Annotated in this window: 72 protein-coding genes, 2 tRNA genes and 1 pseudogene; 29 read left to right on the top strand and 46 right to left on the bottom strand. The window is 73.2% G+C overall.

From position 1 onward, the window contains the following. Positions 1-2962: type I polyketide synthase (locus FH609_RS04780; RefSeq protein ID WP_413743240.1), on the bottom strand; the 2962-nt coding region annotated here is incomplete at its 3' end. After that, positions 2959-27327, bottom strand: a complete 24369-nt coding sequence (locus tag FH609_RS31445; RefSeq protein ID WP_152311251.1) for a type I polyketide synthase — start codon at positions 27325-27327, stop codon at positions 2959-2961. The genes FH609_RS04780 and FH609_RS31445, both read right to left, overlap by 4 nt. Positions 27328-27652: 325 nt before the next feature. Between FH609_RS31445 and FH609_RS04790 the strand changes: the two genes are divergently transcribed. Together FH609_RS04790 and FH609_RS04795 are read left to right on the top strand one after the other, a co-directional pair. Beyond that, positions 27653-28825, top strand: a complete 1173-nt coding sequence (locus FH609_RS04790) for a cytochrome P450 (RefSeq protein ID WP_193317767.1) — start codon at positions 27653-27655, stop codon at positions 28823-28825. 223 nt (positions 28826-29048) lie between these two features. Further along, positions 29049-29939 (top strand): TIGR03620 family F420-dependent LLM class oxidoreductase, encoded by an 891-nt coding sequence (locus FH609_RS04795; RefSeq protein WP_139665936.1) that lies wholly within the window; start codon positions 29049-29051, stop codon positions 29937-29939. A 91-nt stretch (positions 29940-30030) separates the two neighbouring features. On the opposite strand, the gene FH609_RS04800 is transcribed toward FH609_RS04795, so the two are convergent. The 3 genes from FH609_RS04800 to FH609_RS04810 form a co-directional block, all read right to left on the bottom strand. Further along, positions 30031-31509, bottom strand: a complete 1479-nt coding sequence (locus tag FH609_RS04800; RefSeq protein ID WP_139665937.1) for an FAD-dependent monooxygenase — start codon at positions 31507-31509, stop codon at positions 30031-30033. Further along, entirely contained in the window at positions 31506-33008 is a 1503-nt protein-coding gene (locus FH609_RS04805; protein WP_139665938.1) for an FAD-dependent monooxygenase, read from the bottom strand. Before FH609_RS04805 ends, FH609_RS04800 begins: the two co-directional genes overlap by 4 nt. Before the next feature lie 246 nt (positions 33009-33254). Then, a complete protein-coding gene (locus FH609_RS04810) occupies positions 33255-34805 on the bottom strand; it encodes an MFS transporter (protein ID WP_139665939.1) in 1551 nt (516 codons plus the stop codon). Between the two features lie 123 nt (positions 34806-34928). Here FH609_RS04810 and FH609_RS04815 point away from each other — a divergent pair, with 123 nt between their 5' ends. Next, the gene (locus FH609_RS04815) at positions 34929-35540 is read left to right on the top strand and encodes a TetR/AcrR family transcriptional regulator (protein ID WP_139665940.1); all 612 of its coding nucleotides are present in this window, start codon (positions 34929-34931) and stop codon (positions 35538-35540) included. Positions 35541-35571: 31 nt separating this feature from the next. On the opposite strand, the gene FH609_RS04820 is transcribed toward FH609_RS04815, so the two are convergent. Together FH609_RS04820 and FH609_RS04825 are read right to left on the bottom strand one after the other, a co-directional pair. Next, the gene (locus FH609_RS04820) at positions 35572-36612 is read right to left on the bottom strand and encodes an alpha/beta hydrolase (RefSeq protein ID WP_139665941.1); all 1041 of its coding nucleotides are present in this window, start codon (positions 36610-36612) and stop codon (positions 35572-35574) included. Next, positions 36609-37415, bottom strand: coding sequence for a 2-oxo acid dehydrogenase subunit E2 (locus tag FH609_RS04825; protein ID WP_226961411.1), 807 nt, complete (start codon positions 37413-37415; stop codon positions 36609-36611). Before FH609_RS04825 ends, FH609_RS04820 begins: the two co-directional genes overlap by 4 nt. 179 nt (positions 37416-37594) lie before the next feature. Between FH609_RS04825 and FH609_RS04830 the strand changes: the two genes are divergently transcribed. Continuing rightward, a complete protein-coding gene (locus tag FH609_RS04830; RefSeq protein ID WP_139665942.1) occupies positions 37595-38236 on the top strand; it encodes a TetR/AcrR family transcriptional regulator in 642 nt (213 codons plus the stop codon). Here the strand turns inward: FH609_RS04830 and FH609_RS04835 are convergent. The 12 genes from FH609_RS04835 to FH609_RS04890 form a co-directional block, all read right to left on the bottom strand. Beyond that, positions 38199-40067 (bottom strand): glycoside hydrolase family 15 protein, encoded by a 1869-nt coding sequence (locus FH609_RS04835; protein ID WP_139665943.1) that lies wholly within the window; start codon positions 40065-40067, stop codon positions 38199-38201. The genes FH609_RS04830 and FH609_RS04835 overlap by 38 nt on opposite strands. After that, positions 40064-41533 (bottom strand): glucose-6-phosphate dehydrogenase, encoded by a 1470-nt coding sequence (gene zwf / locus FH609_RS04840; RefSeq protein WP_226961412.1) that lies wholly within the window; start codon positions 41531-41533, stop codon positions 40064-40066. Before zwf ends, FH609_RS04835 begins: the two co-directional genes overlap by 4 nt. Positions 41534-41735: 202 nt before the next feature. After that, positions 41736-41948, bottom strand: a complete 213-nt coding sequence (locus tag FH609_RS04845) for a hypothetical protein (protein ID WP_139665944.1) — start codon at positions 41946-41948, stop codon at positions 41736-41738. Positions 41949-41979: 31 nt separating this feature from the next. After that, positions 41980-42660, bottom strand: a complete 681-nt coding sequence (locus tag FH609_RS04850) for a TetR family transcriptional regulator (RefSeq protein ID WP_193317768.1) — start codon at positions 42658-42660, stop codon at positions 41980-41982. A gap of 171 nt (positions 42661-42831) precedes the next feature. Further along, entirely contained in the window at positions 42832-43527 is a 696-nt protein-coding gene (locus FH609_RS04855) for an EthD family reductase (protein ID WP_139665946.1), read from the bottom strand. 78 nt (positions 43528-43605) lie between these two features. Beyond that, complete coding sequence (locus FH609_RS04860; protein WP_122185032.1) at positions 43606-43914, bottom strand: muconolactone Delta-isomerase; 309 nt, start codon at positions 43912-43914, stop codon at positions 43606-43608. An 86-nt stretch (positions 43915-44000) separates the two neighbouring features. Beyond that, complete coding sequence (locus FH609_RS04865; RefSeq protein WP_139665947.1) at positions 44001-45449, bottom strand: ankyrin repeat domain-containing protein; 1449 nt, start codon at positions 45447-45449, stop codon at positions 44001-44003. 119 nt (positions 45450-45568) lie between these two features. Then, positions 45569-46645, bottom strand: a complete 1077-nt coding sequence (locus tag FH609_RS04870) for an aldo/keto reductase (RefSeq protein WP_139665948.1) — start codon at positions 46643-46645, stop codon at positions 45569-45571. Positions 46646-46712: 67 nt separating this feature from the next. Continuing rightward, on the bottom strand, positions 46713-47192 hold the full coding sequence (locus FH609_RS04875; protein ID WP_122185035.1) for a VOC family protein: 480 nt from the start codon (positions 47190-47192) through the stop codon (positions 46713-46715). Between the two features lie 107 nt (positions 47193-47299). Further along, a complete protein-coding gene (locus FH609_RS04880) occupies positions 47300-48829 on the bottom strand; it encodes an FAD-dependent monooxygenase (RefSeq protein ID WP_193317769.1) in 1530 nt (509 codons plus the stop codon). A gap of 5 nt (positions 48830-48834) precedes the next feature. After that, on the bottom strand, positions 48835-49311 hold the full coding sequence (locus FH609_RS04885) for a nuclear transport factor 2 family protein (RefSeq protein ID WP_193317770.1): 477 nt from the start codon (positions 49309-49311) through the stop codon (positions 48835-48837). Between the two features lie 200 nt (positions 49312-49511). After that, positions 49512-51032 carry an MFS transporter gene (locus FH609_RS04890; protein ID WP_226961413.1) on the bottom strand — a complete coding sequence of 507 codons (1521 nt, stop codon included), beginning with the start codon at positions 51030-51032 and terminating at the stop codon, positions 49512-49514. A 149-nt stretch (positions 51033-51181) separates the two neighbouring features. Here FH609_RS04890 and FH609_RS04895 point away from each other — a divergent pair, with 149 nt between their 5' ends. Continuing rightward, positions 51182-52069 carry a helix-turn-helix transcriptional regulator gene (locus FH609_RS04895; protein ID WP_139665950.1) on the top strand — a complete coding sequence of 296 codons (888 nt, stop codon included), beginning with the start codon at positions 51182-51184 and terminating at the stop codon, positions 52067-52069. A gap of 442 nt (positions 52070-52511) precedes the next feature. Here FH609_RS04895 and FH609_RS04900 read toward each other — a convergent pair whose 3' ends face one another. The 9 genes from FH609_RS04900 to FH609_RS04940 all read right to left on the bottom strand — a co-directional run bounded on the left by FH609_RS04900 (position 52512) and on the right by FH609_RS04940 (position 63008). Beyond that, on the bottom strand, positions 52512-53435 hold the full coding sequence (locus tag FH609_RS04900) for an aldo/keto reductase (RefSeq protein WP_226961414.1): 924 nt from the start codon (positions 53433-53435) through the stop codon (positions 52512-52514). Positions 53436-53572: 137 nt separating this feature from the next. Continuing rightward, positions 53573-54733, bottom strand: a complete 1161-nt coding sequence (locus FH609_RS04905) for a transposase (protein WP_139665951.1) — start codon at positions 54731-54733, stop codon at positions 53573-53575. Positions 54734-54829: 96 nt separating this feature from the next. Then, the gene (locus tag FH609_RS04910) at positions 54830-55159 is read right to left on the bottom strand and encodes an STAS domain-containing protein (RefSeq protein ID WP_139665952.1); all 330 of its coding nucleotides are present in this window, start codon (positions 55157-55159) and stop codon (positions 54830-54832) included. 55 nt (positions 55160-55214) lie between these two features. After that, positions 55215-57323: a glycogen debranching protein gene (locus FH609_RS04915; RefSeq protein WP_193317771.1), complete on the bottom strand. Its 2109-nt coding sequence runs from the start codon at positions 57321-57323 to the stop codon at positions 55215-55217. Continuing rightward, entirely contained in the window at positions 57320-59176 is a 1857-nt protein-coding gene (locus FH609_RS04920; protein ID WP_139665954.1) for an AGE family epimerase/isomerase, read from the bottom strand. Before FH609_RS04920 ends, FH609_RS04915 begins: the two co-directional genes overlap by 4 nt. Then, positions 59166-59855, bottom strand: a complete 690-nt coding sequence (locus FH609_RS04925; RefSeq protein WP_139665955.1) for a DJ-1/PfpI family protein — start codon at positions 59853-59855, stop codon at positions 59166-59168. The genes FH609_RS04920 and FH609_RS04925 overlap by 11 nt, the downstream gene beginning before the upstream one ends. Before the next feature lie 20 nt (positions 59856-59875). Beyond that, positions 59876-60361, bottom strand: coding sequence for a hypothetical protein (locus FH609_RS04930; RefSeq protein ID WP_139665956.1), 486 nt, complete (start codon positions 60359-60361; stop codon positions 59876-59878). A 104-nt stretch (positions 60362-60465) separates the two neighbouring features. Further along, positions 60466-62088, bottom strand: a complete 1623-nt coding sequence (locus tag FH609_RS04935; protein WP_139665957.1) for a thiamine pyrophosphate-binding protein — start codon at positions 62086-62088, stop codon at positions 60466-60468. 92 nt (positions 62089-62180) lie between these two features. After that, the gene (locus FH609_RS04940) at positions 62181-63008 is read right to left on the bottom strand and encodes a type 1 glutamine amidotransferase domain-containing protein (RefSeq protein WP_139665958.1); all 828 of its coding nucleotides are present in this window, start codon (positions 63006-63008) and stop codon (positions 62181-62183) included. Between the two features lie 277 nt (positions 63009-63285). Here FH609_RS04940 and FH609_RS04945 point away from each other — a divergent pair, with 277 nt between their 5' ends. The 6 genes from FH609_RS04945 to FH609_RS04970 all read left to right on the top strand — a co-directional run bounded on the left by FH609_RS04945 (position 63286) and on the right by FH609_RS04970 (position 70669). Then, positions 63286-65268, top strand: a complete 1983-nt coding sequence (locus tag FH609_RS04945; RefSeq protein WP_139665959.1) for an alpha-1,4-glucan--maltose-1-phosphate maltosyltransferase — start codon at positions 63286-63288, stop codon at positions 65266-65268. Then, a complete protein-coding gene (treS, locus tag FH609_RS04950) occupies positions 65265-67061 on the top strand; it encodes a maltose alpha-D-glucosyltransferase (protein WP_139665960.1) in 1797 nt (598 codons plus the stop codon). Before FH609_RS04945 ends, treS begins: the two co-directional genes overlap by 4 nt. After that, the gene (locus FH609_RS30915) at positions 67058-68647 is read left to right on the top strand and encodes a maltokinase N-terminal cap-like domain-containing protein (protein ID WP_193317772.1); all 1590 of its coding nucleotides are present in this window, start codon (positions 67058-67060) and stop codon (positions 68645-68647) included. Before treS ends, FH609_RS30915 begins: the two co-directional genes overlap by 4 nt. Before the next feature lie 142 nt (positions 68648-68789). Then, entirely contained in the window at positions 68790-69257 is a 468-nt protein-coding gene (locus FH609_RS04960; RefSeq protein ID WP_193317773.1) for a nuclear transport factor 2 family protein, read from the top strand. A 1-nt stretch (position 69258) separates the two neighbouring features. Continuing rightward, a complete protein-coding gene (locus FH609_RS04965) occupies positions 69259-69711 on the top strand; it encodes a nuclear transport factor 2 family protein (protein WP_139665962.1) in 453 nt (150 codons plus the stop codon). Position 69712: 1 nt separating this feature from the next. Further along, on the top strand, positions 69713-70669 hold the full coding sequence (locus FH609_RS04970; protein ID WP_139665963.1) for an NADP-dependent oxidoreductase: 957 nt from the start codon (positions 69713-69715) through the stop codon (positions 70667-70669). A 383-nt stretch (positions 70670-71052) separates the two neighbouring features. Here FH609_RS04970 and FH609_RS04975 read toward each other — a convergent pair. After that, positions 71053-71125: transfer RNA gene (locus FH609_RS04975), tRNA-Arg, on the bottom strand. Positions 71126-71422: 297 nt separating this feature from the next. On the opposite strand from FH609_RS04975, the gene FH609_RS04980 reads away from it, so the two are divergent. From FH609_RS04980 to FH609_RS05010, 7 genes are all read left to right on the top strand, one after another. Beyond that, a complete protein-coding gene (locus tag FH609_RS04980; RefSeq protein ID WP_139666249.1) occupies positions 71423-73048 on the top strand; it encodes a dynamin family protein in 1626 nt (541 codons plus the stop codon). A 30-nt stretch (positions 73049-73078) separates the two neighbouring features. After that, entirely contained in the window at positions 73079-74845 is a 1767-nt protein-coding gene (locus tag FH609_RS04985; RefSeq protein WP_139665964.1) for a GTPase, read from the top strand. Positions 74846-75119: 274 nt separating this feature from the next. After that, the gene (locus FH609_RS04990; RefSeq protein WP_226961415.1) at positions 75120-76484 is read left to right on the top strand and encodes a thioester domain-containing protein; all 1365 of its coding nucleotides are present in this window, start codon (positions 75120-75122) and stop codon (positions 76482-76484) included. Between the two features lie 251 nt (positions 76485-76735). Continuing rightward, complete coding sequence (gene ettA / locus FH609_RS04995) at positions 76736-78400, top strand: energy-dependent translational throttle protein EttA (RefSeq protein ID WP_139665966.1); 1665 nt, start codon at positions 76736-76738, stop codon at positions 78398-78400. A gap of 3 nt (positions 78401-78403) precedes the next feature. Beyond that, positions 78404-78832 (top strand): acyl-CoA thioesterase, encoded by a 429-nt coding sequence (locus tag FH609_RS05000; protein ID WP_139665967.1) that lies wholly within the window; start codon positions 78404-78406, stop codon positions 78830-78832. After that, positions 78829-79485 carry a hypothetical protein gene (locus tag FH609_RS05005; protein WP_139665968.1) on the top strand — a complete coding sequence of 219 codons (657 nt, stop codon included), beginning with the start codon at positions 78829-78831 and terminating at the stop codon, positions 79483-79485. The genes FH609_RS05000 and FH609_RS05005 overlap by 4 nt, the downstream gene beginning before the upstream one ends. 83 nt (positions 79486-79568) lie before the next feature. Further along, positions 79569-79952 (top strand): globin, encoded by a 384-nt coding sequence (locus tag FH609_RS05010; RefSeq protein ID WP_193317774.1) that lies wholly within the window; start codon positions 79569-79571, stop codon positions 79950-79952. A gap of 42 nt (positions 79953-79994) precedes the next feature. On the opposite strand, the gene FH609_RS05015 is transcribed toward FH609_RS05010, so the two are convergent. The 10 genes from FH609_RS05015 to FH609_RS05060 all read right to left on the bottom strand — a co-directional run bounded on the left by FH609_RS05015 (position 79995) and on the right by FH609_RS05060 (position 93739). Beyond that, complete coding sequence (locus tag FH609_RS05015; protein ID WP_139665970.1) at positions 79995-81062, bottom strand: ABC transporter permease; 1068 nt, start codon at positions 81060-81062, stop codon at positions 79995-79997. After that, a complete protein-coding gene (locus FH609_RS05020; RefSeq protein ID WP_226961416.1) occupies positions 81059-81793 on the bottom strand; it encodes an ABC transporter ATP-binding protein in 735 nt (244 codons plus the stop codon). The genes FH609_RS05015 and FH609_RS05020 overlap by 4 nt, the downstream gene beginning before the upstream one ends. A 98-nt stretch (positions 81794-81891) precedes the next feature. Next, positions 81892-82950 (bottom strand): FHA domain-containing protein, encoded by a 1059-nt coding sequence (locus FH609_RS05025; RefSeq protein WP_139665971.1) that lies wholly within the window; start codon positions 82948-82950, stop codon positions 81892-81894. A 466-nt stretch (positions 82951-83416) separates the two neighbouring features. Further along, positions 83417-85018 (bottom strand): PP2C family serine/threonine-protein phosphatase, encoded by a 1602-nt coding sequence (locus FH609_RS05030; protein ID WP_139666251.1) that lies wholly within the window; start codon positions 85016-85018, stop codon positions 83417-83419. Between the two features lie 2 nt (positions 85019-85020). Further along, on the bottom strand, positions 85021-87576 hold the full coding sequence (locus tag FH609_RS05035; protein WP_139665972.1) for a serine/threonine-protein kinase: 2556 nt from the start codon (positions 87574-87576) through the stop codon (positions 85021-85023). Further along, positions 87573-88916 carry a hypothetical protein gene (locus tag FH609_RS05040; RefSeq protein ID WP_139665973.1) on the bottom strand — a complete coding sequence of 448 codons (1344 nt, stop codon included), beginning with the start codon at positions 88914-88916 and terminating at the stop codon, positions 87573-87575. Before FH609_RS05040 ends, FH609_RS05035 begins: the two co-directional genes overlap by 4 nt. Before the next feature lie 298 nt (positions 88917-89214). Next, the gene (locus FH609_RS05045) at positions 89215-90324 is read right to left on the bottom strand and encodes a glutamate ABC transporter substrate-binding protein (protein ID WP_139665974.1); all 1110 of its coding nucleotides are present in this window, start codon (positions 90322-90324) and stop codon (positions 89215-89217) included. 167 nt (positions 90325-90491) lie between these two features. Continuing rightward, entirely contained in the window at positions 90492-91913 is a 1422-nt protein-coding gene (locus FH609_RS05050; RefSeq protein ID WP_139665975.1) for a hypothetical protein, read from the bottom strand. A gap of 244 nt (positions 91914-92157) precedes the next feature. Then, positions 92158-92784, bottom strand: a complete 627-nt coding sequence (locus FH609_RS05055; RefSeq protein WP_139665976.1) for a GNAT family N-acetyltransferase — start codon at positions 92782-92784, stop codon at positions 92158-92160. An 85-nt stretch (positions 92785-92869) separates the two neighbouring features. Further along, positions 92870-93739 (bottom strand): mechanosensitive ion channel family protein, encoded by an 870-nt coding sequence (locus FH609_RS05060; RefSeq protein WP_139665977.1) that lies wholly within the window; start codon positions 93737-93739, stop codon positions 92870-92872. A 254-nt stretch (positions 93740-93993) separates the two neighbouring features. Here FH609_RS05060 and FH609_RS05065 point away from each other — a divergent pair. The 4 genes and pseudogenes from FH609_RS05065 to FH609_RS05075 form a co-directional block, all read left to right on the top strand. Beyond that, positions 93994-94518: pseudogene (locus FH609_RS05065) on the top strand (HNH endonuclease); the annotation flags it as partial. 642 nt (positions 94519-95160) lie between these two features. Further along, positions 95161-95325, top strand: coding sequence for a hypothetical protein (locus FH609_RS30920; protein ID WP_193317775.1), 165 nt, complete (start codon positions 95161-95163; stop codon positions 95323-95325). Beyond that, positions 95325-97415 carry a 4-alpha-glucanotransferase gene (gene malQ, locus FH609_RS05070; RefSeq protein WP_139665978.1) on the top strand — a complete coding sequence of 697 codons (2091 nt, stop codon included), beginning with the start codon at positions 95325-95327 and terminating at the stop codon, positions 97413-97415. Before FH609_RS30920 ends, malQ begins: the two co-directional genes overlap by 1 nt. 45 nt (positions 97416-97460) lie before the next feature. Beyond that, positions 97461-97670, top strand: coding sequence for a hypothetical protein (locus FH609_RS05075; protein WP_139666252.1), 210 nt, complete (start codon positions 97461-97463; stop codon positions 97668-97670). A gap of 1117 nt (positions 97671-98787) precedes the next feature. On the opposite strand, the gene pepN (FH609_RS05080) is transcribed toward FH609_RS05075, so the two are convergent. From pepN (FH609_RS05080) to pepN (FH609_RS05090), 3 genes are all read right to left on the bottom strand, one after another. Beyond that, positions 98788-101430, bottom strand: a complete 2643-nt coding sequence (gene pepN, locus FH609_RS05080; RefSeq protein WP_139665979.1) for an aminopeptidase N — start codon at positions 101428-101430, stop codon at positions 98788-98790. Between the two features lie 181 nt (positions 101431-101611). Next, positions 101612-102634, bottom strand: a complete 1023-nt coding sequence (locus FH609_RS05085; RefSeq protein WP_139665980.1) for a hypothetical protein — start codon at positions 102632-102634, stop codon at positions 101612-101614. 329 nt (positions 102635-102963) lie between these two features. Beyond that, the gene (gene pepN, locus FH609_RS05090; RefSeq protein ID WP_139665981.1) at positions 102964-105555 is read right to left on the bottom strand and encodes an aminopeptidase N; all 2592 of its coding nucleotides are present in this window, start codon (positions 105553-105555) and stop codon (positions 102964-102966) included. A gap of 187 nt (positions 105556-105742) precedes the next feature. Between pepN (FH609_RS05090) and FH609_RS05095 the strand changes: the two genes are divergently transcribed. Continuing rightward, on the top strand, positions 105743-106399 hold the full coding sequence (locus FH609_RS05095; protein ID WP_139665982.1) for a DsbA family protein: 657 nt from the start codon (positions 105743-105745) through the stop codon (positions 106397-106399). A gap of 149 nt (positions 106400-106548) precedes the next feature. On the opposite strand, the gene FH609_RS05100 is transcribed toward FH609_RS05095, so the two are convergent. Beyond that, on the bottom strand, positions 106549-107190 hold the full coding sequence (locus FH609_RS05100; RefSeq protein ID WP_139665983.1) for a superoxide dismutase: 642 nt from the start codon (positions 107188-107190) through the stop codon (positions 106549-106551). Between the two features lie 275 nt (positions 107191-107465). Here FH609_RS05100 and FH609_RS05105 point away from each other — a divergent pair, with 275 nt between their 5' ends. From FH609_RS05105 to FH609_RS05115, 3 genes are all read left to right on the top strand, one after another. Continuing rightward, entirely contained in the window at positions 107466-108077 is a 612-nt protein-coding gene (locus FH609_RS05105; RefSeq protein ID WP_139665984.1) for a biotin transporter BioY, read from the top strand. Positions 108078-108138: 61 nt separating this feature from the next. Further along, positions 108139-108624 (top strand): ribose-5-phosphate isomerase, encoded by a 486-nt coding sequence (locus FH609_RS05110; RefSeq protein ID WP_122182322.1) that lies wholly within the window; start codon positions 108139-108141, stop codon positions 108622-108624. Next, entirely contained in the window at positions 108624-109439 is an 816-nt protein-coding gene (locus tag FH609_RS05115; protein ID WP_139665985.1) for an Fpg/Nei family DNA glycosylase, read from the top strand. The genes FH609_RS05110 and FH609_RS05115 overlap by 1 nt, the downstream gene beginning before the upstream one ends. 90 nt (positions 109440-109529) lie before the next feature. Here FH609_RS05115 and FH609_RS05120 read toward each other — a convergent pair whose 3' ends face one another. After that, positions 109530-110762, bottom strand: coding sequence for a GNAT family N-acetyltransferase (locus tag FH609_RS05120; protein ID WP_139665986.1), 1233 nt, complete (start codon positions 110760-110762; stop codon positions 109530-109532). A gap of 155 nt (positions 110763-110917) precedes the next feature. On the opposite strand from FH609_RS05120, the gene FH609_RS05125 reads away from it, so the two are divergent. Both FH609_RS05125 and FH609_RS05130 read left to right on the top strand, forming a co-directional pair. Then, positions 110918-112075: a PP2C family protein-serine/threonine phosphatase gene (locus tag FH609_RS05125; RefSeq protein ID WP_122182319.1), complete on the top strand. Its 1158-nt coding sequence runs from the start codon at positions 110918-110920 to the stop codon at positions 112073-112075. A 305-nt stretch (positions 112076-112380) separates the two neighbouring features. Next, complete coding sequence (locus tag FH609_RS05130; protein ID WP_139665987.1) at positions 112381-113121, top strand: M23 family metallopeptidase; 741 nt, start codon at positions 112381-112383, stop codon at positions 113119-113121. A gap of 37 nt (positions 113122-113158) precedes the next feature. On the opposite strand, the gene FH609_RS05135 is transcribed toward FH609_RS05130, so the two are convergent. Further along, a complete protein-coding gene (locus tag FH609_RS05135; RefSeq protein ID WP_139665988.1) occupies positions 113159-114340 on the bottom strand; it encodes an acyltransferase family protein in 1182 nt (393 codons plus the stop codon). Between the two features lie 475 nt (positions 114341-114815). On the opposite strand from FH609_RS05135, the gene FH609_RS05140 reads away from it, so the two are divergent. Beyond that, positions 114816-115028: a hypothetical protein gene (locus FH609_RS05140; protein WP_122182316.1), complete on the top strand. Its 213-nt coding sequence runs from the start codon at positions 114816-114818 to the stop codon at positions 115026-115028. An 88-nt stretch (positions 115029-115116) separates the two neighbouring features. Here FH609_RS05140 and FH609_RS05145 read toward each other — a convergent pair. Continuing rightward, positions 115117-115187: transfer RNA gene (locus tag FH609_RS05145), tRNA-Gly, on the bottom strand. Positions 115188-115343: the final 156 nt, after the last annotated feature.

Raw genomic sequence — 115343 nt, forward strand, 5'->3', positions numbered from 1 at the left:
GTTCGGTGATGGTGGGGGTGTTGGTGTGGTGGGCGGCGTGGAGGGCGAGGTCGACGAAGGCTGCGCCGGGGAGGAGGGTGGTGTTGTTGATGGTGTGGTCGGCGAGCCAGGGGTGGGTGGTCAGGGACAGCTGACCGGTGAAGAGCGTGCCCTGCGAGTCGGCCAGATGAATGGCCGCGCTGAGGAGCGGGTGGGCGGCGGTGGCCAGGCCCAGGCTGGCGGGATTGGCCGTGGTGGTGGGGTGGAGCCAGTAGTGGTGGTGTTGGAAGGGGTAGGTGGGGAGGGGGGTGTGGTGGTTGTGGGGTGGTGTGGGGGTGTGGCCGGTGGTGTGGAGGGTGGCGAGGGTGTGGGTGTAGGTGGTGGTTTGGGGTTGGTTGGGTCGTTGGGTGGGTGTGGTGGTGGCGGTGGTTTGGGTGGTGGTGAGGGTGGTGAGGGTGGTGTCGGGTCCGATCTCAACGAACTGGGTGGTGTGGTGCTGGTTGAGGGTCTGGATGGTTTGGTGGTAGTGGACGGTGTTGCGGATGTGCTGGGTCCAGTAGGCGGGGTCGGTGAGTTGTTCGGTGGTGGCGATCTCGCCGGTGGTGTTCGACACCACCGGGATCGAGGGTGGCTGGTAGGTGAGCGTCGCTGCGGTTGTCTGGAAGTCGTCGAGGACCGATTCCATGTGGGGGGAGTGGAAGGCGTGGGAGACCTTCAACCGCCGGGTGCGGATGCCTTCCTCGGTCAACTGCGTGACGAGTGTTTCGCAGGCTTCGGCGTCTCCGGCAACGACCACGCTGTCGGCGGTGTTGATGGCCGCGATCGCCAACCCATCGGGCCGGTCGGTCAGGTGACGCTGAACGGTCGGGTGGTCGTGTGGTGTGTCGATGCTGATCATGTGGCCGCCGGGGGTGGCCTGTTGCATGAGGCGCGCCCGGGTGGTCACGAGAGTGGCGGCGTTTTCCAACGACAACACACCGGCGAGGTGGGCGGCGGTGATCTCGCCGAGGGAGTGGCCGGTGAGGTAGTCGGGGGTGATGCCGTGGTGGGTGATCAGTGTGTGGAGGGCGGTGTGGAAGGCGAAGAGGGCGGGTTGGGTGTACTGCGTGGTGTGCAGTAGTTCGGCTGCCGGGGTGTCGGGTTCGCTGAAGACGATCGGCTTCAACGGCTGCGGCAGGTGCGGGTCCAAGGCCGCACAGGCGGCGTCGAACGCTTCGGCGAAGACCGGATAGGAGGCATACAACTCTCGTCCCATGCCGGCGCGTTGGCTGCCCTGGCCGGAGTAGAGGAACGCGATCTTGCCGGGGCGGCGGGGTGCCTCGCCGCGCACCAGGTGCGGGGAGTCGGAGCCCTCGACCAACGCCCGCAGCCCGGCGATCAGGTCCTCTCGGGACTCCGCGACAACGCCCGCCCGGTGCTCGAAGTGGGCCCGTCCCGCGAGGGCGGCGGCGACCTCGGCCGGCTCCAGTTCGGGGTGGGTTTCCAGGTGTGAGGCAAGCTGGGCGGCCTGGTCGGCGAGCGCCTGCGGCGACTTGGCCGACAGCAGCACCGGCAGACCGGGCTCCGGCTCAGACTCGGAAACCTCCTCCGGCTCCGGCGCCTGCTCCAGGATCAGATGCGCGTTGGTGCCGCTGATGCCGAAGGAGGAGACGGCGGCACGCCGGGGCCGGTCGGCCTCCGGCCACGGCCGGGCCTCGGTCAACAGCGAGACCGCGCCGGCGTCCCAGTCGACGTGCTCCGACGGCTGGTCGACGTGCAGGGTCTTGGGCAGCACGCCGTGCCGCATCGCTTCGATCATCTTGATGACGCCGGCGATGCCGGCGGCGGCCTGGGTGTGGCCGATGTTGGACTTCACCGAACCGAGCCAGAGCGGCCGTTCGGCGTCCCGGTCCTGCCCGTAGGTCGCCAGCAGCGCCTGGGCCTCGATCGGGTCGCCCAGCGTCGTTCCCGTGCCGTGCGCCTCCACCGCGTCCACATCGCCGGGCTTCAACCGCGCGTTGGCCAATGCCTGTTGGATGACGCGTTCCTGCGACGGGCCGTTGGGCGCGGTGAGTTGGCTGCTGGCGCCGTCCTGGTTGATCGCGCTGCCCCGGATGACGGCGAGGATCGGGTGCCCGTTGGCTTCCGCGTCGGACAGCTTCTCCAACACGACGAGCCCGACGCCCTCCGCCCAGCCCACCCCGTCGGCGCCGGCCGCGAACGGCTTGCAGCGCCCGTCGGGGGCCAGGCCGCGCTGCCGGCTGAACTCCACATAGCTGTTGGGCGTCGCCATCACCGTCACGCCGCCCGCGAGGGCCAGGGTGCACTCGCCGGAGCGGAGCGCCTGCGCCGCCAGGTGCAGCGCCACCAGCGAGGAGGAGCACGCCGTGTCGACGGTGACGGCCGGGCCTTCCAGTCCGAAGGTGTAGGCGACGCGGCCGGAGGCCACGCTGCCCGCGCTGCCGCTGCCGAGGTACCCCTCGAACTCCGCCGGCATCGGCTGGAGTCGGGAGGCGTAGTCGTTGTACATGACGCCGGCGAAGACGCCGGTGCGGCTGCCGCGCAGGGACGGCGGCGCGATGCCGGCGCGTTCGATGGCCTCCCAGGCTGTTTCCAGCAGCAGGCGCTGCTGTGGGTCGGTGGCCAGCGCCTCGCGGGGGCTCATGCCGAAGAACGCGGGGTCGAACTCGCCGGCGTCGTGCAGGAATCCGCCGTGCCGGGTGTACGAGGTGCCGGGGTGGTCGGGGTCCGGGTCGTACAGGTTCTCCAGGTCCCAGCCACGGTTCTCCGGGAACTCGGTGACCGCGTCCACCTCGTCCACCACGAGGCGCCACAGGGCCTCCGGCGTGTTCACGTCGCCGGGGAAACGGCAGGCCAGCGAGACGATCGCGATCGGCTCGCGCTCTCGCGCCTCGGCGGCGCGAAGCTGCTGGCGGGTGTGCCTCAGGTCGATCGTGGCCCGCTTCAGATAGTCGCGCAGCTTGTCATCCTGTGCCGCCATCAGAGGTCACTCCCCGTGCTGTGGTCGTCGAGTTCGCTGTCAAGTACGTCGAAGAGTTCCTCGTCGGTCGCCCCGTCGAGGTCCGCGCCCAGTGGGTCGCTCGGGTCGCCGCCGGTCAGGCCCTGCCACTTCCGCAGCAGCGCCGTGACGCGTTCGGAGATCTCGGCCGGTGGCGCGGCCCCGGCCGTCGCGTCGGCGCCGGCCAGGTCGTTGATCGCGGCCTCCAGTCGGTCCAGCTCGGCCAGGATCGGCGGGGCTGCTGGCTTCCGCTGCGCCAGCAGCCGGTCCCTCACCTCCTGGGCGAGGGCCAACGCGCTCGGGTAGTCGAAGACGAGCGTCGTCGGCAGGCGCAGCCCGGTGGCCGCGTTGAGCCGGCCGCGCAGCTCGACGGCGGTGAGCGAGTCGAAGCCCATGTCCATCAAGCCGCGTTCGTCCTCCACCAGGTCCGGCGAGGCGTACCCCAGGACCGCCGCGATCTGCTCGCGCACGAACTCCAGGGTGGTCTTGCCGTAGGCCGCCTCGTCCGCGTTCTCCAGCAGGGCGAGCAGCGCGGGCGCCGAGGAGGCGCCGGTCGTCGACGCCCCCGTGGACCGGGAGCGGCGGGTCGGCAGCAGCCCGTGGAACGGACCCGGCAGGGTGCCGTCCGCCTGCTGCTTCCTGAGCGTCGGCAGGTCCAACCGCGCGGCGACCAGGGTGGGGTGGGGGGTGGTGAGTGCGGTGTCGAGGAGGGTGAGGCCGAGTTCGGGGTTGATGGGGCGGAGGCCGGTGCGTTGGATGCGGGCGCGGTCGGCGTCGGAGAGGTCGCTGGCCATGTCGCTGCCGTCGGTGTTCCACAGGCCCCAGGCGAGGGAGGTGGCGGGCAGGTTGTGGGTGTGGCGGTGGTGGGCGAGGGCGTCCAGCGAGGCGTTGGCTGCGGCGTAGTTGGCTTGTCCGGCGCTGCCGAGGGTGCCGGCGATGGAGGAGAAGAGGACGAAGGCGGTGAGGTTGAGGTCGCGGGTGAGTTCGTGGAGGTTCCAGGCGGCGTCGACCTTGGGCCGTAGGACGGTGGTGAGTCGTTCGGGGGTGAGGGAGGTGAGGATGCCGTCGTCGAGGATGCCGGCGGTGTGGATGACGGCGGTCAGCGGATGCTCGTCGGGAACGTCGGCCAGCAGTGTGGCCAGTGCATCGCGGTCGGCGGCGTCGCAGGCGGCCACGGTGACTTCGGCGCCCAACTCGGTGAGTTCGGCGACGAGTTCGGCCGCGCCGGGCGCGTCGGGTCCGCGTCGGCTGGTGAGTAGCAGGTGGCGGACGCCGTGTTCGGTGACGAGGTGGCGGGCCACCAGGGAGCCCAGGGCTCCGGTGCCGCCCGTCACCAACACCGTCCCGGCCAACACCGGCGCATCGGCGGTGCCCGTGCGGGCGCGGGTCAGGCGCGGCAGGCGCACCGTGCCCTCGCGCAGGGCGAGTTGGGGCTCGCCGGTGGCGAGTGCGGCGGGCAGCGCCTCGACCGAGGCGGGCGCGTCGTCCAGGTCCACCAGGACGAAACGCCCCGGATACTCGGACTGTGCCGACCTGACCAGACCCCAGACGCCGGCGCCGGCGGCGTCGGAGACCCGTTCCACCGCGCCGCGCGTCACCACGACGAGCCGGGCGTCCGCGAACGCCTCCTCCGCCAGCCACTCCTGAAGCTCGGCGAGTAGCCGCGCGGTGCGTTCCCGCACCTCCTCGGGGCCCTCCGCCCCGCCGTCGGTCGCCGCCCAGGTGGGCAACAGCACCACGTCGGGCGCCGGCCCGTCCGCCGGCAGCGAGGCACGCAGCGCGGCCAGGTCCTGGTGCACGGGCACGCCGTCCCACGCCAACTCCCCGGCGTGAGCGCCGACGACGGCCCAGCCGGCTTCCGGCGCGGCACCGACGGGCGCCTGACCCGGCAGCGTCTCCCACTCCAGGGTGTACAGCGGCTCGCTGCGCAACTCCGCAAGCTGCTCCGGCTGCACCGGTCGGACCGCCAGGGCGGCCACGCGTGCCAGCGGGTTGCCCGCCTCGTCGGACAGGTCCAGCCGCACCGTCGCCTCGTCCACCCGCCGCAGCCGCACGCGCGCGGTCGTCGCGCCGGTGGCGTACACCGTCACGCCGCTCCAGGAGAACGGCAGCCTGGGCTCGTCGCTCTCCTCACGCGCCAGCGGGTGCAGCGCGGCGTCCAGCAGCGCCGGATGGATCACGAACGCGTCGCCGCCGACGCCCTGTTCGGGGGCGAGGGCGACCTCGGCGTAGAGGTCGTTCCCGTCGCGCCAGGCGGCGGTCAGGCCCTGGAACGCCGGCCCGTACTCGTAACCCGCGTCGGCCAGCGCCTCGTAGGCGCCCGCCAGCTCGACGGCAGTGGCGCCCGCAGGGGGCCAGGCGGCGGAGGCAACCGACGGCTCGGTGGCCTCCGTTGGCTCCTGGTCGGTGAGCGCGCCGGTGGCGTGCCGGGTCCAGGGCGTCTCAGGCTCGGCGCTCTCGGAACGGGAGTAGACATCCACCGGGCGCCGCCCCTGCTCGTCCGAGGGGCCCACGACGACCTGGAGCGCCACGCCGTCCCTGGCGGGCAACGGCAGCGGGCTCTCGATCGTCAGGTCCTCCACATGGGGATGGCCGGTGCCGCGCCCAGCGTGCAGCGCCAGGTCGAGGAACGCCGTGCCCGGCAGGATGACCGTCCCGGCGATGGCGTGGTCCGCCAACCAGGCGGCAGAGCCCGGCGCCACCCTCCCGGTGAACACCGTCGCCCGCTCGTCGCCCACGTCCACCCTGGCCGTCAGCAGCGAGTGCGCGCTGCTCGCGAGCCCGAGACCGGCGGCGTTGGTCGGCGCGGCCTGGGTCGGGTGGAGCCAGTAGTGGTGGTGTTGGAAGGGGTAGGTGGGGAGGGGGGTGTGGTGCTTGTGGGGTGGTGTGGGGGTGTGGCCGGTGGTGTGGAGGGTGGCGAGGGTGTGGGTGTAGGTGGTGGTTTGGGGTTGGTTGGGTCGTTGGGTGGGGGTGGTGGTGGCGGTGGTTTGGGTGGTGGTGAGGGTGGTGAGGGTGGTGTCGGGTCCGATCTCGATGTACTGGGTGGTGTGGTGCTGGTTGAGGGTTTGGATGGTTTGGTGGTAGTGGACGGTGTTGCGGATGTGCTGGGTCCAGTAGGCGGGGTCGGTGAGCTGCTCGGCGGTGGCGATCTCACCGGTGGTGTTCGACACCACCGGGATCGAGGGCGGCTGGTAGGTGAGCGAGGCTGCGGTCGCCTGGAAGTCCTCCAGGACCGATTCCATGTGGGGGGAGTGGAAGGCGTGGGAGACCTTCAACCGCCGGGTGCGGATGCCTTCCTCGGTCAACTGCGTGACGAGTGTTTCGCAGGCTTCGGCGTCTCCGGCGATGACGACGCTGTCGGCGGTGTTGATGGCCGCGATCGCCAGCTTGTTGGCGTGCTCGGTCAGGTGACGCTGAACGGTCGGGTGGTCGTGTGGTGCGTTGATGCTGATCATGTGGCCGCCGGGGGTGGCCTGTTGCATGAGGCGCGCCCGGGTGGTGACCAGGATCGCGGCGTCTTCCAACGACAACACACCGGCGAGGTGGGCGGCGGTGATTTCGCCGAGGGAGTGGCCGGTGAGGTAGTCGGGGGTGATGCCGTGGTGGGTGATCAGTGTGTGGAGGGCGGTGTGGAAGGCGAAGAGGGCGGGTTGGGTGTACTGCGTGGTGTGCAGTAGTTCGGCTGCCGGGGTGTCGGGTTCGCTGAAGACGATCGGCTTCAACGGTTGCGGCAGGTGCGGGTCCAAGGCCGCACAGGCGGCGTCGAACGCTTCGGCGAAGACCGGATAGGCGGCATACAACTCTCGTCCCATGCCGGCGCGTTGGCTGCCCTGGCCGGAGTAGAGGAAGGCGATCTTGCCGGTGGGTTGTGCGGTGCCGGTGACGAGGGTCGGGTGTTCGCGGCCCTCGGCCAGGGCTGACAGCCCGGCCGTCAACTCCTCCCGGGTGCCCGCGACAACGCCCGCCCGATGCTCGAAGTGCGCTCGGTGCAGCAGGCCGGCGGCCAGGGTGGCCGGGGTCAGCTCGGAGTGAACCTCCAGATGGGTCAGCAGTCGCGCGGCCTGGTCGGCGAGCGCCTGCGGCGACTTCGCCGACAGCAGCACCGGCAGACCGGGCTCCGGCTCAGACTCGGAAACCTCCTCCGGCTCCGGCGCCTGCTCCAGGATGATGTGCGCGTTGGTGCCGCTGATGCCGAAGGAGGAGACGGCGGCGCGGCGGGGGCGTTCGGCCTCCGGCCAGGGCCGGGCCTCGGTGAGCAGCGAGACCGCGCCGGCCTCCCAGTCGACGTGCTCCGACGGCTGGTCGACATGCAGGGTCTTGGGCAGCACGCCGTGGCGCATGGCTTCGATCATCTTGATGACGCCGGCGATGCCGGCGGCGGCCTGGGTGTGGCCGATGTTGGACTTCACCGAACCCAGCCAGAGCGGCCGCTCGGCGTCGCGGTCCTGGCCGTAGGTGGCCAGCAGCGCCTGGGCCTCGATCGGGTCGCCCAGCGTCGTTCCCGTGCCGTGCGCCTCCACGGCGTCCACGTCGCCCGGTTCCAGGCGGGCGTTGGCCAATGCCTGGCGGATGACGCGCTGTTGGGAGGGGCCGTTGGGCGCGGTCAGCCCGTTGCTGGCGCCGTCCTGGTTGACGGCGCTGCCCCGGATGACGGCGAGGATCGGGTGCCCGTTGCGCTGGGCGTCCGACAGCTTCTCCAGGACGACGAGGCCGACGCCCTCGCCCCAGCCGGTGCCGTCGGCGGCGTCGGCGAACGGCTTGCAGCGGCCGTCGGCGGACAGGCCGCGCTGCCGGCTGAACTCGATGAAGACATGCGGGGTCGCCATCACGGTGACGCCGCCCGCGAGGGCCAGCGAGCACTCGCCGGAGCGCAGCGCCTGGCTGGCCAGGTGGAGCGCCACCAGCGACGAGGAGCAGGCCGTGTCCACGGTGACGGCCGGGCCTTCGAGGCCGAAGGTGTAGGCGACGCGGCCGGAGGCCACGCTGCCCGCGCTGCCGCTGCCGACGTATCCCTCGAAGCCGTCGGGCACCTGGTGCAGTCGGGAGGCGTAGTCCCCGTACATGACGCCGGCGAAGACGCCGGTGTCGCTGCCGCGCAGCGTGGTCGGGTCGATGCCGGTCCGCTCGACGGCCTCCCACGCGGTCTCCAGCAGCAGGCGCTGCTGCGGGTCGGTGGCCAGCGCCTCCCGGGGGCTCATGCCGAAGAACGCCGGGTCGAACTCGCCCGCGTCATAGAGGAACGCGCCGTGCCGGGTGTAGGCGGTGCCGGCGTGGTCGGGGTCCGGGTCGTAGAGGTTGGCCAGGTCCCAGCCACGGTCCTCGGGGAAGTCGGCGACGGTGTCGAGCCCTTCGGCCACGATCCGCCACAGCCCTTCCGGGGTGGTGGCGCCGCCAGGGAAGCGGCAGGCCATGCCGACGATGGCGATGGGTTCCTCGACGGCGGCCGTGGTCGCGGTGACGGCGGCCATCTGCTCGCTGGTGCCGAGCAGTTGGTCGCGCAGGAACGCGGCGAGCACGGTGGGCGTCGGGTAGTCGAAGACCAGCGTCGCCGGCAGGCGCAGCCCGGTGGCCGCGTTGAGCCGGTTGCGCAGCTCGACGGCGGTGAGCGAGTCGAAGCCGAGCGATCCGAACGCGCCCGACGGGTCGATGGTGCTGGTGTCGGCGTGGCCGAGCACCGTCATGACCTGGGTGCGCACGAGGTCGAGCAGCACGCTCTCCTGTTCCGCGCGGTCGCGTCCGAGCAGCTTGGCGGTCAACGAGGAACGGTCCGCTTCGGCCGCGCCCGTGGCGCGCCGCAGCGGCGCGCGGATCACGCCGCGCAGCACCGGCGGCAGCGTCCCGGCGGTCGCCTGGGCGCGCAGCGCCGCGTTGTCCAGGCGGGCGGTGATCGCCAGGGCCTCGCCCGTGGTCAGGGCCGCGTCGAACTGGGCGAGTCCGGCCTCGGTCGAGAGCGGCGCCACGCCGCCCCGGCTCATCCTCGCGAGGTCGGCCTCGGCGAGGTGGCTGGTCATCGAGCTGGCCTGCTCCCAGAACCCCCAGGCGAGGGAGGTGGCGGGCAGCTGCTGGGTGTGGCGGTGGTGGGCGAGGGCGTCCAACCAGGTGTTGGCGGCGGCGTAGTTGGCCTGTCCTGCCGTGCCGAGGGTGCCGGCGATGGAGGAGAAGAGGACGAAGGCGGTGAGGTTGAGGTCGCGGGTGAGTTCGTGGAGGTTCCAGGCGGCGTCGACCTTGGGGCGTAGGACCGCGCTGAGTCGTTCGGGGGTGAGGGAGGTGAGGATGCCGTCGTCGAGGATGCCGGCGGTGTGGATGACGGCGGTGAGCGGGTGCTCGGTGGGAACGTCGGCCAGGAGTGCGGCCAGGGCGTCGCGGTCGGCGGTGTCGCAGGCGGCCACGGTGACCTCGGCGCCCGACTCGGTGAGTTCGGCGACGAGTTCGGCCGCGCCGGGCGCCTGGGGTCCGCGTCGGCTGGTGAGCAGCAGGTGGCGGACGCCGTGTTCGGTGACGAGGTGGCGGGCGAGCAGCGCGCCCAGCGTGCCGGTGCCTCCGGTGATCAGCACCGTGCCCTCGGCGTCCCAGACCGGGCCCTCGGCGGACGCGGGGGGCTCGGCCGGGCGGGTGACGCGCGGCACGAGGATTTCCTCGCCCCGCACCGCGAGTTGCGGCTCGGTCGGCAGCAGGTCGATTGCGGCGCGCAGGGTCGCGCCGCCGTCGGTCGTCGTGTCCAGGTCGATCAGGGCGATCCGCTGCGGGTTCTCGGACTGCGCGGACCGCAGCAGGCCCCAGACGGCGGCGTCGGTCAACCCCCGCACGCCGTCGCCCTCGTGCACGGCGACGGCCTCGCGGGTGACCACGGTCAGCGGCAGTTCCGCGCTGCGGTCGTCCGTCAGCCAGCGGCTCACCTCGGCGAGTGCGCGCTGGGCCTGGGCGTGGGTGGCCGCCACCGGGTCGCCGTCGCGTTCCTCGTCGACGAGGGGCAGGAGCACGCCGGTCGGCGCCGGGCCGTCCGCCGCGACGGCGGTCAGCAGGCCGTCCAGGTCGGGGTAGCGGTCCACCGTGTCGCCCAGGGCCCGGGCCAACTCCTCGGCGGGGCCGTCGTTTCCGACCACGGCCCAGCGGGCGTCGTCGGCCGGGTGCGAGCCGTCGGGTGCGGCCGGGGCCGGCAGCCAGCGCAGCCATGCCGGCTGGGCGTCCGCCGGGCGCGCGGCGCCCGACAGCTGCTCGGGCCGCACCGGAAGCACCGTCAGCGCGTCAACGAAGGCCACCAGGCTGCCCGTCGCGTCGGCCAGGGTGATGGCCCAGCTGTCGCCGCCCTCGCGCCGCCGCAGCTGGACGCGGAGCGAGGTCGCGCCGACGGCGTGGACCTCCACGCCGGACCAGGAGAACGGCAGCCGGGTGTTCTCCGGCTCGTCCAACGCCAGGATGTGCAGCGCCGCGTCGGCGAGCGCCGGGTGGAGCACGAACCGGTCGGCCTCGTCCCGCTCCTGTTCGCCGAGCGTGACCTCGGCGTAGAGGTCGTCGCCGTCGCGCCAGGCGGCGGTCAGGCCCTGGAACGCGGGCCCGTACTCGTAGCCGGCGTCGGCCAGCCGCTCGTAGGCGTCGTCCAGGCCGATGCTCTCGGCGCCCGGCGGCGGCCAGGCGGTGAGGTCGCTCGGCTGCCCGGTCCGCGCGGGCTGGGCGAGCAGCGTGCCGGTGGCGTGCCGCGTCCAGGCCGCGCCCGCCTCGGCGTTGGTGGGCCGCGAGTAGATCTCCACCCGCCGGCGGTCCGAGTCGTCGGCCTCGCTGACCATCACCTGGACATGGGTGGGGGTGGTGAGGGTGAGGGGGGTTTGGATGGTGAGGTCGTCGATGTGGGGGTGGGTGGTGGTGTGGTGGGCGGCGTTGAGGGTGAGGTCGAGGTAGGCGGTGCCGGGGAGGAGGGGGGTGTTGTTGAGGGCGTGGTGGGTGAGCCAGGGGTGGGTGGTGGTGTTGAGGGTTCCGGTGTGGGTGGTGGTGTGGTCGTGGGGGAGTGTGGTGGTGGCGGGGGTGAGGGGGTGGTGGGTGGTGGTGCCGGTGGTGGTGTGGTGGGTGGTGGTGGGTGTCAGCCAGTAGTGCTGGTGCTGGAACGCGTAGGTGGGCAGCGCGGTCGGGGGCGCGGCGGTGTGCGTGGCCGGGGGCGTGGCCTGGTGGCGCGCCCAGCTGTTGGTGAGGGTGGTGAGGAACTGGCCGAGGGTGCCGTGGTCGCGGGTGAGGGTGCCGGTGGTGTGCGGCTGGGGAACGGCGTCGTGGTGCTGGTCGAGGGTTTCCTGGAGCGGGGTGGTGAGGATGGGGTGCGGGCTGACCTCGACGTAGTGGGTGAAGCCCTCGGCGGCGAGGGTGTGGGTCGCCTGCTCGAAGAGGACCGGCTGGCGGAGGTTGGTGTACCAGTAGCCGGTGGTCAGCTCGGTGGTGTCGGTCCACTCGCCGGTGACGGTGGAGAGGAACGGGATGCTGGCGGGCTGTGGCACGACGCCGCTCAGCAACTCGTGCAGGGTGTCGCGCAGCGGCTCGACGTGCGGGGAGTGCGAGGCGTAGTCCACGTTGATGAGCCGGGCGCGGGTGCCCTGGCTCTGGTAGGCGTGGACGAGTGGGGTGAGCGTGTCGAGCGGGCCCGCGATGACGGTGTTCCGGGGGCTGTTGTGGACGGCGACCGTGACGTCGCGGTGGTTCTGGATGTGCTGGATCACGTCCTCGGCGGGCAGCGGGATGGCCGCCATGGTGCCGTGCCCGGCGATGGTGGTGATGGCCCGCGACCTGAGGGCGACGATCCTGGCCGAGTCCTCCAGGGTGAGGGCGCCGGCGATGTGGGCTGCGGCGATCTCGCCCTGGGAGTGGCCGACGACGGCGTCGGGCTGGATGCCGTGGTGCTGCCAGAGCCGGGTGAGGGCGATCATCATGGCCCACAGCGCCGGCTGCACGACGTCGACCCGGTCCAGGCTGGCCGCGCCGGGCCGCTGGTTGAGGGTGTCGATGAGGTCCCAGTCGGTGTGGGGCGCGAGGGCGTCGGCGCAGTCGCGGAGGGCCTGGGCGAACACCGGTGAGGTCGCGAGGAGTTCCCGGGCCATCTCGGGCCACTGGGAGCCCTGCCCGGGGTAGACGAAGACGGTCCGGCCCGGGGTGGTCGGGGACCCGGTGACCAGCGCCGGGTGGCTCTGGCCCTCGGCCAACGCGCCCAGCGCGGCGACCAGTTCGTCCCGAACGTCGGTGATGACACCGGCGCGGTGGTCGAAGTGGGTGCGGTGCGCGAGGGCGGCGGCAGCCTCGGCCGGGGTCAGCTCGGGATCATGCTCCAGGTGGGTCAGCAGTCGCGCGGCCTGGTCGGCCAGCGCCTGCGGCGACTTGGCCGACAGCAGGACGGGCAGGCCGGGTTGGGCCTCGGGCGTGTGGGTCACCTCGGTTGGCGGGGCCTGCTCCAGGATGATGTGCGCGTTGGTGCCGCTGATGCCGAAGGAGGAGACGGCGGCGCGGCGGGGGCGTTCGGTCTCCGGCCACGGCTGTGGCTCGGTGAGCAGCGAGACGGCTCCCGCTTCCCAGTCGACATGGTCGGATGGCCGGTCGACGTGCAGGGTCTTGGGCAGTACGCCGTGCCGCATGGCTTCGACCATCTTGATGACGCCGGCGATGCCGGCGGCGGCCTGGGTGTGGCCGATGTTGGACTTCAACGAGCCCAGCCACAGGGGCTGTTCGGGGTCGCGGTCCCGGCCGTAGGTGGCGAGGACCGCCTGCGCCTCGATGGGGTCGCCCAGCGTGGTGCCCGTGCCGTGCGCCTCCACGATGTCCACGTCGCCCGATTCCAGGCGGGCGTTGGCCAACGCCTGTCGGATCACGCGCTGTTGGGAGGGGCCGTTGGGGGCGGTGAGGCCGTTGCTGGCGCCGTCCTGGTTGACGGCGCTGCCCCGGATGACGGCGAGGATCGGGTGCCCGTTGCGCTTGGCGTCGGACAGCTTCTCCAGCACGGCCAGGCCGACGCCCTCGCCCCAGGCGACGCCGTCGGCGCCGGCGGCGAAGGACTTGGAGCGGCCGTCGGGGGCCAGGCCCCGCTGGCGGCTGAACTCGATGAAGCTGCTCGGGGTGGCCATCACGGTCGCTCCGCCCGCGAGGGCCAGCGAGCACTCGCCGGAGCGGAGCGCCTGCGTCGCCAGGTGCAGGGCGACCAGCGAGGAGGAGCAGGCGGTGTCGACGGTGACGGAGGGGCCTTCGAGGCCGAAGGTGTAGGAGATGCGTCCCGTTGCGACGCTGCCGGTCGTCCCGGTGGAGAGGTAGCCCTCGATGTCCTCGGGGACATGGGGCTGGCGCGGGGCGTAGTCGTGGTACATCAGGCCCGCGAAGACCCCGGTGCGGCTGCCGCGCAGCGTGGTCGGGTCGATGCCGGCGTGTTCGACGGCCTCCCACGCGGTCTCCAGCAGCAGGCGCTGCTGCGGGTCCATCGCGGTGGCCTCGCGCGGGCTGATCCCGAAGAACGCCGGGTCGAACTCGCCCGCGTCGTGCAGGAATCCGCCGTGCCGGGTGTAGGACGTGCCGGCGTGGTCGGGGTCCGGGTCGTAGAGATTCTCCAGGTCCCAGCCACGGTTCTCGGGGAACTCCGAGACCACGTCCAACTCCTCGGCGACGATCCGCCACAGCTCCTCGGGCGTGGTCGCGCCGCCGGGGTAGCGGCAGGCCAGGCCGACGATCGCCACCGGCTCGTCCACCGCGCCGGGCGCGGCGACCACGGTGGCGGCCGCGTCGGCCGTGCGCTGCCCCACCAGCTCCGTGAGCAGCTGCTCCGCCAGCACGGCCGGCGTCGGATAGTCGAACACCAGGCTGGACGGCAGGCGCAGCCCGGTCGTCGCGTTGAGGCTGTTGCGCAGCTCGACGGCGCTGAGCGAGTCAAAGCCCAACTCCTCGAAGGCGCGGTCAGCGCCGATGCTCTGCGGCGAGGCGTGCCCGAGCACCGTGGCGATCGCGCCGCGCACCACGTCGAGGACGAAGGCGCGCGCCTCCTCCTCGGCGAGCCCGGCGAGCTTCCCCGCCAGGCCGCCCTGGGCGGCCCGTGCCGGCGAGGCCGATGCCGCCCGACGGACGCCGCCCGCCCGCACCAGGCCCCGGTAGATCCCGGGCAGCGTGCCCTCGCCCGCCATCGTCCGCAGGACCGACAGATCCAACCGGGCCGGGACCAGCGCGGGACGCGCGGCGGTGACGGCCGCGTCGAACAGCTCCAGCCCCAGCGCCGGGGAGAGCGGCGCCAGGCCGCTGCGCCCCAACCGGGCGCGGTCGGCGTCGGAGAGGCTGCTGGCCATGTCGCTGTCGCCGGTGTTCCACAGGCCCCAGGCGAGGGAGGTGGCGGGCAGGTTGTGGGCGTGGCGGTGGTGGGCGAGGGCGTCCAACCAGGCGTTGGCTGCCGCGTAGTTGGCCTGCCCCGCCGTGCCGAGAAGGCCGGAGATCGAGGAGAAGACGACAAACGCCGCCAGGTCCAGGTCGCGGGTGAGTTCGTGGAGGTTCCAGGCGGCGTCGACCTTGGGGCGTAGGACGGTGGTGAGTCGTTCGGGGGTGAGGGAGGTGAGGATGCCGTCGTCGAGGATGCCGGCGGTGTGGATGACGGCGGTGAGTGGCTGCTCGGTGGGAACGTCGGCCAGGAGTGCGGCCAGGGCGTCGCGGTCGGCGGTGTCGCAGGCGGCCACCGTCACCTCGGCGCCCGACTCGATGAGTTCGGCGGCGAGTTCGGCCGCGCCGGGTGCGTTGGGTCCGCGTCGGCTGGTGAGCAGCAGGTGGCGGACGCCGTGTTCGGTGACCAGGTGGCGGGCCACCAGGGAGCCCAGGGCTCCGGTGCCGCCCGTCACCAACACCGTGCCGGAGGCCAGGGAGCTCTCCCGCTCGGTGTCCGTGATGCGGGCGCGGGTCAGGCGCGGCAGGCGCACCGTGCCCTCGCGCAGGGCGAGTTGGGGCTCGCCGGTGGCGAGTGCGGCGGGCAGCGCCTCGACCGAGGCGGGCGCGTCGTCCAGGTCCACCAGGACGAAACGCCCCGGGTACTCGGTCTGCGCCGACCTGACCAGACCCCACACCGTCGCTTCGCCCAGCCCCGGCACCTCGGCGCCGACCTCGGCAGCGACCGCGCCCCGGGTGAGGAACACCAGCCGCGAGTCAGCGAACCGCTCGTCGTCCAGCCACTCCCGCACCCGAGCCAGCGCCTCGCGCGCCGCGCGATGAGCCGCCTCCGGGCCGCCGGCGACGTCCGGCGTCACCGACGACACCAACACCACCTCGGGCGGTGAGCCCGCACCGGCACCCAACTCCGCCAGGTCAGCCAGCTCAGCGTGCGCGGCGAACCGGGCCTCCCGACCCAACACCGCGCCGGCGCCCGCCGCGTCGCCCCACACCGGCCAGCCGCCGTCCGGCACGGCCGTGTCCTCGGTGGCGGCCGTCGTCCACTCGGTCGCGAACAGCGACTCGTGGCCCCGGGCCAGCGTGCTCGCCACCTGCTCGCTCGTCAGCCGGCGCAGCATCAGCGCACCCACCGTCGCCACGGGCTCGCCCGCGCCGTCGGCGAGGTGCACCTCCACGGTCTCGTCGCCCGTGGGCCGCAGCCGCACTCGGAGCGTGGAGCTGCCGGCCGCGAACAGACGCACGTCACCCCAGGAGAACGGAACCCGCGTCTCGCCCGCGACCGCATCCAGCACCAGCGGGTGCAGCGCCGCGTCCAGCAGGGCCGGGTGCACCGCGAACTGCGCGGCGGTTCCGGCCAGTTCCCCGGGAAGCACGACCTCGGCATAGAGGTCGTCCCCGTCGCGCCACGCGGCGGTCAGGCCCTGGAACGCCGGCCCGTACGCGTAGCCGGCCGCCACCAGCCGCTCGTAGGCCCCGTCCAGATCGATCGGCAGCGCGCCGCTCGGCGGCCACTGCGCGTCCCGCGCGTCAAAGACCGCCGTCGGCCGGGCCGACCCGGCCGGCGCGAGATGCCCGGTCGCATGGCGCGTCCACGAGAGCGCGTCGGCCGCGTCCTCCCCGGTCAGCGGGCGCGAGTACACGGCGACCGGACGCTGCCCGGACGCGTCGGGCGCCCCGACCACCACATGCAGCTGAAGGCTCTCCCGCTCCGGAAGCACCAGCGGCGCCTCCAACGTCAACTCGCCCAGCCGAAGGTCACCCAACGCCTGCGCCGCGTGCAGCGCGATCTCCACCTGCGCCGTGCCCGGGAGCAGCGTGGTCCCGACGATGGTGTGGTCGGCGAGCCAGGGGTGGGTGGCCAACGACAGCCGCCCGGTGAGCAGCATCCCCTGGTCGTCGGGCAGCGGCGACGCGATGGCGAGCAGGCCGTGGTCGGTCGTGTTCAGCCCGAGGCCACGAGCGTTCGCGGGCGTGCTGGGTGTGAGCCAGTAGTGGTGGTGTTGGAAGGGGTAGGTGGGGAGGGGGGTGTGGTGGTTGTGGGGTGGTGTGGGGGTGTGGCCGGTGGTGTGGAGGGTGGCGAGGGTGTGGGTGTAGGTGGTGGTTTGGGGTTGGTTGGGTCGTTGGGTGGGGGTGGTGGTGGCGGTGGTTTGGGTGGTGGTGAGGGTGGTGAGGGTGGTGTCGGGTCCGATCTCGATGTACTGGGTGGTGTGGTGCTCGTTGAGGGTCTGGATGGTTTGGTGGTAGTGGACGGTGTTGCGGATGTGCTGGGTCCAGTAGGCGGGGTTGGTGAGTTGTTCGGCGGTGGCGATCTCACCGGTGGTGTTCGACACCACGGGGATGGTTGGCGGCTGGTAGGTGAGCGTCGCTGCGGTCGCCTGGAAGTCCTCCAGGACGGGGTCCATGTGGGGGGAGTGGAAGGCGTGGGAGACCTTCAACCGCCGGGTGCGGATGCCTTCCTCGGTCAACTGCGTGACGAGTGTTTCGCAGGCTTCGGCGTCTCCGGCGATGACGACGCTGTCGGCGGTGTTGATGGCGGCGATCGCCAACTTGTCGGCGTGCTCGGTCAGGTGACGCTGAACGGTCGGGTGGTTGTGTGGTGTGTCGATGCTGATCATGTGGCCGCCGGGGGTGGCCTGTTGCATGAGGCGGGCCCGGGTGGTCACGAGAGTGGCGGCGTCTTCCAACGACAACACACCGGCGAGGTGGGCGGCGGTGATTTCGCCGAGGGAGTGGCCGGTGAGGTAGTCGGGGGTGATGCCGTGGTGGGTGATCAGTGTGTGGAGGGCGGTGTGGAAGGCGAAGAGGGCGGGTTGGGTGTACTGCGTGGTGTGCAGTAGTTCGGCTGCCGGGGTGTCGGGTTCGCTGAAGACGATGGGCTTCAACGGTTGCGGCAGGTGCGGGTCCAAGGCCGCGCAGGCGGTGTCGAACGCTTCGGCGAAGACCGGATAGGCGGCATACAACTCTCGTCCCATGCCGGCGCGTTGGCTGCCCTGACCGGAGTAGAGGAACGCGATCTTGCCGGGGCGGCGGGGTGCCTCGCCGCGCACCAGGTGTGGGGAGTCGGAGCCCTCGACCAACGCCCGCAGCCCGGCCGTCAACTCCTCCCGGGTGCCCGCGACAACGCCCGCCCGATGCTCGAAGTGAGCGCGGTGCAGCAGCGCCGGGGCAAGGGCGGCCGGGGTCAGCTCGGAATGGTTTCCCAGGTGGGAGAGAAGCCGCGCGGCCTGGTCGGCCAGCGCCTCGGGGGAGGCGGCGGACAGCAGTACGGGCAGGCCGGGCTCAAGCTCCGGCTCAGGCCCGGAAACGGGCTCCGGCTCGGGTGCCTGCTCCAGGATGATGTGCGCGTTGGTGCCGCTGATGCCGAAGGAGGAGACGGCGGCGCGGCGGGGGCGTTCGGCCTCCGGCCAGGGCTGTGCCTCGGTGAGCAACGCGACCGCGCCCGAGGACCAGTCGACATGGTCGGAGGGCCGGTCGACGTGGAGGGTCCTGGGGAGCACGCCGTGCCGCATGGCTTCGACCATCTTGATGACGCCGGCGATGCCGGCGGCGGCCTGGGTGTGGCCGATGTTGGACTTCAACGAGCCCAGCCACAGGGGCCGTTCGGCGTCGTGGTCCTGGCCGTAGGTGGCCAGCAGCGCCTGCGCCTCGATCGGGTCACCCAGCGTGGTGCCGGTGCCGTGCGCCTCCACGGCGTCCACATCGGCCGCACGGAGGCGGGCGTTGGCCAACGCCTGCCGGATGACGCGTTGTTGGGAGGGGCCGTTGGGGGCGGTCAGTCCGTTGCTGGCGCCGTCCTGGTTGACGGCGCTGCCCCGGATGACGGCGAGGATCGGGTGCCCGTTGCGCTGGGCGTCTGACAGCTTCTCCAGGACGACGAGGCCGACGCCCTCGCCCCAGCCGGTGCCGTCGGCGGCGTCGGCGAACGGCTTGCAGCGGCCGTCGGCGGACAGGCCACGCTGCCGGCTGAACTCGACGAAGACATGCGGCGTCGCCATCACGGTCACGCCACCGGCCAGGGCCAGCGAGCACTCGCCGGTGCGGAGCGCCTGGCTGGCCAGGTGCAGGGCGACCAGCGAGGACGAGCAGGCGGTGTCGACGGTGACGGCCGGGCCTTCGAGGCCGAAGGTGTAGGCGACGCGGCCGCTGATGACGCTGTTCGAGGTGCCGGTCAGCAGATAGCCGTCGTGCCCGTGGGAGTCCTCGTGGATGCGGGGGCCGTACTCGCTGTTGGAGGCGCCCGCGTACAGGCCGACGCTCCGGCCCTGGAGGCTGGTCGGGTCGATCCCGGTCCGCTCGATGGCCTCCCACGCGGTCTCCAGCAGCAGGCGCTGCTGCGGGTCCATCGCGGTGGCCTCGCGCGGGCTGATCCCGAAGAACTCCGGGTCGAACTCGCCGGCGTCGTGCAGGAATCCGCCGTAGCGGGTGTACGAGGTGCCCGGGTGGTCGGGGTCCGGGTCGTACAGGTTCTCCAGGTCCCAGCCGCGGTTCTCCGGGAAGCCGGAGATCGCGTCCAGCTCCTCGGCGACGATCCGCCACAGCTCCTCGGGGCTGGTGACGCCGCCGGGGTAGCGGCAGGCCATGCCGACGATCGCCACCGGCTCGTCCAGGGCCAACGCCACGGCCGTCGTTCGGGGCTCGGCCTCGACCTCGGCGCCCAGCAGCTCGTCCCTGAGGTAGCGGACGACCGCCAGCGGCGTCGGGTAGTCGAAGGTGAGGGTGGTCGGCAGGGTCAACTCGGTCGCCGCGTTCAGCCGGTTGCGCAGCTCGACCGCCGTCAGCGAGTCGAACCCGAGCGACTTGAACGGGCGTTCCACGTCGATGCTCTGCGAGGTGGCGTGGCCAAGGACCGTGACGACCTGGGTCTGCACCAGGTCCACCAGAGCGGCCTCCTGCTCCGCTGCGCCCAGCGTCGCCAGCCGCGCGGCCAGCGAGGAGGAGTCCACTGCCGAGGCGCCGGCCGCCCGCCGCAGCGGGGCGCGGACCAGGCCGCGCAGGATGTGCGGCACCAGGTCGGCGGACGGCTGCTCGCGCAGCACGGCGCGGTCGATCGGCACGGCCACCAGATGCGCGTCGGGCATCCCCAGCGCCCGGTCGAACAGCGCCAGTCCGACCTCGGCCGAGAGCGTGCCGATGCCGATCCGGGCGAGGCGCGCGACGTCGGCCTGCGTGAGGCTGGTCGTCATGTGGCTGGCCTGCTCCCACAGGCTCCAGGCCAGGGAGGTCGCGGGCAGGCCCTCGGCGCGCCGGTGGTGGGCCAGGGCGTCCAACCAGGCGTTGGCGGCGGCGTAGTTGGCCTGCCCCGGGCTGTCCACGGTGCCGGTCACGGAGGAGAAGAGGACGAACGCCGCGAGGTTCAGGTCGCGGGTCAGTTCGTGGAGGTTCCACGCGGCGTCCACCTTGGGGCGCAGCACGCTCGTCAGTCGCTCGGGGGTGAGGTCCCGCAGGATGCCGTTGTCCATCAGGCCCGCCGTGTGGACGACGGCGGTCAGCGGGTGTGCGTCGGGCACGACGGTGAGCAGTGCCGCGAGAGCCTCGCGGTCGGCGGCGTCGCAGGCGGCCACGGTGACCTCGGCGCCCAACTCCTCCAGCTCGGCACGGAGTTCGCTGGCGCCGGGCGCCGCCGGGCCGCGCCGGCTGGTCAACAGCAGGCGGCGGACGCCGTGTTCGGTGACCAGGTGGCGGGCGAAGAGCGCCCCGAGGGCGCCGGTGCCGCCGGTGACCAGCACCGTGCCGTCCGGGTCCAGCACGCGCGGGGGCGCCTGGTCCCGGTCGGGCGCCGGGGCGACGCGGGCCAGCCGGGGCGCCAGCAGCGCGCCCTCGCGCACCGCGAGGCCCGGCTCGTGCGCCGTGCGCGGCAGCGCGGCCGGCAGCGCGGCGGCGCTGGCCTCGCTGCTGTCCAGGTCAAGGATGGCGACGCGGCCCGGGTGTTCGGCCTGGGTGGAGCGGACCAGGCCCCACAGCGGGGCGTGCGGCAGGTCGGCGACCGAGGCGGACTCCGGGCCGGTCGCGACGGCGCCGGAGGTGGCGAACACCAGCCGGGAGGCCGCGAACGCCTCGTCCGCCAGCCACTCCTGAAGCAGCGTCAGGGCGGCCAGGGCCGCGTCGTGGGCGGCGGCCGGCTGGGCGCCGCCCACGGGCACGGGGCCGTGCGTCGCCACCGGGACGAGGACCACGGGCGGCGGGGCGGAGCCGTTCTCGGCGACCAGGGCGCGCAGCGCGGCCAGGTCGGGCAGCACGGGCACCGGCAGCGGCAGCGGGTGCGGGCTCAGCACCACCCACTCCTCGGACGCGGCCGGCGCGTTCTCCTCGCCAACGGCCGTCCACGCGACGCGGTGCAGTGCGTTCCGGTGTGGAACGGCGGCCGTCGCGGCGGGCGTTGCCGTGGCGGCGACCACCAGGCGGTCCACCTGGGCGACTGGCTCCCCGAGCGCGTCGGCCAGGGTGACGGCGAAGGCGTCCTCGCCCAGCGCGCGGAGCGACAACCGCAGCGCGGTCGCGCCGGCGGCGCGCAGCCGAACGCCGTGCCAGCCGACCGGAAGCCGCACGGCCGCCGCGTCCCGCACCGCCGCCAGCTGGCTCACGGCGGCCAGCAGCGCCGGGTGCAGGGCGAACGCGTCCGCCTCGGCGTCCTCGGCGAGGGCGACCTCGGCGTGCAGGTCGTTCCCGTCGCGCCAGGCGGCGGTCAGCGCCTGGAAGGCGGGGCCGTAACGGTAGCCGGCGTCGGCGAGTTGCTCGTACAGGTCCTCCGGGGCGACGGGCCGCGCGCCGGCCGGCGGCCAGGCCGTGAGGTCGGCCGCCTCGCCCCGCGCCGCCAGGCGGCGGGCGAGCGTGGCGGAGACATAGCGGGTCCACGGCGCGTCGTCCTCGTCCTCCCCGCTCTCGGGGCGGGCGTGCACGACGAGGGACGCCAGGTCGGGGTCGTCGGTGGCGCCGACCGCGACCTGGAGGGCGAGGCCACCCCGCGCGGGAAGCGCCAACGGCCGCTCGACGGCCAGCTCCCGGAGGTCCGGGTGGCCGGTCCGCTCACCGATGTGCAGCGCGAGATCGACGAGCGCCGCCTCCGGCAGCACGGAGGCGTCACCGACCAGCAGCGCCGTGGACCACGGCAGCCCGCTGGCGGACAACCGCCCGGTGAAGAGGGTGCCTTGTGAGTCGGCGAGGTGTACGGAGGTGGCGAGCAGCGGGTGGGAGCTGGTCGTCAGTCCGAGGCTGCGGGCGTTCGTTGTGGTGCTGGGTGTGAGCCAGTAGTGGTGGTGTTGGAAGGGGTAGGTGGGGAGGGGGGTGTGGTGGTTGTGGGGTGGTGTGGGGGTGTGGCCGGTGGTGTGGAGGGTGGCGAGGGTGTGGGTGTAGGTGGTGGTTTGGGGTTGGTTGGGTCGTTGGGTGGGGGTGGTGGTGGCGGTGGTTTGGGTGGTGGTGAGGGTGGTGAGGGTGGTGTCGGGTCCGATCTCGATGTACTGGCTGGTGTGGTGCTGGTTGAGGGTTTGGATGGTTTGGTGGTAGTGGACGGTGTTGCGGATGTGCTGGGTCCAGTAGGCGGGGTCGGTGAGTTGCTCGGTGGTGGCGATCTCGCCGGTGGTGTTCGACACCACGGGGATGGTTGGCGGCTGGTAGGTGAGTGTCGCTGCGGTTGTCTGGAAGTCGTCGAGGACCGATTCCATGTGGGGGGAGTGGAAGGCGTGGGAGACCTTCAACCGCCGGGTGCGGATGCCTTCCTCGGTCAACTGCGCGACGAGTGCTTCGCAGGCTTCGGCGTCTCCGGCGATGACGACGCTGTCAGCGGTGTTGATGGCGGCGATCGCCAGCTTGTCGGGCTGCTCGGTCAGGTGACGCTGGACGGTCGGGTGGTCGTGTGGTGCGTTGATGCTGATCATGTGGCCGCCGGGGGTGGCCTGTTGCATGAGGCGGGCCCGGGTGGTCACGAGAGTGGCGGCGTCTTCCAGGGAGAGAACGCCGGCGAGGTGGGCGGCGGTGATTTCGCCGAGGGAGTGGCCGGTGAGGTAGTCGGGGGTGATGCCGTGGTGGGTGATCAGTGCGTGCAGGGCGGTGTGGAAGGCGAAGAGGGCGGGTTGGGTGTACTGCGTGGTGTGCAGTAGTTCGGCTGCCGGGGTGTCGGGTTCGCTGAAGACGATGGGCTTCAACGGTTGCGGCAGGTGCGGGTCCAAGGCCGCGCAGGCGGCGTCGAACGCTTCGGCGAAGACCGGATAGGCGGCATACAACTCTCGTCCCATGCCGGCGCGTTGGCTGCCCTGGCCGGAGTAGAGGAAGGCGATCTTGCCGGTGGGTTGTGCGGTGCCGGTGACGAGGGTCGGGTGTTCGCGGCCCTCGGCCAGGGCTGACAGCCCGGCCGTCAACTCCTCCCGGCTGCCCGCGACAACACCCGCCCGATGCTCGAAGTGGGCCCGTCCCGCGAGGGCGGCGGCGACCTCGGCCGGCTCCAGTTCGGGGTGCGTTTCCAGGTGTGAGACGAGTCGGGCGGCCTGGTCGGCGAGCGCCTGTGGTGCTTTGGCCGACAGCAGCACCGGCAGACCGGGCTCGGGTGCGCTGACCGGCTCTGCGTCTGGTGCCTGCTCCAGGATGATGTGCGCGTTGGTGCCGCTGATGCCGAAGGAGGAGACGGCGGCGCGGCGGGGCCGGTCGGCCTCCGGCCACGGCCGGGCCTCGGTCAGCAGCGAGACCGCGCCGGCCTCCCAGTCGACGTGCTCCGACGGCTGGTCGACGTGCAGCGTCTTGGGCAGTACGCCGTGGCGCATGGCTTCGATCATCTTGATGACGCCGGCGATGCCGGCGGCGGCCTGGGTGTGGCCGATGTTGGACTTCACCGAACCCAGCCAGAGCGGCCGCTCGGCGTCCCGGTCCTGGCCGTAGGTGGCCAGCAGCGCCTGGGCCTCGATGGGGTCGCCCAGCGTCGTTCCCGTGCCATGCGCCTCCACGGCGTCCACATCCGCCGGTTCCAGGCGGGCGTTGGCCAACGCCTGGCGGATGACGCGCTGTTGGGAGGGGCCGTTGGGCGCGGTCAGCCCGTTGCTGGCGCCGTCCTGGTTGACCGCGCTGCCCCGGATCAGACCCAACACGCGGTGCCCGTTGCGCCGCGCGTCGGACAGCTTCTCCAGGACGACGAGCCCGACGCCCTCCGCCCAGCCGGTGCCGTCGGCGGCGTCGGCGAACGGCTTGCAGCGGCCGTCGGCGGACAGGCCGCGCTGCCGGCTGAACTCCAGGAACATGCCCGGCGTGGCCATCACGGTCACGCCGCCGGCGATGGCCAGCGGGGTCTCGCCGGAGCGCAGCGCCTGGCTGGCCAGATGCAGCGCCACCAGCGACGAGGAGCACGCCGTGTCCACGGTGACCGCCGGGCCCTCGAGGCCGAAGGTGTAGGCGACGCGGCCGCTGATGACGCTGTTCGAGGTGCCGGTCAGCAGATAGCCGTCGTGCCCGGGCGCGCCCTCGTGGAGGCGGGGGCCGTACTCGCTGTTGGACGCGCCGGCGTACAGGCCGACGTTCTGTCCGTGGAGCGTCGTCGGGTCGATGCCGGCGTGTTCGACGGCCTCCCACGCGGTCTCCAGCAGCAGCCGCTGCTGCGGGTCCATCGCGGTGGCCTCGCGCGGACTGATGCCGAAGAACGCCGGGTCGAACTCGCCCGCGTCGTGCAGGAATCCGCCGTGCCGGGTGTAGGTGGTGCCGGGGTGGTCCGGGTCGGGGTCGTAGAGGTTGGCCAGGTCCCAGCCACGGTTCTCCGGGAAGTCGGAGATGGCGTCGATCCCGTCGGCGACCAGCGCCCACAGCGCCTCGGGCGTGCTCGCGTCGCCGGGGTAGCGGCAGGCCATGCCGACGATCGCCACCGGCTCGTCGGAGACGGTGGAGCGGGTCAGCGGGCGCTCGACGTCCTCGCCGAGGACACCGGCGCGCAGGAACCGGGCCAGGGCACGGGGCGTCGGGTGGTCGAACGTCACCACCGAGGGCAGCGGCAGCCCGGTGGCCTTCGCCAGCTGGTCGCGGAACTCGACGGCGCTGAGCGAGTCGAAGCCCAGGTCCCTGAAGGTCAGTTCGGGGTCGATGTCGGCCGCGTCGTCGTGGCCGAGGACGGCGCCGGCGTGCGCCCTGACCAGCTCCAGCAGCTCGGACTCCTGCGCCTGGGCCTCGGAGCGGGCGAGCCGCGCGGCGAGTTCGGCGCCGGGCGCCGTCGCCTCCGGCTCCTCGCCGGCGGACGGTGCCTCCTCGCCGGCGGGCGGCGCGGCGGGGGCGGCGACGGCCCCCGGGGCAGCCTGCGCCTCGTCGTCCAGCCAGTAGCGGCGGCGCTGGAACGCGTAGGTGGGCAGGGCGACGGTGCGCGGGCGATATGGGGCGAAGAGGGCGTTCCAGTCGGTGGGCAGGCCGTGCAGGTGGGCGTCCGCCACGGCGGAGACGAAGGAGCGGTGCTCGGGCCGGTCGCGGCGCAGCAGGGGGATGAACGCGGCGTCCGTGTCGGTGTCGTCGGCGAGGCAGTCGCGGGCCAGGCCGGTCAGCACGCCGCCGGGGCCGATCTCCAGGTAGGCGCGGATGCCGAGGTCGTCGGCGAGGTGGCGGACGCCGTCGAGGAAGCGGACCTCGTGGCGGATGTGCTCGGCCCAGTAGTCGGGCGAGGCGAGCTGTTCGGGCGTGGCGGCGATGCCGGTGATGTTGGAGATCACCGGCACGTTCGGGGCGTGGTAGGTGAGTCCTGCCGCGACTTCGCGGAACCGCTCGGCGGCCTCCGCCATGTGCGCGGAGTGGAAGGCGTGGCTGACGCGCAGCCGGTTGGTCCTGCGGCCCTGCTCGGCGAACCGGGCGGCGAGCGCCTCGACGGCGTCGGCGTCGCCGGAGACGACGACGGCGCGCGGGCCGTTGACGGCCGCGACCGACACCGGGCCTGACGGGTCGAGTTGGGCGCGTACCTCGTCCTCGGTGGCCTCGACGGCGAGCATGGCGCCGTCGGAGCGGGCCTGTTGGAGGAGGCGGCCGCGCGCGGTGATCAGGGTGGCGGCGTCGGCCAGGGACAGCACGCCGGCGACATGGGCGGCCGCGATCTCGCCGACCGAGTGGCCCAGCAGGGCGTCGGGAACCAGGCCGTGGTGCTCGGCGAGCCGGTAGAGGGCCACCTCGATGGCGAAGAGCGCGGGCTGGGTGTGGTCGGTGCGGTCCAGCAGGGCGGCCTGTTCGGTGCCGTCCTCGGCGAACAGCACGGGCAGCAGGGGCTGTTCGAGGTGCCGGTCCAGTTCGGCGCAGACGGCGTCCAGGGCGGCGGCGAACACCGGGTTCTCGGCGTGGAGTTCGCGGCCCATGCCGGGGCGCTGGCTGCCCTGGCCGGGGAAGAGGAACGCGGTGCCGCCGGCCGCGCCGGCGCGCGGCGCGCGGCCCCGCAGCACGGTGGCGGCGGCGGTGCCGCGCGCGAGGGCGTCGAGCCCGCGCAGGAACTCGTCGTGGTCGGTGCCGATCACCGCGGCGCGGTGTTCCAGGGCGCTCCTGGTGGTGGCCAGGGAGAGGCCGATGTCGGCGACGTCGCCGTCCCGCTCGTCGGTCTCGCGCAGCCGGGCGGCGAGCCGCCGGGCCTGGGCGCGCAGCGCGGTCTCGGTGCGGCCGGAGAGCACCCACGGCAGCGGGCCGGCGTCGGCGGCGGGCTCGGCGGGTTCGGGGGCGGCGACCGGCGCGGGCGGGGCCTCGGTGAGCACCAGGTGGCAGTTGGTGCCGCCCATGCCGAACGAGCTGACGCCGGCGACGAGTTGGCGGTCGGCGTGCGGCCAGGCGGTGGTCTCGACGGCGACGCACAGCCGCAGCTCGTCGAGCGGGATGCGGGGGTTGGGTGTGGCGTGGTTGAGGCTGGGCGGCAGCTCCCTGTGATGGATCGACAGGGCGGCCTTCAGCAGGCCGACGATGCCGGCGGCGCCCTCCAGGTGGCCCACGTTGGTCTTGGCCGAGCCGACCAACAGCGGGTCGTCGGCCGGCCGTTCGGCGCCCAGGGTGCTGCCGAGCGCGGCGGCCTCCAGCGGGTCGCCGACGCGGGTGCCGGTGCCGTGGAGTTCGACGTACTGCACGTCGGCGGGCGCCACGCCCGCGTTGGCATAGGCCAGGCGGATCACCTCGGCCTGGGCCTCCGGGTTGGGCACGGTGAGGCCGTCGGTGCCGCCGTCGTTGTTGACGGCGCCGCCCCTGATGACGCAGTAGACCGGGTCGCCGTCGGCGAGGGCGGCCGCCAGGGGCTTGAGGAGGACGGCGCCGCCGCCCTCGCCCCGCACATAGCCGTTGGCCCGCTCGTCGAACGTGAAGCAGCGCCCGTCGGGGGAGAGCCCGCCGAAGCGGGAGGCGCCGAGCGCGCTCTCCACCGCGAGGTTGAGCTGCACGCCGCCGGCGATGGCCAGCTCCGACTCGCCCCTGACGATGCTCTCGTAGGCCAGCTGCACCGCGACCAGCGACGAGGACTGGGCGGAGTCCACGGTCAGGCTGGGCCCGTGCAGGTCGAAGGCGTAGGAGACGCGGTTGGCGATGATGCCCCGGTGTTGGCCGGTGAGGGAGTGCGGGGTGACGGCGGTGGCGCCGTGGCGCTGGAGGGTCGCGTAGTCGTCCCGGATGGCGCCGACGAAGACGCCGGTCCTGCTGCCCCGCAGCCGGTCGGGCGCGACCCTGGCGTCCTCCAGGACCTCCCAGGCCAGTTCCAGCATCAGCCGCTGCTGGGGGTCCATGGCGGCGGCCTCGCGCGGGCTGATGCCGAAGAACGCGGCGTCGAAGGTGTCCACCCGGTCGAGGAACGCGCCGTGCCGCACCCCGGGGTCGCCGTCCGTGTCCGTGCCGGCCGGCCAGCGGTCGCCCGGCACCTCCGTCACGGCGTCGCGGCCCTCCCGCAGCAGGGACCAGAAGGCGGCGGGGTGGGGCGCGGCCGGGAGCCGGCAGGACAGGCCGACGACTGCGACCGCGCCGTCGGACACCGGGGCCGTAGCGGGGGTCACGGAGGTGGGCTGGTGAGTCATGCGCGGTGCACTGCCTTTCCTTAAGGAGGGCGCGGCCCTGAGGGCGGGGGCTCCTCAACGAGGCGTGGGCGTGGGCGAACAGCCGGGTAGCGGAGCCTTCCCCAAGGTGCGTGACGGGCCTTTGTCTCTCCCTAGCCCGTCTCTAAAGCAGTCCTAAGCAGCCCTTCCGTGGCGCCGTCCGCCGGCGCGCTTAAGCAGCCGGTAAGGGGGTTTTCAGGGCCGGGGGCGAACCTGTGAACCGGTCTTCGGCCGCTCCACAGGAACAGCCATGGAAGGTGTTGTGATGGCAGACTCCGCTGACTCATTTCCGTTTTCGGACGGTCCGTTGGCCAGCCAGCCGCCCGAGTTCGTCAGGCGCAGGCAGCAGTGCCCCGTCAGCCATGTGACGTTGCCGACGGGCGACCCCGCGCTCCTGGTGCTCAAACACCAGGACATCGAGGCGATCATGGGGGACGACCGGCGCTTCACGCGTGACCTGTCCGACCCGTCGGCGCCCCGCCTGTTCCCCAACATCCTGGTCCTGGAGGACCCGGAGTTGATGATGAACATGCACGGCGACGACCATCTGCGGCTGCGCCGCATCATCGCCTCCGCGTTCACGCCGCGCCGCGCCGAGAAGTGGCGCGACGAGGTCAGGGCGATCGTCGACGAACTCCTCGACGACGTGGAGCGGATGGGCCCGCCGGTCGACCTGATGGCCAACTTCGCCTACCGGCTGCCCACCCGGATGGTGTGCCGGCTGCTGGGCATCTCCGACGACGAGGGCGACCGGACGCTCGGCTGGGTCGCGGCCTGGCTGTCCGTCGACGCCATCCCGGTGGAGGAACGCGACAAGGCCGCCGCCGAGTTCACCGCGTGGGCCGTCGCGCTCATCGAGGAGCGGCGCGCCAACCCGCAGGACGCGCTGCTGGACCACCTGATCAGCGCACGGGACGTGGACGACCGGCTCACCGAGGGCGAACTGGTCTCGATGCTCCGGGGATTGATCATCGGTGGCAACGAGACGATCGCCAACGCGATCAGCCGGTCGGTGCTGAGCCTCATGCGGTTCCCGGAGCGCTGGGAGGAGCTGCTGGCCAACCGCGACCTGATCCCGAAGGCCGTGGAGGAGCTGCTGCGCTTCAGCCCGCCCGGCGGCGGCGCCAGTGGCCTGCTGCGGCTGGCCACCGAGGACGTCGAACTGCCCTCGGGCGCGGGCACGGTGCGCAAGGGGCAGGCGGTGCTCACCCCGCTGGTCGCCGCCGGGCACGACCCGGAGGCGTTCCCCGACCCGGAGGAGCTGCGCTTCGACCGCGAGGGAAAGACCTCGACCATGCAGTTCGGCGCCGGCCGGCACTTCTGCCCCGGCGTGCACCTGGCCCGGGTGGAGTTGCAGACGGTGCTCGCCGCGTTGCTCGACCGTTTCCCCAAGCTGCACCTGCCCGTCGAGCCGGAGGAGCTGCCCTGGTCGGAGGGCAGCTACGGCACCAGCCTGCTGGGACTTCCCGTGGCCTGGTGACCTCGTTCTCATCACGACGACCGGCCGGGCGCCGAAGTCCTGTCTCGCGACGGGGAGTTCGGCGCCCGGCCGTCGCGGTCCGTCCCCTCCTGTCCACCGTGGCCAGGTCGTTCGCCCGTGGCGCGCGACCTGGCCGACATGTGCCGGCGTGGGACGGACCTGACCTAGGCTTGGGGCCGCGCCCGTTCGAGCCTGCCCGCATCCGAATTTCCCAGGGAATGCCATGACTCATGAAGGACGCCCCGACGTCGGCCGACTCGGTGTGTGGACCGACCAGTTCGACGGTCAGCCGCTGTCGGCGGTCAAGGACGCCGCCGCCGAGATCGAGGAACTCGGCTACTCGACCCTCTGGCTCTCGGAGGTCACCGGCCGGGAGGCACTGACCCAGGCCACCCTGCTGCTGGGGGCGACCAGCCGGCTGGTGGTGGCCACGGGCGTCGCGACCATCTACGGCCGGGACGCCGTGACGATGGCGCAGGCCGAGCGGACCCTCGCCGAGGCGTTCCCCGGGCGGTTCGTCCTGGGTCTCGGCAACAGCCACCCGTATCTGGTGGAGCAGATCAGGGGGCACTCCTTCGGTCCCCGGGTGGCCACCATGCGCGGCTATCTGGATGCGATGGACGCGGCGCCGTTCGGGCCCACCGTGCCGGGCGCCTCGGCCAACCGGGTCCTGGGCGTCGTCGGCCGGCAGATGCTGGGGCTGGCCGCCCAACGGGCCTGGGGCGCGCTGCCGTTCGGGATGCCCGTGGCGCACACCGCGCGGGCCCGCGAGATCCTGGGCCCCGAGCCGCTGCTGGCGGTCGGTCAGCCCGTGGTGCTGGAGTCCGACCCCGATCTGGCGCGGCAGACCGCGCACGCCCATGTCGCCGCGTCGCTGCCCAACCGGGACCGGGCGCTGGCGGAGTTGGGGTACGGGGAGGACGTCTCGGCCGGCGGGAGCGACCGGCTGGCGGACGCGATGATCGCCTCGGGCGGCCTGGAGGCCGTGACGCGGCGCGTCGCCGAGCAGTTCAAGGCGGGCGCCGACCATGTGTGTCTGTATGTGCTGGTGCCGGAGGGGCGCCCGAGGATTCCGCTGGAGGGCTGGCGGGAGTTGGCGGCGGCACTGCGCTGACCAGGAGCCCCGCCCCGACCCGACACGATGACGGTGCGGTGCCACCCGCCGGAGGCACCGCACCGTCAGCCTGCGTGGACCCCGCGTGGACTCAGCGGGGCGTCCCGAACCAGGTGGTCAACGCGGCCCGCAGCGCCTCGTCGTCGGCATCCCCGGCGAAGGCGACCTGCCCGTCGGGGCGCACCAGCACGGCGGCGGCCGGCAGGTCGTCCGTGGCGTCGGCCGTCACCCCGTCGACCCGGTCCTCCCAGCCGTCGAGCGCCGTGGCCGGCCCGGCGCCGTCGCCGAGCGACAGCAGCAGGCCCCGGCCGGTGCCCAGCAACTCCGCGGTGTTCCGCTCGCCTTCCGCGGTGCGCAGCGTGACATGCGGCAGGTGCTGCCCGGTCAGCGGGTTCTTCCCGTCGCCCGCCGGGTAGCCGGTCTGCGCCGTCATGGTGAGCAGGTGCCGGTTGACGTCCTGGAAGCGGAACAGCTCCTCGACCAGTTCCCGCAGCGGGGTGACCGTCTCCAGCGGGTGCATCAGCGCCATCTGGGCCCTGGCGTGGGCGACGGCCCGCGCGGCGGCGGACCGGCGCTCCTCCTGGTAGCTGTCGAGCAGCCCCTCGGGGGCCCAGCCCCGGATCTCGGCGGCCAGCTTCCAGCCCAGGTTGACGGCGTCCTGCACCCCGGCGTTGAGGCCCTGGGTGCCGGAGACGAAGAGGCTGTGCGCCGCGTCGCCCGCGAGCAGCACCCGGCCCTCGCGGTACCGTTCGGCCACCGTGCTGGGCCCGCCGAACCGGGCCAGGAACTGGGCCTGCTCCACGTCGGGCTCCTTGCCGACGATCCGCGCCACGCTGGCCCGCAGCTCCGCGACCGTGACCTCGGACGCGCGGTCCGCGTCCGGCGGCTCGGCGAACTCGATGGTCATCAGCCGCAGCACGTTCGGCCCGAGCGGGATCACCCCGAACACGCCGTCGGCGTGCAGGCCGGCGTCGAAGTCGACCGGCTCGCCCTCGGCGATCTCGATGTCGCCCAACACGCCGTAGTAGTGCGACGGTTGATGGTCCTCCAGGCTGATGCCCACGGCCTTTCTGACGAGGCTGTCCACCCCGTCGCAGCCGACGAGGTAGGCCGCGCGCAGCTCGTACGGCTCTCCGCCGGCGCCGTCCCGCACCCGGGCCGTGACGCCGGTCGCGTCCTGCGTCAGGCCCAGCAGCTCGTGCCCGCGCCGGATGTCGACGCCCAGCGTCTCGGCGTGCGCCTCCAGGGCCACCTCGGTGCGCCACTGGGGGAAGCCGTAGGTGAACTCCTCGGGCCCGACGGCGTCCAGGTCGAGCCAGAGGAACCCGAACGGCGTGCGCGGCCAGGGGAAGAGGCCCTGCTCCCGCAGCGTGGCCGCCAGGCCGCGCTCCTCCAACACCTGGAGGGTGCGGCCGTGCATCGCCATGCCCCGCGAGTGCTCGACGCGTTCGGTGCGGCGCTCCAGCACCACGGCGTCGATGCCGGCCCGGCGCAGCTCGGCGGCGAGCAGCAGCCCCGTGGGGCCACCGCCGGCGATCAGGACCGTGCGCGCGCTGTTGTCCTCGGTCATGCGGGAACCCCCGCGGCGTTCGGCTCGCCCAGCCACAGCCGCAGGCAGGCGTCCAGCGTCTCGCCGTCCACCCCGTCGGTGCCGACGTAGGCGGCGTAGCCGTCGGGGCGGATCAGCAGGGCGTCGGCGGCCAGCCGCTCGTTCGGCTCGGCGGTCACGACGCTGAGCCGGTCACCCCACGACTCGGTCACGCCCGCCGGGAGTCGGGTGTCACCGAAGCCGATCAGCACACCCTGGCCCTTGTGCAGGGTCGTGGCCACGTCGATGTCGCCGCCCGGGGTGCGCAGCGGCACGTTCGGCACCCGCTTGCCGAGCAGCGGGTGCGGCTTCGCGCCCTCGGCGGGCTCGGCCGGCCCGACCGGGTAGCGGATGCCGAGGCCGGTGAGCATGTCCATCAGGTAGGTGTTGACCTCGTCGATCTTGACCAGCTCGCCGAACAGCTCCCGCAGCGGCTGGACCACGTTCAACGGGTAGAGCAGCGCGTCCTGCGCCTTGGTGTTCCAGCAGACCCGCTGGCCGACCGGGCGGCGCTCCTCGTTGTAGGTGTCGAGCAGGCCGTCGGGCGCCCAGCCGTTGATGGTTGCGGCCAGCTTCCAGCCGAGGTTGAACGCGTCCTGGATACCGGTGTTCAGGCCCTGGCCGCTGACCGGCAGGTGGATGTGGCAGGCGTCGCCGGCCAGGAAGACCCGGCCGACCCGGTAGGTGTCGGCAAGCCGGGCGGCGTTGCCCACCCGGGAGAGCCACTTGAGTTCGCTGGTCCGCAGCAGCTCCAGGTCGATGCCGGAGCAGCGCTTGAACGCCGCCTGGAACTCCTCGACCGTGGGCGGGATGGAGTCGCTGGTCTTGGGCACCCCGAACTCGAAGGCCGTCACGCGGTACTGGCCCGGCTTGACCGGGATCGCCGCGTAGAAGCCCTCCTGGGTGAGGGTGGGGTGCAGGAACAGCGTCTCGTCGGGCGAGGTGTGGACGTCGGCGGTCAGCCCGTTGGCCGTGGACTCGGTGCCGGGGAACCCGATGCCGGCGGCCTTGCGGACGGTGCTGCGGCCACCGTCACAGCCCACCAGATAGCCGCCGCGCTGCTGGTACTCCGTGCCGTCGGCCTTGCGGATGGCGACGGTCACGCCGTCCTCGTCCTGCTCGAAGCCGGTGACCTCCTCGCCGCGCCTGATGTCGACCCCCAGCTCCAGACAGTGCTCCTCCAGCAGGTCCTCGACAGCCTTCTGGGGCACGAAGAGCGGCAGCAGGCTGGTGTCGACCGACTCCTGCATCTCGACCAGGCCGAAGTTGTAGGACGCCACCGGCGGGTACTCGGAGAACCGGTTCAGGCCGCGCTGCTCGAAGACCTCCTGGGACCTGGCCTGGAGGGTCAGCGAGCGCGAGTAGCCGCTCGGCTCGGGCAGGCGTTCGATGACCACGGCCTGAACGCCGGCGAGGGCCAGTTCGCTGGCGAGCATCAGACCTGAGGGCCCGCCGCCCGCGATCACCACTGTGTTCGACAAGATGCCTGCTTTCCGGCACGGCGCTGGTGCCTGAGAGGAGTGGGTGGGCTCCCTTCAGGATTGGCCGTGCGACTGAAGGGCCGACATCGCGGACCTAAAGGCGTTCTCAACCGCAAAGGCCGCGCGGCGCCTGGCGCGGGAAGGACGACGCCGGCCCGGAGGCGAATGCTCCGGGCCGGCGTCGGGGAACACGGGCGACGATGCGGGGGGCCGTCCGTGGGGGGAGTTCCCGTGGGGGAGGGTCCGTCAGGACCGGGGCGCGGCCTCGGCGGGCGGCTCGGCGCCCTCGGCGTCCTGGCCTTCGGGGTCCTGGCCCTCGGCCGTCGCCGACTCGGCGGCGGGCGGCTCCGGCTTGGCGGTCCGCAGGATGAACGCGGCGATCAGCGCGAGCACCGCGAAGATGAGGGACGCCACGAACGCGGCACTCATGCCCTCGACCATCAGGTAGTCCGCGACGCGGTCGCCCGCCAGGTCCGCCGGCAGGTCCTCGGCAGCGCTGCTGCTGCTCCGTCCGAACACGGTGATCAGGATGCCGACGCCCAGCGAGAAGCCCACCCACTGCATGACCTCCAGCACACTGGAGACGGCACCGGCGTGCTTCTCCGAGGGGCTGGACAGGATGATCGAGGTCAACGCGGTGAACGCCGTGCCGGCGCCGAAGCCGAAGAGCATGATCGGCCCGAGGACGCCGTTGGCGTAGGTGGTGTCGAGGGAGACCTGCGACATCCACAGCATTCCGCTGAAGATCAGCACGCAGCCGGCCATCACCACGTACTGGCTGCGGACCTGCTGGAGCAGCTTGCTGGCGATGCCACCCGCCGTCAGGATGCCGGCGGCCATCGGGAGGAACGCGAGGCCCGCCCTGATGGCGCTGAAGTCGAAGACGTCCTGAAGGAGTTGGGTGACGAAGAAGTTGGTGCCCGCCATGACGGCCGTCAGCGCCATCAGGTCGAAGAAGGAGGCGGACACGTTGCGGTTGGCGAAGATGCTCAGCGGCATGATCGGCTGCTCGGCCCGGAACTCCACCGCGATGAACGCGAGCAGCAGGACACCCGAGGCGACCAGCGGAATCACGGTCTCGTTGTGGCTCCAGCCCTCCTCGGCCGAGTTGATCAGGCCGTACACCAGGGCGGTCATGAAGCCGACGGAGAGGGCGGCGCCTGCGATGTCGAACTTGCCGGGAACCCGCTCGGGCTCCGTCAGGTACTTGGGCGCCAGCACGAGGACCACCAGCGCCATCGGCACGGCGATGAACATGACCCAGCGCCAGGAGCCCCACTCGGTGAGCATCCCGCCGGCGATCAGGCCGAGCGCCAGGCTCGCCGCGTAGGAGGCGGCGACGCCGGCGTACGCCTTGGGGCGGTGCTCCTCCTCGACGTTGGTGGCGATCAGGGCAAGGGAGTTGGGGGCGGCGAGCGCGGCGCCGACGCCCTGGAGCGTGCGCATGGCGAGCAGCATCTCGGCGTTGCCGGCGAGTCCGCCGACCAGCGAGGCGCCGCCGAAGAGGACCAGGCCGAGCACGAACATGCGGCGCCGGCCGAGGATGTCGCCGGCGCGGCCGCCGAGCAGCAGCAGGCCGCCGAACGCCAGGGTGTAGGCGCTGGTGACCCAGGCGAGGCTGGTGCGGCTGAACTCCAGCGCGTGGTGGATCTCCGGCAGCGCGATGTTCACCACGGTCGCGTCCAGGCCCACCATGAACTGGCAGATGACAATGATGGCGATAACGATGCCTGAGTTGCCCTGCTTGGGGGCGCCGGAGGCTGGGGGGGATGTGGTCGAGGACGACACTGTGGACACGCGCTCCTCCAAGAGCGGCCGGGGTACTCTGGTTATTTAGTAGACGTGCCTGTTCACTATATCCGTGGCTAGAGTGGCGTGCAACGAGCCCTACTGACCTGCGGCACAAGGGGAAAGCGACTGATGACTGCCTCCGCCTCCGAGTCCAACTCCCCGTCCCCCGGCGGCACTCGACGCCGGGGCGAGGTGCTGCGGAAGGCGATCCTGGACGCCGCTCTCGAAGAGCTGCGCACCGTCGGCTACGCGCGGCTGAGCATGGACAGCGTCGCGGCGGCGGCCGGCACCGGGAAGGCGGCCCTCTACCGCCGCTGGGCCAACCGCGACGAACTCGTCGCCGACGCCCTGCGCAGCGCGCTGCCCGACCCGGCGGAGATCGAGTTGACCGGCGACCCGCGCACCGACCTGCTGGCCCTGGTGACCTGCGTGCGGGACGCCATCCGGCTCAGCTACGGCGAGGTCTTCCGCGCGGTGCGGGGCGAGGCGACCGCCGCCCAGGGCATGGTGCACAGCCTGTTCGGCGACCGCGTCATGACGCCGTGTCACGAACTCACCCTCCAGGTGCTGCGGGAGGGCGTCGCCGCCGGCCAGCTGCGCGCGGAGGCCGTCAACGACCGGGTGGCCACCGTCGGCCCCGCCATGGTCATCCACGCCGTCATCACCGGCCGACCGCGCCTCAGCGACCGCTACCTCGCCGCCGTCGTGGACGACGTGATCCTGCCGCTGGTCTCCCGCTGAGCCGCGCCCGGGCGGCACGCCGCCGACCCGCTCACGAGGGCGGCGCCATCATCCCGAAGACCGTCTCCACCGTCCACGCCCTGGTCTCGTCCACATGCTCGGGAGAGCCGTGCACGTCGTCGTGCTCGTTCAGCCGCAGGTCGGGCACCAGCCGGCGCAGCGTCGCGACGTCCGACGCCGGGATGATCTCGTCCCGCAGGCTCACCGTGTAGCCCACCGGAATCCGCAGGCCGGCCAGCTCCTCGTCGCGCAGCGCGAACGCGCCGAGGCCGTCCAGGAGTTCGGCCGGGCCCAGCCCCGTCAGATGGGCCAGCGTGTCCTTGGTGACCCGGGGTACGCTGCGGTCGTACCAGTCGCGGTCCGTGAAGAAGCCGCTCACCGGCGCGCCCACCGTCACCACACCCCGGATGCGGGGCTCGTGGAGCGCGGCGCGCAGCGCGAGATGCCCGCTGAAGCTCATCGCCGCCGCGTACACCTGCCCCACCCGGCCGTGTTCGGCCAGCGCGTCCAGCAGCGCGGGCAGCATCCGCCAGCTGTCGGGCGTGTAGGTCAGGGTGTTCTCCCCGACCCCGGGCAACTCGGCGGCGACCATGGCCATCCCGGTCGCCTCCGCCTGCGCCAGCGCCGGCGCCCACTGCTCCTTGACGCTGACGATGCCGCCCATCAGCAGCAGCAGCGGCCGTTCCTCGGTCGGGGACAGCCCGCCCGCCCAGCAGAAGAAGCGGCCCTTCGGCCCCGCCGAACCGTCGTCCAACTGGACCTCGATCCGCCGGATGTTCGCCTGCTCGGCGCTCCACCGCCCGTAGGCGTCCACGCAGCGCGTCAACGCCTCGGCGCGCGCCGGACCGTTGACGAAGGGAAACCGCGCGGTGTTCCAACACTGGCAGGCCGCCAGCAGGTTGCCCTCCTCCGCCAGCCGCTCGGCGGCGGCCGACCACTCGGCGGTCCAGGACCCGGGCCCCTCGCCGTCGTGCTCGATCCGCGTCAACACCCCCTCGTACAGTTCCCCGGGCAGCCCCTGGGCGCGCGAGTGGACCACCACGAACTGCTTCAGCTCCTCGACGCTGTTCACGCCCGCACCTCCTCGGTGGCGAAGTTCTCCAGGGACTCCCGGATCTCGGCGAGGATGTCGCCGGCCTCGGCACCGTCGATCACCCGGTGGTCGAACGCCAGGTTGAGCCGCATCACGGGCGCGACCACGATCTGCCCGTCGCGGACCACCGGCCGCTCGACCACCCGGCCGAGCCCCAGCGTGACGGTCGTGCCTCCCACCGAGTGGAAGCCGTCCACCGGCAGATGTCCCAACGAGGTGACGGCCAGGGTGCCCAGCAGCCGCGCCCTCGCGGCCAGCGGCCGCACGGTGCGGCGGAACCCGGCCGCGCCCACCAGCCGGGGCAGCCGGTGCAGGGTGCGCACCCCCTCGAACTCCGGCATGGAGTCGGGGTCTCCGGCGCGGTAGTGCTCCACCTGCTTCTGGATCTCGCCCAGCGTCGCCGTCTCCACCGAGGGAAGCACCGTGGAGAGCACCACCCGCCGGCCCCCGACGCGCTTGTCCAGGGTGATCTTGACGTTCACCGCGTCGTAACGGGCCACCCGGGGCCGCAACCGGCCGCCGATGGCGGCGTTCGCCTCCGGGTGCCGGGCCAGGACCCGCGCGGCGGAGTGCAGCACGCAGGTGAACGTCGAGTAGTGCTGCCCGGAAGCCCGCTCGGCCTCCTGGTGGGCCCGCACCCGCGTCATGTCCACCTCGGTGTCCAGGAAGACCGGGGAGAACGCCCGGATCTCCCGGAGGAAGTACAGCGTGTGGCGGCGCTGCCGGGGGAACGGCTCCGTGGCCGCGGCCCCGTCGTCCCTCTCGCCTGATGAGCTGTCCACTGCCTTTCCCTTCGCGACGGAAGTGGGACCCGGCCCAGCATGGGGGAGCCGGCTTAAGCGAGCCTTGGCCAGCCCTGACCCGCGCCCGACCCCGACCCGCCCCGCCCTGCCCGGCGCCTTTGGCGGGGCTTGAGGGCGCCCGGCGAGGCTTGGCGGAAACGGCCTGAGGAAGGGGCGCGATGACCGACACCGCCGAACGGGGCACGCCGCCCGGTATCCGGCGCGACCGCGCCGATCGGCGGCGCAACCGCGAGGCGCTGTTGGCCGCGGCCCGTGACGCGTTCGTCGAACTCGGCCCCGAAGCGCCGCTGGACGACATCGCCCGCCGCGCCGGAGTCGGCAACGCGACCCTCTACCGGCACTTCGCCAACCGGGCGACGCTGGAGCGCGCCGTGCTGGTCGCCGTCTCCGAGCGCCTGGTGCGGGAGGCCGAACGGGCGGGGCGGGAGGAGCAGGACGGGCTCGCCGCGCTGCGCCGGTTCGCGCGCGCGGCGGCCAGGGAGCGCGTCGCCGTGCTCGGCGGGCTGCTGCTGTACGAGGGCGGCCGGGACCCCGAGCTGGCGGAGTGGCGGGCGCGCCTGCTGGCCGCCGTGCGCGCGCTGGTCGAACGGGCCCACCGCGCACGGCGGTTGCGGGCCGAGGTGGCGCCGGAGGACCTGCTGGTCGCGCTGGTGCAGCTCAGCCGCCCGCTGCCGGGGCCCAGGACGCCGGACCGCGACCGCCTCACCGACCGGGCGTTGGCACTGTTCGTCGACGGACTGGCCTGCCCGCCCCTCGAAAAGCTCAGCCCATCGCCCGGTCCAGGTTGGCCGCCGCGCTGATCAGCGCCAGATGCGTGAACGCCTGCGGGAAGTTGCCCAGATGCTCGCCGGTGAGGCTGATCTGCTCGGCGTACTGCCCGACGTGGTTGGCGTAGGTGAACATCTTCTCCAGCGCCAACCTGGCCTGCTCGATCCGGCCGGCCCTAGTCAGCGCCTCCACCCACCAGAACGAGCAGAGCGAGAACGTCCCCTCGGTGCCGCCCAGGCCGTCCGGCGCGAGCGCCGGGTCGTAGCGGAAGACCAGGGTGTCGGCGACCAGGCTGTCGGTGATGGCCTCCAGCGTGGAGAGGAAACGCGGGTCGGTCGGCGAGATCAGCTTCACCATCGGCATCAGCAGCAGCGAGGCGTCCAACACCGGCCGCTCGGACGGCCGTTGACGCGCCGGGTCGGTGGTGTCGCGCAGCCGCTGGACGAACGTGCCGGCCTCCGGGTCCCAGCCGCGCTCCATGATCTGCGCGTAGATCCGGTCCCGCGCCGCCATCCAGCGCGGCAGGTCCCCGGGCAGCCCGCGCTGCCGCGCCATCCGCACCATGCGTTCGACGGCGACCCAGCACATCACCCGCGAGTAGGTGTGGTTCTGCCGGCCGGCGCGGGTCTCCCAGATGCTCTCGTCGGGCTGGTCCCAGTGCTCCAGCATCCACTCCAGCTTGCCGCACAGCCGGGTCCAGCTGTCGTGCGAGATGCCGGTGCCGTACTTGTTGAACAGGTAGATGGAGTCGACGAGTTCGCCGTAGATGTCGAGCTGGAACTGGTCGGACGCGCTGTTCCCGGTGCGCACCGGGCGGGAGCCGCAGTAGCCGGCGAGATGGTCCAGCCGCTCCTCGGGCAGGCGCGGGTCCCCGTCGATGCTGTACATCACCCGCAGCGGCCCGGCCGGCCCGGGCTCGCCCTCGGTCGCGGTGTGCAGATGCCTGGTCAGCCAGTTGATGAACGCCTCCGCCTCGTTGGTGAAGCCCAGCCGCAGCAGCGCGTAGAGGGAGAACGCGGCGTCCCTGATCCACACGTGCCGGTAGTCCCAGTTCCGCTCCCCGCCCAGCCGCTCCGGCAGGCCCAGCGTGGGCGCGGCGATCAGCGCGCCGGACGGCTCGTGGGTGAGCAGCTTCAGGGTGAGCGCGGAGCGGTGCACCGCCTCGCGCCACCGCCCGGCGTAGACGGACTGGCCGACCCAGCGCCGCCAGAACGCGACCGTCGCGTCGAACAGCCGCTCCGCCTCCGCCGCGTCCAGCCCGCCGGGCGCGGTGCCGCCCGCCGTGTCCAGGACGAACAGCGCCGACTCGCCCTCCGCCAGCCGGAACCCGCCCCCGGCGTCCCGGCCCGCCACGTCCAGCGGCGTGCTGGACAGCAGCGAGAGCGTCAGCCCCTCGCCCGTGCCCTCACCGACGAACCGGACGCCGCCGGGCGTCGGTTCGGCCCGGTGGTCGCCGCGCCCGTAGTCGAATCGGGGCGCCACCTCGGTCCACATCCGCATCGCGCCCCGGACGGCCACCACCCGCCGCACCAGCCGCTGCCGGTGGTCCGGGTCGCGCTCCCGCAGCACCGGCATGAAGTCCTGGACCTCGACCATGCCGTCCTCGGTGAGCATCCTGGTGATCAGGATGTTGGTGTCGGGGAAGTAGAACTGCTGCCGCCGCGCCACCCGGCAGCCCGGCGCGATCAGCCAGTGGCCGCCCTTCTCCGGGTCGAGCAGCGCGCCGAAGACGCTCGGCGAGTCGAATCGCGGCGCGCAGAACCAGTCGATCCGGCCGTCGGTGCCGACCAGCGCCGCCGTGCGCAGGTCGCCGATCAGGCCGTGTTCGGCGATCGGCAGATAGGGCGGGTCGAGTGGCCTCATGCCTCCGGCACCGCCCAGCCGTGCGGGTCGGCCAGCCGCAGCGCCGCCTCCGGCCCCCACGAGCCCCGGGCGTAGGGCAACGGGTCCGGCGGCTCGCGCAGCACCGGCTCGCACACCTCCCACAGCCGCTCCACCTCGGCGGCGCCCGTGAACAGCGTCTGGTCGCAGCGCAGCGCGTCCAGCAGCAGCCGGGTATACGCCTCCAGCGGCTCGTCGTCGGCGAAGAACTCCGCCGGCCGGAAGGCGAAGTCCCCGCGCCCCAGGCGCGGTTGGGCCCCCGGGCGGCTGGCCGCCAGCCGCAGCCGCACCAGCGGGTGGTCGCTCAGCTCCAGCGTCAGCGCGTCGGGCGGGCGCGCCCCGTTCCCCTCGTCGAGGTCCCCCGCGCCGAAGAGGTCGAGCGGCGGCTCGCGGAAGGTCACCGTGAGCAGCCGCTGCGAGCTGCCCATCGCCTTGCCGGTGCGGAGCAGGAACGGGACGCCGCGCCAGCGCCAGTTGTCCACCCGGGCGCGCAGCGCGACGAAGGTCTCCACCGTCGAGTCCTCGGCGACGCCCTCCTCCGCCCGATAGCCGTCGAACTGGCCGAAGACCGTCTCGGCCGGGTCGAACGGGCGCAGCGCCCGGAACACCCGCAGCTTCTCGGCGCGCAGCGCGTCGGCGGTCAGCCGGGCCGGCGGTTCGAGGGCGACGACGCCGAGGATCTGGCAGAGGTGGGTGGTGACCATGTCGCGGAACGTCCCGGTGGACTCCATGAACCCGGCGCGGCCCTCAAGCCCCAGGTCCTCCGGCACGTCGATCACCACCGAGGCGATGTGCTCGCGGTTCCAGAAGGACTCGAACAGCCCGTTGCCGAAGCGGAGGGCGAGCAGCGTGCGCACGGCCTCCAGGCCCAGGAAGTGGTCGATGCGGAAGACCCGTTCCTCCGGGACGATGCCGGCGATGGTGGCGTCCAGCGCGCGGGCGCTGGCCAGGTCGGTGCCGAACGGCTTCTCCATCACCAGGGTGGCGTCGTCGGCCAGGCCGGTCGCGCCGAGCATCTCCACCATGGCGCCGGCGATGGCCGGCGGAACGGAGAGGTAGAGCAGCAGCCGGGCCCGTTGTCCTTTCCCTTCCGCGGTGGTGCGCCGCGCGCGGTCGACGGCGGCGGCCAGCTCCGCGCCGTCGTCGGCCGAGGAGGCGACGAAGCCGAGCCGGGCGGCGAACGTGTCCCAGCGCCGTTCGTCGAAGACGTCCCCGGCGAACTTCCGGACCGCCGCGCCCAGTCGGTCCCGGAACTCCTCGTCGCTGCCCGGCGCGTGCCGCCCGGAGCCGATGACGTGGAACTCCTCCGGCAGCAGCCCGGCCGCGTACAGGCGGAACAGCCCGGGGAAGAGGTTGCGCCGGGCCAGGTCGCCGGTGGCGCCGAAGACGACGATGACCTGGGGATCGGCCAGGGCCCTGGCGGGCGCGGGGTGATCGGCGGCGTTCACGTGGCGGTCGTCTCCCTGGGGCGCGCCGGACAGTTCCTCTCACTCTGCGTGCCAATGCGGTCACGGCCAACGGAACCCGCCGGGGCGCGGAGAAAAGAGAAAGGGTGCGGAGAAAACGGGCGCGGAGAAAGAGGGCTGGGAGAAAGGGGGCAAACAGAAGGGGCCCGGCGCGAGCCGGGCCCCTCGTGGTGTGTGCGGCGCCTCAGGGCACCAGGTCGATCGCCAGGCACGCGGTGTGCGTCCACTGCCACGGGGTGAAGTCGGTGCCCCGGGTGCTGCCGGAGGGCGAGCCCTCCCGCTCCTCGACCAGGTCGTCATGGGAGACGCGGTCGGGCAGCCGGCCGTACCGCGCCTGCCGGGCGGCGGTCGCGCCGTCGCCGACCGCTGTGACGATGGTCCTTGTCTCGGTGTTCACGCGGAACCTCCGATCCTCGCCGGCGGATGGTTCACCCGCCTGGTCCCCCCAGGGTGCCCCGTCCGTCGTCACCTGTCAAACAGGTGATGCCTTCGTGGCCTGGGGCGACCCCGCCGCCCAGGCCGGCGCCGACCCCGTGCAGCACCCGGCGCAGCAGGTCCGGGTAGGAACGGTCCTCGGACGCGTCCAGCCAGTGGCGCAGCGCCGCGCGGATCGCGCCGACCGCGACCGAGGCGGCCAGCCCGGGATAGAGGTCCGTGCGCGGGTCGGTGCCGGTGCGCGCGGCGATCACCCCGGCCAGCGAACTCTCGATCCCCGCATAGGCCCGGAGCTGCTCGGCCTCCAGCGCCGGGGTGTCCCTGATCAGCAGGGCGCCCTGCCGCCACTGCTCGGACTCCTCGGGCCGCACATGCCCCACCGCCGCCTCGGCGATCGCCTCCCACAGCGGCACCTCGGGCGGCTGGGCGGCCACCGCGTCACACAGCCCGGCCGCCCGGGCGAGCACCAGGCTGACGATCGCCTCCTGCTTGCTGGAGAAGTAGTTGTTGAACGTCCGGGGCGAGACGCCCACGGCGTCGGCGATGTCCTCGACGAGGACGTTCTCCAGCCCGCGCTCGGCGGCAAGGCGCAGCGCGGCCTCGCTCAACGCCCGCCGGGTGGCCAGCTTCTTCCGTCCGCGCAGGCCCAGTCCCGCGCCCGGTTGATCGCCCATGGCCGCACGGTAGCGAGCTTTCCGCGCGCCGCGCGAGTTCTCCGAACCGGCGGAGGACAGCGGAACGGCCGCCGGAACGAACGCCCGAGGCCGCCCCGAAGGCGTTGGTGGGGTGCCCCGCATGGGCGGGCGGGGCACCCCACCAACGCGGAACGGGGCGGGGAGGGGACGTCAGCGGGTGCGGGGGCCGATCACCCAGTTCTGGCGGAAGAGCAGCGCGTGGCGGTAGCGCGGGTTGACGAAGTTGTCGAAGTCCGCGAGCACCTGCGCCTGTTGGGCGCTCTCCTCCGCCGCGTCCACCGCGCTCGGGTCGTCGAACCACAGGTGGTAGGCCGCGTCGAACGGCGGCTCGCTGATGGCGTACCAGGAGTCCAGCGTGTACGACTGGTCATAGCGCCGGATGCCGGGGAGCGCCGTGACGAGCGGGGCGTGCAGGTCGCGGCTGTACCTGCGGAACTCCTCCACCGTCATGCCCTCGCGGCGCTTGGCCAGCACCACCAGCTTGACGCCCGGCTGGACCTGGTCGTCGGGCACCCCGGGAAGGACCGTCTCGGTCTCGGTGTCGAGCACCACCGTGCGCCAGAACGCCGCCCAGCGGGGCTCGTCCAGGCGCGCGCCCTCCAGGAACTCCGGGGTCTGGAGCGAGGCGACCTGCTCCTCCGCGTTGGCCAGCCAGATCTCGGCCAGGCCGCTCCACAGCGGTTCGGCCGTCTCCCCCCTGCGGGGCACCCGGGTGTCCACCGAGTACCGGCGGATCTGCGGGATCTTGCTGGCGTAGCGGACGGCGTGCTCCTCCAGCCAGTACTGCTGGAACGCCTCCTCGCTCATGCCCGGGCGGGGGAAGGCGAAGATGAGCTGATGGATCATGGGGTCTCCTTGGCGTGGTGGGGCAGCCGGCGGGACGGGGGCTGACGTGCTCGCGCCCGGCGCCGGCTCCCCGGCTCTTCAAACGCGGTAGCGGGCCTTGACGTCCTCGGCGAACCCCAGGTAGTCCCGGAGCGGCCAGACCTCCTCGAACTCCAGGTACTCCCGCATCGGCAGGCGCCCCAGCGCGGTGCGGTCCAACTCCTCGGCGTCCGGGGAGTCGATGATGGCGATGACGCGCTTCTGCGCGGCCACCTTCCAGATGCCGACGCAGAACCCCGAGTCCAGGGTCTCCTGGGCGTGTTCGGCCTCCTCGCGCTCGATCTCCCACAGCTCGTCGAGCGAGATGCGCCCCTCGTGCTTCCACTTCATCTGGACGTAGAACAACATGGTCGTGCTCCGTTTCCGGGTGTGCGCTGCTTGTGGTCTCTGCCGTCTGGGTCTCGGCCGTGTGGGCCGGGTCCCCGGCCTGTGCCTCAGGCCCTGCTGTCGGTGATCGCCCGCACCAGCGGGTGCTGGTCGCCGAAGGTCTCGCCGGCCACGTCGAGCGCCGTCTTGTCGTCGTGTCCGCGCAGGTCGGTGCGGGCGCCCGCGCTCAGCAGGACGCGGGCGCAGTCCTCGTAGCCGTGCCAGAGCGCGTCGTGCAGCGGGGTGTAGCCGTTGGTCGCGCCCTGGTAGTCGAGGTCGATGCCGGGCGCGTCCACGAGGAGCCGGGTGATGTCGGCGTGGCCGTTGTAGACGGCCTTGTGCAGCGGCGAAGCCCCGAACGTCGGCTCGGTCGCGTTGACGTCGGCGCCGGCCGCCACCAGGGCCTGGACGATCTGGGTGTGGCCGTCCCTGCTGGCGACCAGCAGCGGGGTGTGGCGGTCGTTGAACCCGTTGACCACCGGGAAGCGGGCCTCCAGGTCGGCGCCCGAGGCGATCAGGCTCCGCACCCGGGCGGTGTCGCCGCTGACGACGGCGGCCATCAGGCGCTGCTCGGCGATCAGCCGCTCGTCCCGGCGCCGGCGTTCCTTCAGCAGCTCCTCGGCCTCAAGCAGCCGGTCCTTGCCGTGCACGTTGACGTTCAGCTCGTACTCGAAGTGCTCCTGGAGCGAGAACCCGTAGTGGGTGTGGAGGCCGAGGCCGGCGCCCTGGTCCAGCAGGTAGCGCACGATCTCGGGCCACTTGAACCACAGGGCGTCCATCAGCGGGGTGTGTCCCGTGGTGGGCGCCACGGCGTCCACGAAGGCGCCGGCCTCCACCAGCACCCGCACGGTCTCCAGGTCGCCGCGCTGAATCGCCTTGTGCAGCGCGGTGGTTCCGGCGCGGCTGTCGGCGCCGTACACGTCGCCGCCCGCCTCGATCAGCTGGCGCACCAGCGCCGCGTCGCCCCGGCCCGCCGCCGTCTGGACCGCGGTCAGGCCGGTCGCGGCGTCGCGGTGGTTGGGGTCGGCGCCCTCCCGCAGCAGGGCGGTGACCCCCCGCCGGTCGCCGCCGGCCACGGCAGCCAGCAGCCGGTCGTTCACGTCGGAGCGGAACATGGCGACCTCGCCCGAGGCGTCGAAGAACGCCTTCCAGTGGTGGACGAGTTCGTCGTCGCCGACGGTGAGGATCATCGCGAACTCGAAGTCCACCTCGAATCCGGTGACCCGGTGGTGGATCTTCTGGTAGTTGATGACAAAGGCGCGGTTGCCCTCGACCACCATGTCGCGCTGCTCGAACTCGGTGACCTCGCTGCGTTCACCGCGCAGCCGGAAGGCCTCGATGACGCCCTCCTTGCCGAGCCAGCGGCCGGTGTTGGGAACGGCCATGTTGTGGTCGGTGCGCGGAAGGTCGAAAACGATGTTGTTGGCGAGGGCGGCGAGAACTCCCTCGACGTTTCCCGAGGCGACGTCGGCGAACAACTTGCCGACGATCTCCCGGGTGCGTGCCGCGTCCACCATGCGTGACTCCTGGAATGTGGAAAGGCGAATCTTCTGGAAAGGCGAATCTGTGTGGAAAGGGTGGTGAGTTTCGGAAGGGAGGTCCGGCCGGGCGGCGGCCCGGCCGGAGGGGGCGCCGTTCAGTCGCGCGGCACCGGGTGGAACGCGTCGTCGGCGACCCCGCGCCGCACGGTGGTGCGGCGGTCGTCGATGTCCCGCCACTGGGGCCCGTACATGTCGTGCAGGGTGATCGGGTCCCGCATCAGGTCGTGCGGGTAGCCCAAGGTGATGGCCGAGAGCGCCTCCAGACGCTCCAACTGGGCGGCCGTCAGCCGGACCTCGGTCGCGCCGAGGGTCTCCTGGAGCTGGTACTCCTTGGTGGCGCCCAGCAGCGGGATCACGGTGCCGGGGCGGGACATCAGCCAGGCGAGGGCCACCTGGGCGGCCGTCCAGCCGCCCTCGGCCGCGATGGCCACGACCTCCCGCACCAGGGCGTCGCTGCCCTGCGCGCTGTGGTCACGCGGCTGCACGGTCAGCCGCCCCGTGCCACCCTCCAGGTACTTGCCGGTGAGCCGGCCCTCGGCCAGCGCGCCCCAGCAGAACACCGGCAGGTCGAACTGCCGCGCCATGGGCAGCAGATCGCGCTCGGGCCCCCGTTCCAGCAGGTTGTAGCGGATCTGCATTCCGACGAACGGGGACCAGCCCCGCAGCTCCGCCAGGGTGTTGGCCTGCGCGACCTCCCACGCCGGCCAGTTGGAGACGCCGACGTAGCGCACCTTCCCGGCGCGCACCTGGTCGTCCAGGGCCCGCATCAGCTCCGGCACCGGGGTCAGCGTGTCGTGGGCGTGCACCCACAGCAGGTCCAGATAGTCGGTGCGCAGCCGGCGCAGGCTCGCCTCGACGGAGGAGACGAGGTTCTTGCGGTGGTTGCCGGCGGAGTTCACGTCCGCCAGGTCGGTCTGGAGGGTGAACTTGGTGGACAGGACGAACCGGTCCCGCCGGCTGCCCAGCAGCTCGCCGAGCATGGTCTCGGAGGTGCCGCCGGTGTAGTGGTCTGCGGTGTCGATGAAGTTGCCGCCGGCGTCGGCGTAGGCGTCGAGGATGCGGGCGCTGGTCTCCCGGGGCGCCCCCCATCCCCAGTCCTCGCCGAACGTGACGGTGCCCAGGGCCAGTTCGGAGACCCGGACGCCGGTCCTGCCGAGCACGGTGTAGCGCATGATTCTCCCGAGGGGGTTCGTTTCGTGTGGTCGGGTGTGGGGTGGCGGCTCTTCCGCCGGCGGTGGTTCAGCGCGCGACGATCGGGGAGTGCTGCTCGTACAGCTCGACGAGTTCGCCGGCCGGGCCCCGGACGAAGGCCACCCGCACGTCCACCTCGGGCGAGCCGTTGAGGGTCAGGGACATCGGCTCGCCGGTCCAGTCGCCCAGGCCGTGCGGTTGCCCGCCGGCCCGCAGGCTGGAGCGGTACGCCTCGTCAACGTCGGGCACGATCAGCGCGATGTGCGCCAGCGGCCCGTCCTCGGAGGTGACGCCGGGGCGCCCGCCGGGGAACAGCTCGACATAGGCGTGGCCGGCCAACTCGACGTAGATGCCGCGCCCCTGGTAGACGGTCCGGCCCTCGCGGGTGGCGCTCTCGGTGAACTCGTAGCGGCGGGTGAAGCCGAGGCCCTCCTGGTAGAAGCGGAGGGACGCCTCGATGTCGGGGCACATGACGGCGACGTGCATCAGCGTGGTGGCGCCCGGCGGGCGGGTGTAGGTCAGGGCCATGGGAACTCCCGGTGATCGGATGTGGACACGCCGACGTGGGCCGTGGCGGCAGGGGGCGTGCCCGGAGCGTGGCGGAACGACGGGCTTGGGGGACGCGGTGGCGTCGGTCAGGCGTGCGCCGGCCAGGGCCGGTTGAGCCAGGCGCGCAGCGCCTCGGGCAGCGTGGCCGCCTCGGGCCCGGGCGCGGTCAGCGCGATATGGCCGTCGGGCCGCACCAGCACGGCGTGCGGCAGGTCGGCGACCTCCGCCACGGTGAGCCGGGTCGGGCTGGCGGCGGCGGCCTCCTCGACGGCGCGCGCCGTCGAGGCGTCGAGCCCGGGCGGCAGCAGCAGCGACCAGCCGATGCCCTCGGCCATGCCGGGGCGCGGCGGCATCCGCTCGCCGACGCGCGGGTGCGGCGTGCCGGGCTCGGCGCCCGGGTAGGCCGTGGCGATCTGCGCGAGGCGGCGGGCCAACCAGGTCTGGAACTCCGGGATGTGGCTGGCGGCGGCGAGCACCTCGTTCCGCAGGTGGATGCTCTCCGCGTCGCTCAGCGTCGAGGCGTCGTGCAGCTGGGCGGTGAAGCCGAGCACGCCCTGGGCGATCGCGCGGCGCTCGGCGTCGTAGGTGTGGAGCAGCTCGGGCGAGGCGGTGCCGTCGAGCACGGCGCCCAGCTTCCAGGCGAGGTTGAACGCGTCCTGGATGCCGGTGTTCATGCCCTGCGCGCCGACCGGGCTGTGCACATGGGCCGCGTCGCCGACGAGGAACACCGGGCCCTTCGAGAACGCGTCGGCCAGCCGGTGGGTGACCCGCCAGGTGGAGGCCATCTCCAGCCGCTTGACCCGCGCCCCGGCGGCGGTGGGGCCCCGGGTGTCGAGCATGTGCTGGATGTCCTCCAGGGTCGGCGTGCCGGCGTCGTCGTCGACCAGCGCGACGATCCGGTAGAGGTCGCCCGGCAGATGGGAGACGGCCAGCAGGCCGGCCGGCGAGAAGAAGAAGGTGATCTCGCCCTCCGGGCCCGACCACTCCATCTCGAACTCGATCAGCGCGAAGTTGTGCGGCCGGTCGTGGCCCACGAACGGGATGCCGACGCGCTGCCTGACGGTGCTGTGGATGCCGTCGCAGCCCACCACGTAGCGGGCCCGCACCGATGTGAGGTCGCCCGTCTCGTCGTTGACGACCAGCGCGTTCATCCCCGGGTACAACTCGGTGAGGTCCAGCAGCGTGTGCCGGCGGTGCACGGTGCCGCCCAGCTCCTCCAGCCGCGCCTGGAGCACCTCCTCGGTGGTCTGCTGCGGCACGGCGAGCACGAACGGGTAGGGGGTGTCCAGCTCGTCGAACGGCGTGGAGACGACCTGGCGTTCCCCGTCGCGCGCGACGAAGGCCCGGCCCGGGCGGCCACGGGCCACCAGCGGCTCGGCGGCGCCGATCGTCGCGAGGGACTCCAGGGTGCGGGCGTGCGCGGCGGCGGCGCGGGAGTGCACGGCGGGCGCGGCGGCCCGGTCGATCAGCACGTGGTCCACGCCCATGGTGCGCAGCGCGGAGGCCAGCGCGAGGCCGGTCGGGCCGGCGCCGACGATCAGCACGTCGGTGGAGTGCGGCAGCGCCCGGCCGGCGCGGTCGCCGGCGGGCGGGGCGGCTGAGGGGGTCGGCGACACGGGGCTCACCTCTCGTCGGCCGGGTCGGAACGGCCGGTCAGGCCGAGGGGGTTGAAGAACTCGGTGAAGCGACGGATGCGCCCGTCGGCGTCGAACTCGAAGATGCCGATGTTCTCGTTCCGGTAGCGCGTGCCGTCGGTCAGCTCGCCGCGCGGGTACCAGTGGACGACGACGCGGTCCGGGTCGTCCGTCGCGATGATGTCGGTGTCGGGGAAGCTGAGCCGCGCGTAGCCGTCGGCCTCGTCCCGGTAGAACGCGTAGACGTCGGCCCGGCCGGTGAGGAGACCGGGCACGCGGCCGTCGGCATAGGGCGCGACCACGGCGCACTCGTCGGCCCAGAGTTCGATCCAGGATTCGATGTCCCGGTCTTCGAGAAGCCGGAAATAGGTGCGTATCGCGGCGATGTTGCGCGCCCGGCGGGCGGACCCGGAATTCCCTTCTCCCGCCGCGTCGGGAAAGGGTGAGGGGAGGTCTTCTGTCACGGTGTCGCTCCGTTCGCTGGAATGCCTCCATTGAACGGTTCGGCAGCGACGGGCCTCAACGATTCCGGGTCAGCCCGCGCGCATTGTCGGGACTTCACGCAGTAGGCCGCCGCCGGAAACCGGCGGCGGCCTGTCGTACGGGAAACGCGAAATGTCACGGCGGCCCACCCTCCGGGGGAAAGGGTGAGCCGCCGTGGTCCTCAGCGAGCCGCTACCTCCGCAGGGCCGGAGCCCTCGGAACCGAGTGGGGGCTCGTTCACGTCCGCCGAGGGACCTTCGCCCGGCGGGGTGACCGGACGGCGTAGAAACAGGACTGTGATGAGCACGCCGCCGAGGCACACAAGACCTGCGGCGAGCATCCCGGCGTGCAGGCCGCCGAGTTGGGCGTCGAGCGCGGAGCGGGTGGACTCCAGCGCGCTGGTGCGGCTGCTGGCGATGGCGGCGAGCGCGGCGGTGCCGATGGCGCCGACGAACTGCGGCATCTGCGCGAGGCCGCCGACCACGCCCTGCTCGTCGTCGCCGAGCCCCGAGGTCATCGCGGTGATGAACGCGACCACGGCCAGCACGTGCCCGAAGCCCATCGCGCCCGAGGTGACCAGCAGCAGCGTGAGGTTGCCATCGTTGGGCAGCACCACCATCGCGCCGGTGCCGACGGCCTGGACGCCGAGGCCGACGACCAGCGTTCCGGTGCCGCCCCAGGCGGTGATCAGCCGGGAGACGACGAGGCCGGCGACCAGGGCGGCCAGGCCCTCGGCGAGGAACCCGAAGCCGGTCTCCAGGGCGCTCCAGCCCAGGACCTCCTGCATATAGAGGCTGAGCAGCACGGTGGTGCCGCCGCACATCCCGAAGGTGATCAGGCCGACGACCCAACCCCACTTGATCGAGGGCCGGTTGAGCAGCGACAGCGGCACCAGCGGCGACGGGTGTCGGCTTTCCACGAGGAGGAACGCGCCGAGCAGCAGCACCGCGAGCAGCAGGGCGGCCACCGTCGGGCCGCTGCCCCAGCCGTTGTCGGCGCCGGTGCTCACCCAGTAGACCAGGGCGAACAGGCCGCCGCTGACCAGGATCGCGCCGGGCACGTCCAGGGCCCTCCGGGTGCGCTCCCGGTCGGCGGGCAGCACGCTCAGGCCGCTGACCAGCACGGCCCCACCCACGATGGCCATGATCAGCATCGTCCAGCGCCAGTTGAAGGCGCTGGTGATCACGCCGCCGCCGATGGTGCCCACGACGAAGCCGAGCGACAGCAGGGCGCCGTTGATGCCCAACGCCTTGGCGCGCTTGGGGCCTTCGGGGAAGACCGTGGTCAGCAGGGCCAGCGCCGTCGGGCTGATCATCGCCCCGGCGATGCCCTGGCCGGCGCGGGCGGCGACCAGTGTGCCCGGGTTGTTGGCCAGGCCGGCGACCAGCGAGGTCACGACCAGCAGGAACAGGCCCAGCAGGAACAGGTTGCGCCGTCCCGCCCGGTCCGACAGCCGGCCGAAGAGAAGGAGGAGGCTCGCCGTGGGGAGCAGGCACGCGGTGACCACCCACTGGAGGTCGCCGGTGGTGGCGAAGCCCAGGGCGGTGCCGATCTCGGGCAGGGCCACGGCGACGATGGAGAAGTCCAGGCCGACCACGAACGTCGCGCTGCACAGGGTGACCAGGACCATCCAGTCCCTGGCACCCAGACTCGTCTCGTCGTCAACCGGTGCGCTCTGCGGAGGGGACGGGCTGTTCGTCACGGCGCTGCCTTTCGGAGAGTCATTGCCGGTCGAGAAACAGCCTGCGCCCCTGTGTCGTGCCTACCCAGCCCTCTCCTCAGCCTACGCAGTCGTTGCCTACCACTCCCAGGGGTAGGCTCGCTGACGGGCCGTCAGAGAGAATCGTTCCCATGCATCCACAGCGATCCGAGTTGGGCGAGTTCCTCCGCTCGCGGCGGTCCCGACTGCTGCCGGAGGATGTCGGGTTGACGCACTACGGCGGCCGACGCCGGGTGCCGGGGCTGCGCCGCGAGGAGCTGTCGCAGCTGGCCGGGGTGAGCGTCGCCTACTACACGCGGCTGGAGCAGGGCCAGAGCGGCAAGGCGTCGGACGCCGTGCTCGACGCGCTGGCCCGGGTGCTGCGCCTCGACGAGCACGAGCGGGACCACCTCTTCAGCCTCGCCGGCCAGTCGGGCCGGAAGACCGGCGCCCGCCGGCCGCGCCCCGAGCGGCTGCGCGACGGGGTGCGGTTGCTGGTGCGGACCGCCACCATGCCGGCGCTGGCCATCGGGCGCGGCACCGACATCCTGGCGTGGAACCGGCCGGCCCACGCGCTGCTGGCCGGCCACCTGGACTACTCCGCCCCCGACCGGCCGACCAACCGCCCCAACCTGGCCCGGATGGTCTTCCTCGACCCGCACTGCCGGGAGCTGTATGTCGACTGGAAGGCCAAGGCGCGGGACGCCGTCGCCGATCTGCGGATCGTCGCCGGCCGGTACCCCGACGACCAGGCGCTGACCGCGCTGATCGGCGAACTGAGCGTCAAGAGCCAGGAGTTCGCCACGCTCTGGAGCGCGCACCCGATCCGCAGCTGCTCGCACTTCGTGCGCCACTTCCAGCATCCGGTCGTCGGCTCGATGTCTCTGGTCAACGAGGTGGTGCAGCTGCCGGACGACGAGGGGCAGCGGCTCGCGATGTTCATGGCCGAGCCCGGCTCACCCTCGGAGGCCGCGCTGCGCCTGCTGACCGACCTGAGCGCGGAGGGCAAGGCGACGATGGCTCCGCAGCGCAGCGCGTGACGGCTGCCGCCGTTGGCGGGAGCGCCAGGCCCCGGTGGGGGGCGCCGTGCCGTGCGCGGCTGCGGGGTGTCTCCTGGCCGGGGCGGCCCTTGCCTGGGGTGCCACCGCCGACTGCCGTCGGGGCGTTCGTGGCGGCCGGCGGGCTGGATGGGCCGGGCCGGTTGGGCCTGGTGGCCGGTGGCGTGGTGGTTGGTGGGATGGGCTGTTGTCGTTGACGGGCGGAGCGGGCCGGGGCGCCGTGCGCGCACGCGGCGCGCTGATGGCGGCCTGCTGGCCGCCGACCGATGGGATGTCCAAGGCGCCGTCCACATAGGGGAGTTGCCGCCGAGCTGACACGCGAGCGCCGCGCCCCGCAGGGCCCGACTCCGCGCAGCGGGCCGGGCTCCCCACAGGGGCGTCGCGTGAACGCCGCGCCGGGCCGGTTCCCCGCAGGGGACCCCGCCTACGCCAGGGTGTCCAGTTCGCGCAGCTGGGCCTCCTCGAAGCGAACGTGCAACGCGCCCATGTTCTCCACCAGATGCTCCTCCGACGAGGTGCCGGGGATCGGCAGCACCGTGGGGGAGCGGTGCAGCAGCCAGGCCAGTGCGGCCTGTGCGGGGGTGGCGCCGACGCGTTCCGCGATGCGGCCGAGGAGGCCGGCCGTGCGGGCGTGTTCGCCCAGCGCCATGGGGAAGAACGGCAGGAACGCGATGCCGTGCCGCGCGCAGTGGTCCACCACGGCGTCGTGGCGGCGGTCGGCGACGTTGTACTGGTTCTGCACCGCCGCGACGGGCGCGATGGCCGACGCCTCCTCGATCTGCCGCACGGAGACCTCGGAGAGGCCGATGTGCTCGACCTTCCCCTCGTCCTGGAGCTGCTTGAGCGCCCCCACCTGGTCGGCCAGCGGCACCGTCGGGTCGACGCGGTGCAGCTGGAGCAGGCCGAGGGTGTCCACGCGCAGCCTGCGCAGGCTGAGTTCGGCCTGTTGGCGCAGGTACTCGGGCCGGCCGAGCGGCACCCACTCGTCGCGCGAGGGGCGCGCCACGCCGCACTTGGTGGCGATCAACAGCCGCTCGGGATAGGGGTGGAGGGCCTCGGCCACGAGTTCCTCGTTGCCGCCGAGCGCGTAGGCGTCGGCCGTGTCCACGAGGTCGACGCCCAGCTCCACGGCCCGCCGCAGCACGCGCAGCGCGTTCTCCCGCCGCGCCGGGGGCCGCCACACCGGGGAGGGGTGCGGCACCGGGACGGGACCGTCGGCCAGCCGCATGGCGCCGAATCCGAGCCGCCGCACGGGCGTTCGCCCGCCCAGTGAGAAGTCCGGTGCGAAGGTCGGCGCGGGCGCCCGGGTGCTTCGCAGGTCGGGGGCCGGGGTGTGGGGTGCGGTCATGACGGGTCGTTCGCCCCTTTGAAGTGGGTCGGGTCAGCAGGCGGCCGGGGAGGTCAACCCCCCGGCCGCACAGTATGGATGCTCTGTCCCGACGTAGCCCGACCCCGCGAGTGGTAGGAACCGTCAGCGTGCGTTGTTCACAGCAGGGCAGGAGTGGGCGCGTCCATGGCAGGATCGGCACTCAGCAGCTCTTGACTGAACGCCCAGGCAACCGACACCATCGTCATATGGTGGTGCCACCCTCGAAAGGAGCGCCCCTCGAAGTCATTCAGTCCAAAGCCGGACCTGAGCTGGTGTAACGTTCCCTTGCCACGCTGGGTGAGTCCGGCCAGCCGCATCACCTCGTCCAGGGGGCGCTGGGCCAGGCTGGTGATCCAGGTGCCGCCGGAGTACCGGTCGGTGGTGCGCTGGAGTACCAGGCGGACGACGGTTCCCGAGCGCTCCCCGGTGGGCGTGGGTAGGTGTACCTGGGCGGAGACGAACGAGACCGCCTGGGCGCGTGGTTCGCCCGGAGCGCCGCGCTCGTTGGCGGCGAGCCTTCGGCGACGGTCGCCCAGCCGCGGGCGGCCCTTCCTGGGCAGGGGGTCTGCCTCGGCGAGCAGCGGGTCGGGTGCCAGGGTGCGCAGGGAGTTGTCGGTCTTCAGCACGAAGTCGATGCCTCGTTCGGTTAACGCGCTCGCCAGGGCCACGGCTTCCCTGGGGTCGGCGATGTCCGCGACGAGCGGTGCCGCCGGGATGCCCCAGCGCGTTGTCTCGTCCACCATGGACAGGATCTCGGCCCACTCGGGGCGGCCGGTGACATCGTCCGGCAGATAGACCTTCTCCCTGGCGTTCTCGTCGTGCGCCCACTTCCCGCTCAGCAGCAGGCGCCAGTTCACCGGCACGTCGGTGCTGTCGTCGGCGAGTGAAAGGGCCACGCCCAGCTGGCAGTTGAGGCGCCGCCCGGCCTCGGGCACGAACTGCTGCACCACGCCGACGGAGTGACTGCCGCGCTTGGGTATCGTCGCGCGGCTGACCAGCCAGGCGCGGGAGGGGGAGGACATCGCGCGGCGCCGGGCCACCGTGGCCCTGATCGGCACCCAGTCCCAGGGGCTCTGGTTGATGAACTGCTGGAGAGACTGGTTGACGGGCAGACAGAGGACGTTCTCCGCCATCTTTCTGACCGTCTTCCTGCCTTCGAGGAAGAGCAGTCCCCGCAGATACACCTCGGCCCACCGGCGCTGGTCCACACGCGGTATGGAGTCGAAGACGCGCTGGCAGAACACGCTGACCAGAGCATCGATCTCGTCCCCGTACATGACCGGATATGTAGGAGCGGAATTCACGTTTCCCCCTAGATTTCAAACATCCTGATACATGGGTGTTCGGTTCCCCCGGCGGCGCCGAAGGGCTGGCTAGTCCCCTTCGGCGACACGGCTGTCCACCAGGGTCAACGCCTCCTCGATGCCCGCCTGTGCCAGCGTTCGGCGCACCGGCTCGCGCGCCCCCCGGACCACGATGTGGCCCGGCTCGGGGAGGCGCTGTTGCGCGAAGGCCAGGCAGCGGGCACCGCCAGCGACGATGGAGCGCAACGCGTCGGCTTCCAGGACGAGTTGCCGCGCGCCCCGGCCGAGGGCCTGGTCGATCAGCGACCGCAGCACGGGCACGTCGACCTCCGTGAGGTCGCCCGAGAGGTGCACGGCGGCCGAGTCACCGGTGAAACCCAGATACGCTTCGAAGGACATGCTCTCTCCTGAGTGTGGGGTCGGCGGTGACGGCGTCACCGCCGGTGAACTGCCGTCAGCTCCCGAGGGGCGTCGGGGCACGGTTTGGCGCGATGGGCACGGCGGTCAGCACCAGGGTTGAGTGCGCCGCGACTCTCAGCGCGGGAAGGTCGTTCCCGCCGTCGGTTTCGGGCCACCGGGGCTCGTGCCCGGGGCGGTGGGCGCGCGGCCCCCTCGCGTGCCCCGTGTCGACGAAGAGGTGCCAGTGCGTCCCGGGCGGTGCGGGGGGCGGCGTGACCGGGCGCGGTCGGGTGTCCGCGTTGACGGCGACCAGGACGGTGTCGCGCTCGCCCTCGGGCGGCTCCTGGTGGAACACCCCGACGACCAGCCGGGACGACGGCGACCAGTCGGGTTCGTGGGGGCGTTCGCCGTGCCAGCTGACCGGCGCGTACGCCCAGCCCTCGGGGCGTTCCTCGGACGGGGCCAGGGCGCGCCGGACGGCGGGGTGGCGGCGCCGGAAGTCCCACAGGCGCCGGACGAACTCCAGCTGCTGGACGTGCCGTTCGGCGAGCGTCCAGTCGACCCAGCTGATCTCGTTGTCCTGACCATACGCATTGTTGTTGCCCCGCTGGGTGCGTCCGAACTCGTCTCCAGCGGTCATCATCGGAACGCCTGTGCTGACCGCGAGCAGCGTGAGCGCACCGTGTGTCAGACGGTCGCGGCGGCACCGTACGTCGGGGCGTTCCGTGGGGCCCTCCCAGCCGCAGTTCCAGCTGTGGTTGACCGCGATGCCGTCCGTGCCGCCCTCCCCGTTGGCCTCGTTGTGTGGCCGGTCGTAGGAGGCCCAGTCGGTGAGCGTGAAGCCGTCGTGGCTGGTCACGTAGTTGATGGAGGCACCGGCGCCGCGCTCGCCGTAGAGGTCGGGCGATCCGGCCAGCCGCAGCGCCAGTTCGCGGGCGGTGCCGTCGTGGCCGGTGAGGAAGCGCCGCACGGCGTCCCGGTAGCGGTCGTTCCACTCGGACCAGCGCCGCCGCGCGGGTGCGGTGGCGGAGGGGAACGCCCCGACCAGGTCGAGCCCGGTCGCGTCGTTGGCCTCGGCGATCAGCCGCCGGCCGGCCAGCTCGGGGTCCTCGGCGATCTCGCGCGGCAGCGGCGGGTCGGCCAGCGGCGTTCCGTCGGCGCCCCGGGTCAGGATGCCGGCCATGTCGAAGCGGAAGCCGTCCACGTCGTACTCCCGCACCCAGTGCCGCAGGCAGTCCAGGATGAGGGCCCGGGTGACGGGGTGGTTGGCGTGGACGGTGTTTCCGGTGGCCGTCAGGTTGCGGTGGCGGCCCTCGGGGTCGAGCAGGTAGTAGCTCTCCTCGTCCAGGCCGCGCAGCGAGAGGGTGGGTCCCCGGTGGTCGCCCTCCGCCGTGTGGTTGAGCACCACGTCGAGGATCACCTCGATGCCGGCGGCGTGCAACGCGTCGACGAGCGCCCGCAGTTCGCGCACCGCGCCGGCGCGTTCCGGGCGCGCGGCGTAGGCGCTCTTCGGGGCCGCCCACGCCACCGGGTGGTAGCCCCAGAAGTTGGCGAGCGGCCGGTCGGTGCCCGGCTCCCGGTAGGTGTTGTCGGTCTCGTCGAACTCGGTGACGGGCAGCAGTTCCACGCAGGTGACGCCCAGCCCGACCAGGTAATCCACCTTCTCCCGCAGGCCGGCGAACGTCCCCGGGTGCGCGACGCCCGAGGAGGGGTGGCGGGTGAAGCCGCGCACATGCAGCTCGTAGACCACCAGCTCCTCGACGGGGCGCGCCGGTCGCGGCGGGCGCCGGCGCCGCGCGCCCCGGGGCGTGACCACGCATCGCCAGCGCGGCCGGCTGCCCCACTCCTCGCCGCCGGCCAGGGCCCTGGCGTGCGGGTCGAGCAGCGGCTCGCCCTCGGGCCCGACCAGCAGGTAGTCCGCCTCGCCCGCCGCGAGCCCGGGGATCGTGAGGTCCCAACGCCCGCCGGTGCGCCCCTCGTCGGGGAACGGAACCTCGGCCAGCGGGTCGCCGTACTCCGGGTCGAGCAGCAGCAGCGAAAGCCGCTCGGCGTGCGGGGCGTGCACGGCGAAGTGCACGCCCCCGGGCACCACCGTCGCGCCCAGCGGGAGGGTGGCCGGGGTGGCGGGGCGGGGCGCCGCGACGGGGCTGGTGCGGCCGGTCACCCGCGTCCCTCCGGGCCGGTCGGGCGCAGCGAGGCCCGCACGCTGAGCCGGTGTTCGCTGCGCGGCAGCCGCACCGTCATGGCCTCGGGGTCGAAGTCGTCCCAGACCGCGCCGTCGACCCGGACCTCGGCCAACTCCACGCGCCCGCGCGGCAGCACGTCGGGCGCCACCCGCAGCAGGCCGCCGGGGAACGACGCGTCGGGCCGGGGCGCGTACCAGAGGGTGAGCGGTTCCCCGTGCACCAGCAGCCGGCCGTAGACCTCGGCGAGATAGCACAGCTCGGCCTTGTGGTACATCGCCATGGCGTGGCTGCCCTTGAGGCGTTCGTTGCCCATCAGGAACGGGATGCCCTGGGCGAGGACGGTGAAGTGGACCGCGCCCTCGTCGTGGTCGGGGAAGAAGGCGTTGTAGAAGGCGAACGCCTCCCGCGCGTGCCGCAGATACGCGCCGTCAGGCCCGGCGTCTTCGGCGGGGCGGCCGCCGGACCGCTGCCCGGCCAGCACCAGATAGGCCAGGATGGCCTGCTCCTGCTGCCACCACGCCTTGCGGTCGTGCCACACGAAGTCGTGGCGGCCCTCGGGCCCCGGCATCCGCTGCACCAGGTCGTACCAGCCGCCGCGCTGCGGGTCCCGGCCCAGGTCGGGCATGGTGCGGGCGATCCGCGCCGCCAGCGCCTGGTACTCCGGCTTGGGCAGCGCGGCGGCCATCCGCGTCAGGTTCCAGGCGATCTTGAGGTTGTGGCCGACGACCGCCCGGTTCTGCTGCCAGCCCCACTCGCGGTCCGGAGTCCAGTCGGCGTGGAACCGCTCGTCAACGAACGGGCTGCCGTCCCGGGAGCGGTCCGGCAGATGGGTCACGATCATGTCGAAGACGTGCTCCAGCATCCGCAGATGGCGCTCCTCGCCGGTCGCCAGATAGAGGTTGAACAGGTAGGCGGGCGCGTGGTCGCCGATGGAGTTCCAGTTCTTCCGGGACCGGTTGATGCCCAGTTCCTGGTCGTGCGGGCTGAGGCTCACCGGGTGGATGTGCGAGTACCAGCCGCCGAGGCGGTGGTCGGCGAAGAAGCGGTCGAAGAGGCGGAGGGTGCCCTCGATGTCGGCCAGCAGCGTCGGGTCGCCGGTGACCCGGTAGGTCTGGGTGAGCCCCACCAGCGCGTAGATCTGCTCGTAGGCGGGGATCGCCCGGTAGTCGTCGCCGAACTCCGAGGCGAACAGCTTGCGTTCGGTGCCGTCCCGGCGCTCCAGGCCGTGGTACCAGTAGACGACGTCCTCGTCGGCGAAGCGCAGGTGGTCGTGGAGGTAGTGCGAGCCCCGGTCGGCGACGTCGAGGAAGTCCTCGTCCCCGGTCAGGAGGTAGGCGCTGGCCATGCCGTAGACCAGCCGGGAGATGGTGTCGGTCTCCTGCACCTCGTCCGGCTTGCCGCCGCCGGCGCCGAGCACCGTCCGGTACCGGGTGAAGTCCACCGGACCCCGGCCGAACTGCGCGGTGCGGTAGAACGTGGCCAACTCCCGCAGCTGGTGCGACCACCAGCCGGAGGTCTCGTAGCCGCGCAGGTCCTCCGCGTCGCCGACGAGGACGACGCGGTCGGCCTGGAAACGTGGCTCCGCGCCGTCCGGGTACACCGGGCCGTAGGAGAAGACCAGGACGCCGGGGCGCAGCAGCTCCCGCAGCCGGCCGGTCTCGTCCCGGTACGGCTCGCCGAGGTTGCGCAGCCACTGCGCCGTGGTGGTGTCGGTGAGCCACACGGTGCGTCGGCGCCCGCCGAACGTCCGCAGGACGAAGGTGTTTCCCCTGGCGGACTCCACATAGCCGCCGACCAGGTCGGAGAAGGTGAAGTCGATCTCAGCCGGCACGGGTCACCCCGCCGGGGAGGGCGTCGCGGGGCGAGGCGTCCGCGGCCGGGGCGATCGGCGCGATCGGCGCGGCCGGCGGGTCCAGGGCGTCGATCACGGTGCGGGCCAGCAGGTGGCAGTGGTTGACGGTGCGCCCGGTGATGAGGTCGCCGTCCACCACGATGTCCTGGTTGACATAGATCGCGCCCATGTTGCGGACATCGCCCACCAGGTTGTTGTGGCAGGTGAGAGCGCGGCCGTTGACCAGCTCCGGGGCGGCGGCCACCAGCATCAGCCCGTGGCAGGAGAACGCCTTCACCAGCTTGGGCAGTCGGAACGCGCGGCGCATCAGATCGAGGGCCGGCGCCGGGCGTTCGATGTCCTCGGTGAAGCGGAGCCGGTCGGCCACCATGCCCGACGGGGTCAACAGAACGGACAGGTGGTTGAGTTCGTCGTAGGTGAAGGACTCCAAATCGTCGGTCACCGTGATCTGGGCCCGGTACTCCTGCCCGGTGAAGGTGAGGGAGTCCTGGCCCCACAGCCTGCTGAGCAGGACGACCTCGGCGCCCTCCTCGGCGAAGCGGTGCTGGTAGTAGGAGATCTCGTGCTCGACGTAGTCGCTCTCCACGAGGATCGCGACGCGGTGCCCGGTGAGGCGGGGCGGGGTCGCGGTTGCCGCCCCCGAACCGTTGGCGCTCATGGCCACTCCTGTGCGGTGCTCTAAAGGGACGTGTGGGTGGTGGGCTTCTCGCCCGCCCCGGGCGCGGCGTCTTCGACGGCGCGGGGCTTGGTGACGGGGTGGACCGCGCAGGTCCTGATCACGGGTCGGTCGCCGTCCAGGACGAGGGACAGCTCGACCCGGGCGTGCCGTTCGGCCTCCGGCGCCCGCCCGCCGCGCGGGGTGACGGCCCATCCCACGTCGAGGAGGACGCCGGCGTGCAGCGGCGAGGTGAGCGTGATCTCCGGCGCGCCGATGGGACGGCAGCGCAGCTCCCGGGTGCGCACGAACTCGTGCGCCCAGGCGCGGACCGCGCCGGGGCCGCGCAGGTCGCGGTGCGGGAGGTGGACGACCAGCCCGCGCCGCGACAACAGCCGCAGCAGCGCGTCGGGTTCGTTCCACGGGGCGAGCGCGGCGAGGGCGCGGTCGATCAGCTCGTCGACCGCCTGCCGGGTGAGGGCGCCGGGGCGGCGGGGGTCGGTGTTCACGGTGGTTCCTTCCACGGTTCGCCCGCCGGGCGGCGGGAACCGTGCGGTGACGGCCGGGACGGGGTGCGGGTGGGGCGTGCGGGGGCGTGGGTCGGGGGCGGGGATCAGTCGATGACCAGATCGACGAGGAAGGGGCCGCGCGCCCCGAGCATCGCGGTGACCGCGTCGTCCACGTCGGCGACGTCGGTCACCCGCACCGCCGGCACGCCGAGCGAGGCGGCCAGGTCGTGGAAGCGGATGTCCGGGTGGGAGAGGTCGAACGACGAGGGGTGTGCGTGCGGGGAGACGCCCAGGCTCCGCCAGTACTGCTCGATGTTGTCGTCCAGCAGCTGGTAGCGGCGGTTGTCGCAGATGACGAAGGCGGCGCCGATGTCGTAGCGGGCGGCCGTCCACAGCGCCTGGATGGTGTACATGCTGCCGCCGTCGCCGGTGAACGCCACCACGGGCAGCTCGGGTTGGGCGATCTTGATGCCCAGCGCGCCGGGGATGCCGACGCCGAGGGAGCCGCCCCTGGTCTGGAAGAACCGCCCGGGCGTGGTCGGCGGCAGGTGCCGGTGGAGCGTCGGCGATGCGGTGAGCGCCTCGTCGAAGACCACCAGGTCGGCGGGGGCCCGCGCGGCCAGCCGCTGCGCGAAGCGCTCCAGCACGGTCCCGGCGGGGGCGGTGGGCACGGGCGGGTGGGCCGGCTCGGCCCCGCGCGGGTGGCCGCCGCCGGCGCCGTGCGGGCGCAGCCGGCGGACCTCGGCGGACAGCGCCGCCAGCGTCAGCCGGGGGTCGGCGACCAGCCCCTGGCGCACGGGGAAGTTCTTGGCGATCTCGTACGCGTCCAGATCGACGTGCACGACGCCGGCGTCCGGGCCGAACGGGTCGCTCAGCGCGGGGAACACCTCGGGGAACACATAGGTGCCGACGATGAGCACGGCGTCCGCGTCCCGCACCACGCGCGCGCTGGACTCGCCGAACATGTGGCCCAACTGGCCGCCGTAGAGCGGGTGGGTGTGGTCCAGGTTGACCTCGGAGTCGTTGACGCCCCACACCGGCGCGTTCAACAGCTCGGCCAGCTCGGCGAGTTCGCGCTGGGCTCCGCTGACGGAGATGCCGTCGCCCATCAGGATCAGCCGGCGCCGGCCGGCGAGCAGCGTCTCGGCGGCCCGGGTCACCTCCTCGGGGGCCGGCGCCACCCGGGTGGACGGCAGCGGGGTGGGCACGGCGGGTTCGGCGGTGAGCTGGTCGAGCACGTCGGCCGGCAGGACCACCACGACCGGGCCGCGCGGCGGGGTCATCGCCATCTTGATGGCCCGGCGCAGCACCCGGAGCGTGGAGGCCGGGTCCACGACGCGGGTGGCGTACTTGGTGACCGGCTCGGCCATGGCGACCAGGTCGGCCGCCATCTGGCCGTCCAGCGCGTCGTAGCGGACGCCGGCCTCGCCGACGAGCACCACCAGCGGGGAGCCGCCCCGCTTGGCCTGGTAGAGCATCCCGATGCCGTTGCCGAGCCCGACGCCGCTGTGCAGCTGGACGAGCCCGGGGCGCTGGGTGGCGCGGGCGTAGCCGTCGGCCATGCCGACCGCCACGCCCTCGTGCAGGGACAACAGATAGGAGAGATCGCTGCGTTCGGCCTCGTCGAGGAATCCCTGCTCGACGGTTCCTGGATTGCCGAACATATGGGTGATGCCGTCGGCGGCGAACTGTTCGTAGAGTGCGGACTTACCGGGGCGGGCGTGCATGAGAATCTCCTGGGGGCGTGTCCTCAAAGGGGGCGTGGCAGGGCGGACTCTTCGAAGACACGCCCTGATCCCTCGACGGGCGATGGGGGCGGCTACCAGCCGTACCGCCGCAGTCCCTCCTCCAGGACACGGACGAGGAGTTCGGCGGACAGCGTGGAGTCGGGGGTGGAGCGGGCGGTGATGAACGGGTGATCCACGATCGCGGACAACTCCCGGCCCACATTGCCTATGAACGCCCCGTCAGGTCCGGTCGCGTCCCGCAGGATGTATTCCAACGGGTACGGCGGCGGCCCCATGTTGAAGTCGACGCCGACGAAACCCGTTCCGTCCTTGTAGTCGTACTCCTTGGGGTGGCCCGTCACGTGTTTGCCCCACAGGATGGACTCCCGGCTCTCCAGGTCCCGGGCGAAGGCGAGCACCGCGACGCCGTAGCACTCGGCCAGGATCGGCTTGTCGGCCGCCGTGAAGGCCAGGACCACCTCGTGCAGCCGCTCGTTGTTGGCCAGGTCCACGATGGGGCCGCTGCCGCCGACGATGACCAGCGCGTCGAAGCTCGCCACCAGGTCGTCGGTGGCGCTCGTCAGGTTCCGGTGGTACTCCTCCAGCTCCCGCAGGTGGTTGAGCGCGCTGTAGTAGGGGCGTTCGGGGATGAGGTCCGAGAGGCTGAGCGGGTTGTCCAGGCGGCTGGACGAGTCGATGTCGGCCGCCCGGCGCGCCATGTCACGCGTGGTGACGGAGCGGCCGAGCGGCGGGTCGACGTAGTCCGGGTCGAGGCTCGGCGGCAGCGCCACCGGTCGCCCGCCGTTGGGGGTCATATAGGTGAGCCGGTAACCCCGTGCCTCAAGTACTTCGACGGGGCCTACCAGTTCCTCCCCCCAGTATCCGAACTCGGACAGCACAATAAGAACCCTGCGTGACATGAGTCTCCGTTCATTTCTCCGGCCCCGCCATGCCGGCGGTGGCGCTGTGGAACGTGAGAAAGTCCAACCCAGGTCAGGCGACGGGTACAAGCTTTCGAGTCGGCTGGGCGACAACTCCTGTGACTTGACGAGATCGGAGCTTTGGCCGCGAGAAATCGCAACCGACTTGGCGTAGTTGACGCAACAGTCAATAAAGGCGCCCACCCATTCCCCCTCGAATCCCCGGCGGGCGCATCCTGAGGCTGGCGGGGCATGTCCCACTACCTGAGGATTGAGGATGGGAAAACGACTGAAGATTGAGGCAATTTACCCCGTTCTTGACGGGGGAGAGTATCCGGCGAAATGTGTCGTCGGTGAACACCTGCCGGTTTCTGCGGTCATCTGGCGCGAGGGGCACGAAACCCTCGCCGCCCATGTCACGTTCACCGGCCCCCTCGGTCACGACGCCGAGCGCCGCGAACTGACCGTGCCGCTGCGGCTGGCCGATCCCGGCGAGGACCGGTGGGAGGCCACCGTCGTGCCCGAAGAGACGGGCCTGTGGACCTTCCGCGTCACCGCCTGGAGCGCGCCCTGGGAGACCTGGCGCCACGCGCTGCGCGCCAAGCTCGACGACGGCCAGCCGGCGGACCGACTCGGCAACGAACTGGAGTCCGGCGCACGGCTGTTGGAGCGCATGACCGACGGGATGCGGGAGGCCGAGCGCGTCGGCGTCCTGCGGCGCGCCGCCGAGCGGCTGCGGGACGCCACCCTCCCGCTGCCCGACCGGGTGGCGCTGGCACTCTCCCCGGACGTCACGCAACTGGCCCGGCTGCACCCGTTACGCGCGTTGACGACGGAGAGCGACGCCTACCCGGTCTGGGTGGACCGGCCGCGCGCCCTGGCCGGTGCCTGGTACGAGTTCTTCCCCCGCTCCACCGGCGGACGCGACGCGGCGGGCCGCCCGTTACACGGCACCTTCGCCACGGCCGCCGCCGAGCTGCCGCGCATCGCCGGAATGGGCTTCGACGTGGTGTATCTGCCGCCGATCCACCCCATCGGCGAGATCCACCGCAAGGGCGCCAACAACGCGCTCACCGCCGGGCCCGACGACGTCGGCTCGCCCTGGGCGGTCGGCTCCGCCGACGGCGGGCACGACGCCGTCCACCCCGCGCTGGGCACCTGGGACGACTTCGACGCCTTCGTCGAGGCCGCCAGCGCCCTGGACCTGGAGGTCGCGCTCGACCTCGCCCTCCAGTGCGCCCCCGACCACCCCTGGGTCAGCGAGCACCCCGAGTGGTTCACCCACCGGCCGGACGGCAGCATCGCCCACGCCGAGAACCCTCCGAAGCAGTACCAGGACATCCACCCGCTGGACTTCGACGCCGACCCGGCCGGGCTGGCCACCGAGGTGCTGCGGATCGTGCGCCTCTGGGCCGACCACGGCGTGCGGATCTTCCGCGTGGACAACCCGCACACCAAGCCGGCCGAGTTCTGGCACTGGCTGATCTGGCGGGTCAAGGCCAGCCACCCCGACGTGCTCTTCCTGGCCGAGGCGTTCACCCGGCCCGCCGTCCTCAAGGGCCTGGCCAGGCTCGGCTTCACCCAGTCCTACACCTACTTCACCTGGCGCACCGAGCGCGACGAACTCGCCGACTACGCCCGCGAACTGGCGGACTCCGCGCACTTCCTGCGCCCCAACCTCTTCGTCAACACCCCCGACATCCTGCACGCCAGCCTCCAGCACGGTGGCCCCGCCATGTTCGCCATCCGCGCAGCGCTGGCCGCCACCATGGCGCCGACCTGGGGCGTCTACTCCGGCTTCGAGCTCTACGAGCACCGCCCGCTGCGGCCGGGCTCCGAGGAGTACCTCGACTCGGAGAAGTACCAGCTGCGGCCGCGCGACTTCGCCGGGGCGCTGGCCGCCGGGCGCTCGCTCGCCCCCTGGATCACCCGGCTCAACGCGATCCGCCGCGCGCGGCCCGCGCTGCGCCAGCAACGCCACCTCACCGTGCACCCGTGCGACCACGAGGCGGTGCTCGCGTTCACCAAGACCGACCCCGCCACCGGGGAACGCACGCTGTGCGTGATCACCCTGGACCCCACCGCCCCCGCCGACGTCACGCTCACCCTCACCCCCGAGACCCTCGGCCGACCCGCCGGCACCCCGGTCGTCGCGCACGACGACATCACCGGCGAGGACCGGACGTTGAGCGCCTCGACCCGGCTGGTGATCGACCCCCGGGTCGCGGTGGCCCACCTGCTGACCTGGAGCCCCCGATGACCACCCCCGACATCGCGCGCCCCGGCGGCCCCACCCCGCCCCGCCGGGACCTGGCGCGCTCCCTCGCCCTCACCCCGGAGACGGACTGGTTCAAGCGCGCCGTGTTCTACGAGGTGCTGGTCCGCGCGTTCCACGACAGCGACGGCGACGGCTCGGGCGACCTCAGGGGCCTACGCGAGAAGCTGGACTACCTCCAGTGGCTCGGCGTGGACTGCCTGTGGCTGCCGCCGTTCTTCGACTCCCCGCTGCGGGACGGCGGTTACGACGTGCGGGACTACCGCGCCGTGCTCTCCGACTTCGGCACGATCGACGACTTCGTCGCCCTGGTGGACGCCGCGCACGCCAGGGGCATCCGCGTCATCACCGACATGGTGATGAACCACACCAGCGACGGGCACCGCTGGTTCCAGGAGTCGCGCCGCGACCCGGACGGGCCCTACGGCGACTTCTACATGTGGGCCGACGACGACCGGGGCTACGCCGACGCCCGGATCATCTTCGTGGACACGGAGACCTCCAACTGGGCCTACGACCCGGTGCGCGGCCAGTTCTACTTCCACCGCTTCTTCTCCCACCAGCCCGACCTCAACTACGAGAACCCCCGCGTCCACGACGCCATGCTGGACAACCTGCGGTTCTGGCTGGACCTCGGCATCGACGGCTTCCGGCTGGACGCCGTGCCCTACCTCTACGCCGCCGAGGGCACCAACTCCGAGAACCTGCCGGCCACCCACGCCTTCCTGAAGAAGGTCCGCCGGGTCGTGGACGCGGAGTACGCGGGTCGGGTGCTCCTCGCCGAGGCCAACCAGTGGCCCGAGGACGCCGTCGCCTACTTCGGCGACCCGCAGACCGGCGGCGACGAGTGCCACATGGCGTTCCACTTCCCGCTGATGCCCCGCATCTTCATGGCCGTGCGCCGCGAGTCCCGGTTCCCCGTCTCGGAGATCCTGGCCACCACGCCGAAGATCCCGTCCGGCGCCCAGTGGGGGATATTCCTGCGCAACCACGACGAGCTGACCCTGGAGATGGTCACCGACGAGGAACGCGACTACATGTACGCGGAGTACGCCAAGGACCCGCGGATGCGCGCCAACGTCGGCATCAGGCGCCGCCTCGCCCCGCTCCTCGACAACGACCGCGACCAGCTCGAACTCTTCACCGCGCTGCTGCTGTCGCTGCCGGGCTCGCCGATCCTCTACTACGGCGACGAGATCGGGATGGGCGACAACATCTGGCTCGGCGACCGGGACGCCGTCCGCACCCCGATGCAGTGGACGCCCGACCGCAACGCCGGCTTCTCCACCGCCGACCCGGGCAAGCTCTACCTCGCGCCGATCATGGACACCATCTACGGCTACCAGTCCACCAACATCGAGGCCCAACTCGCCACGCCCTCCTCGCTGTTGCACTGGACCCGCCGGATGCTGCACATCCGCGCCGAACACCCGGCCTTCGGCCTGGGCGAGTTCCGCGAGCTGCACGTCTCCAACCCGGCGATCCTCGCCTTCACCCGCCACCACATCGGCCCCGACGGCACCGACGACCTGGTGGTCTGCGTCAACAACCTCTCCCGCTTCCCCCAGCCCGTGGACCTCGAACTGACCCCGCACGTCGGCGCCTCGCCCGTCGAGCTGACCGGCCGCGTCCCGTTCCCGCCCGTCGGCGACGGTCCCTACGCGCTCACCCTGCCGGGACACGGCTTCTACTGGTTCTCCCTCGAACCCGCGGAGGACAGCGAGCCGGCCCCCACGTCCCGCGCCCCCGAGGCGCCCGAGGAGGAGCCCACCCCATGAGCCCGCCACGCGACGGCGCCGACCGCCACGAGCACCACGAGCACCACGACGGCGCCGACCCGGACGAGACACGACCCCGGGACGAGAAACGGACGCCCGCCACGGGCCCGGCCGTTGACCCGGCCGTTGACCCGGCCGTCGACTCCGCGGGCACCGCGCCGCTGCCCGCGCGGCTGTCCTGGGTGCTCGCCGCCTGGCTGCCCTGGCAGCGCTGGTTCGCGGCCAAGGAACGGATCATCGACGAGGTGACCGTCGAGCAGCGCATCCCGCTCGTCGACCGGCTCGCCGATGGCGGCTGCCGAGGCATCCTGCTGACCCTCCGCGTCGAGTTCACCGACGGCGGCCCGACCGAGTTCTACCAGGTGCCGATCGGGCTGCGCGCCGAGCTGCCGCCCGCCATCGAACCCGGCGTGATCGCCGCCCTGGACGGCCTGGTCTGCTACGACGCCCTGGCCGACCGCGAGATCACCACCCTGTTCCTGCACGGCATCGCCGCCAACCACGCCTGGGGCGACCTGCGCCTGACCGCCGAACCCGGCGCCGAGCCACTGCCCACCGCCGGCACCAGGACGTCGCGACCGCTGGGCGTGGACCAGAGCAACAGCTCGGTGGTGCTGGACGAGCGCTATCTGCTGAAGTTCTTCCGCCGCCTCCAGCCCGGCGTCAACCAGGACCTCGAACTTCCGCGCGCCCTGCTGGAGGTGGGCGGCGCCGGGCACGTTCCGGAGATCCTCGGCTCGGCCCAGGGCACCCTCGACGGCCGGCCCGTCACCTACGCGGTGGTCCAACGCTATGTGGCCAACGCCGCCGACGGCTGGTCCATGGCCCTCGGCAGCGTCCGCGACCTGCTCGCCGGCGGCCAGCCACCGGACCAGGCCGGCGGCGACTTCGCCTCCGAGGCCCGCCGGCTCGGCCGCACCGTCGCCGAGGTCCACGCGGGCCTGGCCCGCGCCCGGGGCACCCGGGTGCTGGGGCGGGACGGCATCGTCACCGTGGTCGGGGAGATGCGGAACCGGCTGGCGGCGGCCCGGCGGGCGATATCCACCCTCGACCGCTACGCCGCCTCCCTCGACGTGATCTTCACCGCCGTCGAGACCTCGGTCGAGGAGGTCACCATCCAGCGCGTCCACGGCGACCTCCACCTCGGGCAGGTGCTGCGCACCCCGACGGACTGGCTCCTCGTCGACTTCGAGGGCGAGCCCGCCGCCAGCCAGGACGAACGCCTCCGGATGCGGTCCCCGCTCCGCGACGTGGCAGGGATGCTCCGCTCGTTCGACTACGCCGCCCACCACCAGTTCATCGAGCCCGGCCACCCGACCGTGCCCGACCCGGCGGCGCTCCGGCTCGCCGACGAGTGGTCCCGGCGCAGCCAGGTCGCGTTCTGCGAGGGCTACGCGGAGCGCTCCGGCACCGACCCCAGGGACCAACCGCTGCTGCTGCGCGCCCTGTTGGCGGACAAGGCCGTCTACGAGGCCGTCTACGAGACGCGCTGGCGCCCCCGCTGGGCCACCCTGCCGCTGGCGGCCATCCGCCGCTACGCCCGCGAGATCGCCTCGGGCTCGCCACGGGCCCACGACCTCCTCTAGGTCGGGGCGGGCCGCGTCCCGTGCCGCCGCTACTCCGTTAACTGCCCCCAATGCGGGCCACGTTGTCCGCGCGACATTGTTCCCCGACCACGCGGAACTGTTGAATCGAAACGTCGGAAAAGAAATGTGGAAGGAAAGGGAGGTGAGTTTCGTGGCCCCCAACGAGAGACGCTCTCCGGAGCAGCTGCGCGAACGCCATGTCGCGACGCTGCGCAACTACTTCGGTCTGTTGCGGCAGAAGAACACGGACGCCTGGATCGACCTCTGGGCCGAGCGGTGCGTCGCGTTTCTGCCCTATGCGCCGGAGGGCGTGCCCCGCATGTTGACCGGCCGCGCGGACGTGCACGCGTTCCAGCGGGCCCAGGTCGCCGCGTTCCGTGAGGTGGACTTCGGCGAGCTGGCGCCGCTGCCCCTGGACGCCCCGAACCGGGTGGCGGCCCGCTGGTTCCCCCGGGGACGGCTCGTCGCCGGCGACGCGTACACGAACGAGCACTTCGGCATCTTCGAGTTCGACACCGACGGCCGGATCGCGGTGGCCACCGAGTTCTTCGACCCGGCGGCGGCGACCGCGCTCGTCCACGCCCAGCGCCCGAGCAGAGGAGCTGTCTGACATGGCGTTGCCCGAACGGGAGACGCTCCCGGCGGCCGACCGCAGGGACCGCAACATCGACTCCCTGCGCCGCTACTTCCGGCTCCTGGAGGAGGGCGCGATCGACGAGTGGTCCACCCTGTGGGCGGCCGACGGGACCCAGTTGGTGCCCTATGCCACCGGAGCCCTGCCCCGGGAGATCAACGGCCGGGACGACATACGCGTTCTCTACCGGAACATCGCGTCCGGATTCGAGCGGCTGCGCTATCTCCTGCTGGAGTTCGAGCCGATGGCCGACCCTGATCTGATGCTTGCCCGGTGGCGCCCGCTCTGCCAACTCGTGGGCGGCGGAATCTACACGAACGAGAGCTTCGGCCTCTTCCGTTTCGACGCCGAAGGGAAGATCGCGCACTTCGTCGAGTACTTCAACCCGGCCGGTTTCGTGGAGAACTACGACAGTTTCTCGGAGGAGTGACATGCGCGCGGTGGTGGCAGACGAGTACGGGGGCTCCGAGGTGCTCGGCCTCCGGGACGTTCCCCTTCCCGCCACGGGCCCGGACGACGTTCTGGTGCGGGTCGTGGCCGCCGGCACCAACCCGGCGGACTGGGAGTGCCGCAGCGGCCTGGCGGCCGACTGGTTCGGCGCCGGACCCTATGTGTGGGGCTGGGACGTGTCGGGCGTCGTCGAGGCGGTCGGTGAGCGGGTGACCGCGTTCGCGCCGGGCGACGAGGTGTACGGGATGCCGCGCTTCCCCGAACTGGCCCAAGGCTACGCGGAGTTCGTGTCGGCGCCCGCTGCCGAGCTGGCGCCCAAGCCCGTGAACCTGCCGCACCAGCTCAGCGCGGCCCTGCCGCTGAGCGGGCTGACGGCGGCCCAGACGCTGGAGCGCGCCGGGGCCTCGGCGGGGCAGCGGGTGCTCGTGCACGGCGCCGCCGGGGGCGTTGGCCACCTGGTGGTGCAGCTCGCCCGGGCGCGCGGCTGCCACGTCATCGCCGTGGCGCGCCCGACGGCCCACGCCGTCCTGCGCGAGCTGGGCGCCCACGAGGTGGTGGAACGGGCCGACCTGCCACGGGCGGAGGACGGCCCAGGGGTGGACGTGGCGGTGGACTGCGTCGGGGACGACGCGCTGCTGGCCGCCGTGCGGCCCGGCGGCGTGTTCGCCCGGGTGCCGGGCGCGGCGGCCGGCCCGGGGTCGCTCGCCGAACCGGCGGCAGCGCGCGGGGTCCGCCTGGTGCACCATGTGGTGCACCCGGACGGCCCGGGCCTGGCGCGGCTCACGGAGCTGGTCGAGGCCGGGGCCCTGGCGCCCCGGGTGTCCCTGGTGCTGCCGCTCGAACAGGCCGCCCTCGCCCACGAGGTGATGGAACGGGGGCACGGGCTGTCGAAGCTCGTCCTCAGCGTCGCCCCCGAGCCGGCGAGCGGCCCGCGCTGAGCGGCGCCCCGCCCGGGCGCGGGGCGGACCCCGGGAGACCCGGGCCGTCCCGTTCGGGTCTTCGCGGGGCGCGCCATGGAGACCGCGCGTCGTAGCTCGCCCCCGAGCCCGCGCCGGTGAAGATCCTGCGCGAGCGGAGAGATGGGCCCGGAAGAGTGAACCGGGCCGGCACGGTGCCACGCCCCGCCGGTCGGTCGGATCAGACGATCCGACCGACCGGCGGTCGCGTTCCGGCGTCCCTCGGGCCCGGGTGATGGCCTGGTGAGGTGGGCAACGATGTCCCGGCGCCGCGCGTCCGCGAGAGTGCCCGCGAGTTTTTCCAAACGGACACAACCGACCGACGAGGGAAGCGCGACGAGGCGCTCGGGCATCCTTGCGCTGGGCGCCCCCGGCAGGACTCGAACCTGCGGCCAAGTGCTTAGAAGGCACCTGCTCTATCCGCTGAGCTACGGGGGCCGGTCATGGTCATGGCGTGGGACGGTGCCCCCTCGGTGACCTCGCCGCGCACAGGATAGAGCGTCGAGGGGTTCGCCCCGGTTGCTTCACGGCAGCCCCCACGTGTGGAGATCCAGTGAAGCAGCCCCGATAATCGCAGGCGAGTGCGAAGTGCGCAGCGGTTTTGAACGCTCCGGGGAGGGGTGTTGCGCACTCGTTATGCCGCGCCGCGCGGCCCCGGGCTCGGCTTGGGGCGTCGTTCGGCGGAATATGCTTTGGAAACCGCTTGAAGTTGGGCATTCTGCGCATGTGGCGATCTTGGACGCACGGCCCGAACTGCTGGACGCTCTGACCCTCCTGCGGGAGCGTCTCGCTGCCGCGCGCTTCCCCCTCGAACTGCCCGGGGCGGAGCGCGCGCGGCGGTCGTGCGCGGAGTTGCTGTCCCAGCTCGACGGGTACCTGTTGCCCCGGCTGCGGCAGCCGGACGCCCCGCTGCTCGCGGTGGTCGGCGGCTCCACCGGGGCCGGGAAGTCCACGCTGGTGAACTCGCTGGTCGGCCGCCGGGTCACCGAGGCCGGGGTGCTGCGGCCGACCACCCGCACCCCCGTGTTGGTCTGTCACCCCGACGACCACCACTGGTTCTCGGGAAAGCGGGTGCTGCCCCAGTTCGGCCGGGTCTGGATGCCCCGGCAGGAGGCCGAACAGCCGCCGCCGGTGCGGCGCGACGGCCAGCCGGCGCTCGCGGTCGAGACGACCAGGGCACTGCCGGCCGGGCTGGCCCTGCTGGACGCCCCCGACATCGACTCCCTCGTCGCCGGCAACCGCGACCTGGCCGCCGACCTGCTGGGCGCCGCCGACATCTGGGTGCTGGTCACCACGGCGGCCCGCTACGCGGACGCCGTTCCCTGGCATCTGCTGCGCAGCGCGCGCGAGTACGACGTGACGGTGGTGACCGTTCTCGACCGGGTGCCGCACCAGTTGGCCGCCGAGGTCTCGCGGCACTACGGCGCGCTGCTGGAACGGGCCGGCCTCGGCTCGATCCCCCGGTTCACCGTTCCCGAGCTGCCGGAGTCCGCGCGGGGTGGCTCCGGCGTTCTGCCGGCGACGGCCGTAGCAGGGTTGCGGGAGTGGCTGGCGCACCGCGCGCGGGATCGGGAGGCGCGCGCGCTGGCCGCGTTGCGCACCGCGCGGGGCGCCCTGGCGTCGCTGCGCGGGCGCGTGATGGCGCTCGCCAGCGCCGCCGCGCTCCAGCACGCCACCGCCGTCCGCCTCGACCAGCGGCTCGACGAGACCTACGCCGAGGCCGACCGGCGGGTGCGGGCCACGCTCGCCGAGGGCGGCCTGCTCGCCGGCGAGGCGCGGGCGCACTGGCTGGCGTTCCCCGACGACTCCAGCGCCGACGAGCTGTTGGACGCGTTGACCGCCGCGCTGACCGGGCTGCTGGTCGAGGCGGTGGCCACCGCCGACGAGCGGACCGACGCCGCCTGGCGGGCGGTCGGCGGCGCCCCGCCGCCCGACCCGGAGGAGCCGGGCGCGGTGGCCGACCGGGTCGGCGTGGTGGTGCGCCGACTGCGGCGCTGCCTGGAGGAGTTGGTGGAGGAGGTGCGGCACGCGCCCGTCATGCTCGGCCAGCCGGCGCCGGCCCGCTCCAGCCCCAGCGAGGACGGGGAGACCGCCGCCCTGCTGGCCACCGCGCTGCTCGGCGGCCGGGCCGCCACGGTCGCCCAGCAGACGCTGGCCGGCGCGCTGGGGCCGAGGGGCGCGGCCCGGCTGCGGGAGAAGGGCAACCAGCAGCTGACCGCCTGTGTCACCCGGGCGTTGGGCGCGGAGAAGCAGCGCAGGGGGGCACCGCTGCACCGGTTGGGGATCGCGGTGGACACCCAGGTCGCGTTGGTCTCCGCCCTCTCCGCCGTGCGGGCCGAGCCCCGCCACACCACCGTCTGAGACCGCGAAGGAACCCTTGAGGAGCGTCACGTGAGCGAGCACCAGACCGCCGGCCGCCATCCCCGGCTCGGGGCGGGTCCCGAGCCACGCGAACCCGCCCCCGCACCGGCCGCACCCGCGGTGCCGGCCGCACCCAACCCCGCCGGCGGCACCGGGACGACGGGCACCGTCGAGGACGGCACGCTGCGGGTGCGGCTGGGCGCGCTGCGCGAGTTGGTGGGGCTGTCCCGCACCCGGCTCGACGAGCGGGTGCTGGCCGAGGCGGGCCGGGTGCTGGACGAGGCGGCGGCCAGGGACCGGCTGCCCCGCGCGTACACCACGGTCGCCATCGCCGGCGCGACCGGCAGCGGGAAGTCCACGCTCTTCAACGCGCTGGCCGGGGCGCAGCTTTCGGAGGCGGGCGTGCGCCGCCCGACCACCGCCTCGCCGGTCTCCTGCACCTGGGAGGCGGGCCGGGGGCAGAGTCCGGACGGGCTGTTGGAACGCCTCGGGGTGCCGGCCAGGGCGCGGCGGCGGGCGCATGTGCTGGACCCGGGGCTGCGCGGGCTGATCCTGCTGGACCTGCCGGACTACGACTCGGTCGACCCGGCCCACCGCGAGCAGGTGGACCGGCTGCTGGGCCTGGTGGACGCCGTGGTGTGGGTGGTCGACCCGGAGAAGTACGCGGACGCGCTGCTGCACGAGCGCTATCTGGGGGCGTTCGCCGGGCACGCCGACGTGTCGCTGATCGTTCTCAACCAGGCGGACCGGCTGCCGCCCGAGGCGGTGGACGCGGTCCTGGACGACCTGCGGCGGCTGCTGGACGAGCGCGGGGTGGCGCTGGGGGAGCACGGCGAGCCGGGCGCCTGGGTGCTCGCCGGCTCGGCGCTCACCGGCGACGGCGTTGGCGAACTGCGCAAGCTCATCGGCGAGTTGGTGGCGGCCAGGACGGCGGCCGCCCGGCGTCTGGCGGCCGACGTGGACAGCGTCGCGCGGCGCCTGGAGCCGGTGTATGTGGCGGACGGCGCGCAGGCGCCGGCGGGGCTGACGGACGAGGTGCGGGAGGAGTTCGACGACCGGCTGGCGGCGGCCGTGGGCGCGCCGGCGGCCGGGCTGGCCGCCGAGCGCGGCTGGCTGCGCCGCGCCGACCGGGCCTGCGGCACGCCGCTGGCCCAGGGGCTGCGGCGGCTCGGCGCGCGGCAGGCCGAACGGCGGGGCGAGCCGCCGGCGTTGGCGGCCAAGCGGCTGCGGGGCGACGCCTCGCCGGCCGTCTCGGCGCCGACGGTCGAGCACGCGGTGCGGCAGCTCGCCGACGAGGCGGCCGAGGGGCTGCCCGAGCCCTGGGCCAGGGCCGTGCGGGAGGCGGCCTGGCGCGGCGCCGAGACGCTGCCGGGCGCGCTGGAGCGGGCGTTGGGCGACCGGGAGCGGGGCCGCCCGCCGCGCCCCGGCTGGTGGTCGGCGGCGGCCGCCGGGCAGGCGGTGCTGCTGGCCACCCAACTGCTGGGCCTGTGCTGGCTGTTGACGGTGCTGATCGGCGATCCGGTGATGGGCCGGTGGCTGCCGCTGCTGCTGTTGACCGTCGGCTCGGTGGGCGGGCCGCTGCTGGCCTGGGGCTGCCGGATCGCGGCGCGCGGACCGGCGCACGCCTACGGGCGGGCCGAGGAGTGGCGACTGCGCCGGCTGGCCGCCGAGTTGGGGCACCGTCAGGTGTTGGAGCCGGTGGCGGCCGAGCTGATGCGCTATCGGGAGGTGCGGGAGCGGTTCGTGGTGGCCGCTTCACCCGTAGGGGGGACGGAGTTGTCCACATCCGGCCAGTAATCCACAGGCTCCGGCGGGATTCCGGCGTGTGCCCCACCATGGTCCTCGGTGAGGCGTTCGACGAACTCCCCAGGTAACGATTCCACTTCGGAATGTGTGAGTCACCCGTCCGGCGGGGACATCGTCGAACTGCCTCTCTACGATCCACCGTACGCACGGGGATGTTGATGAGCGTGCCGTCGGAAGATACGGCTGCGCCCTGTGATCTCGTGGAGGGGACACACACATGATGCACGCGCGCAAGCGGGTTCTATCCCGCCTTGCGGCCACGGCCGTGGCAACCGGGCTCTTCGCGGGCGGCGCTCTCGCCGCCGCCGGCCCCGCCGCCGCCGACGAGCTGAACCCGCGCAGCGGAGGAGCCACCGCGGTCCTCGACGGGTTGCGGGTCAGCGACGCGGTGGACGTCACCTACAACGGTTCGACGAACACCTACGGCGCCGGCCTGTTCTATCTGACCGCCGAGGACGGCGGCACGCTGAAGACCTACTGCATCGACTTCGCCACTGGCGCGCAGAGCGGTGCCCAGTACAAGGAGACCGGCTGGGAGTCCTCGACGCTCCACGGGAACCCGGACGCCGGCAAGATCCACTGGATCTTGCAGAACTCCTACCCCGTGGTGAACGACCTGGCCACACTGGCCGAGCAGGCCGGCGCCGAGTCGCTCGACGAGGAGCAGGCCGCCGCCGGCACCCAGGCGGCGATCTGGGAGCTGTCGGACGGCGTGGACGCCGTTCCGCAGAACGAGAACGCGGCCAAGCTCGCCGACTGGCTGCTGGCCAACGCCGGTGACGTCGCCGAGCCCGGCGCCTCCCTGGAGCTGACCCCGCCGCAGGTCTCCGGCCAGCCCGGCCAGATCATCGGCCCGGTCACGGTCAACACCAGCGCCGACTCGGTCTTCGTCGCCCCGGACGCCAGCGCCGCCGAGCAGGGCGTCACCATCGTCGACGTCAACGGCGAGTACATCACCGAGGACCAGCCGGTCAGCAACGGCACCGAGCTGTACTTCTCGGTGCCCGAGGACGCGGCCGACGGCAGCGCCTCGCTGACCGCGACCGCCACCTCCCAGGTGCCCGTCGGCCGCGCGTTCACCGGCATAGACACCCGGACCCAGACCATGATCCTGGCCGGCTCCTCGGACTCCTCGGTCACCGCGGGCGCCAGCGTCAGCTGGGCCGCCCCTGGCCAGCCCGCCGTCGCGGTCAACGCGGTCGAGAAGTGCGCCGAGGGCGGCGTCGAGATCACCGCGACCAACGAGGGCGACGTTCCGTTCACCTTCGAGCTGGACGGCGAGTCCTACGAGATCGCCGCCGGCGAGTCGCAGGCCGTGGTCGTCCCGGTCGAGAACGGCCAGGCGTACGAGATCACCATCGAGAACGCCATCGAGGGCGCCGAGCCCTGGGTCTTCAGCGGCGTGCTCGACTGCGAGACCGGCGACGACGGCGGTCAGGAGCAGATCGACGAGAACGAGCCCGCCCCGGCCAGCACCGGCGGCGAGAGCGACAGCGACACCGACCTCGCCGAGACCGGCAGCAGCGGCGGCAACCCGGCCCTGATCGGCGGGATCGCCGTGGCCCTCCTGGTCGTTGGCGCCGGCGTGGTCCTCTTCATCCGTCGCCGCTCCACCACCGCCGGGGAGTGACCGAGGGACTGAGGGTTCCATCGACACACCGGTCGTCGCGTCCCCGCTGACGTGACGAGGGCCGGACGAGCACTCGTCCGGCACCGGGGGCGGGTCCCACCCGGGGCCCGCCCCCTCGCGTTGTTCCCCACGCGTCACGCCCGCCCCCGCCCCGCCCGCGCACCCGGCACCGGTTTCGTTCGGCGCACGGCGATGCGGCAGGATGGTGGCAGGCTTCCCACCCACTGACGACTGCTGCCGGACGGTTTCTCTTGGCTGAGTACATCTACACCATGCGCAAGGCGCGCAAGGCCCACGGCGACAAGGTGATCCTGGACAACGTCACCCTGAGCTTCCTGCCCGGGGCCAAGATCGGTGTCGTGGGTCCCAACGGCGCCGGCAAGTCCACGGTGCTCAAGATCATGGCCGGTCTTGAGCAGCCGTCGAACGGGGACGCGTTCCTCGCCCCCGGCTACACGGTCGGCATCCTGCTCCAGGAGCCGCCGCTCGACGAGTCCAAGACGGTGCTGGAGAACGTCCAGGACGGCGTCGCCGAGACCAAGGCCAAGCTCGACCGCTTCAACGCCATCGCCGAGCAGATGGCCACCGAGTACACCGACGCGCTGATGGAGGAGATGGGGCAGCTCCAGGAGGAGCTGGACCACGCCGGCGCCTGGGACCTCGACGCGCAGCTTGAGCAGGCCATGGACGCTCTGGGCTGCCCGCCAGGGGACTGGCCGGTGACCAACCTCTCCGGCGGCGAGAAGCGCCGCGTCGCGCTGTGCCGGCTCCTTCTCGAACAGCCCGACCTGCTCCTCCTCGACGAGCCCACCAACCACCTGGACGCCGAGTCCGTGCTGTGGTTGGAGCAGCACCTCGCCAAGTACCCGGGCACCGTGGTGGCCATCACCCACGACCGGTACTTCCTGGACAACGTGGCCGAGTGGATTCTGGAGCTGGACCGGGGCCGCACCTACGTCTACGAGGGCAACTACTCCAAGTACCTGGAGACCAAGCAGACCCGCCTCAAGGTCGAGGGCCAGAAGGACGCCAAGCGCGCCAAGCGACTCAAGGAGGAGCTGGACTGGGTCCGCTCCAACGCCAAGGGCCGGCAGGCCAAGTCCCGTGCGCGGCTGGCGCGTTACGAGGAGATGGCCGCCGAGGCCGAGAAGACCAGGAAGCTGGACTTCGAGGAGATCCAGATCCCGCCGGGCCCCCGGCTGGGCAACGTGGTCGTCGAGGCGTCCGACCTCGGCAAGGCGTTCGGCGAGAAGATCCTGGTGGACGGGCTGTCGTTCACCCTCCCCAGGAACGGCATCGTCGGCGTGATCGGTCCCAACGGCGCCGGCAAGACGACGCTGTTCAAGATGATCCTGGGCCTGGAGCCGGTGGACTCCGGCTCGGTGCGGGTCGGCGACACGGTGCAGATCTCCTACGTCGACCAGTCCCGGGAGAACATCGACCCCAAGAAGACGCTCTGGGAGGTCGTCTCCGACGGGCTCGACTACATCAACGTGGGCCAGGTCGAGATGCCCTCGCGCGCCTATGTGAGCGCCTTCGGCTTCAAGGGGCCCGACCAGCAGAAGCCGGCCGGGGTGCTCTCCGGCGGCGAGCGGAACCGCCTCAACCTGGCGCTCACCCTCAAGCAGGGCGGCAACCTGCTGCTGCTGGACGAGCCGACCAACGACCTCGACGTGGAGACGCTCTCCTCGCTGGAGAACGCGCTGCTGGAGTTCCCCGGCTGTGCCGTGGTCGTCTCCCACGACCGCTGGTTCCTGGACCGGGTGGCGACGCACATCCTGGCCTACGAGGGCGACTCCAGGTGGTTCTGGTTCGAGGGGAACTTCGAGTCCTACGAGAAGAACAAGATCGAGCGTCTCGGCCCGGAGGCGGCCCGCCCGCACCGCGCCAGCTACAAGAAGCTGACCCGGGGCTAGCCGATGCGGCATCGTTTCGAGTGCCCGCTGCGCTGGTCGGACATGGACGCGTTCGGCCATGTCAACAACGTGGTCTTCCTGCGCTATCTGGAGGAGGCGCGGATAGATTTCATGTTCCGGCTGGCGCGGCAGGCCGACTCGGGTGCGTTCACCGGCGGTTCGGTGGTCGCCCGGCACGAGATCGACTACCGCAGGCCGCTCGTTCACCGACCGGAGCCGGTCGTGATCGAGCTGTGGGTGACCAAGTTGGGCTTCGCCTCGGTCACGGTCGGCTATGAGATCAAGGACGAACGGACCGTCTATGTCACGGCGCAGACCGTGGTCGTGCCCTACGACCTCGAAGTGGGCAAGCCGCGCCGACTGACCGACCAGGAGCGGGAGTTCCTCGCCCGTTACCACGACGACCAGGCGGGGAGCGCCACGGCGGCATGACCGACCAGCCCGAGTTGGCCTTCGCCGAGGCCGGGGAGGCGGCCGAGCTGGTCGCCTTCCTGGCCCGGCAGCTGCGCTGGGACCGCACGGCGGCCGCCCGGCTGAAGGTCGAGGGCGAGGTGCTGGCCATCTTCACCCGGCCGGCCAGGTTCGAGGTGCTGGCGGTCCGTCCCGTCCGGCTGAACGAGCCCGCCGGGCTGGATCGCACGGTCTCGGTGGGCGAGTTGGTCGAGGCCCTGGACGAGGAGCGCGGGGCGGTGCGGCTGCCCGGCGCGGTGACGGGCCCTTCGTGGGCGGGGGTGCTGCCGCCGCGCGGCGGCTGGCGCCCGCTGGCCGAGCTGCCGCACCGGACGGTGTGGGAGTCGGCCACGGCGGTGGTCGCCGAGTTCCGGGAGCGCACCGAGGCGCTCGCGCCGGACGAGCGCACCCGCGCCACCCTGGACGCGCTCGCCGAGGAGATCTGGTCCCGCACCCTGGGCGCGACCGGGCTGCCGCTGCGCGCCGTGCACGCCGCGCACGCCCTGGGCCTGCTGCGGTCGGCCGAGCCGGTGCGGGTGCTGGAACGCGGTGGCTGGCTGCGGATGCGGACCGCGCTGGGCTCAACGGCCGTGCGGGTGCGGGGAGTCGGCGGCCTCGGCGTCACGCCGGTCTGAACGTTCCGGCGGGCCAGCGGGCTACCGGCCCGTAGCGCGGCCGACCCGGGCGGCTGTCGGTGGCGTCTGCGACCATGGGACGCATGATCCAGCAGCTGACGTTCTACGAGCGGGTCGGGGGCGAGCCGACCTTTCGGGCGCTGGTCCGCAGGTTCTACCAGGGGGTGGCCGAGGACCCGATCCTGCGGCCGATGTACCCGGAGGAGGACCTGGGCCCGGCCGAGGACCGGCTGGCGCTCTTCCTCATGCAGTACTGGGGCGGGCCGCGCACCTACAGCGACACCAGGGGCCACCCCAGGCTCCGGATGCGGCACGCGCCCTTCACGGTGGACCGCGCCGCGCACGACGCCTGGCTGGCGCACATGCGCGACGCGGTCGACAGCCTGGAGCTGGAGCCGGCCCTGGAGAAGCAGCTGTGGGACTACCTGGTCTTCGCCGCCGGCTCCATGATCAACACCCCGGACTGACACCGGGGTTCGGCCGCGTGCCGTCGGACGCGGCCGGGCCGCTCAGGTGTCGTCCCAGCGGAAGAGGCGGGCGGCCACGGCGGTCACCACGGCGGCGAAGAGCAGCAGCCCACCCATCGCCGGCAGCGCCGCGCCCCAGCCCTCGCCCCGGGTGAGCACGCCCTGGACGGCCTCGTTGAGGTGCTTGAGCGGCATCGCGTTGGAGATCGCCCGCACCCAGTCCGGGCTCGCGTCCAGCGGGAAGAACGAGCCGGACAGGAAGGCCATCGGCATGATCACCAGCTGGAGCGCCGCGTTGGCCGACTCGTCGGTCTTGGCCCAGGCGCCGATCAGCAGGCCGACGGACATGAACGCGAGCGTTCCGCAGGCGACCAGCGGGATCGCCAGCCACCAGAAGCCGGTCAGCTGGAGGCCGTAGAAGGGGATGGTGGCGACGCCGAGGAAGAGCGCGGTCTGGAGGAACGCCATCCCCAGGCTCACCCCTACCCTGGCCCCGATCACCGTTCCCGGCGAGATCGGCGCCAGCCACAGCCGGCGCAGGATGCGCTTCTTGCGCCAGTTGACCAGGGTGAACGCCGACATGAACGAGGCGCCCATGGCGATCGCCCAGCCCAACAGGCCGGGCGCCAGGTACTGGATGGCCTTGATCGACTTGTCCTCGACCTGGTCGCTGGCCAGCTCGAAGGCCGGCGGCTGGCCGGTCTCCGCCAGGTTGGCGGTCTGCACCAGGGACTGCATCAGGCCCTGCACGGTGCCGGCGCGGGCGGCGTCGGCGGCCGAGTAGCGCAGCTCGATCCGGCCGTCCTCGTCCTCCCACACGACGGCGTCCGCGTCGCCGTCGCTGACCCGGGCCAACGCCTCGTCCCGGTCGGCGACCTGCTCGACGTCGAGCGCCTCCGACAGCCCTCGGCGCTGGTCGGCCGGCATCTCGTCCAGCACGGCGACCTCGCCGAACTGGAGGACGTGCGAGCGGGAGACCGAGTCGTTCTGGAAGAGCGCCCCGAAGAGCAGCAGGAACATCAGCGGGAAGATCAGGGTGAAGAAGCTCGCGGTGCGGTCCCGCAGCAGCCCCTTGAGCATGGCCAGGGACAGGCTCCTGAACGCGCTCACTCGCGGTACTCCCGTCCGGTCAGCTGGAGGAACACGTCCTCCAGGTTCTTCACGCCCAACTCGGCGATCAGCTCGGACGGCACCCCGACGCGCAGGATGCGGCCGGCGTCCATGATGGCCACCCGGTCGCAGAGGATCTCCGCCTCGTCGAGGTAGTGGGTGGTCAACACCACCGTGCGGCCCTGGGCGTTGATCGCGCGCAGCAGGTCCCACAGGTTCCGGCGGGCCTGCGGGTCGAGCCCGGTGGTGGGCTCGTCGAGGAAGACCAACTCGGGGTCGTGGACCAGGGCGCAGGCGATGGAGAGCCGCTGGGCCTGACCACCGGAGAGCTTGTCGTCCCTGGTGCCCGCCTTCTCGGTCAGCCCGACGGTCTCCAGCATCTCGTCGGCGCGCTTCGCGGGGACGCCGTAGAGCGCGGCGAAGGTGTGGATCTGCTCGCGCGCGGTCAGCTTCTCGAAGAAGGCGGACGCCTGGAGTTGGACGCCGATCCGGCGCAGCAGCTTGGGGTCGCGCGGCCAGGAGGGCTGGCCGAGTAGCCGCGCGCTGCCCTCGTCGGGTTCGCGCAGCCCCTCGACCAGCTCCAACGTGGTGGTCTTGCCCGCGCCGTTGGGGCCGAGGATGCCGTAGAACTCCCCGTGCGCGACCTCGAAGGTCACCCCGTCGACTGCCCGGACCTCGCCATAGCGCTTGCGTAGCCCCTCGACCGCTATCGCCGGTATGTTTTTGGTCACTTGGCGATGGTAACCGTGGCCGGATTTGGGCGGTTGCGGGCCCCTGGGCTCGCCGGTGCCGGCCGGTGCCCGCCGGTGCTCCCCGGCGCCCGCCGGTGCTACTGGCGGTAGATGCGCAGCGTGGTCCAGGCGCCCACGTGCACGCGGTCGCCGTCGCGCAGCGGCACCGGGACGAACGGCTGGATCGGGTCCTCCGCGCCGTTGACCGTGGTGCCGTTGGTCGAGTCCTGGTCGACGACGGCCCAGCCGCCGTCGGGCTGCTCCACCAACACCGCGTGCTGGTGGGAGACTCCGGGGTCCTCGGGCTGGCGCGACAGGTCGATGTCGGGGGCCTCGCCCGTCGAGTTCCGCCGACGCCCGATGGTCACCTGCGGCCCGGTGAGCGGCAGTTGCTGCTCGGGGGCGTAGGCGGGGAGCGTCAGCTGGGCGGCCTCGGGGCCCGAGCGGTGCATCATCGCGGTGAAGTACTCGGGGTCCGGACCGATCGAAACCAGCCAGCCGCCGCCCTGGCCGCCGGGCTGACCCGGGTAGCCGGGCGGACCCGGCTGCGGCGCGGGCTGGCCGCCGGGCGGCGGCAGCATCCAGTCGCCGGTCTGCTGGGGCGGCGGGTAGCCGCCGGGGGCCGGCGGCGCCTGCGGTGCGCCCAGGTGCGCCTGGTGTGCCTGGGGCGACGGGCCCTGGTGCGGTGGGCCCTGGTGCGGCGGGCCCTGGTGCGGCTGGGGCGGCTGGTGGCCGTGCTGCGGAGGCGGCGGGCCCGGCTGCTGCTGGAAGCCGGGCGGCGGGGGCGGCGGCCCGCCGGGCGCGCCCTGCGGGGCGCCGGGGTAGGCGGGGGCCGGCGGGGTGTAGGTGGTGGGAGAGTTGGTGAGGAAGTTGTACCGGCACTCCTCGCAGAACGGGGCCTGCGCCTCGCGCGGGGTGCGGCACTGCGGGCACAGCTCGGCGGCCGGCATCGGCGCGGTGGCGGGGCCGCCGGGGTGGCCCGGGTAGCCGGGCGGGCCGCCCTGGCCCGGGTAGCCGCCGGGACCGCCGGGCTGGCCGGGGAAGTCATGCGCCGGCGGAGGCGGCGGCATCGCGACGGCGGGTGCCATGATGCGGTGCCCACACACCTCGCACCAGTCATCGGCCATCGACTGGTGGCCGTTAGGGCAAGTCGGCATGGAACTGCCTCCCCCTCACGTCACTTCTTCACTCGGTATCGGGACTGCGTCGGTAACTGCGTCGGGACTGCTGTGCGGCGGGGCCGTCCCACCGGTCTGCGCGACGGGCGCCCTCAGCGAACAGTACCGGTCGCCCCGTCGGGCGGGTCCACTTCCTTCGGGATTTCCTTCGGGACCGGGCTCGGGTCCCGGGGGCCGGGACGGGCCGACGGGGCGGGCTGGTTGGGGCTTCGGGAGGGGATTGTCAGTGGCGTCGCGTACGGTCTGTGGTCAGTGGTTGGCGGAGAGTCAAGAGACTGTGAGGTGCGCCATGTTCCGTTCGACGGGCCGGCTGTCGGGCCGGCTGTCGCGTTGGTTGGCGGGTGTGTCGGTGGCGCTGTTGGTGGGGCTGTCGCTGGGTCCTTCGGCGGGGTGGTCGTTGGCCCGGTCGGTGTCTCGGACGGGCCGAACGCGCGGCCTGTGGCGGTCAGTTGGCGGCCGGGGGCGAGGGGAAGGGGATCACGGCCACGGTGATGTTGTCGTGGCCGCCGGATTCCAGCGCGTGGCGCACCAGGTGCCGGGCGCTGGGCAGCGGCGCCTGGCGGGACTCCCTCGGCACCAACCGGGCCATCCGCTCGGCGGTTTCGGCGTAGTTCCACAGGCCGTCGGTGCAGATGATGACGACCCCGGGCCGGTCCGGCTGGAAGGTCGCGGTGTGCGGCTCGACCTCCTGCGCGTCGGCGCCGAGCCAGGCGGTGATCGCGTGGGCCCGGTGGTCGGCCATCGCCTCGGCCTCGCTGAGCAGTCCCGCGGCCACCATCTGGGCGGCCCAGGAGTCGTCCTCGGTGAGCCGCGCCGCCGCGCCCGTCTCGTCCTGCGGGACCCAGTACGCCCGGCTGTCCCCGATCCAGCCCACGGTCAGCTGGCCGCCGGTGGTGACGGCGCTGACGATGGTGCAGGCGGGGGCGTTCCGGCCGGGCTCCTGTTCGGCGTCGGCGAGTTGGTTGACGGCCTCCGCCGCCGCGAGCACCGCGTCGTGCATCGCCTGCGGCCCGGCGACGCCGCGCGGCAGCGCGGTCAGCAGGGACTCGGCGGCCGCCTCGGACGCGGCGGCCGACGCCTCGTGCGGGCGGCTGGACGAGGAGACCCCGTCGCAGACCACGGCGACCACGGCGGGCGTGCCGTCGGAGAGCGCGGTGGCCGCCACGCTGAACGCGTCCTCGTTGCGGTGGTGGCGCAGCCCGAGGTCGCTGACGGCGGCCACCCCGCTCAACTCCCGTTCCACATGGTCGCGCGCGTCCGCGCGCTGCGCGGCGCAGTCGGCGCACCGGCCGTCCTCGGTCTCCGCCTCGGCCCGGCCGCAGCCGGTGCAACGGGCCCTGACCGGCTCGGGGTTGGGCGGCGGCGCGGCGCTGGCGCGCGGGTCGACGCCCCGGGGGGCGGTCCGCTGCGCCGCCGGGGTGCGGGGCGCGCCGGCCGGCGGCTGCTCGCCGGGGGGCGGGGATGAGGCGGGGGGTGCGGCCGGCGGGTGCGCCCTGGGGTCGGGCGCGGCGGCGGCCGGGGCCGTGGTGGCCGGGGCGGTGGTGGCGGTCGGTGGTGCGGCTGCTGCTGGCGGTGGTGCGCCTGTCGGCGAGCCGGCCGGCGGGGTGGTGGGCGGGGCTGCCGCTCGTGGTGGTGCCGGTGGTGCCGGTGCGGGGGCTTGGGCCGGCGTGGGGGCCGGGGGCGGCGGGGGCGCCGCTGCCGCCGGCGGGCCCTGGTGGGCCGGCGCGGGTGCGGTCGGTGCGGGCGGGGTTGCCGCCGGAGGCGGCGGCTGCCGCTCGGCGCCGCCCGGGTGCGGTGGCGACGGGTGCGGTGCCGGGGGATGCTGGGCCGACGGGTGCGGTGGCGACTGGAGCGGCGGCGGCAGGTGGAAGTCGTGCTCCGTCGGGGTGTAGCCCGGGGGACGCTCCTGGGCGCCGTTCGGCGGCGGGGCGCCGGGGGAGCGGGCGGCGGTGCGTAGGTCGGTGCCGCAGACCCCGCAGAAGCGGTCGTCTTCCTCCAGCGGCTCACCGCAGCCGGGGCAGGCGGAGAGTTGGTCGAGCTGCGGCATCGTCACACCCATGTCCTGGGGCGGAGACGGTTGGCCGCCTCCACCAGTTCTGTCCGTTCACTACTGGTCGGTGCCAGCCTGGCCAGTCTCCGATAGGAGCGGTCGAGTCCCTGTCTGACACCCGTCTCGTCGAGCGGGGTGTCCAGCAGTCGGAGCTGTGGACGCGCCCGTCCGGGCTGGTCCGCGTCCCCGGACAGCAGCCAGTCCAGGGCGCGTCCCAGCACTTCACAGGACAGTTGTTCGCTCAACGATGGTTCCAGTCCGGCGGCACGCAAAAGCGCGACCTGGTGGCCGGCGGCCAGCAGGTCGGGCAGCGTGTCCTCGCCGAGCGCGCCGGGGCGGAGCCTGGCGCGGACGGCGGCCACCCGGGCGGCGGTGTGGTGCGCCGAGGTCTCCGGCACGGACTCCAGGGCGGCGACGGCCCCGGCCCGGTCGCCGGCGGCCAGCCGCACCCTGGCCAGGCCGAAGGCCGCGCTCACATGGCTGGGGTCGCAGGCCCAGACCAGCGCGTAGTAGTCGGCCGCGTTGTCGAGCTGGCCCAGCCACTCGGCGCAGACCGCCAGCGCCAGCTTCGGGGCGATCTCCCCGGGGAAGGCGTCATAGACCGCGTCGAAGGCGCCGGCCGCCGTCGCCAGGTCGCCCTCCACCAGGGAGACCAGCCCGTGGTGCCAGACGATCCGCCAGTCGCCGGCGTGCCGCTCGCGCAGCTCGGCGAGCGCGGCGCGGGCCGCGACGCCCGAGGCGGGGTCGGTCAGTTCGAGGTGGGCGCGCACCTCGCGGAGGCGGCGCTCCACCGAGTCGGTCGACGCCTGGCGCAGCGCGACGAGCTGCTCGGCCGGCGCGCTGGCCATCAGGCCGGCGAGAAAGCCGGCGTTGGGGTCCTCGGGGTCGACCAGCGGCAGCGGGAGCGCCAGGGCGATGTCCCTGAGGTTGGGCGGCACCACCCGCACCACCGGCGGGGCCGGCGGGCCGGCCGGCCCCGCCGGCCAGGGGGCGGTGGTGGGCGGCCCCTCGGGGCGGGCCCCGGCGGCGGGCTTCCGGGCGCGGCGCCGGCCGGCGGCCCTGGCGCCCAGTTGGGAGACGCCGTCCCTGGGCGCCGGCAGTGGCTCGGTGTCCACCACCCGGGCCTCGGGCGCGAAGAGCTGGGAGACGGCCGGCTGGGGGCGCCCGGTGCGTTCGGCGACGATCTCCCGCAGCACGCCGGTGAGTTGCTCGGCCATCTCCTCGGCGGAGGCGAAGCGCGCCTCGGGATCGGGATCGGTACCGCGCACCAGGAAACGGTAGAACGACTCGTGCCGCTGGAACACCTCGATGTGCTCGGGGTCGGGCAGGCTGTCGGCGAAGACGGAGGTGTAGCCCTGGAAGTCGAAGGTCAACACGGCCAGGGTGCGGGCCACGGTGTAGAGGTCGGAGGCCACCGAGGCGCCGCGTTCGGCCAGTTCGGGCGCCTGGTAGCCGACGGTGCTGTAGACGGGGGACTCCAGGTCGCCCATCCTGCGGACGGCCCCGAGGTCGATGAGCTTGAGCTGGTCGTCCTGCTGGATGGCGTTGTCGACCTTGAAGTCGCAGTAGAGCAGGTTCCTGCCGTGGAGATAGCCGAGCGCCTCCAGGGCGTCGATGCCGTAGGCGCAGGCCTGTTCGACGGGCAGCGGGTCGCGGCGGTCCTCGGAGGTGCGGCGGGCGTTGGCGATCTGCTTGAGCGACTGCCCGCCCACGTACTCCATGACGATGTAGCCGTCCAGGCTCCCGGTGCGCGGGTCCAGATGCTCCACGAAGTTGTAGATCCGCACGATGCTGGAGTGCTCGATCTCGGCCAGGAAGCGACGCTCGGAGATCGCGGCGGCCATGGCGTCCTCGTCGCCGGTGTCCAGCAGGCCCTTGAGCACCACCCAGCGGTCGGAGACGGCCGTGTCCACGGCGAGATAGATCCAGCCCAGGCCGCCGTGCGCGAGGCAGCCGGTGATGCGGTACTGGTCCTTGACCAGGTCGCCTGAGCGCAGCTTGGGCACGAACGAGTACGGGTGCCCGCACTTGGTGCAGTAGCCCTCGGTGCGGCCCGGTCGGCCCTGGCGGGAGCGGCCCACCCGGGCGCCGCACTCGCTGTTCCCGCAGAACCGTTTACGCTCCGGCACCTCCGGATTCGCCAGGACGGCCTTGCGGGGGTCGGGTCGCGGCACCCTCGGCATGGTGACCAGTCCGACGCCCAGCCGGGAACGGGTGGACGCGGTGGCCCGCGTGCCGCGCACCGTGATCAACGGCCCGGTGGGCGGCCCCGTCTCGCCCAGCGTGAGCCGCCCCGAGACCGAGCGCCGTGAGGCGCGGGACCGCGACGACCGGCCGGAGCCCGAGCCGGACGAGCCCGCGCTGTCCTGTCCCTCGCCCAGGCGCGGCGAGGTGGGCCGCGTCCTGGTGTCGCCGATGATCCCGTCCGCCGACACCACGGGCGCCAACCCGCAGGCTTCGCAGTACAGTTGGCCGCGCTCGGCGAGCCGGTAGCGGCCGCCGCAGCCGGGGCGTTGGCAGGGCCGGCCGGTCTCCTCCCGCACCGCCCCGCTCATCGCTCCCCCCGCAGCCGGGTCGCGCGGCTCCCGGGCCGTTGCTCCGGCACCACGCCGCCTCCTGGCCGTTCCTCCGGCGCGACGCGGGCCCCGGGCCCCTCCTCGGGCGACGCCAACAGCTCGGCCGCCGCCTCCTGGTAGCGCAGCACCGCCGTCTCCGCCGCCCGCAGGTCGCAGGGCGCCGTCCACAGCAGCCGGCGCGCCGCGTCGTACCGCTCCGCCAGCAGCGGCTCGTCGGCCCGGCCGGCCCGGGCGAGCCGCGCCCGCCAGGCGTCCAGCCGCCCCCGCAGCTCGGCGCGCACCGCCAGCGGCGCGGTCACGGCGGACAGCGAGTCCCGCGCCCGCCGCAACTCCTCCTCCGCGCGCTGCTCCAGCGACTCCAACAGCGGCGAGAGCCGGTGCCACTGGGAGCGCCTGCGGTAGTCGGCGGCCGCTCTCAGCTGCTCGTGGAGCGCGTGCGCCGGGCCGTTGACGGCCGGCACCTCGGAGGCGGCGATCTTCGCCAGCACCTCGCCCCGCGCGGTGCGCGCCTCGGCCAGCGTGCGGTCGGCTCTGGACAGCACGTCGCGCAGCTGGATCAGCCGCTCCTCGGCGTCCTTGCGGACCCCGATCACGGCGTCCACCTCGCGCCTGATGTCGTCCAGCGCGCGGGCCGCGCGGTCGTAGCGGCTGGTGTCGGGCCGCCCGCCGCCGGGCGCGCTGCTGCCGCCGGCCGGCGTCCAGAACGCCAGCGGGTCGGCGATCACCTCGACCCGCAGCCGGGTCAACTCCTCGGTGATCTCGGCCAGTTCGTCGCCCGCCGGGTGTGCGCCAGGGCGGACGCCGACCGAGTGCGCCAGCTCCCGCAGCCGGTTCAGCTCGGTGGCCAGCAGGTCTATCCGGGCCGGCAGCGCCGACCAGACCACGTCGGCGGCGACCAGCAGGTCCAGCACCTGGGCGTAGCCCGCGTTCATCCGCCCGATCAACTCCGGCCAGCCCAGGTGCTCCACGCCGCCCTCGCCGTCCGGCACGGCGAGGTTGGCCCCGTCCAGCACCATGCTCAGCTGGAGCAGCTCCTCGCGGTGCGGGTCCCGGCGGCGGGCCCGCAGCTCCCTGGCCGTCTCCAGCGCCTCGGTGAGCCGGTCGAAGTCGCTCCACAGCCGCGTCAGCACCCGCTCGGCCAGCGCCCAGCGCTCCCGGGTGCGGCCGGTGAGGTCGGCGCCCTCCAACAGCCGGCGACCGGCGTGGTCCTGGAGCGCCAACAGCGAGGTCTCGATCGCCTCGTGCTCGGCCGCGAAGCGCGCCAGCGAGCGGTCCACCTCCTCGCGGCTCAGCACTGTCCCGCCGGAATCCGGGGCCATCGCTCTCCCCTCAGTCTTTCCCGCCGGCTATCGGTGTGTCGGCTGTGGTCGGTCGTACTCGGACAGGTCACGGTCGGGGGCCGGGCGGCCCCGGGTCGCGGTCGTGACGGCGCGGGTTCGGCGCGGCCGTCGGTCGGATGATGGATCGATCCCTTCCCCGGTTGGCCCCTCGGGTATCTCCGTCGCGTCACGTCGATCTCGGTCGGTGTCGATCTCGGATGTCGGATCTCGGTCGGTGCCGGTCGCGGTGTCGGTCGTGGTGTCGGTCGTGGTGTCGGTTCTGGTGCCGGTCGTCGTGTCAGTCGTGGTAGAGGGGCTCGGGCGGATCGTTCGCGGCTTCCGGAAGATAGCCGGAGAGCCACTCCTCGAAGGACCTGTGCCAGGGGCTGTCGGGCCCGTCGCCCCGGTAGTCGTCCAGCACCGCGTTCACCCAGCGCACCAGGTCGTCGTTGCCCAGCGCCATCGCCACCCCATAGGACTCGGACGTCAGCTGCGGCCCGACCAGCCGCATCGACGGGTCCTGCCCCATGTGGCCGGCGGCCAGCGCGCTGTCCGTCATCAGGGCCTCGGCCAGGCCGAGTTGGATCAGCACCAGGCAGTCCAGGTGGTTCGGCCGCTCCAACAGGACCGCGCCGTGGCTCTCCCGCTCCAGCCACCGGCTGGCCGTCGAGCCGCTGGCGCTGCACACCCGCTGCCCGGCCATCGACTCGTCGAAGTCGGTGATCGTCGAGTCCCCGGGCACCAGCAGCTGTTGCCCGGTCTCGAAGTAGGAGGTGGAGAACGCGACCTCGTCGAGGCGGTCGCAGGTGATCGACATGCTGCGCACCACCATGTCCACCGTCCCGGCCTCCAGCGCCTCCTCCCGCTGGTCGGTGGGGATGGCGCGGAAGACGATGTCGGGATCGGGGCCGAGCAGGTCCTCCGCGATGGCGCGCGCGAGGTCGATGTCGAAGCCGACGATCTCGCCCGACTCCGGGAGCCGGTAGCCCCAGCGGTAGCTGTTCTGGTCGATGCCGACGATCAGGGAGCCGCGCTCCCTGATCTCGTCGACCGCCGGGCCGCCCTCCCGCGAGGGCCGAAGGCTCTCGGCCGGGTCGAACCCCTCGCCGTCGCCGTTCTCGCCGCCCCCTTCCCCTTCCCCTTCCCCATCGCCTTCCCCTTCTCCTTCATCGCCGTCGCCGCAGCGCTCCCTGACCCGCGTCGGGGTCTCGTCGTGCAGGCTGGCCCGGGTCGCCTCGGCGGTCCCGGTGCCGGGCGTCGGCTCCCTCGGCGTGCCGGGACCGGCCGTCAACGAGCCCACCACCATCGACCCGGCCAGCGCGAGCCCGGCGCCGCCCAGCAGCAACGCCCGCCAGTGCGGGGCCAGTCCGCGCTCGCCGTCGGGACCGCGCCGCCTCGTTCCTCTCATGGCCCCACCCTCCGTCCGTCCACGGATGTCCCGCCGCCAGCGCACCGCCCGGCCAGCGGGCCGCCCGCCGCCGCGAGGGCCGCACGCGCCCCACCCGATCCCGGTGCGCGCGCCGCGCGCCCCCCGTCTGGTGAGACGCCGTTCGCGCCCGCCGCGTTCATCGGGGTTCATCGGTACTCCGCCAGCCGCAGGCCCACGCCGCGCACCGTGCCGGCGGCGGCCAGCAGGGCCAGGCCGACGGCGGCGGCGGGCAGTCCGCCCAGCCAGTTGAGCCCGCTCTGCGCCGCGTCCAGAAACCGCTCCTGCTGAACGGCGACGGCCGCCGACAGCTCGCTGTTCACCCGATCGAAGGACTCGCCGGTCGAGCCCTCGCCCCCGATCACGCGGACGATCGCCTCGTCGTAGTCGCCCGCCAACTCCTCCTCGCGGGCCCCGCCGTGCCGCTCGCGCCACTCGTTGGCCGCGCGGATCGCCTCACCCACCGGCTCCCGCCCCGCGTCCCCGGTCAGGGCGTAGGCCCGGGGCAGCAGCCCCTCACCCAGCCGGTCCGGGGCGGCCAACAGCCGGTCCATGGACGTCAGATAGTCGTCCTCGAAGGTGCTGTCGCCGCCGCGCGAGACCAGGGTCAGGTTCTCCGCGCCGCGCGCCAACAGCGCCTCCGTCCAGGCGTCGTTGAGCGTGGTGAGCGCCTGACCCGCCCCCGTGTCCGCCTCGTTGAGCGAGGACCTGGCCATCGCCTGCGCCCCCACCAGCCACAGCAGCAGCACGGCGGCGGCCGTGGTCGCGGCCACCAGGCCCCGGTTGAGCAGCCGGTTGGTGCGCAGGTAGTGGCGGCGCTGCGCCCAGCCCAGCGCGAGCAGGCTCGCCACGCCGAGCCCCGTCGAGAGCCAGGGCCAGGAGCGGGCGTCGGCCAGGTCGGCGCGGTAGCGGGCGGTCTCCAGCCGGTGCAGGTCGGAGGCCGAGGTCAGCAACGTGCCCTGCATCCGCTCGTCCGCGTACCGCAGATAGGCGCTGCCGAGCGGCAGCCCCTGCCGGTCGTTGGCCCGCGCCGTCTCCACCAGCCCGGTGTAGCGCGGCAGTTCGGCGTTCAGCCGGGCGATCAACGCGGCCGACTGCGGCGAGCCACGGCCACGTTCGGCCGCCGAGACCAGCAGCTCGGAGGCGCGGCTGATGTCCCTGATGTAGCGGTTGCGCACCTCGCTCGGCTCGTCGGCGCCGGCCAGGAAGCCGCTGGCCGCCGTGGTGTTGGCGTCGGCGAGGGAACGGTAGATGCTGGCCGCGTCCCGGCTCAGCGGCTGGCTGCTCTCCCGCGCGGTCCGCGCCGACTCGGCGCGCTCCGCCAGCTGACCGAACGTCATCGCGCCGAACAGCAGCAGCAACCCGGTCAACACCGCGCCGATCAGCCGCAGTCGGCCCGGCTCGGTGCGCAGCGCGGCCCGCAGCCGGCCGGCGTTCTCCCACAGCGCGGCGCGTCGCCGGGGGAGCCCGGGGGGCGTCGCCGGGGGCGCGGGGGACCCGGCCGCGCCCTCGGCGCGCGGTGCCGGGAGAACCGGCGGGCTCGCGGGCGGGGCGGTGGGCGGCTGCGTCACGTGGTGGGCCCTCCCCCTCGCGATGTCGGCATGGGCCTCGGCCGTCAGTATGCCGCTCCGGCCGGGGAGCCACACCGCACTTGCCCGGATCTTGTCGGTTTCGCGATCTTCTTTCGCGCGTTCGCTCCCGATGTGTCACGGATCGCTCGGCGGGCGGACCGAGGCGGGCGCCGGGTCGCCTGCTGCGGGCGCCGGGTCGCCCGACGCGCACGCCCGGGGGAACGGGGGCGCTGGCCCCGGGGGCTCAGAGCCTCATGCCGAGGTAGTCCACGTCCTTCTTCCCCGCCGGGCGCGGCAGTTCGGTGAAGCCGATCCGGTCGTAGAAGGCCCGCGCGTTGGTGTTGGCCGGGTTCATGCTCAGGTGCAGCGCCGGCACCCCGCGCTCCCGCAGCGCGTTGACGAACGTCTCCATCAACCGCCGCCCGAGCCCCTGGCGTTGCCCCTCGGGCAGCAGGTCGATGTGCAGATGCGCCGGGTACTCGGCGGCTATCTCGGGCACCAGCATGTCCTCCGCGTGGTGCAGCAGATACCGCAGCCCGTCGTCCTGCCCGGTCACCGGGGGCGTGGGCGCGGGGAAGCGGTCGGCGACGGTGGGCAGCCACCGGTCGCGGAAGTCCGCGTAGAAGCGGGTGCTGTCGGCGGTGCCGAGGATGTAGCCGATGGCGCGTTCGCCGTTGTCCGCCACGAAGACCAGCTCGGGCTCCAACTCGGCGTAGGGCGTGGCGAAGATCGCCGGGAAGATCTCCGGCTCCGCGTAGCGGCCGGTGGCGTCCTCGCCGGCGTGCGCGGTCCTGACGCAGATGTCGGCCAGGTCGTCGCGGTCGGACGGCCGGTAGCCACGGATGGTGATGGCGGGCTTCGTGCTGGTCATGGCCGCCATTCTGCGCCACCGCGGGTCGCGGCGGGAGGGGCGTTCGGAACCGGAACGCGCCGGGCCCGGGCCGCCACGGCGGCGCTCAGTCGGTGGACTTGACCAGCGAGACCGCCGGCGGGTCGACCTGGGTGATGCCCGCCGTGTCCAGGGCCCGCTTGATGCGCCAGCGCAACTCCCGTTCCACCGGCGGCGCCTGGGTGGGCGGGGTCCGCACCGTGACCTTCAGCACCATCGAGTCCAGCGCCACCGACTCCAGGCCCAACACCTCGACCGGCTCCCACAGCAGCTCGTCCCAGGGCGGCACGGCCGACATCTCCTCGCCGGCCGTCGCGATCAGCTTGCGGACCTGGGTGACGTCGGTGTCCGGCGCGACCGCCACCTCGACGGCCGCCACCGCCCAGCCCTGGCTGAGGTTGCCGACGCGCTTGATCTCCCCGTTCCGCACATACCAGATGGCGCCGTTCTCGCCGCGCAGCGTCGTCACCCGCAGGCCGATCTCCAGCACGGTGCCGGTCACCTCGCCGGCGTCGATGGTGTCGCCGACCCCGTACTGGTCCTCCAGCAGCATGAACATGCCGCTGAGCACGTCCGTCACCAGGTTGCGCGCGCCGAAGCCGATGGCCACGCCGATGATCCCGGCGCTGGCGACCAGCGGGCCGAGCTGGATGCCCAGTTGCGACAGGACCATCAGCCCCGCCGTCCCGAGGATCAGCACCGAGGCGGCGCTGCGCAGCACCGAGCCGATGGCCTCGGAGCGCTGCCGCCGCCGTTCGGCGTTGACCAGCCGGCCGCCGCGCGCCATCCGGCGCCTGCCGTCCTTCTCGTCCTCGCGGTTGAGGCGCGCTATCAGCCGGGTCAGCGCCCGGCGCACCACCAGCCGCACGACGAACGCGATGACCGTGATCAGCAGGATGCGCAGCCCACCGGCCAGCCACGTCTCCCAGTTGTCCATGCCGTCGCCTCCGTCACGTGCCAGCCCCCGCGCAGGCCAACGGTAGTCGGCCGGCCGACCCGCCCCCGGACCTCGAAACCCCGGTGAACGGCGGGTAGCAGGGGAAACTCGGGGGTAGCGGTGGGGCGAGTGTGGTGGATGACACTTGGGGCACATTCCCGGATCGTGGTGGCGCCGGTGGCCCCACCCGGGACACACTGAGGGAGATCGTCCCGGCGCGAGCCACGCGCCGCCGACGGAAACGGAGGGCGTTCGTGCCACACGTCTTGGTCCTCAACGCTTCGTACGAGCCACTGGGCGTCGTGCCGGTCCGGCGCGCGCTGATCCTGCTGCTGAACGACAAGGCCGTCAGTCTGGAGACCTCCGGCCCCCTGGTGCGCAGCGCCAGCCGCGCGATCCCCGCGCCGAGCGTGGTCCGGCTGAAACGCTTCGTTCGCGTGCCCTACCGCACCGCCGTGCCGCTGACCCGACGCGCGCTCTTCGCCCGGGACGGCGGCCGTTGTGCTTACTGCGGCGGCGTCGCCACCAGCGTCGACCATGTGATCCCGCGCAGCCGGGGCGGGCAGCACGCCTGGGACAACGTCGTCGCTGCCTGTCGCAGTTGCAACCACATCAAGGCCGACCGGCAGGTCGCCGAGCTGGGCTGGCGGCTGCGGCACACGCCGGGCCCGCCGTCCGGGCTGGCCTGGCGGATCATCGGCACCGGCCACCGCGACCCACGGTGGCTCCCCTATCTGCGCCCCTACGGGGCCGACGACGCGCTCGCCCGCATAGAGGCGCGCCCCACCCGCAACGGAAAGCCGGCCAAGCCGACCAAGCAGGGCAAGGCGACCAAGCCGGCCAGGCAGGGCAAACCGGCCAGGTCCGGCCTCCAGGGCGCGGCCGCCCCTGGCCAGGTGCCGCAGAGCCCGCTGCCGCAGGGCGCCGGCGCCGAGCGGGTGCAGGTGCCGGCGGAGTCGGCGGAAACCGTCTGAGTCCGTCCGAGTCCGTCCGTGCCGGTCGGGCCGGTTCGGGCCGGCCGGCCCGGGCGTTCCGCCTGGTCGGGCCACCCGATCGGGCGGCCGGCCACCGCCGTGGCGACGGCTCGACCACCGGCTCCGACGACCCGCGCGCCGCCCCTCCCCGGCCGCGAAAACCGACGTTCCCGCTCGCCGGCACCACAAGATTTTCGGCCACCGGGGCGTGAGCTGCGCCGCTTTCCCGTCGCGACCACGGATGCGATGGCGTTCACTGGGTAGAGCAGTACCCAGGACCGTCGCCCTGAGTGAACGTGTGAGTGGACCTCCGAGCGCACTCCGGAGCGACATCCGTCAGCCGTCCATCAGTGAACGGAGTACCCCGTGGCCGTCGCCACTCGGACCCACTGCGAAAGCAAAACCGAAAGCAAGAGCAAACGTCTCAACAGCCTGGCGCCCCCGCCCATGATCGGGGTGCCGGCCCAGGCGGCGGCCCGTGAGCTGCCGCTCACCAGCGAGCCCTCGCCCGGCGACCTCGCCCCCCTCACCTCCGAGCAGCCGCTCGCCGCCGAGCCGCCCCTGGTCGCCGAGCCCAGCGGCCGTGGTGGCGCGGAGGCCATCGGCGTCTGATGGACGCTCTGGCGCGGCTGGCCGCGACCCACGGCGTCGCCACCTCGTACGCCCCCGCCCCGGGCGAGTCGGTCGAGGTGCCCAGGGAGACCGTTCTGGCCGTGTTGCGCGCGCTCGGCGTGGACGCCGAAGGGCCCGACGCGATCAGCGCGGCCCTGGCCAGGGGCGCCGCCGACGCCGGTCGGCTGCTGCCGCCCACCCTGGTCGGCAGCCCCTCGCGCCCCCTCGCCCCGCCCGCCGTGCCCACTGGAACCGAGCTGCGCCTCGTCACGGAGAACGGCGAACGCGGACCGCTGGCCGCCGCCCCGCCCCCCGTCGGCCGGCACACCCTGCACGCCCGCGCGCCCGACGGGCGCACGGCGACCGCCACCGTTCTCGTGCCTCCCGACAGCGCGCCCCTCGCGCGCCGGCGCGAGGTCGGGCTGATGGTCCAGCTCTACTCGCTGCTCTCCCGGCGGTCCTGGGGCATGGGCGACCTGGGCGACCTCGCCGACCTGGCGAGTTGGGCCGGCTCCGTGGGCGGCGTCGGCTTCCTCCAGCTCAACCCGCTGCACGCGGCCGTGCCGCCCGCCGAGGGCGAGGCCGTCGACCCCTCTCCCTACCGGCCGGCCACCCGGCGCTTCGCCGACCCGGTGCATCTGCGGATCGAGGCCGTCCCCGAGTTCGGCTATCTCGACCCGGGGGCGCGCGAACGGATCGAGCCCCTGCTGGCGCGCGCCGCCACGCTCCGGCGCGCGGTGCTGGACGAGCGCCTTCCGATCGACCGGGACGCCGTCTGGGCCGTCAAGCGCGCCGCCCTGGAGATCCTGCGCGAGGTGCCGCTGAGCCCCGGGCGGGCGGCGGCGTTTCATCGCTTTGTCGACTCCTGCGGCCGTTCCCTCACCGACCACGCCACCTGGTGCGCCCTCGCCGAGCGCCACGGCCCCGACTGGCACCGCTGGCCGCCCGGGCTGCGCCGGCCCGACAGCCCCGAGACCGAGGCGGCCCGCGTCGAACACGCCGCCCTGGTCGACTTCCACCGCTGGCTGGCCTGGCTCACCGACACCCAGCTGGCCGGGGCCCAACGCGCCGCGACCGACGCCGGGATGGGCATCGGGCTGCTCCACGACCTCGCCGTCGGCGTCCACCCGGACGGCTCGGACGCCTGGGCCGGCCAGGACGTACTGGCCGGCGGGATGTCGGTCGGCGCGCCGCCGGACGCGTTCAACGAGCGCGGCCAGGACTGGGGGCTGCCGCCCTGGCGCCCCGACGCGTTGGCCGAGACCGGCTACGCGCCCTACCTGGAGCTGGCCGGCGCGCTCGCCCGGCACGCGGGCGGGCTGCGGGTCGACCATGTGATGGGCCAGTTCCGGCTCTGGTGGATTCCCGAGGGCGCCGAGCCGCGCGACGGGACCTATGTCGCCTACGACGCGGACGCCATGCTGGCCGTGCTCTCGCTGGCCGCGCACCGCGCCGGCGCCGTGCTGGTCGGCGAGGACCTGGGCACGGTCGAGCCCGGGGTCCGCGAACGGCTCGCCGAGCGCGGCGTGGCCGGCACCTCGGTGCTCTGGTTCGAACGGCACTGGGACCGCGCGGGGCACCCGCCGCTGGAGCCGGCCGAGTGGCGAACGAACTGCCTGGCCACCGTCACCACCCACGACCTGCCGGCCACCGCCGCCCGCTGGGACGGCTCCGACGTCCGGCTCCGCGAACGCCTGGGCCTGCTCGCCGACCCGGCGGGCGCGGCCGCCGAGTCCGAGGCGGAGCTGGCCGACTGGCTGGAAACCTTCGAACGGATGGGCCTGTTGGGGCCCGCCGGGAGTTCCGGCGCGGGGGCTACCGGCGAGTCCGGCGACGCCGTCGAGGAGGAGGAACGGATCGCCGCCGCCTATCGGTTCCTGGCGCTGACCCCGGCCCGGCTGGTCGGCGTCTGGCTGCCCGACGCGGTGGGGGACCGGCGGCCGCAGAACGTGCCCGGCACCTGGCGGGAGTACCCCAACTGGCGCCTGCCGGTCGCCGATGCCACCGGCCGCCCGGTGACCCTGGAGGAGCTGACCGCCTCCGGGCGGCTGGCCCGTCTGCTGGCCGCCGCCCGCGACCGGGGCCCCTGAGCCGTGCCCGGCGAGGGCGTTGGTTACTGTAAGGGCGTGGTCAACATGAACAAGAAGCGCGCCGTCGCGGTCTCCGTCACCACGGTGCTGCTGACGCTGCTCTCCTCGCCGGCCGCCCACGCGCTGAACCGGGACGACGGCGACGACCCGGGCACCGGCCTGAGCGTCGCCGAGACCCTCGGCCTGTTTGTCGCGGCCCCGCTGCTGCTGTTCGCCGCCATCGCGGCGGCGGTCATCCTGAGCGAACGCCGCTGACCCCTCGCCCCTGGCGGGGCGAGGGGCCTCAACCGGTGCGCGCCGCGCGCGGGCGCGCGCTGCGCCGGGGGCGGAGCGGGGTGTGGCGCGCCGGCACCCGCCATGGCCGCGCGCTGCGCGCCGGCCCGTCGCCTTCTCCTGGGGCACGGTGCCCCAACCGTCTCTCACCGGGCGGCACGACGCCCTGACCGGCTGCCATTGATGCCCACGCGCCGCAGCCGCCGGCCGAGCCGACAACCCGGCCCACCGCCCCCTGCCCTGCCGGGCCTGGGACCGAGGACCGCCGTCCGTGCAGGTGACCCGTTCTCGGCGAGACGCCGGCTGTCGCCGGGCGCGGCTTGGGCCGGGGCCGGGGAACTGTCCGCCCCGGCTGGCCTGTTGTCCCGGCCGTGCCGGTCCTGGGGCCAACGGCCGCCGCCGTCCGTGCAGGGTGGCTCGTTCCCGGCGAGGTGTCTACCGTCGCCGGGTACGGCCGGTGAACCGTCCGACCCCGCTGGCCCGTTACCCCGGCCGTGCTTGTTCCGGGGCCGAGGGGGGCCGCTGTCCGTGCAGGGTGACCCGTTCTCGGCGAGGTGCCGGCTGTCGCCGGGCGCGGCTTGGGCCGGGGCCGGGGAACTGTCCGCCCCCGCTGGCCCTTTGTTCCGGTCCTGCCGGTCCTGGGGCTAACGGCCGCCGCCGTCCGTGCAGGGTGACCGTTCTCAGTGAGGTGCCCTCCGTCACCGGGCACGGCCGGGGCCGGGCTGGGGAACTGTCCGCCCCTGCTGGCCCGTTGTCCCATCCGCGCCGGGCCCAGCGGCCGCAGGTCGCCGCGCCGCGACCCCGCCGTCCGCCGGAGGCAACGCACCGGCGACCCCGCCGTCCGCCGCGCCGCGACCCCGCCGGAGGCGCCCCGCCGCGCCGCGACCCCGCCGTCCGCCGCGCCGCGACCCTGCCGGAGGCGGCCCGCCGCGCCGGCGATCCCGCCACCCGCCGGTCCCGCCACCCGCCGGTCCCGCCGGAGGCGGCCCGCGCCGGCGCCACCGCCCGCCCGCCGGAGGCAACCCGCGCCGCAGGCGCCCCGCTTCGCGTCGGCGGCGGGGCCCCACGGGCCCCGCCGCCCCGGTGCCGCCGCCTCCGGTCAGGCCGCCGCCTCGTCCGCCGCCTGGGCGCGCAGCGCCCGCTCCACGCCCGCGCGCGACTCCGTCACCAGCCGGCGCAGGGCCGCCGACGGCTTCGCCGCCTCCAGCCACGCGTCCGTCGCGTCCAGCGTCTCCTGCGCGACCTGCGTCGTCGGGTAGAACCCGAGCGCGATGCCCTGGCCCGCCTCGTGGCTGCGCCGCTCCCACACGTCGGCGATCACCTCGAAGTACCGGTCCCGGTACGGCGCGAGCAGCTCACGCTGGTCGGTCTGGACGAAGCCCCCGATCGTGGCCTCCCGCACCGCGTTGGGCAGCGACTCGTCGTTAACCACCGCGTCCCAGGCGGCGGCCTTCGCCTCCGCCGTCGGCCGGGCGGCGCGGGCCGCCGCCGCGTGCTCCTCGCCGGCCGAGGTCGGGTCGCGGCGCAGCTCGGCCTCGATGGCCGGCTCGTCGGCCCGCCCGGTGGCGACCAGCCGCCGCAGCAGCGCCCAGCGCAGCTCGGTGTCGACATCCAGCCCGTCGATGGTGACCTCGCCATCCAACAGGCCGGCCAGCACGTCGAGTTCGGCGTCGCTCCTGGCGCTGGCGGCCAGCGCCCGCGCCCAGGCCAGCTGGTGGTCGCTGCCCGGCTCGGCGGCGCGCAGCCGCTCCAGCGCCGCCGCCGACCACCGCGCCAGCCCCTCCTCGCGCCACTCGGGCGCCGCGTAGAGGTCGAGCGCCAGCCGGACCTGGCGGTGCAGCGACTGGACGACGCCGATGTCGCTCTCCTTGCCGATGCCGTTCAACACCAGCGCCAGGTAGTCGCGGGTCGCCAGCTCGCCGTCCCTGGTCATGTCCCAGGCGGAGGCCCAGCACAGGGCGCGCGGCAGTGACTCCGTGAAGTCGCCGACCCGCCGGGTGACCTGGGCGGTGGACTCCGGGTCGAGGCGGACCTTGGCGTAGGAGAGGTCGTCGTCGTTGAGCAGCACGATCGCCGGGCGCGGCCGGCCGACCAGCTCGGGGACCTCGGTCTCCTCGCCGGTGACGTCCAGCTCGATCCGGTGCGTGCGCACCAGCGCCTCGTCCACCGGGTCGTAGAGGCCGACGGCGATGCGGTGTGGGCGCAGCGTGGAGGTGCCCTTGGCGCCGGCCGGCAGCGGCGGGGCCTCCTGGCGGATCACGAAGCGGGTGATCACGCCGTCGGCGTCCACGTCGATCTCCGGGCGCAGGATGTTGATGCCGGCGGTCTCCAGCCAGGCCCTGGACCAGGACGTGAGGTCGCGGCCGCTGGTCTCCTCCAGCGCGGCCAGCAGGTCGGCCAGGCGGGTGTTGCCCCAGGCGTGGCGCTTGAAGTAGGTGCGCACGCCCTGGAAGAACTCGTCCGCGCCGACGTACGCGACCAGCTGCTTGAGCACCGAGGCGCCCTTGGCGTAGGTGATGCCGTCGAAGTTGACCAGGACGTCGTCCAGGTCGGTGATGTCGGCCATGATCGGGTGGGTGGACGGCAGTTGGTCCTGCCGGTACGCCCAGGTCTTCATCTGGTTGGCGAAGCCGGTCCAGGCGTGCGGCCACCGGCTGCCCGGGGCCTGCGCCTGGCAGGCGATGGAGGTGTAGGTGGCGAACGACTCGTTGAGCCACAGGTCGTTCCACCACTCCATGGTGACCAGGTCGCCGAACCACATGTGGGCCAGCTCGTGGAGGATGGTCTCCGCCCTGGCCTCGTAGGCGGCGTCGGTCATCTTGGAGCGGAAGACGTACTGGTCCCTGATGGTGACCGCGCCGGCGTTCTCCATGGCGCCCGCGTTGAACTCGGGGACGAAGAGCTGGTCGTACTTGGCGAACGGGTACGGGTAGTCGAACTGCTCCTCGAACCAGTCGAAGCCCTGCTTGGTGACGGCGAACAGCGCCTCGGCGTCGAGGTGTTCGGCGAGCGAGGGCCGACAGTAGAGGCCGAGCGGAACGGAGCGGCCCTCGCCCTCCCAGGTGTCGTGCACCGCGTGGTAGGGGCCGGCGACCAGCGCGGTCACATAGGTGGAGAGCCGGGGCGTCGGCTCGAAGTGCCAGACGTTGTCGACCGGTTCGGGGGTGGGCGAGTTGGAGATCACGGTCCAGCCCTCGGGGGCGGTGACGGTGAACTCGAACGTCGCCTTGAGGTCTGGCTGTTCGAAGCAGGCGAAGACGCGGCGGGCGTCCGGCACCTCGAACTGGGTGTAGAGGTACGTCTGTTGGTCGACCGGATCGACGAAGCGGTGCAGCCCCTCGCCGGTGTTGGTGTAGGCGCACCGGGCGACGACCAGCAGCTCGTTGGCGCCCTCGACGACGCCGGGCAGCGCGATCCTGGAGTCGGCGAAGACCTCGGCCGGATCGAGGGCGGTGCCGTTGAGCACGACCTCCTCGACCTCGGGCGCGATCAGGTCGATGAACGTGGCCCCGGCGGTGCGCGCGGTGAAGTGGACGGTGGTGCGGGAGCCGAACCGGGGAGAGGCGCCGGCGGACCCGGCGGACCCGGCGGACCCGGTGGCCCCGGTGGACCCGTCGGACCCAGAGGAGGAGGTGCCGCCCTGGGGCGCCCCGGAGATGTCGAGCGCGATCTGGTAGCGATCGACACTGATCAGTTCGGCGCGTTCCTGGGCCTCTTGCCGGGTCAGGTTGGTACCGGGCACCTGGTACTCCTTCTCTGTGTTCTCTGTGTTCTCTGTGCGTCTGCGCGATGGATGTGCGGGTGGGGGGAGGCCGTCGTCCGCGTCATCCTCGCACGGGGCACCGACAGCGGGCCGCCGGCTTTTCACCGGCGGCGGCACGCGGTGCCCCGCGTGCCGGTGCCCGGCGCGTCCAGGTCAGTGGTCAGCGGGGGAGCACCACCACCCAGTCCGTGCCGGGCCGGGTCGCCCCGGCCTGGAGCGCGGCGCGGACGGCGGTCGCCTGCCGCCGCCAGGACGCGTGCAGCGCGCGCGGCGCCACCCGGACCACCGTGACGCCAAGACCCCTGAGCGTCGCCTCGCGCCGCGCGGCCTCCGCCTCGTCCGGCGTCGGCGCGCTGCCGCGCTGCCGGGGCAGCCGGGTGTCCAGCAGCAGTGCGACGGACGCCTCGGGCCAGTAGGCGTCCACATGGCCGAGGAACGGGCCGTCCGGCAGCCACAGCCCCACGTTCCAGCACGGGTCGGGCAGCGCGCCCTGCCGCACCATGTGGAAGAGCAGGTCCTCAGCCACCGGCCGCCCGGCCGCCAGCAGTCCCTCGACCGCCCGCGCCACGGCCGGCTCGTCCAGCCGTCCGGAGTGCTCCAACTCCGCGATCACCGCCCGGGGTTCGCACAGCCCCAGCCGCACCGCCTCGTTCAGGGCGGGGAGCAGCGGGTGCGCGACGGCCGACTCGTCGGCGCCGGGGCCCGGGTGGAGCAGCGCGTCGGCCAGCGCCCTGGCGACGGGCGCGACGGGCAACCCGCCGACCGGCCGCGCCCTGGGCAGCCGCGCGGTGCGCAGGATGCCGACCGGGCCGACCGAACGCAGCCGCCTGGTGTGCGGCACCAGCACGTCGACCCGCCGCAGCGCGGCCGGCGGGCCGACCGAGGTCAGCCCGTGCACGGCCAACGCGGCCCGCCCGGTGATCACCGCCCGCCCGTCGGCCGCGCCCTCGGCGCCCGTGTAGAGCAGCGCCGCCCGCAACAGCTCGTGCCCGTCCGGCGGTTCGGCGTGCAACAGGACCACGCCGGGCAGCGGCATCTGCCACGGGCCGCCCGGGCGGCAGCGGCGTCGGGCGGTGGCGGCCGGGACGCCCTGGGCGCGCAGCGCTTCGAGGGTGGTCAGCGGCGGTGTGGCGGGGGCGGGTTCGGGTTGCCTGCGGGGCGTGAGCGGGACGTCGTGGGTCATGCGTCGGCGATTCCCGCTGGGCGCCCGGCAGGCTACCTCTGTTACACAGCCGTGGAGAAACGGCGACATCCCGCCGCGCTTCGGGCAAATGTTCCCCCACCGGACCCCCTTGCCGCGTGGGGGCTTGCCGCCCGGGACCGGAACGGCGGCGCCGCCGGGGCTCCCGCCCGGGGGGGCCGGGCGCTGCGCGCGGCGTTCCTCGGGCCGGGACTGGAACGGTGCTCGCCGGCTCCGCCGGCCGCGAGGCGGCGCCGCCGAGGCGCGCCGCGCCCTCCCGCGCGCCGCGCCCACGACGACGGCCCCGGCGCCGCCAGGCGGCGGGGCCGTCGTCAGACGTCCGCCGCCTGGGCCCGCAGCGCGCGGGCCAGTTCGTCGCGCGCCTCCAGCACCAGCCGCCGCAGCGCAGGCGGCGCCGCCGCGTGCTCGGCCAGCCACGCGTCGGCCGCCGCCAGCGTCTCCGGCGAGTCCTGGAGCATCGGGAACAGCCCGCGCACCACGGCCATCGCGATCTCGATGGTCCGCTCCCGCCACACGCCCTCGATCGCCGCGAAGTACCGCTCGGCGTACGGCGCCAGCAGCTCCCGCTGCCCGGCCTGCACGAAGCCGTCGATGGTCGCCTCGACCAGCGCGTTGGAGAGCGTGTCGCGTTCCACCACCGCCGTCCACGCCTCCGCCTTCACCCCGGCGTCGGGGCGGGAGGCCAGGCAGCGGACCTGGTGCCGGTTGCCGGACGCGGTGTCGTCCCTGGCCCGCTCGGCGGCGATCTCCGCCTCGCCGGCCCGGCCGGCGGCGGCCAGCGCGCGCAGCAGCAGCCAGCGCAGCTCCTGGTCCACGTCGAGCCCGTCCACCCGCGCCGAGCCGGCGAGCAGCCCGGACACCAGCTGGAAGTCGGCGTCCGAGCTGGCGCAGCCGGCGAAGAACCGCGCCCAGGCCAGCTGGTGGTCGCTCGCCGGCTCGGCGCGCCGCAGCTCGCCGAGCGCCGCCTGCGCCAACTCGCCCTCGCGCGCGCCCCGTCGCCCGGCCGGCGTGTACCAGCGCAGCGCGGTCAGCGCCCAGGCGTGCACCATCTGGAGCACGCTGATCTCGTCCTCCGCGCCCGCGAAGTCCCGCACCAGCGCCAGGAAGTCGCCGGCCGGCAGCAGCGCGTCCCGCGTCATGTTCCACAGCGCCGACCAGCACAGCGCGCGGGCCAGCGGGTCCTCGATGTCGCCGAGGTGGGCGCGGAGGGTGGCCAGCGAGTCGGCGTCGAACCTGGCCTTGCAGTAGCTGAGGTCCTCGTCGTTGACCAGGACCAGCTCCGGCCGCTCGGCGCCGGTCAGCTCCGGCACGGCGGTGAGCGGCCCGGCCACGTCCACCTCGGCGCGCGCGTAGCGGACCAGCGGGCCGACGCCGCCCTCGCGCCGGTAGAGGCCGACGGCGATCCGGTGCGGGCGCAGCGTCGGGTGCTCGGCGGCGGCCTCCTGGCGCACCGCCAGCTCGGTGATCCGCCCGTCCGCCGCGTAACTCACCTCCGGCGTCAGCGCGTTGACCCCGGCGGTCTGGAGCCAGGCGGCGGCCCACTCGGCCATGTCGCGGCCGGAGGTCTCGGCCAGCACGGCCAGCAGGTCGGTCAGGCGGGTGTTGCCGAACGCGTGGCGCTCGAAGTAGCGCCGCGCGCCCTCGAAGAAGGCGTCCCGCCCCACATAGGCGACCAGCTGCTTGAGCACCGAGGCACCCTTGGCGTAGGTGATGCCGTCGAAGTTGAGCTTGGCGTCCTGGAGGTCGCGGATGTCGGCGGTGATCGGGTGGGTGGACGGCAGCTGGTCGGCCTTGTACGCCCACGCCTTGCGGTTGTTGGCGAAACTGATCCAACCCCGGGTGAACTCGGTCGCCTCGGCGAGCGCGAACGTTCCCATGTAGTCGGCGAACGACTCCTTCAGCCACAGGTCGTCCCACCACTCCATGGTGACCAGGTCGCCGAACCACATGTGCGCCATCTCGTGCAGCAGCGTGCTGGCCCGGCCCTGGTAGGCCGCCCTGGTCGTCCGGCCCCGGAAGACGTACTCCTCGCGGAAGGTCACACAGCCCGGGTTCTCCATCGCGCCGATGTTGTACTCGGGCACGAACGCCTGGTCGTACTTGCCGAACGGGTACGGGTAGCGGAAGTGCTCGTGGAAGAAGTCAAGACCCTGCTTGGTGGTGGCCAGGATGCGCTCCGCGTCGAAGTGCGGGGCCAGCGCCCGGCGGCAGAGCGCGCCCAGCGGGATCTCCAGCGTCGAGCCGTCGGGCAGCTTCCCCCGGTAGGTGTCGGCGACATAGTGGTAGGGCCCGGCGACCACGGCGGTGATGTAGGTGGAGATCGGCTGCGTGGTGACGAACGTCCAGGTGGCCGCCGCGCCGCCGGTCAGCTCCTCGCGCCGCTCCCGCGCCCCGTTGCTCAGCACCGTCCAGTGCGCCGGCGCGGTCACCCGGAAGGAGAACGGCGCCTTGAGGTCGGGCTGCTCGAAGTTGGCGAACACCCGGCGCGCGTCGGCCGGTTCGTACTGGGTGTAGAGGTAGGTCTCCCCGTCCTCCGGGTCGGTGAAGTGGTGCAGCCCCTCGCCGGTGTGGCTGTAGGCACAACTGGCGTCCACCACCAGGTGGTTCTCCGCGCGTAGCGCGGGCAGCGCGACGCGGGTTCCGTCGAAGACCTGGTCCACGGTCAGCGACTCCCCGTTGAGGGTCACGGAGTGGACGTGCGGGGCCAGCAGGTCGACGAAGCTGGCGGCGCCCTCCTCGGCGCAGGCGAACCGCACCGAGGTCGTCGAACGGAACGTGCGCGGTCCCTCCGAGGGCGCGGGGTCGGCGGCGGCGCGCAGGTCGAGCGCCACCTCGTAGCCGTGCACGGTCAGCAGCGCGGCCCGCTCGCGGGCCTCCTCGCGGGTGAGGTTCTCTCCTGGCACGCCGGTCGACTCCCTGTTGTCGCGGTTCCTCGGCGCCCGGCCTGGACAAGGCGCGTGGCCGGTCGGCCGCGCGGCACGGGCGCGTGTCAGCATGTCACGCGAGCCCGAGGCGGCGCACGGTGGAATGGGATCGGCCGACGTCGTGTTGGTCACCAGCGAACCGGCCCGCGACACGAGGAGAGACACCATGGCCGAGAACACCGCCGCCGAGCCGGTAACGGCGGACTTCTGGTTCGATCCGCTCTGCCCCTGGGCGTGGATGACGTCGCGTTGGATGCTGGAGGTCGAGAAGGTCCGCCCGGTGCGGGTGCGCTGGCATGTGATGAGCCTGGCCGTGCTCAACGAGCCGAAGATGGACGAGCTTCCCGAGGAGTACCGGGAGGGCCTGCGGAACGCCTGGGGCCCGGTGCGGGTGTGCGTCGCGGCCGAGCAGGAGCACGGCGGCGAGGTGCTCGGCTCGCTCTACACCGCGCTCGGCGTCCGCTTCCACCACCGGAAGCTGCCGCAGAACCGCGGGACCATCGCCGACGCGCTGACCTCCGTCGGGCTGCCGGCCGAGCTGGCCGACGCCGCCAACAGCGACCGCTACGACGTCCGGCTGCGCGCCTCCCACAAGGAGGGCATCGACCTGGTCGGCCAGGACGTCGGCACCCCGGTGATCGCGGTGCCGGGCGCCGACGGGCGGCAGATCGCCTTCTTCGGCCCGGTGGTGACCCCGGCCCCCAAGGGCGAGGCCGCCGCACGGCTCTGGGACGGCACCCTGATGGTGGCCAGCACCCCCGGCTTCTACGAGATCAAGCGCACCAGGGACGTCGGGCCCCAGTTCGACGATGTGGAGGACTAGGTTCTACGGAAAGGCCTCCCCGAACGAGACGGCCCCCGCGCGTTGCCTCCGCGCGGGGGCCGCTCCCTTGCCGGCCCGTCCACCCCGGTGGGGCGTGAGAAGACGATCGGACGGACCGGGGGCCTGTGCCCGTGGGCGTGCGGCGCGCCTCAGGGCGCCAGCGTCAGCGACGCCGCGTTGGTCTTGGCGGCCGTGTAACGGGCGGCCACGTCCTGCCAGTTGACCACGCGCCACATCGCCTCGACGAAGTCGACCTTCTGGTTCCGGTACTGGAGGTAGAAGGCGTGCTCCCAGGCGTCGAAGACCAGCAGCGGCACGGAGCCCTGGCCGACGTTCCCCTGGTGGTCGTAGATCTGCTCCACCACCAGCCGCTCGCTGACCGGCTCGAAGGCCAGCACGCCCCAGCCCGAGCCCTGGGTGGTGGCCGCCGCCTTGGAGAGCTGGGCCTTGAAGCGGGCGAAGGAGCCGAAGGACTCGGCGATGGCGTCGGCCAACTCGCCCGTGCCGTCCTTCTCCAGCGGCTCGCCCCCGCCGTCGCCGGTCATGTTGCGCCAGTAGATGGAGTGCAGGATGTGGCCGGAGAGGTGGAAGGCGAGGTTCTTCTCCAGCCCGTTGATCGAGTCCCAGACGTCCTTGTCGCGTGCCTCGGCGAGCCGCTCCAGGGTGTCGTTGGCGCCCTTCACGTAGGACGCGTGGTGCTTGTCGTGGTGCAGTTCGATGATCTCCCCGCTGATGACCGGCTCCAGGGAGGCGTAGTCATAGGGGAGGTCGGGGAGCGTGTAGGTGGCCATACCGTTGCCTGTCTCCACTAATTGCGAGCGATATGCAATAGCGTCAACGTATCAGCCGGAGCCCGCAAGGGGGCGGCTCGCAACGCGGGCGAGCCGGCGATCCCGCCGGCGGCTCCCGAAAGCGCGGATCTCCGTACGTCCGACGGTCAACTCCGGTACCTCCGCGAGCAACTCGCTACGCATGGCGATCAGTGTCGGCAAACTCACGCCGCCCCCACCACCGCCTTCGGCTAGCGTCGACGGGTCCCGCTCGATCGAAGCTCTGGAGTAGCCCCATGAGTTCAGCCCTCGTCGCCGGCCGGCCACGCGCCGTCCTCGCCGATCTGCTGCCCGCCGCCAGCGCGCCCGCCGCGCGGGTGCGCGACGCCGCGCTGGTCGTCGGCGGCGCCGCGCTCACCGGGATCGCGGCCCAACTCTCGCTGCCCGTCCCCGGATCGCCCGTGCCCGTCACCGGCCAGACCTTCGCCGCGCTGCTCATCGGCGCCTCCTTCGGCCCGGCCCGCGCCATGCTGTCCATGACGCTCTACGTCCTCGCCGGCATGGCCGGCACGCCCTGGTTCTCCGAGGGCACCTCCGGCTACGGGATGCCCTCCTTCGGCTATCTGATCGGCATGACGCTGGCCGCCGTCGTCGTCGGCGAGCTGGCCCGCAGGGGCGGGGACCGCACCGTGGTGCGCACCGTCGCCACCATGGCCCTGGGCAGCGCGCTGATCTACGGGGTCGGCGTTCCCTACCTGGCGCTGGCCACCGGGATGTCGGCGAGCGAGGCGGTCGCCGCCGGGCTCACCCCGTTCCTGCTCGGCGACGCGCTCAAGGTCGCGCTCGCCATGGGCGCCCTGCCGGCGGCCTGGCGGCTCGTCGGCCGCCGGCGCCCAGAGGCGGACTGACCCCGACGACGGCCGGGAGCCGGCGGCGAACCGCCGCCGGCGCCGTGCCATATTGGGGGCCATGCGCGTCTACCTGGCCTCCGACCACGCCGGCTTCGAGTTGAAGAACCACCTGGTCGACTGGCTGACCCAGCACGGACACTCACCGGTCGACTGCGGCCCCCACCACTACGACGGGGACGACGACTACCCCCCGTTCTGCCTCCGCGCCGCCGAGCGGGTCGCGGCCGACCCCGGCTCCCTGGGCGTGGTCATCGGCGGCTCGGGCAACGGCGAGGCCATCGCGGCCAACAAGGTGCGCGGCGTGCGCTGCGCCCTCGCCTGGAGCGAGGAGACCGCCCGCCTGGGCCGCGAACACAACGACGCCAACGTGCTGAGCGTCGGCGCCCGGATGCACACCGCCGACGAGGCCACCTCGTTCGTCGCCGTCTTCCTCGACACCGACTACTCCGGCGCCGCCCGGCACAGCCGCCGCATCGCCATGCTCGACGGCTACGAGGCCGACGGCACCCTGCCCCCGCTCCCCGAAGCCGAAGAGCAGGGCTGATGCCCGAGGGCCACGTGATCCACCGGCTGGCCGCCGACTACCGGGAACGGTTCGCCGGCCGGCCGGTGCGGGTGGACAGCCCGCAGGGCAAGTTCGCCGACGCCGCCGCCCTGCTGGACGGCCAGCCGCTGGACGCCGCCGAGGCCTGGGGCAAGCACCTGTTCCTGGGCTTTCCAGGGGACCCGCTGATCTGGGTCCACGTCCACCTCGGCCTCTACGGCAAGGTCGCCTTCGGCACCGGCCCCGTGCCGCCACCCGTCGGCCAGATACGGCTGCGGCTGGCCAACGACGCGCACTGGGCCGAGCTGCGCGGCCCCAACACCTGCGCGCTGCGCACCGATCAGGAACGGGCCGCCGTCGCCGCCCGCCTCGGCCCCGACCCGCTGCGCGCCGACGCCGACCCGGAACGCGCCTGGCGCCGGATCTCCGCCAGCCGCTCGGCCGTCGCCACCCTGCTGATGGACCAGGCCGTCATCGCCGGCGTCGGCAACGTCTACCGCGCCGAGGTCCTCTTCCGACACGGCATCGACCCCTACCGGCCGGGACGCGACCTCGACCGGGCCGAGTGGACGGCCTGTTGGGCCGACCTGGTCGCGTTGATGCGCGAGGGCGTCCGGCTCGGCCGCATCGACACCGTGCGCCCCGAGCACACCCCCGAGGCGATGGGCCGGCCGCCGCGCGTCGACGACCACGGCGGCGAGGTCTACGTCTACCGCAGGGCCGGCCAGCCCTGCCTGGTCTGCGCCGCCCCGGTGGCCACCGCCAGGCTCGCCGCGCGGAACCTGTTCTGGTGCCCGCGCTGCCAACCCCGTTGAGACTGCCGGATGTCGGCCCCGGCCCGTATCCTCGGGCGCACCGGGTGGGAGCGGGCGAGAGGGCGTGAAGCGATGGCGTTAGGACGCGGCCTAGAAGCCGTGCGGCAGCCAGGGCGCCACGGGATGGCCGAAGGCCGTCGACGCCGGCGTCAACGCCCCCGCGCGCGCCTCGCCGACCTGCCCGGCCGCCGCCAGCGCCGCCAGCGTCGAGCCGCCCAGATAGGCGGCGCCCAACGCCCGCACGTCCAGCTCCAGTTCCGCCGGGTCCGTGGTGCGCTCGCAGACCGCGCCGCCCGGCCCGCCGGACAGCCGCCAACGCCCCTCGTTCCACGGGCAGAACGCGTCCCGCACCGCCAGCACCACGTCGACCCCGGCCGCGTACCGGCGGGCCGCCAGCGCCGCCCCGACGTCCACCAGCCGCAGATGCAGCCGGTCCCGCAGCTGGAGGTCGCTGCGGCGCACATCGCTCAGCAGATGCACCAGCGGATCGTCCACCGGGCGCCCCACCAGCTCCACCCGGTCGGTCAGGTCGAGCCCCAACAGATAGCGCAGCAGCGCCGCGTGGGCGGCCGGGTCCACCGCGTCCAGATCCCGCACCAGCACCGCGCCGCTGGGCACCGCCCGGTCCCACTCCACCTTCAGCGCGTAGCGCGCGTAGCCCACCGGCCGGCCGTCCCGCTCCGCCACCACACACCGCCGCTCGGACGCGCCGCCCCGCTCGCCCGGCGGGTCGAGCAGCACCGAACGCTCCCAGCCCGGCCGGCGCTCCAGCATCCCCGGCCGCCGGGGCACCAGTTGGGCGTAGACCTCCTCGCACCGCGCGAGGGCCTCGGCAGGCGTCGTCACCGTCAGCCGCACCTCGTCGGTGCCCGGCGGCGGCGCGGCCACGCCGACCCGGTGCTTGGGCACCCGCGCGGAGAGCGAGTGCGCCGCGATCCCATAGCCGAACCGCCCGTAGATCGGCGCCTCGGCCGCGGTCAGCGCGGAGAGCGCCTCGCCCCGCTCGCGCGCCGCCGCCAGCCCGCGCTCCATCATCCGCCGCAGCAACCCCCGCCTGCGGTGGGTGCCGGCCACCGAGACCATGGTCACCCCGCCCGTCTCCACCACCGCCCCGCCCGGCACCGAAAGGCCCAGCGCGAACTCGCCGTAGGTGCCGACCACCCGGCCCTCGTCGAAGACGCCGAGCGAACGGTCCAGCAGGGCCAACTCCCGCCACAGCCCCCGCTCCTCGGGCGACTCCGGCACCCCGCCGAAGGCCCACTCCAGGGCGTCGTACCAGGGGTCCCACTCCTCGGCGGTGATCCGCCGCAGCTCGATGGTCATGACGCCATCCCTACCAAGGCGTACGCCGCGCGGCGAGGACTTTTCCACCGCTCGCCGCCGGCCGCCCCCGAGCGCCCCTGCCGACCCCACGCACGGATGTCCGAGCGCCCCAGAGGTTCGACGTGGCCGTGATCCGGTGGATAAGGTCCCACACCATGACACGCCGAAGCCTGGCGGCCACGCCGAAGGAGAGCCGGCGGGAGCGGCTTCGCAAGGCGTTCCACCGGGCGCGCGTCGGAGTGCGCCGCTCCGCCGTCGACTACTTCAGGGGCGGCGGCTCGGACTGGATCGCCTTCAGCGCCCTGCTGTGCTCCATCCCGCTGCTGGCCCTGTCCACCGCGAGCTGGCCCGAGTGGTGCCCGCCCGAGGCGCTGCTGCTGCCGCTGGTCGCGGCCGGGCTGCTGCTGCGCCCGGCCAGCCTGTTGGGGCTCTACGCGGCGGCGGCCTTCGCGCTGGTGCTGGAGACCGCGCTGATCGACGCCGAACGCTCGGCGCCCGACCCGGTCACCCCGGGAACGATCCTGCTGGTCGCGGCCGTCGCCCTGATCGGGCTGCTGATCGCCCAGTTCCGCAGCCGGGTCGGCGTGCCCTGGCGGCGCGGCCACACCATGCTCTTCGACCTGCGCGAGCGGATCAGGGCGCAGAGCGCGCTGCCCTCGCTGCCGGACGGCTGGCACCACGAGATGTCGCTGCGCCCGGCCGGCGGGCAGTCGTTCTCCGGCGACTTCGTCGTCGCGGCCCGAACGGGCCCCGACCGCCGCACCCTTGAGGTCGTCCTCACCGACGTCTCCGGCAAGGGCATGGACGCGGCCTCCCGTTCGCTGCTGCTGTCGGGCGCCTTCGGCGGGCTGCTCGGCTCGCTGCCGCCGCACGGCTTCCTGCCGGCGGCCAACGGCTATCTGCTGCGGCAGAACTGGCAGGAGGGCTTCGCCACCTCCATCCACCTGGTGCTCGACCTGGACACCGGCGACTTCGAGCTGCTCTCGGCCGGCCACCTCCCGGCGCTCCAGCTGAACGCGGGCACCGGCCGCTGGCAGGAGATCACCGCCGACGGGCCACTGCTGGGGGTGTACGACGGGGCCGAGTTCCACCCGGCCAAGGGCACGCTGCGGCGCGGCGACGTGCTGATGCTCTTCACCGACGGCCTGGTCGAGCGCCCCGACCAGGACCTGGCCGACGGCATCGACCGGCTCACCGGCGCCGCCGACCGCTATGTCGCCACCGGCTTCCGCAACACGGCCTGGCACCTGATCGAGGCGGTCGCCAAGGACGTCAACGACGACCGCGCGCTGGTGCTGATCGGCCGCGAGTAGCCCGGCAGGGCCGCGCCCCTGCCGGGCGGGTCGGGGTCCCCTGGAGGAGTGGCCGCCCCCAGCGGGCTGATCACTCTCCGGTGTTGATCTGCGCACGTTCCGTCGCCGCCGGCTGAGCTGCGTCAACGCGGCCCCGGCGCCGCCCGCGCTGGGCCGAACGGCCGGCGCGGCGCCCCCGGGGCGGGATGCGACGCGCCCGCCGCTGGCCTTGGCTCGGGTCCATGAGCGATCCGCGCAGAAGCCTTCGACCGCCGAGAGCCCTGAGCACGCCGAGCACGCCGCGCACGCTGAGCACCCTGCGGAGGATGGGCACCGGCCGCCACGCCTTCGTCGCCATCCTGACCAGGCGGCTCGCCCGCCCCCTGGCCGGCCTGCGGCCCTCCCGCCCCTCCGGCCGGTGGGCCGCCGGCTGCACCCTGCTGGGCGCGGTGGCGATAGCTGGCCCCTGGGCGGTGACGGCGATCGGGCAGGAGGACGAGGGGCCGGCGGCCCGCACCGGCGAGATCCGGCAGTTCCTCGGCGGCATCGGCGACGCGGCCATCGGCGCGCACCGTGGACTGGGGCCCTACTACGGCCCGTTGGCCGAGCAGGGCTGGAACGAGCCGTTCCAGCCCTGGTACTGGCACCCGACGGCCGGCCCGGAGTGGGCGCTGCCGGTCACCGGCTACCCGGTCTCGGCCCGGTACGGCATCCCGGGCGGCTGGGCCGCCGGCTACCACACGGGCGTCGACTTCGCGGCCCCGGTCGGAACGCCGGTGCACTCCGTCGGCCCCGGCCGGGTGATCGAGACGGGCTACTCGGGCGACTACGGCAACGCCGTCACCGTCGCCATGGACGACGGGCACTTCACGCTCTACGCCCACCTGGACTCCATCGCCGTCGAGCCCGGCCAGTCGGTCACCGCCGAGAGCTGGCTGGGCGACTCCGGCAACACCGGCCGCTCCACGGGCCCGCACCTGCACTTCGAGGTGCGCACCAGCAACGTCTACGGCAGCGACATCGACCCGCTGAGCTATCTGGTCGGGCACGGCGTCGAGATCGGCTGACCGGCGGGGCGGGCGCCGAAACCGCCCGCCCCGCGCGTCAACCGGCCTTGATGGGACGGCGGTTGCCGCCCGCGTCGTTCGAGGAACGCCCCGCGCGACCGGACCCGCCGTCAGCCGACCCGCCGCGCCCGGCGGCGCGGAACGCCCAGTCCATCCTCGGCTCCACCATGAACCGGAAGACCCGACGCACCGGCGCGGTGCACAGCAGGGTGACCACGGCGGCGCCGATCAGCGTCACCCCGATCCGGCCGGCCGGCGTGTGCACCCAGGCCACGTCGTACCACTCCCACCAGCGCGAGGCCTTGGCCACGAAGCCGTGGAGCAGATAGCCGTAGATGGTGCCGGCGCCCAGCGCGGTGAACCAGCGGTGCCGGGCCGGCACCCAGGACAGGAAGCAGACGGTCAGCAGCAGGCCGCAGCCGAACAGGGCCAGGCTCATCACCACGCCGGCCCACCACTCGAAGCCGAGGTCCTGCGCGGCGGCGCTGCGGTAGAACCAGGCGGAGTCCATCCTGGGCACCGACCAGTAGGCGGTGACCAGCGCGCAGAGGAACACCGGCAGCGCCAGCAGCCGCACCTCGCGCCGGCGGACCAGCTCGAAGTGCTCGGGGCGCAGCCGCATCCCCAGCACGAAGAAGGGGAGGAACTGGAGCACCCGCTGGATGTTGAGGTCGTTGCCCAGCGAGGGCGCGAAGCTGGCCAGGGCGGCGACCGTCAGCGCGATCGGCATCGGCCAGCGCACGATGTGCCACAGCGGTGCCGTGATCCGCCAGACGAACAGCGCGATCAGGAACCAGGTGAGGTAGTAGGGGTCCAGGAGCGCGAAGGGGTGGTCAGGGTCGTCGGTGCCCCAGCGCTTGAACAGCACATAGGCGACACCGAAGATCAGGTAGGGCACCAGCACGCCGCTGACCAGCCGCTTGAGCTGGTCGGGCCGGCCGGTGAAGTTCCGCGAGAAGTAGCCGGCGACGAGGATGAACGCCGGCATGTGGAACGCGTACACGAAGTTGTAGAGGGCCGCCGCCGTGCGGGAGTCGTCCCGCAGCGGGGTCCATGCGTGGCCGATCGCGACCAGCACGATCGCCAGGTACTTCGCGTTGTCGAAGAAGGGGTCGCGTGCGTTGACCCGGGCCTGACCGTCCGTGACTGTCGGTGGGGGGACAGCCTTCGTCGCCCGGACCTCGGGCAAGGGGGCTCGTTGGTTACGGACGTGCAACATTGTCCGCACGATAGCGCTTCCTCAGGTGATCCGTACATTCGCCAACCCGAATAAGGGAATCTTGAGAGGGATTCGACTGATGAAACGAAAACCCAAGAGTGGTGGAGGTCACGTTCCCTGTCCGTAATCACGCGATTTGACCGGATTAATTGGTGTGTTTCGGGCCGCTCAACGCTCTCCCGACGGTCCCTCCCGTGCCCGGCGAATGACGCCTTCCGGCCCCCGGCGGCGTGATCCCGAACACGGTCGGCGGGCCACCGGAATTGCCGAAGCGGGACGGACGCGGTGGCTAACGGACGGATAACGGGCACAACGTCGCCCAACACCCCGTGGCCGCCGCCCGATCGGGGCCCTCGGAGGGTCATCCTCCTCCGCTGGCCCGCCAGTTGATGGCACGATGGTGCCTGCGGGGGTGCGGCGGCCGTGGTCAAGCCCCTGACGGAGCAGTGGCGACCTTCCGAAGGTGTGATCAGTTGTGGTTATCTCGTTCTCTCTGGCCCTGCTGTTCGGCGTGATCATGTTCTTCATGATCCGAAGCGGGGCGGTCAAGTGGGGACCGGCCATCGTGGCGATCCTCTTCGGCTTCTCCCTCGCCTCCACCGGCGCCGCCGACCCCATAAACAGCTTCCTGGAGTCGATCACCAACGCCGTCGACGAGGTGGACGGCTCCATCAACAGCTCGCCCTGAGCCCCACCCCGGTCGGCCCCCACGCGCGGCACGGAGGAAACACGAGGGCCCGGCTCCCCGAGAGGGGCCGGGCCGGAGTGCGGAGAAGAGCGGGCGACGGGAATCGAACCCGCGTAGCTGGTTTGGAAGACCAGGGCTCTACCATTGAGCTACGCCCGCCGGCGGGAGCGTCGGCTGCCGTGTTCACCACGGACCGCTCCCGAACGCATCGCATCGTACCAGCGCCCAACGCCCGCCCCGATCGGGCGAGATCACCGCCCGGCGCGGCGCGGGGCCCCGGCAAGGCCCCGGCCTGCCGCCCTGTACCCTACGTAT

This window comes from Streptomyces sp. 3MP-14 (assembly GCF_006334905.2).
Lineage (GTDB): Bacteria > Actinomycetota > Actinomycetes > Streptomycetales > Streptomycetaceae > Streptomyces > Streptomyces triticirhizae.

What these genes read in the sequence shown, in the direction of transcription:
- FH609_RS31445 (WP_152311251.1), bottom strand. Translation starts at nt 27,327, where the DNA reads ATGACTCACCAGCCCACCTCCGTGACCCCCGCTACGGCCCCGGTGTCC.
- FH609_RS04795 (WP_139665936.1), top strand. Translation starts at nt 29,049, where the DNA reads ATGACTCATGAAGGACGCCCCGACGTCGGCCGACTCGGTGTGTGGACC.
- FH609_RS04800 (WP_139665937.1), bottom strand. Translation starts at nt 31,509, where the DNA reads ATGACCGAGGACAACAGCGCGCGCACGGTCCTGATCGCCGGCGGTGGC.
- FH609_RS04815 (WP_139665940.1), top strand. Translation starts at nt 34,929, where the DNA reads ATGACTGCCTCCGCCTCCGAGTCCAACTCCCCGTCCCCCGGCGGCACT.
- FH609_RS04830 (WP_139665942.1), top strand. Translation starts at nt 37,595, where the DNA reads ATGACCGACACCGCCGAACGGGGCACGCCGCCCGGTATCCGGCGCGAC.
- FH609_RS04835 (WP_139665943.1), bottom strand. Translation starts at nt 40,067, where the DNA reads ATGAGGCCACTCGACCCGCCCTATCTGCCGATCGCCGAACACGGCCTG.
- FH609_RS04850 (WP_193317768.1), bottom strand. Translation starts at nt 42,660, where the DNA reads ATGGGCGATCAACCGGGCGCGGGACTGGGCCTGCGCGGACGGAAGAAG.
- FH609_RS04855 (WP_139665946.1), bottom strand. Translation starts at nt 43,527, where the DNA reads ATGATCCATCAGCTCATCTTCGCCTTCCCCCGCCCGGGCATGAGCGAG.
- FH609_RS04860 (WP_122185032.1), bottom strand. Translation starts at nt 43,914, where the DNA reads ATGTTGTTCTACGTCCAGATGAAGTGGAAGCACGAGGGGCGCATCTCG.
- FH609_RS04865 (WP_139665947.1), bottom strand. Translation starts at nt 45,449, where the DNA reads ATGGTGGACGCGGCACGCACCCGGGAGATCGTCGGCAAGTTGTTCGCC.
- FH609_RS04870 (WP_139665948.1), bottom strand. Translation starts at nt 46,645, where the DNA reads ATGCGCTACACCGTGCTCGGCAGGACCGGCGTCCGGGTCTCCGAACTG.
- FH609_RS04875 (WP_122185035.1), bottom strand. Translation starts at nt 47,192, where the DNA reads ATGGCCCTGACCTACACCCGCCCGCCGGGCGCCACCACGCTGATGCAC.
- FH609_RS04895 (WP_139665950.1), top strand. Translation starts at nt 51,182, where the DNA reads ATGCATCCACAGCGATCCGAGTTGGGCGAGTTCCTCCGCTCGCGGCGG.
- FH609_RS04900 (WP_226961414.1), bottom strand. Translation starts at nt 53,435, where the DNA reads ATGACCGCACCCCACACCCCGGCCCCCGACCTGCGAAGCACCCGGGCG.
- FH609_RS04905 (WP_139665951.1), bottom strand. Translation starts at nt 54,733, where the DNA reads ATGTACGGGGACGAGATCGATGCTCTGGTCAGCGTGTTCTGCCAGCGC.
- FH609_RS04910 (WP_139665952.1), bottom strand. Translation starts at nt 55,159, where the DNA reads ATGTCCTTCGAAGCGTATCTGGGTTTCACCGGTGACTCGGCCGCCGTG.
- FH609_RS04925 (WP_139665955.1), bottom strand. Translation starts at nt 59,855, where the DNA reads ATGAGCGCCAACGGTTCGGGGGCGGCAACCGCGACCCCGCCCCGCCTC.
- FH609_RS04935 (WP_139665957.1), bottom strand. Translation starts at nt 62,088, where the DNA reads ATGCACGCCCGCCCCGGTAAGTCCGCACTCTACGAACAGTTCGCCGCC.
- FH609_RS04940 (WP_139665958.1), bottom strand. Translation starts at nt 63,008, where the DNA reads ATGTCACGCAGGGTTCTTATTGTGCTGTCCGAGTTCGGATACTGGGGG.
- FH609_RS04945 (WP_139665959.1), top strand. Translation starts at nt 63,286, where the DNA reads ATGGGAAAACGACTGAAGATTGAGGCAATTTACCCCGTTCTTGACGGG.
- treS (WP_139665960.1), top strand. Translation starts at nt 65,265, where the DNA reads ATGACCACCCCCGACATCGCGCGCCCCGGCGGCCCCACCCCGCCCCGC.
- FH609_RS30915 (WP_193317772.1), top strand. Translation starts at nt 67,058, where the DNA reads ATGAGCCCGCCACGCGACGGCGCCGACCGCCACGAGCACCACGAGCAC.
- FH609_RS04965 (WP_139665962.1), top strand. Translation starts at nt 69,259, where the DNA reads ATGGCGTTGCCCGAACGGGAGACGCTCCCGGCGGCCGACCGCAGGGAC.
- FH609_RS04970 (WP_139665963.1), top strand. Translation starts at nt 69,713, where the DNA reads ATGCGCGCGGTGGTGGCAGACGAGTACGGGGGCTCCGAGGTGCTCGGC.
- FH609_RS05000 (WP_139665967.1), top strand. Translation starts at nt 78,404, where the DNA reads ATGCGGCATCGTTTCGAGTGCCCGCTGCGCTGGTCGGACATGGACGCG.
- FH609_RS05005 (WP_139665968.1), top strand. Translation starts at nt 78,829, where the DNA reads ATGACCGACCAGCCCGAGTTGGCCTTCGCCGAGGCCGGGGAGGCGGCC.
- FH609_RS05010 (WP_193317774.1), top strand. Translation starts at nt 79,569, where the DNA reads ATGATCCAGCAGCTGACGTTCTACGAGCGGGTCGGGGGCGAGCCGACC.
- FH609_RS05025 (WP_139665971.1), bottom strand. Translation starts at nt 82,950, where the DNA reads ATGCCGACTTGCCCTAACGGCCACCAGTCGATGGCCGATGACTGGTGC.
- FH609_RS05030 (WP_139666251.1), bottom strand. Translation starts at nt 85,018, where the DNA reads ATGCCGCAGCTCGACCAACTCTCCGCCTGCCCCGGCTGCGGTGAGCCG.
- FH609_RS05035 (WP_139665972.1), bottom strand. Translation starts at nt 87,576, where the DNA reads ATGAGCGGGGCGGTGCGGGAGGAGACCGGCCGGCCCTGCCAACGCCCC.
- FH609_RS05040 (WP_139665973.1), bottom strand. Translation starts at nt 88,916, where the DNA reads ATGGCCCCGGATTCCGGCGGGACAGTGCTGAGCCGCGAGGAGGTGGAC.
- FH609_RS05045 (WP_139665974.1), bottom strand. Translation starts at nt 90,324, where the DNA reads ATGAGAGGAACGAGGCGGCGCGGTCCCGACGGCGAGCGCGGACTGGCC.
- FH609_RS05055 (WP_139665976.1), bottom strand. Translation starts at nt 92,784, where the DNA reads ATGACCAGCACGAAGCCCGCCATCACCATCCGTGGCTACCGGCCGTCC.
- FH609_RS05060 (WP_139665977.1), bottom strand. Translation starts at nt 93,739, where the DNA reads ATGGACAACTGGGAGACGTGGCTGGCCGGTGGGCTGCGCATCCTGCTG.
- FH609_RS30920 (WP_193317775.1), top strand. Translation starts at nt 95,161, where the DNA reads ATGATCGGGGTGCCGGCCCAGGCGGCGGCCCGTGAGCTGCCGCTCACC.
- malQ (WP_139665978.1), top strand. Translation starts at nt 95,325, where the DNA reads ATGGACGCTCTGGCGCGGCTGGCCGCGACCCACGGCGTCGCCACCTCG.
- FH609_RS05075 (WP_139666252.1), top strand. Translation starts at nt 97,461, where the DNA reads ATGAACAAGAAGCGCGCCGTCGCGGTCTCCGTCACCACGGTGCTGCTG.
- FH609_RS05085 (WP_139665980.1), bottom strand. Translation starts at nt 102,634, where the DNA reads ATGACCCACGACGTCCCGCTCACGCCCCGCAGGCAACCCGAACCCGCC.
- FH609_RS05095 (WP_139665982.1), top strand. Translation starts at nt 105,743, where the DNA reads ATGGCCGAGAACACCGCCGCCGAGCCGGTAACGGCGGACTTCTGGTTC.
- FH609_RS05100 (WP_139665983.1), bottom strand. Translation starts at nt 107,190, where the DNA reads ATGGCCACCTACACGCTCCCCGACCTCCCCTATGACTACGCCTCCCTG.
- FH609_RS05105 (WP_139665984.1), top strand. Translation starts at nt 107,466, where the DNA reads ATGAGTTCAGCCCTCGTCGCCGGCCGGCCACGCGCCGTCCTCGCCGAT.
- FH609_RS05110 (WP_122182322.1), top strand. Translation starts at nt 108,139, where the DNA reads ATGCGCGTCTACCTGGCCTCCGACCACGCCGGCTTCGAGTTGAAGAAC.
- FH609_RS05115 (WP_139665985.1), top strand. Translation starts at nt 108,624, where the DNA reads ATGCCCGAGGGCCACGTGATCCACCGGCTGGCCGCCGACTACCGGGAA.
- FH609_RS05120 (WP_139665986.1), bottom strand. Translation starts at nt 110,762, where the DNA reads ATGACCATCGAGCTGCGGCGGATCACCGCCGAGGAGTGGGACCCCTGG.
- FH609_RS05125 (WP_122182319.1), top strand. Translation starts at nt 110,918, where the DNA reads ATGACACGCCGAAGCCTGGCGGCCACGCCGAAGGAGAGCCGGCGGGAG.
- FH609_RS05130 (WP_139665987.1), top strand. Translation starts at nt 112,381, where the DNA reads ATGGGCACCGGCCGCCACGCCTTCGTCGCCATCCTGACCAGGCGGCTC.
- FH609_RS05135 (WP_139665988.1), bottom strand. Translation starts at nt 114,340, where the DNA reads ATGTTGCACGTCCGTAACCAACGAGCCCCCTTGCCCGAGGTCCGGGCG.